The 115,343-nt window shown below is 59.0% G+C and carries 98 protein-coding genes, 1 tRNA gene and 3 pseudogenes (2 of these 102 only partly in view); 60 read left to right on the top strand and 42 right to left on the bottom strand.

Annotated features, from left to right (window positions below; translation table 11 throughout):
* Positions 1-1,296 carry the 5' portion of a nitric oxide reductase transcriptional regulator NorR gene (gene norR, locus R1A29_RS23580; RefSeq protein WP_438299741.1) on the bottom strand. 261 nt of this gene lie to the left of the window's left edge, so only the first 1,296 of its 1,557 coding nucleotides appear in the window; its start codon is at positions 1,294-1,296; its stop codon lies beyond the left edge, outside the window.
* A gap of 162 nt (positions 1,297-1,458) precedes the next feature.
* Here norR and hmpA point away from each other — a divergent pair, with 162 nt between their 5' ends.
* From hmpA to R1A29_RS23535, 9 genes are all read left to right on the top strand, one after another.
* Positions 1,459-2,640, top strand: coding sequence for an NO-inducible flavohemoprotein (gene hmpA / locus R1A29_RS23575; protein WP_438299740.1), 1,182 nt, complete (start codon positions 1,459-1,461; stop codon positions 2,638-2,640).
* A 155-nt stretch (positions 2,641-2,795) separates the two neighbouring features.
* Positions 2,796-3,356 carry an ester cyclase gene (locus tag R1A29_RS23570; RefSeq protein WP_438299739.1) on the top strand — a complete coding sequence of 187 codons (561 nt, stop codon included), beginning with the start codon at positions 2,796-2,798 and terminating at the stop codon, positions 3,354-3,356.
* A 25-nt stretch (positions 3,357-3,381) separates the two neighbouring features.
* Entirely contained in the window at positions 3,382-3,891 is a 510-nt protein-coding gene (locus R1A29_RS23565; RefSeq protein ID WP_085709370.1) for a disulfide bond formation protein B, read from the top strand.
* Between the two features lie 823 nt (positions 3,892-4,714).
* A complete protein-coding gene (gene cyoA, locus R1A29_RS23560) occupies positions 4,715-5,656 on the top strand; it encodes a ubiquinol oxidase subunit II (RefSeq protein WP_065261342.1) in 942 nt (313 codons plus the stop codon).
* 3 nt (positions 5,657-5,659) lie between these two features.
* Positions 5,660-7,690: a cytochrome o ubiquinol oxidase subunit I gene (gene cyoB, locus R1A29_RS23555; RefSeq protein WP_085701769.1), complete on the top strand. Its 2,031-nt coding sequence runs from the start codon at positions 5,660-5,662 to the stop codon at positions 7,688-7,690.
* Between the two features lie 3 nt (positions 7,691-7,693).
* Positions 7,694-8,320, top strand: a complete 627-nt coding sequence (locus R1A29_RS23550) for a cytochrome o ubiquinol oxidase subunit III (RefSeq protein ID WP_007956720.1) — start codon at positions 7,694-7,696, stop codon at positions 8,318-8,320.
* Complete coding sequence (cyoD, locus tag R1A29_RS23545; protein ID WP_085709371.1) at positions 8,320-8,655, top strand: cytochrome o ubiquinol oxidase subunit IV; 336 nt, start codon at positions 8,320-8,322, stop codon at positions 8,653-8,655. The genes R1A29_RS23550 and cyoD overlap by 1 nt, the downstream gene beginning before the upstream one ends.
* Positions 8,656-8,665: 10 nt before the next feature.
* Entirely contained in the window at positions 8,666-9,553 is an 888-nt protein-coding gene (gene cyoE / locus R1A29_RS23540; RefSeq protein ID WP_039765651.1) for a heme o synthase, read from the top strand.
* Between the two features lie 195 nt (positions 9,554-9,748).
* Entirely contained in the window at positions 9,749-10,240 is a 492-nt protein-coding gene (locus tag R1A29_RS23535; protein ID WP_085709372.1) for a RidA family protein, read from the top strand.
* A gap of 69 nt (positions 10,241-10,309) precedes the next feature.
* Here the strand turns inward: R1A29_RS23535 and R1A29_RS23530 are convergent, their stop codons facing one another.
* The 3 genes from R1A29_RS23530 to R1A29_RS23520 all read right to left on the bottom strand — a co-directional run bounded on the left by R1A29_RS23530 (position 10,310) and on the right by R1A29_RS23520 (position 13,368).
* Positions 10,310-11,014 (bottom strand): hypothetical protein, encoded by a 705-nt coding sequence (locus tag R1A29_RS23530; RefSeq protein ID WP_085709373.1) that lies wholly within the window; start codon positions 11,012-11,014, stop codon positions 10,310-10,312.
* Between the two features lie 120 nt (positions 11,015-11,134).
* Positions 11,135-12,655 (bottom strand): sensor histidine kinase, encoded by a 1,521-nt coding sequence (locus R1A29_RS23525; RefSeq protein ID WP_438299738.1) that lies wholly within the window; start codon positions 12,653-12,655, stop codon positions 11,135-11,137.
* Positions 12,652-13,368: a response regulator transcription factor gene (locus R1A29_RS23520; protein ID WP_114885393.1), complete on the bottom strand. Its 717-nt coding sequence runs from the start codon at positions 13,366-13,368 to the stop codon at positions 12,652-12,654. Before R1A29_RS23520 ends, R1A29_RS23525 begins: the two co-directional genes overlap by 4 nt.
* A gap of 151 nt (positions 13,369-13,519) precedes the next feature.
* Here R1A29_RS23520 and msrB point away from each other — a divergent pair, with 151 nt between their 5' ends.
* The 3 genes and pseudogenes from msrB (at position 13,520) to msrA (ending at position 16,609) form a co-directional block, all read left to right on the top strand.
* Positions 13,520-14,038, top strand: coding sequence for a peptide-methionine (R)-S-oxide reductase MsrB (gene msrB / locus R1A29_RS23515; RefSeq protein ID WP_265813300.1), 519 nt, complete (start codon positions 13,520-13,522; stop codon positions 14,036-14,038).
* Between the two features lie 43 nt (positions 14,039-14,081).
* A pseudogene (locus R1A29_RS23510) lies at positions 14,082-15,889 on the top strand (cytochrome c biogenesis protein DipZ).
* Positions 15,890-15,904: 15 nt separating this feature from the next.
* Positions 15,905-16,609, top strand: a complete 705-nt coding sequence (gene msrA / locus R1A29_RS23505) for a peptide-methionine (S)-S-oxide reductase MsrA (protein ID WP_114885387.1) — start codon at positions 15,905-15,907, stop codon at positions 16,607-16,609.
* Positions 16,610-16,627: 18 nt separating this feature from the next.
* Here msrA and R1A29_RS23500 read toward each other — a convergent pair whose 3' ends face one another.
* From R1A29_RS23500 to R1A29_RS23490, 3 genes are all read right to left on the bottom strand, one after another.
* Positions 16,628-17,143 (bottom strand): DUF6622 family protein, encoded by a 516-nt coding sequence (locus R1A29_RS23500; RefSeq protein ID WP_114885385.1) that lies wholly within the window; start codon positions 17,141-17,143, stop codon positions 16,628-16,630.
* A 63-nt stretch (positions 17,144-17,206) separates the two neighbouring features.
* Positions 17,207-17,611: a GNAT family N-acetyltransferase gene (locus R1A29_RS23495; RefSeq protein WP_438299737.1), complete on the bottom strand. Its 405-nt coding sequence runs from the start codon at positions 17,609-17,611 to the stop codon at positions 17,207-17,209.
* A 57-nt stretch (positions 17,612-17,668) separates the two neighbouring features.
* Entirely contained in the window at positions 17,669-18,574 is a 906-nt protein-coding gene (locus R1A29_RS23490; RefSeq protein WP_438299736.1) for a LysR family transcriptional regulator, read from the bottom strand.
* A gap of 102 nt (positions 18,575-18,676) precedes the next feature.
* On the opposite strand from R1A29_RS23490, the gene R1A29_RS23485 reads away from it, so the two are divergent.
* Positions 18,677-19,843 carry an aspartate aminotransferase family protein gene (locus tag R1A29_RS23485; protein WP_438299735.1) on the top strand — a complete coding sequence of 389 codons (1,167 nt, stop codon included), beginning with the start codon at positions 18,677-18,679 and terminating at the stop codon, positions 19,841-19,843.
* Positions 19,844-20,157: 314 nt separating this feature from the next.
* On the opposite strand, the pseudogene R1A29_RS23480 reads toward R1A29_RS23485, so the two are convergent.
* The 3 genes and pseudogenes from R1A29_RS23480 to R1A29_RS23470 all read right to left on the bottom strand — a co-directional run bounded on the left by R1A29_RS23480 (position 20,158) and on the right by R1A29_RS23470 (position 23,378).
* Positions 20,158-22,076 (bottom strand): annotated as a pseudogene (locus R1A29_RS23480) (alkaline phosphatase D family protein).
* Between the two features lie 72 nt (positions 22,077-22,148).
* Complete coding sequence (locus R1A29_RS23475; RefSeq protein WP_438299734.1) at positions 22,149-22,892, bottom strand: hypothetical protein; 744 nt, start codon at positions 22,890-22,892, stop codon at positions 22,149-22,151.
* 132 nt (positions 22,893-23,024) lie between these two features.
* On the bottom strand, positions 23,025-23,378 hold the full coding sequence (locus R1A29_RS23470) for a hypothetical protein (RefSeq protein WP_438299733.1): 354 nt from the start codon (positions 23,376-23,378) through the stop codon (positions 23,025-23,027).
* Positions 23,379-23,497: 119 nt separating this feature from the next.
* Between R1A29_RS23470 and R1A29_RS23465 the strand changes: the two genes are divergently transcribed.
* Positions 23,498-24,244 (top strand): hypothetical protein, encoded by a 747-nt coding sequence (locus R1A29_RS23465; RefSeq protein WP_438299732.1) that lies wholly within the window; start codon positions 23,498-23,500, stop codon positions 24,242-24,244.
* Between the two features lie 15 nt (positions 24,245-24,259).
* On the opposite strand, the gene R1A29_RS23460 is transcribed toward R1A29_RS23465, so the two are convergent.
* Together R1A29_RS23460 and R1A29_RS23455 are read right to left on the bottom strand one after the other, a co-directional pair.
* On the bottom strand, positions 24,260-24,589 hold the full coding sequence (locus R1A29_RS23460; RefSeq protein ID WP_438299731.1) for a hypothetical protein: 330 nt from the start codon (positions 24,587-24,589) through the stop codon (positions 24,260-24,262).
* A 92-nt stretch (positions 24,590-24,681) separates the two neighbouring features.
* Positions 24,682-24,766, bottom strand: a tRNA-Leu gene (locus tag R1A29_RS23455).
* A 108-nt stretch (positions 24,767-24,874) separates the two neighbouring features.
* On the opposite strand from R1A29_RS23455, the gene queA reads away from it, so the two are divergent.
* From queA to R1A29_RS23425, 6 genes are all read left to right on the top strand, one after another.
* On the top strand, positions 24,875-25,939 hold the full coding sequence (queA, locus tag R1A29_RS23450; protein ID WP_085709388.1) for a tRNA preQ1(34) S-adenosylmethionine ribosyltransferase-isomerase QueA: 1,065 nt from the start codon (positions 24,875-24,877) through the stop codon (positions 25,937-25,939).
* 14 nt (positions 25,940-25,953) lie between these two features.
* Positions 25,954-27,069 carry a tRNA guanosine(34) transglycosylase Tgt gene (tgt, locus tag R1A29_RS23445; RefSeq protein ID WP_162803510.1) on the top strand — a complete coding sequence of 372 codons (1,116 nt, stop codon included), beginning with the start codon at positions 25,954-25,956 and terminating at the stop codon, positions 27,067-27,069.
* Positions 27,070-27,112: 43 nt separating this feature from the next.
* On the top strand, positions 27,113-27,448 hold the full coding sequence (yajC, locus tag R1A29_RS23440) for a preprotein translocase subunit YajC (protein ID WP_065257675.1): 336 nt from the start codon (positions 27,113-27,115) through the stop codon (positions 27,446-27,448).
* A 64-nt stretch (positions 27,449-27,512) separates the two neighbouring features.
* Positions 27,513-29,381 carry a protein translocase subunit SecD gene (secD, locus tag R1A29_RS23435; protein WP_432217655.1) on the top strand — a complete coding sequence of 623 codons (1,869 nt, stop codon included), beginning with the start codon at positions 27,513-27,515 and terminating at the stop codon, positions 29,379-29,381.
* Positions 29,382-29,390: 9 nt separating this feature from the next.
* Positions 29,391-30,305: a protein translocase subunit SecF gene (gene secF, locus R1A29_RS23430; protein ID WP_085709391.1), complete on the top strand. Its 915-nt coding sequence runs from the start codon at positions 29,391-29,393 to the stop codon at positions 30,303-30,305.
* 120 nt (positions 30,306-30,425) lie between these two features.
* Positions 30,426-30,974 carry a glycine zipper 2TM domain-containing protein gene (locus R1A29_RS23425; protein WP_085709392.1) on the top strand — a complete coding sequence of 183 codons (549 nt, stop codon included), beginning with the start codon at positions 30,426-30,428 and terminating at the stop codon, positions 30,972-30,974.
* 116 nt (positions 30,975-31,090) lie between these two features.
* Here R1A29_RS23425 and suhB read toward each other — a convergent pair whose 3' ends face one another.
* Positions 31,091-31,909 (bottom strand): type III secretion system regulator SuhB, encoded by an 819-nt coding sequence (suhB, locus tag R1A29_RS23420; RefSeq protein WP_085709393.1) that lies wholly within the window; start codon positions 31,907-31,909, stop codon positions 31,091-31,093.
* A 145-nt stretch (positions 31,910-32,054) separates the two neighbouring features.
* Here suhB and trmJ point away from each other — a divergent pair, with 145 nt between their 5' ends.
* From trmJ to R1A29_RS23315, 21 genes are all read left to right on the top strand, one after another.
* Positions 32,055-32,825 (top strand): tRNA (cytosine(32)/uridine(32)-2'-O)-methyltransferase TrmJ, encoded by a 771-nt coding sequence (gene trmJ, locus R1A29_RS23415; RefSeq protein ID WP_007956692.1) that lies wholly within the window; start codon positions 32,055-32,057, stop codon positions 32,823-32,825.
* 2 nt (positions 32,826-32,827) lie between these two features.
* Positions 32,828-33,604: a serine O-acetyltransferase gene (gene cysE, locus R1A29_RS23410; protein ID WP_085709395.1), complete on the top strand. Its 777-nt coding sequence runs from the start codon at positions 32,828-32,830 to the stop codon at positions 33,602-33,604.
* Positions 33,605-33,772: 168 nt separating this feature from the next.
* Entirely contained in the window at positions 33,773-34,264 is a 492-nt protein-coding gene (gene iscR / locus R1A29_RS23405) for a Fe-S cluster assembly transcriptional regulator IscR (protein ID WP_007956690.1), read from the top strand.
* A 50-nt stretch (positions 34,265-34,314) separates the two neighbouring features.
* Positions 34,315-35,529 carry an IscS subfamily cysteine desulfurase gene (locus R1A29_RS23400; RefSeq protein WP_085709396.1) on the top strand — a complete coding sequence of 405 codons (1,215 nt, stop codon included), beginning with the start codon at positions 34,315-34,317 and terminating at the stop codon, positions 35,527-35,529.
* A gap of 101 nt (positions 35,530-35,630) precedes the next feature.
* Positions 35,631-36,017, top strand: coding sequence for a Fe-S cluster assembly scaffold IscU (iscU, locus tag R1A29_RS23395; protein WP_064589074.1), 387 nt, complete (start codon positions 35,631-35,633; stop codon positions 36,015-36,017).
* Between the two features lie 28 nt (positions 36,018-36,045).
* A complete protein-coding gene (iscA, locus tag R1A29_RS23390; protein ID WP_003227904.1) occupies positions 36,046-36,369 on the top strand; it encodes an iron-sulfur cluster assembly protein IscA in 324 nt (107 codons plus the stop codon).
* Positions 36,370-36,377: 8 nt separating this feature from the next.
* Positions 36,378-36,899: a co-chaperone HscB gene (gene hscB, locus R1A29_RS23385; RefSeq protein WP_085709397.1), complete on the top strand. Its 522-nt coding sequence runs from the start codon at positions 36,378-36,380 to the stop codon at positions 36,897-36,899.
* A 51-nt stretch (positions 36,900-36,950) separates the two neighbouring features.
* Positions 36,951-38,816, top strand: coding sequence for a Fe-S protein assembly chaperone HscA (gene hscA / locus R1A29_RS23380; protein WP_438299730.1), 1,866 nt, complete (start codon positions 36,951-36,953; stop codon positions 38,814-38,816).
* Positions 38,816-39,157, top strand: coding sequence for an ISC system 2Fe-2S type ferredoxin (gene fdx, locus R1A29_RS23375; protein WP_041071821.1), 342 nt, complete (start codon positions 38,816-38,818; stop codon positions 39,155-39,157). Before hscA ends, fdx begins: the two co-directional genes overlap by 1 nt.
* Before the next feature lie 14 nt (positions 39,158-39,171).
* Entirely contained in the window at positions 39,172-39,372 is a 201-nt protein-coding gene (iscX, locus tag R1A29_RS23370) for a Fe-S cluster assembly protein IscX (RefSeq protein WP_085709399.1), read from the top strand.
* A gap of 88 nt (positions 39,373-39,460) precedes the next feature.
* Positions 39,461-39,886 (top strand): nucleoside-diphosphate kinase, encoded by a 426-nt coding sequence (ndk, locus tag R1A29_RS23365; RefSeq protein ID WP_003227894.1) that lies wholly within the window; start codon positions 39,461-39,463, stop codon positions 39,884-39,886.
* A gap of 28 nt (positions 39,887-39,914) precedes the next feature.
* Entirely contained in the window at positions 39,915-41,063 is a 1,149-nt protein-coding gene (gene rlmN / locus R1A29_RS23360; RefSeq protein WP_085709400.1) for a 23S rRNA (adenine(2503)-C(2))-methyltransferase RlmN, read from the top strand.
* Positions 41,064-41,075: 12 nt separating this feature from the next.
* The gene (gene pilW / locus R1A29_RS23355) at positions 41,076-41,834 is read left to right on the top strand and encodes a type IV pilus biogenesis/stability protein PilW (RefSeq protein WP_085709401.1); all 759 of its coding nucleotides are present in this window, start codon (positions 41,076-41,078) and stop codon (positions 41,832-41,834) included.
* A complete protein-coding gene (locus R1A29_RS23350) occupies positions 41,834-42,877 on the top strand; it encodes a RodZ domain-containing protein (RefSeq protein WP_438299728.1) in 1,044 nt (347 codons plus the stop codon). Before pilW ends, R1A29_RS23350 begins: the two co-directional genes overlap by 1 nt.
* 3 nt (positions 42,878-42,880) lie before the next feature.
* Complete coding sequence (gene ispG / locus R1A29_RS23345) at positions 42,881-43,990, top strand: flavodoxin-dependent (E)-4-hydroxy-3-methylbut-2-enyl-diphosphate synthase (RefSeq protein ID WP_007956680.1); 1,110 nt, start codon at positions 42,881-42,883, stop codon at positions 43,988-43,990.
* A gap of 22 nt (positions 43,991-44,012) precedes the next feature.
* On the top strand, positions 44,013-45,302 hold the full coding sequence (hisS, locus tag R1A29_RS23340; RefSeq protein ID WP_408985916.1) for a histidine--tRNA ligase: 1,290 nt from the start codon (positions 44,013-44,015) through the stop codon (positions 45,300-45,302).
* 41 nt (positions 45,303-45,343) lie between these two features.
* Complete coding sequence (locus R1A29_RS23335; protein ID WP_085734102.1) at positions 45,344-45,985, top strand: tetratricopeptide repeat protein; 642 nt, start codon at positions 45,344-45,346, stop codon at positions 45,983-45,985.
* The gene (gene bamB, locus R1A29_RS23330; protein WP_438299727.1) at positions 45,978-47,129 is read left to right on the top strand and encodes an outer membrane protein assembly factor BamB; all 1,152 of its coding nucleotides are present in this window, start codon (positions 45,978-45,980) and stop codon (positions 47,127-47,129) included. Before R1A29_RS23335 ends, bamB begins: the two co-directional genes overlap by 8 nt.
* A gap of 140 nt (positions 47,130-47,269) precedes the next feature.
* Positions 47,270-48,742 (top strand): ribosome biogenesis GTPase Der, encoded by a 1,473-nt coding sequence (gene der, locus R1A29_RS23325; protein WP_085699823.1) that lies wholly within the window; start codon positions 47,270-47,272, stop codon positions 48,740-48,742.
* A gap of 185 nt (positions 48,743-48,927) precedes the next feature.
* Positions 48,928-50,076: a pyridoxal phosphate-dependent aminotransferase gene (locus R1A29_RS23320; RefSeq protein WP_438299726.1), complete on the top strand. Its 1,149-nt coding sequence runs from the start codon at positions 48,928-48,930 to the stop codon at positions 50,074-50,076.
* The gene (locus R1A29_RS23315; protein ID WP_438299725.1) at positions 50,064-50,855 is read left to right on the top strand and encodes an amidohydrolase; all 792 of its coding nucleotides are present in this window, start codon (positions 50,064-50,066) and stop codon (positions 50,853-50,855) included. The genes R1A29_RS23320 and R1A29_RS23315 overlap by 13 nt, the downstream gene beginning before the upstream one ends.
* 133 nt (positions 50,856-50,988) lie before the next feature.
* Here the strand turns inward: R1A29_RS23315 and leuA are convergent, their stop codons facing one another.
* The 4 genes from leuA to R1A29_RS23295 all read right to left on the bottom strand — a co-directional run bounded on the left by leuA (position 50,989) and on the right by R1A29_RS23295 (position 56,112).
* Complete coding sequence (leuA, locus tag R1A29_RS23310; RefSeq protein WP_085709408.1) at positions 50,989-52,668, bottom strand: 2-isopropylmalate synthase; 1,680 nt, start codon at positions 52,666-52,668, stop codon at positions 50,989-50,991.
* Positions 52,669-53,009: 341 nt separating this feature from the next.
* Positions 53,010-53,831 (bottom strand): peptidoglycan DD-metalloendopeptidase family protein, encoded by an 822-nt coding sequence (locus R1A29_RS23305; protein ID WP_438299724.1) that lies wholly within the window; start codon positions 53,829-53,831, stop codon positions 53,010-53,012.
* 3 nt (positions 53,832-53,834) lie between these two features.
* On the bottom strand, positions 53,835-55,214 hold the full coding sequence (gene xseA / locus R1A29_RS23300) for an exodeoxyribonuclease VII large subunit (protein ID WP_438299723.1): 1,380 nt from the start codon (positions 55,212-55,214) through the stop codon (positions 53,835-53,837).
* Between the two features lie 10 nt (positions 55,215-55,224).
* Entirely contained in the window at positions 55,225-56,112 is an 888-nt protein-coding gene (locus R1A29_RS23295; RefSeq protein ID WP_438299722.1) for a LysR family transcriptional regulator, read from the bottom strand.
* A 101-nt stretch (positions 56,113-56,213) separates the two neighbouring features.
* On the opposite strand from R1A29_RS23295, the gene R1A29_RS23290 reads away from it, so the two are divergent.
* The 4 genes from R1A29_RS23290 to guaA all read left to right on the top strand — a co-directional run bounded on the left by R1A29_RS23290 (position 56,214) and on the right by guaA (position 60,865).
* The gene (locus tag R1A29_RS23290; RefSeq protein WP_438299721.1) at positions 56,214-56,981 is read left to right on the top strand and encodes a sulfite exporter TauE/SafE family protein; all 768 of its coding nucleotides are present in this window, start codon (positions 56,214-56,216) and stop codon (positions 56,979-56,981) included.
* A gap of 73 nt (positions 56,982-57,054) precedes the next feature.
* The gene (locus tag R1A29_RS23285) at positions 57,055-57,603 is read left to right on the top strand and encodes a hypothetical protein (protein ID WP_011335799.1); all 549 of its coding nucleotides are present in this window, start codon (positions 57,055-57,057) and stop codon (positions 57,601-57,603) included.
* 115 nt (positions 57,604-57,718) lie between these two features.
* A complete protein-coding gene (gene guaB, locus R1A29_RS23280; protein WP_034156270.1) occupies positions 57,719-59,188 on the top strand; it encodes an IMP dehydrogenase in 1,470 nt (489 codons plus the stop codon).
* A gap of 99 nt (positions 59,189-59,287) precedes the next feature.
* A complete protein-coding gene (guaA, locus tag R1A29_RS23275) occupies positions 59,288-60,865 on the top strand; it encodes a glutamine-hydrolyzing GMP synthase (protein WP_085709414.1) in 1,578 nt (525 codons plus the stop codon).
* Positions 60,866-60,946: 81 nt separating this feature from the next.
* On the opposite strand, the gene R1A29_RS23270 is transcribed toward guaA, so the two are convergent.
* Together R1A29_RS23270 and R1A29_RS23265 are read right to left on the bottom strand one after the other, a co-directional pair.
* Complete coding sequence (locus R1A29_RS23270) at positions 60,947-61,186, bottom strand: hypothetical protein (RefSeq protein WP_438299720.1); 240 nt, start codon at positions 61,184-61,186, stop codon at positions 60,947-60,949.
* The gene (locus R1A29_RS23265) at positions 61,180-65,298 is read right to left on the bottom strand and encodes a membrane-targeted effector domain-containing toxin (protein WP_438299719.1); all 4,119 of its coding nucleotides are present in this window, start codon (positions 65,296-65,298) and stop codon (positions 61,180-61,182) included. Before R1A29_RS23265 ends, R1A29_RS23270 begins: the two co-directional genes overlap by 7 nt.
* A 246-nt stretch (positions 65,299-65,544) precedes the next feature.
* Between R1A29_RS23265 and R1A29_RS23260 the strand changes: the two genes are divergently transcribed.
* Positions 65,545-66,921 carry a multicopper oxidase family protein gene (locus R1A29_RS23260; protein WP_438299718.1) on the top strand — a complete coding sequence of 459 codons (1,377 nt, stop codon included), beginning with the start codon at positions 65,545-65,547 and terminating at the stop codon, positions 66,919-66,921.
* Positions 66,921-67,418, top strand: coding sequence for a tRNA adenosine(34) deaminase TadA (tadA, locus tag R1A29_RS23255; protein WP_438299717.1), 498 nt, complete (start codon positions 66,921-66,923; stop codon positions 67,416-67,418). The genes R1A29_RS23260 and tadA overlap by 1 nt, the downstream gene beginning before the upstream one ends.
* A 58-nt stretch (positions 67,419-67,476) precedes the next feature.
* On the opposite strand, the gene cmoB is transcribed toward tadA, so the two are convergent.
* The 5 genes from cmoB to lon form a co-directional block, all read right to left on the bottom strand.
* Complete coding sequence (gene cmoB / locus R1A29_RS23250; protein ID WP_438299716.1) at positions 67,477-68,433, bottom strand: tRNA 5-methoxyuridine(34)/uridine 5-oxyacetic acid(34) synthase CmoB; 957 nt, start codon at positions 68,431-68,433, stop codon at positions 67,477-67,479.
* Positions 68,430-69,137, bottom strand: coding sequence for a carboxy-S-adenosyl-L-methionine synthase CmoA (gene cmoA / locus R1A29_RS23245; protein WP_219737186.1), 708 nt, complete (start codon positions 69,135-69,137; stop codon positions 68,430-68,432). Before cmoA ends, cmoB begins: the two co-directional genes overlap by 4 nt.
* A 121-nt stretch (positions 69,138-69,258) precedes the next feature.
* On the bottom strand, positions 69,259-69,903 hold the full coding sequence (locus R1A29_RS23240) for a lysoplasmalogenase (RefSeq protein ID WP_438299715.1): 645 nt from the start codon (positions 69,901-69,903) through the stop codon (positions 69,259-69,261).
* A gap of 2 nt (positions 69,904-69,905) precedes the next feature.
* Positions 69,906-70,298 carry a protease inhibitor I42 family protein gene (locus R1A29_RS23235; RefSeq protein ID WP_438299714.1) on the bottom strand — a complete coding sequence of 131 codons (393 nt, stop codon included), beginning with the start codon at positions 70,296-70,298 and terminating at the stop codon, positions 69,906-69,908.
* A 291-nt stretch (positions 70,299-70,589) separates the two neighbouring features.
* Positions 70,590-73,013 carry an endopeptidase La gene (gene lon, locus R1A29_RS23230; protein WP_085709421.1) on the bottom strand — a complete coding sequence of 808 codons (2,424 nt, stop codon included), beginning with the start codon at positions 73,011-73,013 and terminating at the stop codon, positions 70,590-70,592.
* Between the two features lie 467 nt (positions 73,014-73,480).
* On the opposite strand from lon, the gene R1A29_RS23225 reads away from it, so the two are divergent.
* The gene (locus R1A29_RS23225; protein WP_438299712.1) at positions 73,481-73,615 is read left to right on the top strand and encodes a hypothetical protein; all 135 of its coding nucleotides are present in this window, start codon (positions 73,481-73,483) and stop codon (positions 73,613-73,615) included.
* A gap of 148 nt (positions 73,616-73,763) precedes the next feature.
* On the opposite strand, the pseudogene R1A29_RS23220 reads toward R1A29_RS23225, so the two are convergent.
* The 6 genes and pseudogenes from R1A29_RS23220 to R1A29_RS23195 form a co-directional block, all read right to left on the bottom strand.
* Positions 73,764-74,131 (bottom strand): annotated as a pseudogene (locus tag R1A29_RS23220) (DUF6124 family protein).
* Between the two features lie 324 nt (positions 74,132-74,455).
* Positions 74,456-75,457 carry a diphosphomevalonate decarboxylase gene (gene mvaD / locus R1A29_RS23215; RefSeq protein ID WP_438299711.1) on the bottom strand — a complete coding sequence of 334 codons (1,002 nt, stop codon included), beginning with the start codon at positions 75,455-75,457 and terminating at the stop codon, positions 74,456-74,458.
* Positions 75,454-76,509 carry a mevalonate kinase family protein gene (locus R1A29_RS23210; RefSeq protein WP_438299710.1) on the bottom strand — a complete coding sequence of 352 codons (1,056 nt, stop codon included), beginning with the start codon at positions 76,507-76,509 and terminating at the stop codon, positions 75,454-75,456. Before R1A29_RS23210 ends, mvaD begins: the two co-directional genes overlap by 4 nt.
* A 2-nt stretch (positions 76,510-76,511) precedes the next feature.
* Positions 76,512-77,738, bottom strand: coding sequence for a hydroxymethylglutaryl-CoA reductase (locus R1A29_RS23205; protein ID WP_438299709.1), 1,227 nt, complete (start codon positions 77,736-77,738; stop codon positions 76,512-76,514).
* A 167-nt stretch (positions 77,739-77,905) separates the two neighbouring features.
* Positions 77,906-80,317: a glucose/quinate/shikimate family membrane-bound PQQ-dependent dehydrogenase gene (locus R1A29_RS23200; RefSeq protein ID WP_438299708.1), complete on the bottom strand. Its 2,412-nt coding sequence runs from the start codon at positions 80,315-80,317 to the stop codon at positions 77,906-77,908.
* 152 nt (positions 80,318-80,469) lie between these two features.
* The gene (locus R1A29_RS23195; RefSeq protein WP_085709423.1) at positions 80,470-81,831 is read right to left on the bottom strand and encodes a carbohydrate porin; all 1,362 of its coding nucleotides are present in this window, start codon (positions 81,829-81,831) and stop codon (positions 80,470-80,472) included.
* Positions 81,832-82,131: 300 nt separating this feature from the next.
* Between R1A29_RS23195 and R1A29_RS23190 the strand changes: the two genes are divergently transcribed.
* Both R1A29_RS23190 and R1A29_RS23185 read left to right on the top strand, forming a co-directional pair.
* Positions 82,132-82,362, top strand: coding sequence for a VF530 family DNA-binding protein (locus R1A29_RS23190; RefSeq protein ID WP_007956650.1), 231 nt, complete (start codon positions 82,132-82,134; stop codon positions 82,360-82,362).
* Between the two features lies 1 nt (position 82,363).
* The gene (locus R1A29_RS23185; protein WP_438299707.1) at positions 82,364-83,002 is read left to right on the top strand and encodes a Pr6Pr family membrane protein; all 639 of its coding nucleotides are present in this window, start codon (positions 82,364-82,366) and stop codon (positions 83,000-83,002) included.
* Positions 83,003-83,017: 15 nt separating this feature from the next.
* Here R1A29_RS23185 and R1A29_RS23180 read toward each other — a convergent pair whose 3' ends face one another.
* A complete protein-coding gene (locus R1A29_RS23180) occupies positions 83,018-83,803 on the bottom strand; it encodes a siderophore-interacting protein (RefSeq protein ID WP_438299706.1) in 786 nt (261 codons plus the stop codon).
* Positions 83,800-84,375 carry a PadR family transcriptional regulator gene (locus R1A29_RS23175; protein ID WP_114885315.1) on the bottom strand — a complete coding sequence of 192 codons (576 nt, stop codon included), beginning with the start codon at positions 84,373-84,375 and terminating at the stop codon, positions 83,800-83,802. Before R1A29_RS23175 ends, R1A29_RS23180 begins: the two co-directional genes overlap by 4 nt.
* A gap of 505 nt (positions 84,376-84,880) precedes the next feature.
* On the opposite strand from R1A29_RS23175, the gene R1A29_RS23170 reads away from it, so the two are divergent.
* The 9 genes from R1A29_RS23170 (at position 84,881) to R1A29_RS23130 (ending at position 94,237) form a co-directional block, all read left to right on the top strand.
* Positions 84,881-85,372 carry a CS1 type fimbrial major subunit gene (locus tag R1A29_RS23170; RefSeq protein ID WP_438299705.1) on the top strand — a complete coding sequence of 164 codons (492 nt, stop codon included), beginning with the start codon at positions 84,881-84,883 and terminating at the stop codon, positions 85,370-85,372.
* A gap of 103 nt (positions 85,373-85,475) precedes the next feature.
* Complete coding sequence (locus R1A29_RS23165) at positions 85,476-87,998, top strand: TcfC E-set like domain-containing protein (protein ID WP_438299704.1); 2,523 nt, start codon at positions 85,476-85,478, stop codon at positions 87,996-87,998.
* A gap of 4 nt (positions 87,999-88,002) precedes the next feature.
* Positions 88,003-89,223, top strand: a complete 1,221-nt coding sequence (locus R1A29_RS23160) for a hypothetical protein (protein ID WP_438299703.1) — start codon at positions 88,003-88,005, stop codon at positions 89,221-89,223.
* 32 nt (positions 89,224-89,255) lie between these two features.
* Positions 89,256-89,756 carry a CS1 type fimbrial major subunit gene (locus tag R1A29_RS23155; protein WP_438299702.1) on the top strand — a complete coding sequence of 167 codons (501 nt, stop codon included), beginning with the start codon at positions 89,256-89,258 and terminating at the stop codon, positions 89,754-89,756.
* 42 nt (positions 89,757-89,798) lie between these two features.
* Positions 89,799-91,019 carry a hypothetical protein gene (locus tag R1A29_RS23150; protein WP_438299701.1) on the top strand — a complete coding sequence of 407 codons (1,221 nt, stop codon included), beginning with the start codon at positions 89,799-89,801 and terminating at the stop codon, positions 91,017-91,019.
* Positions 91,020-91,062: 43 nt separating this feature from the next.
* Positions 91,063-91,806: a molecular chaperone gene (locus R1A29_RS23145; protein WP_438299700.1), complete on the top strand. Its 744-nt coding sequence runs from the start codon at positions 91,063-91,065 to the stop codon at positions 91,804-91,806.
* 15 nt (positions 91,807-91,821) lie between these two features.
* Positions 91,822-92,322, top strand: coding sequence for a CS1 type fimbrial major subunit (locus R1A29_RS23140; RefSeq protein ID WP_438299699.1), 501 nt, complete (start codon positions 91,822-91,824; stop codon positions 92,320-92,322).
* A gap of 112 nt (positions 92,323-92,434) precedes the next feature.
* Positions 92,435-92,938: a CS1 type fimbrial major subunit gene (locus tag R1A29_RS23135; protein ID WP_114885299.1), complete on the top strand. Its 504-nt coding sequence runs from the start codon at positions 92,435-92,437 to the stop codon at positions 92,936-92,938.
* Positions 92,939-92,983: 45 nt separating this feature from the next.
* A complete protein-coding gene (locus R1A29_RS23130; protein WP_438299698.1) occupies positions 92,984-94,237 on the top strand; it encodes a hypothetical protein in 1,254 nt (417 codons plus the stop codon).
* 50 nt (positions 94,238-94,287) lie between these two features.
* Here the strand turns inward: R1A29_RS23130 and R1A29_RS23125 are convergent, their stop codons facing one another.
* The 3 genes from R1A29_RS23125 to R1A29_RS23115 form a co-directional block, all read right to left on the bottom strand.
* A complete protein-coding gene (locus tag R1A29_RS23125; RefSeq protein WP_438299697.1) occupies positions 94,288-98,940 on the bottom strand; it encodes an NEL-type E3 ubiquitin ligase domain-containing protein in 4,653 nt (1,550 codons plus the stop codon).
* A 32-nt stretch (positions 98,941-98,972) separates the two neighbouring features.
* Entirely contained in the window at positions 98,973-99,308 is a 336-nt protein-coding gene (locus R1A29_RS23120; protein WP_438299696.1) for a hypothetical protein, read from the bottom strand.
* A gap of 150 nt (positions 99,309-99,458) precedes the next feature.
* The gene (locus R1A29_RS23115; RefSeq protein ID WP_438299695.1) at positions 99,459-102,602 is read right to left on the bottom strand and encodes a transglycosylase domain-containing protein; all 3,144 of its coding nucleotides are present in this window, start codon (positions 102,600-102,602) and stop codon (positions 99,459-99,461) included.
* 496 nt (positions 102,603-103,098) lie between these two features.
* On the opposite strand from R1A29_RS23115, the gene R1A29_RS23110 reads away from it, so the two are divergent.
* Positions 103,099-104,517 carry an amino acid permease gene (locus R1A29_RS23110; RefSeq protein ID WP_085709436.1) on the top strand — a complete coding sequence of 473 codons (1,419 nt, stop codon included), beginning with the start codon at positions 103,099-103,101 and terminating at the stop codon, positions 104,515-104,517.
* A gap of 441 nt (positions 104,518-104,958) precedes the next feature.
* Here R1A29_RS23110 and R1A29_RS23105 read toward each other — a convergent pair whose 3' ends face one another.
* From R1A29_RS23105 to R1A29_RS23075, 7 genes are all read right to left on the bottom strand, one after another.
* Positions 104,959-107,088, bottom strand: coding sequence for a glycosyltransferase family 4 protein (locus tag R1A29_RS23105; protein ID WP_438299694.1), 2,130 nt, complete (start codon positions 107,086-107,088; stop codon positions 104,959-104,961).
* Between the two features lie 77 nt (positions 107,089-107,165).
* Entirely contained in the window at positions 107,166-111,629 is a 4,464-nt protein-coding gene (locus tag R1A29_RS23100; RefSeq protein ID WP_438299692.1) for a hypothetical protein, read from the bottom strand.
* Between the two features lie 44 nt (positions 111,630-111,673).
* Positions 111,674-112,477 (bottom strand): hypothetical protein, encoded by an 804-nt coding sequence (locus tag R1A29_RS23095; RefSeq protein ID WP_438299691.1) that lies wholly within the window; start codon positions 112,475-112,477, stop codon positions 111,674-111,676.
* A gap of 29 nt (positions 112,478-112,506) precedes the next feature.
* The gene (locus R1A29_RS23090; RefSeq protein ID WP_438299690.1) at positions 112,507-113,037 is read right to left on the bottom strand and encodes a hypothetical protein; all 531 of its coding nucleotides are present in this window, start codon (positions 113,035-113,037) and stop codon (positions 112,507-112,509) included.
* A gap of 42 nt (positions 113,038-113,079) precedes the next feature.
* On the bottom strand, positions 113,080-113,319 hold the full coding sequence (locus R1A29_RS23085; protein WP_438299689.1) for a hypothetical protein: 240 nt from the start codon (positions 113,317-113,319) through the stop codon (positions 113,080-113,082).
* A gap of 605 nt (positions 113,320-113,924) precedes the next feature.
* On the bottom strand, positions 113,925-114,587 hold the full coding sequence (gene gmtX / locus R1A29_RS23080) for a gamma-mobile-trio protein GmtX (protein WP_438299688.1): 663 nt from the start codon (positions 114,585-114,587) through the stop codon (positions 113,925-113,927).
* Positions 114,584-115,343 carry the 3' portion of a hypothetical protein gene (locus R1A29_RS23075; RefSeq protein WP_438299687.1) on the bottom strand. 32 nt of this gene lie beyond the right edge of the window, so 760 of the gene's 792 nt are visible here — the last part of the coding sequence; the start codon falls outside the window, past its right edge; it ends in the stop codon at positions 114,584-114,586. Before R1A29_RS23075 ends, gmtX begins: the two co-directional genes overlap by 4 nt.

Raw genomic sequence — 115,343 nt, 5'->3', positions numbered from 1 at the left:
CCGCACCTTGCAGTTACCCAGCGCCTTCAGCGCGCTGCGCCCGATCAGGTGTTCCAGTTCCCGCACGTTGCCCGGCCAGGTGTAGGCCAGCAGCGCTTCCTGGGCATCGCTGTTCAGACGCAGGCTGTTGAGGCCCATGCGTGAGCGGTTCTGTTCGAGGAAAAAACCGCTGAGCAGCAACACATCGCGACCCCGCTCACGCAGCGCCGGCACCCGCAACGGGTATACACTGAGGCGATGGTAGAAGTCAGCCCGGTAGCGGCCGCTGCGCACTTCTTCGGCCAGGTCGCGGTTGGTCGCGGCGATCAGGCGCACGTCGACCTGATGCTCCTTGTCCGACCCCAGGCGCTGCAACTGGCCGCTCTGCAAAACCCGCAACAACTTGGCCTGGACGGTCAGCGACAACTCGCCGACTTCATCGAGAAACAGTGTGCCGCCGTTGGCCAGTTCGAACTTGCCGCGCCGGTCGCTGGTGGCACCGGTGAAAGCACCGCGTACGTGGCCGAACAGTTCGCTTTCCACCAGCGTATCCGGCAGGGCCGCGCAGTTGAGGCTGATGATCGGTTTGTCGGCGCGCTGGGAGGCGGCATGGATCGCCTGCGCTACCAGTTCCTTGCCGACCCCGGTTTCCCCGGTGATCAGCACGGTCAGGTCGCTGCCGCCGACCAGATTGATTTCTTCCACCAGCCGTTTGTGGGCCTTGCTCTGGCCGATCATTTCGCGGTTCTGCTGGCCGCTGGCCTGGCGATAGACCTCGGCGCGCTGGTGTTCGTCCTCGGCGCGAGTCGCGAGACGTTCGATGCGTTCGGCGGCGTTGACCGTGGCCGAGGCGAGGCTGGCGAAGGCTTGCAGGGCGTCGAGTTCGATGGGTTCGAAACGCTCCGGATCGAGGGCGTCGAGGGTAATCAGACCCCAGAGTTTTTCATCGACGAACAGCGGGCAGCCGAGGCAGTCGTGGACTTCCAGATGATCGTCGAGGCCGTCGACCAGTCCGTCATAAGGGTCGGGCAAATCGCTGTCGGCAGCGAAACGGGTCGGCCCTTTACCCGCCAGCAGCACTTCGAAACGCGGATGTTCGCTGACCTTGAAGCGCCGACCGAGGGTGTCGGTGCTCAGCCCATCCACCGCCAATGGCACCAGCCACTCGCCATCGAGGCGCAACAAGGCTGCGGCATCGCACGGCAGCAGGGCGCGCATGGCTTCGAGCAGGCGTCGGTAGCGCTCGCCTTCGGGCAATTCACGGGACAAGTCGGAGACCAACGGGAGCAGGGCGGTGAGCAGTGATTTGGCGGACATAGGCTTGTAGTCAAAGGGACACGTTGTAGTCGAAGCGACTATAGAGGTGCTTGTGTCGATCTGACTACATAAATTTCAACTTATTGATTTGTATAGAAAAATTATTTGGCACGATTACTGGAATACATAGGCACTTTTAGAGAAAGCTCAGGAGTAACCCTTATGCTTAGCGTCCAGGATCGTGCCATCGTCAAATCCACTGTGCCTCTGCTGGAAAGCGGCGGTGAAGCGCTGATCACCCACTTCTACCGCATGATGCTCTCCGAGTACCCGGAAGTCCGCCCGCTGTTCAACCAGGCTCACCAGGCCAGCGGTGACCAGCCTCGCGCGCTGGCCAACGGTGTATTGATGTACGCCCGTCACATCGATCAACTCGACCAGTTGGGCGATCTGGTGGCGAAGATCATCAACAAGCATGTGGCGTTGCAGATTCTGCCGGAGCACTACCCGATCGTCGGCACCTGCCTGCTGCGCGCCATCTCCGAAGTGCTCGGCGAAGAAATCGCCACACCGGAAGTGATGAGTGCCTGGGGCGCGGCCTACGGTCAGTTGGCCGAGATCCTGATCGGCGCCGAAACCGCGATCTATGACCAGAAAGAACAGGCCGTCGGCGGCTGGCGCGGGGCGCGGGAGTTCATCGTCGCGGCCAAGGTCGAGGAGAGCGCGGAAATCATTTCGTTCTACTTCGAACCGGCGGACAAGGGCCCGATCCTCGCAGCCGAGCCGGGCCAGTACATCGGCATGAAGCTGATCCTCGACGGCGAAGAAATCCGCCGCAATTACTCGCTGTCAGCCCTGGCCAACAAAGGTCAGTACCGCATCAGCGTCAAGCGCGAACCGGGTGGTCGTGCCTCCAATCACCTGCACGATCAACTGCATGTCGGTGCGAGCATCCAACTGTTCCCGCCATCGGGCGAGTTCACCCTGACTGCCAGCGACAAGCCGCTGGTGCTGATCAGTGGCGGCGTCGGTATCACGCCAACCCTGGCGATGCTGGAAGCGGCGCTGGAAACCGAGCGTCCGGTGCATTTCATTCACTGCGCGCGCAATGGCAGCGTGCATGCGTTCCGTGACTGGATCGACGGTCTGGCCGAGCGCCATCCGCAGCTCAAGCGTTTCTATTGCTACGCCGAAGATGACGGCGTGAGCCCTGCGGCGGACAAGGTCGGGCTGTTGAGCCAGGAACAACTGGGCGAGTGGCTGCCGGAACCGCGTGACGTGGATGCCTACTTCCTTGGGCCGAAAGGCTTCATGGGGGCGATCAAGCGTCATCTGAAGGCACTGGGTGTGCCGGAGAAGCAGAGCCGGTATGAGTTCTTCGGGCCGGCGGCGGCTCTGGAATAAGCCTGATGAGCGACCCGAGATTCTCGGGTCGTTTTTTTGAGCGGCCCCGATTCTTAAATTCTGTTTAAAGGTTAATCGTTTCTTAACCGGTTTATCGTTTATTCCCCGATGCTGATGATAGGCGCTCGTTCGTTTACATGATCAGGATCGCCCCCATGTCGCACATCGCCTCTTCCCGTCGTTTCAGTCTGGCCGCGTTGGGCCTGTCGGTTGCCTTGTTGTCCAGTCCGTTTGTCTTTGCCGAATCCGCGTTGCTCCAGCCGCAGACCCTGATCGTCGATCAGAGCCTGCCCCAGGCCCAGCGTGATGCGATGGAACTGGCGGCGCGGCGTTACGGCAGTTTCTGGAACAGCGGTGAAGAGGCGTTGGCTACGGCGGCCCTGTCGCCGCAGTTTGTCGACAAGACCCCGCCGGAAGGCCGGGTGCAAGGGCCGACCGGGCCGCTGCTGGCGTCGAAGTTCTTTCGCACGGCGGTGCCGGACTTGAGTTGCGAGATCGAGCAAATGATCGTCGCCGGTGATCGCGTGGTGGTGCATCTGCACTTTCGCGGGCATTTCACCGGTACGTTCAAGGCTCTCAAAGGGCAGGGCCAGCGTGTAGACTTCCGGGCAACCGATATCTATCAGATCGACAACGGTCGCATCGCGGCCAATTGGCATATCGAAGACAACATCAGCCTGATGGCGCAACTGCAAGCGCAGCCGCCGGCCAGCTGAACCATGGACATGAAAGGGAAACGCGATGAGCGAGGAAACGATTCGATTGGGACGTGAGCGGCGCTATCTGGTGTTGCTGGGCGTCATCTGCCTGGCGCTGATCGGCGGCGCGCTGTACATGCAGATCGTGCTGGGTGAGGCGCCATGCCCGCTGTGTATCCTGCAGCGTTATGCCTTGCTGTTGATCGCGCTGTTCGCGTTCATCGGCGCGGCCATGCGCACCCGCCGCAGCATCACCGTGTTCGAGGTGCTGGTGGTGATTTGCGCAATTGCCGGAGCCGGTGTCGCCGGGCATCACGTGTACACCCAGTTCTACCCGGCGGTGAGTTGCGGCATCGATGTGCTGCAGCCGATTGTCGATGACCTGCCGCTGGCGAAGATCTTCCCGCTGGGCTTCCAGGTCGACGGTTTCTGCTCGACGCCGTACCCGCCGATCCTCGGTCTGTCGCTGGCACAATGGGCACTGGTGGCCTTCGTGCTGGTGGTGATCCTGGTGCCGCTGCTGACCTCGCGCAACCGAAAAGCATTGCGCTGAATCAACTTTTCGGCCCCCGCGCCGATAACACAAACGCCTCGATTTGCAGTGACGCAAATCGGGGCGTTTTGCATTTCAGGGTCTTTGTGAAAACGTCGTGACGAACGGCAAGGGACGGTGCGACAGGTGTGCGACATGTTGTCACACACGCGGTGTCGCAGTGTCTTGCGCAGGCCCGGATTGGAGTGTTGTTACAAAAAAGGATTGGTCTGTTTCAGGGTTTTTCGGCTTTGGGACGCTGGTGCCGGAACAGGCAGTTTTAACAACCTGTGGCAATTGGCCAAAGCCCTTGGGTTATCGGGGTTTAAGCGCTTCACGGTGTCGGAAAAAGTCTTCGGAACTGTCTGATCCGAGCCAGGTACACCTACATTTTTTGGTGTTTTTGTTGAGAATCGATTTCGATAACATGCGGAACTTTTGCAAAAACGGTGATGGATTGTTGCTCTGAGCGATAAAAATTATTTCGGGATAAGACATGGTGTATAGGGCGCTACCTATCTACAATCGCCCGCACTGAATTCCCGGCACTGTTCAACCTTTATAAGGAACTGAGCAGGAAGTCGGGTGTCGAGGGGCCGAAAGGCTTGCGAGACACCCAGGTGTCGGTGCCTTCCAACTTTCCGCACCAAATGGAATTGGTCTGTAACAAGGCCTTTGACCACGAATTCGAATAAGAACTGACCGCTGTCCCAGGATTTGTCGAGCGTCTGACGCGCGACGGGCGGCCCTTATTCAATCCAAAGAAAATGCCAACCCTTGGCAGGGTGAAGTGTTGGCGATCAAAACCCAACTGCATTGCGCAAGCTGCTTTAGAGGTCGTGAGATGAGTAAAAACAGGTACCCCAGATTACTAGGCCTAGTGCCGCTGCTCGGCACGTTGTTGCTGGGAGGCTGCAACATGACCTTGCTCAATCCAACGGGCCAGGTCGGCCTGGAACAGCGCAACCTGATCATCACCGCTACGCTGCTGATGCTGTTGGTTGTTGTGCCGGTCATCGTCATGACCTTCCTGTTCGCCTGGAAGTACCGCGCCTCCAACAAGAACGCCGTCTACACCCCGAAATGGTCGCACTCGACCAAGATCGAAGTGGCAGTCTGGACCATTCCGGTCCTGATCATCATTGCCCTGGGTTACATCACCTACAAGTCGACCCACTCGCTGGATCCGTATCGTCCGATCGAGTCCGACGTCAAGCCTGTGACCATCGAAGTGGTCGCGCTGGACTGGAAGTGGCTGTTCATCTATCCGGAACAAGGCATCGCCACGGTCAACAAGATCGTGTTCCCGGCGCACACGCCAGTCAACTTCCGGATCACTTCGGACGCGGTGATGAACTCGTTCTTCATCCCGGGCCTGGGCGGCCAGATCTACGCGATGGCGGGCATGACCACCAAGCTGCACCTGATCGCTGACCGCAACGCTGAAATGGACGGTATCTCCGCCAACTACAGCGGCGCTGGTTTCACCGGTATGAAATTCAAAGCGATCGCAACTTCTCAGGAAGATTTCGACGCCTGGGTAAGTGAAGTCAAAAAGGCACCTAAACAGCTTGAACAAGCTGAATACGCAGCCCTTGCCAAGCCAAGCCAGAACAATCCAGTCGAGCTCTACTCCTCGGTCACGCCGAACCTGTTCCAGACCATCGTCGACAAGTACGAAGGCATGAAACCGGGCAAGCCGCTGAAGCACGAGAAGAAAGAGAAAGAAGTGGCGGCAACGGATATGGACTCGAATTCGCATTCAGCTGCCGGGGCAGAGGAGTAAACGATGTTTGGTAAATTAAGTTGGGAAGCGATCCCTTTCCACGAGCCGATCGTGATGGTCACCATCTCGATGATCGCGCTCGGTGGTCTGGCGTTGTTCGCTGCAATCACCTACTTCAAGAAGTGGACTTACTTGTGGACCGAGTGGCTGACGTCGGTCGACCACAAGAAAATCGGCGTGATGTACATCATCGTTGCCATGGTCATGCTGCTGCGTGGCTTTGCCGACGCCATCATGATGCGTACCCAGCTGGCCATGGCCACCGAGGGTTCGCCTGGCTACCTGCCACCTGAACACTATGACCAGATCTTCACCGCTCACGGTGTGATCATGATCATCTTCATGGCGATGCCATTCTTCACCGGCCTGATGAACCTTGCAGTGCCGCTGCAGATCGGCGCCCGTGACGTTGCGTTCCCGTTCCTGAACTCCCTGAGCTTCTGGCTGCTGGTGTCCGGCGTCGTGCTGATCAACCTGTCCCTGGGCGTCGGCGAATTCGCCAAGACCGGCTGGGTTGCCTATCCACCGTTGTCGGGTCTGCAATACAGCCCTGGCGTGGGGATGGACTACTACATCTGGGCGCTACAGCTATCGGGTCTGGGTACAACGCTAACGGGGGTTAACTTCCTCGCGACCGTGCTGAAAATGCGTACCCCTGGCATGAAACTGATGGACATGCCGATCTTCACCTGGACCTGCACCTGGGCAAACGTTCTGATCGTGGCTTCGTTCCCGATCCTGACCGCTACCCTGGCACTGCTGACCCTTGACCGTTACATGGATTTCCACATTTTCACCAATGAACTTGGTGGCAATCCAATGATGTACGTCAACCTGTTCTGGGCATGGGGCCACCCTGAGGTTTACATCCTGATCCTGCCGGCCTTCGGCATCTTCTCGGAAGTGATCTCGGCCTTCACCGGCAAGAAACTGTTCGGCCACCACTCGATGATCTACGCTTCGGGCGCGATCTCGGTACTGGGCTTCATGGTTTGGCTGCACCACTTCTTCACCATGGGTTCGGGTGCCAGCGTCAACGCTTTCTTCGGTCTGGCGACGATGCTGATTTCCATCCCGACGGGTGTGAAACTGTTCAACTGGCTGTTCACCATCTACCAGGGCCGTCTGCGCTTCACCAGCCAGGTTCTGTGGACCCTGGGCTTCATGGTGACCTTCGCCATCGGCGGCATGACTGGCGTACTGCTGGCCATCCCGGGTGCTGACTTCGTTCTGCACAACAGCCTGTTCGTGATCGCGCACTTCCACAACGTGATCATCGGCGGCGCGGTATTCGGCTACATCGCAGGTTTCGGCTTCTACTTCCCGAAAGCGTTCGGCTTCAAGCTGCACGAAGGCTGGGGTAAAGCAGCGTTCTGGTTCTGGATCTCGGGCTTCTTCGTCGCGTTCATGCCGCTCTATGCACTGGGCTTCATGGGCATGACCCGTCGTCTGAACGCCACCACCAACCCTGAGTGGGTACCGTACCTGTACGTTGCCATGTTCGGTGCGATCCTGATCGCTGTGGGTATCGCTTGCCAGCTGATCCAGCTGTACGTCTCGGTACGTGACCGCAACAAGCCGGAAAACATGTGCGAACACGGTGACCCGTGGAATGCCCATACCCTGGAATGGTCGACCTCGTCGCCACCTCCGTTCTACAACTTCGCTGTGCTGCCTAAGGCTGACTGCATCGACCCGTTCACCGAAGCCAAGGAAAACGGTACTGCGTACCAGACTCCGGCCAAGTACGAGCCGATCCACATGCCGAACAACACCGCCACTGGCGTGGTGATGGGCGCACTGCTGACCGTATTCGGTTTCGCGATGATCTGGCACATCTGGTGGTTGGCGATCGCCAGCCTGGCCGGCACTGTCATCTACTTCGTGATCCACGCTGCACGTGACGACCAGGGCTACATGGTTCCGGTTGAAACGATCGAGCGCATCGAAGCCGAGCAGCACAAGCGTCTGGTAGCGGCCGGGAAGATCCCTGCTTCCGCGACCCGTGTTGAAACCAAGTTGGAACAGGCTTAAACAATGTCGAACTTAGTGACCAATGCTGGACACGCCCATGGCCATGACCATGGGCACGATGACCATCACCACGACTCGGGCGAGATGACCGTATACGGTTTCTGGCTCTACCTGATGACCGACTGCATTCTGTTTGCGTCGATCTTCGCGGTATACGCGGTACTGGTAAACAACGTCGCCGGTGGCCCGTCGGGCCACGACATCTTCGAACTGCCATACGTGCTGGGCGAAACCGCTCTGCTGTTGTTCAGTTCGATCACCTACGGCTTCGCCATGCTGGCGTTGTACAAAGGTAAAAAGCAGCAGGTTCTGGGCTGGTTGTTCATGACCTTCCTGCTCGGCGCAGGCTTCATCGCCATGGAGATCAACGAGTTCCACCTGCTGATCTCCGAGGGCTTCGGTCCTAGCCGTTCGGGCTTCCTGTCGGCGTTCTTCACCCTGGTCGGTACCCACGGTCTGCACGTATCCGCGGGTCTGATCTGGATGGGCATCATGATGTACCAGGTCAACAAGCACGGCCTGACGGCGACCAACAAGACCCGTCTGAGCTGCCTGAGCCTGTTCTGGCACTTCCTGGACGTGGTGTGGATCTGCGTATTCACCGTTGTTTACCTGATGGGGACCCTGTAATGGCTAATGCACACTCCCATGACAGCCATGATGCTGGCCACGGCAGCGTAAAGTCGTACGCCATCGGCTTCATCCTGTCGGTGATCCTGACCGTCATCCCGTTCGGCCTGGTGATGTTCCCGACCCTGCCGAAGTCCACCACGCTGGCAATCGTCCTGCTGTTCGCAGTGATCCAGGTGATCGTTCACCTGTATTACTTCCTGCACCTGGACCGTTCCGTTGCCCAACGTAACAACGTGATTGCGTTCGTCTTTACGGCCATCGTGATCGTGCTGCTGGTCGGTCTGTCGCTGTGGATCATGTTCAGCATCCACACCTACATGATGGCGAAGTGAGGTAGACCCGATGTCGCTCAAGCACTTTATCCAAATCACCAAACCGGGGATCATTTTCGGTAACGTGCTTTCTGTGGCAGGCGGGTTCTTCCTGGCCTCGAAAGGGCATGTGGATCTGGCGGTGTTCCTGGCCGCCATGATCGGCACTTCCCTGGTCGTGGCCTCCGGTTGCGTGTTCAACAACTGCATCGACCGCGACATCGACCTGAAGATGGAACGCACCAAGAACCGGGTGCTGGTCCAGGGCCTTATCTCCCTGAAACTGGCCCTGGTCTATGCGACCGTCCTGGGTGTCGCCGGCGTTGCGTTGCTGTACAAGGTGGCCAACCCGTTGGCTGCCCTGTTCGCCGTGATCGGCTTCATCATCTACGTCGGCTTCTACAGCCTGTACCTCAAGCGCAAGTCGGTTCACGGCACGCTGGTGGGCAGTCTGTCGGGCGCCATGCCGCCGGTGATCGGTTACGTGGCCGTGACCAACAGCTTCGACATGGCCGCGTTGACCCTGCTGGTGATGTTCAGCCTGTGGCAGATGCCGCATTCCTACGCCATCGCGATCTTCCGCTTCAACGATTACCTGGCCGCATCGATTCCGGTGCTGCCAGTGAAGCGCGGAATCCAGGTGGCCAAGAAGCACATCCTGTTCTACATCCTGGCGTTCCTCGTGGCGACCCTGATGCTGACCTTCAGCGGCTACGCCGGCATGAGCTACCTCGCCGTCGCCGCGGCCATGGGCATGTACTGGCTGTACATGGCCTGGACCGGCTACAAGGCGGTGGATGACACGGTCTGGGCACGCAAGCTGTTCGTGTTCTCGATCTTCACCATCACCGCGTTGAGCGTCATGATGTCTCTGGACTTCAAGGTGCCGACCGAGCTGCTGCTGACGTACGCGCCGTAAGGTTCGAACGCTGTACGAGAAACCCCGTTCATCGAGAGATGAGCGGGGTTTTTTTGTTGTCTGCGGCAGGTGAATCCCTCACAGCGGTTTTGGTTCAGGCGTAAATGATTAACCAGAAATCGACAGGTTGCGGTCACCAGGCAAAAGCCCTAGATTCGGATCCAACTTCACGCATCGATCAAGAGGCTGGGCGAAATGACTGAGAGGATGACCTGCGACGAACGCTTCATTGCCCTGGCAAAAGAGCTGAATTACGACATCAATGGCGAGAACACGGTGGGCGGCAATTACGCGCCGCTGGTGCGTCATCACGATGAGCTGTACATCAGTGGCATGGTGCCGCGCACCGAGGGCAAGATTCAGTATCCCGGCCGGGTCGGGCTGGAGCTGACGCTCAAGGATGCGCAAGCCGCCGCGAGCATCAGCGCCATGCGTTGCCTGGCGTTCATCGTCGATGCGGTCGGTTCGCTGGACAAGGTCAGGGCGCTGTTGCGGGTCACGGTCTATGTGAAGTCGACACCGGACTTTGTCGACCTGAGCGAAGTGGCCAACGGCGCATCCGACGTTTTCAGTTATGTGCTGGGGGATGCCGGTCGCCATACCCGCACCACCGTCGGCGTCTATCAGTTGCCGAAAAACGCGGCCATCGAAGTCGACATGATCGCTGCGGTTCATCCGTCGGCCTGATCGCTGAAAGCCGCGCAACAAAAAGCCCCGCCTGAGATTCAGAGCGGGGCTTTTTCGTCAGCGCTGCGCTTACTGGGCAGCGATGCTGTAACCGTCGAATGCGGTCTGCTGTTGCAGGGCGGTGATGATGTTCTTGCGGTTGATCGCGTGTTCGGTGCCGGCGTTGTCGACGAAGGTCTCGCCTTCGATTTCTGCTTCTTCGCCTTCACCGACGAAGGTGAAACCGAGGAATTCCAGCGCCTCACGATCCACGCTCAGGCGCGAACGCGGCGTGCGCATTGGCAGGGTCACGCTGATGCCGTCCTTGCTGATGCTGAACACTTCGACGTCTTTCTTGGCGCGTGCGGCCTTGCTCTTGCCGCCGCTCGGGTTGCTGATTGCCTGATGGGTCTGGTTCAGCACCTTGAGGGCCAGGCCGTAGACGATTTCCTGGAACGCCGGATCGTCCTTGAAGCTGGACAGGATGCGGCTGATCGGGAACTTGCTGCTCAGATCTTCGAGGGCTGCGATATCGGCCGCCTCGGCATCTTTCAGGCGCTTGAGCTGGCCCATCAGCTCGTAGGCCTGATCGTCATCGAAGCGATCATGGGCCTGACGGATCGCGGCACGCAGCTCACGGATCTGCTCGCTCTCGCGGGTCGACTGGAACGCGTCGAGCACCATTTCGCTGATGATCTTCGCTTGTGGAATGTGTTGTGAAAGATTGATGGAGTTTTCGTATTCCGCTTTGGACGACAGGGTGACTACGGATTCAGCGGTGTTGAAATCGGACATTGAAATTTCACTACTTTTTTAACTTGGGATAAGACGAGAAAGCATGGGGGGCTTTTTCAGGCCGACTAATTTAGGGGAGCGGGGCAGTGTTGTCACGGAGCAACGGCCCGATGGAGTTGATTATTTGCCCGGCGTATTCAGGTTCATCGAACGGACGATCCACTGTTCGGCGTTCTGTTGATCCACCGGCAGCGAGAAGCGAAAGGTCGCGCCCCGTCCTGCGACATCGAGCAACTGGATCTCGCGCCCGTGCAGTTGCAGGATCCGGTGCACGATCCGAAGGCCCAGTCCGCCATCGCGTCGCGCGCCGCCGATATTGAACGGACGCAGGAACAAACCTTCGCGCAACTCGGCGGCGATGCCCGGGCCGGTGTCACTGACGGTGATTTCAACCAGTGCACCCTGGGGTTTCAGGCCGAGTTCGATTTCGCCCCCCGGCGGCGTATGGCGCAAGGCGTTATCGAACAGGTTGGTCAGCACCCGTTCGATCAGCCCGAGGTCAGCGCAGACGGTCGGCAGGTTGGCGCTGAAACTGGCCTTGAGCTCGACGTTCCGGGCATCGGCGCCGAGTTCGAATTTCTGGAAGATGTCCTGCACCAGGTCGGTCAGGGAAAACTGCTCCAGCACAGGCTGCACGAAGCCATGTTCAAGGCGCACCAGTTCCAGCAGCGATTGCGCGAGTCCGCCGACCTTGCGGCTCTGATCCAGGGCGATCCCCAGATAGCGGCGGCGTTCTTCCGGAGACAGGGTGGCGTCCTTGAGTGACAGCGTTTCCAGGTAACCGTGCAGCGAAGCCAGCGGTGTGCGCAGGTCGTGGGAAATGTTCGCCACCAGTTCCCGGCGTTCCTGATCCTGGCGGGTCAATGAGCGCCACTGTTCGCCGAGGCGGTTTTGCATTTGCCGGAACGCTGCGTCGAGCACGGCGATTTCGTCCGGGTCAGCGGACTTGTCCACAGGCGTCGGCGCGATTGGCAGCGATTGCGGTGCGCCGTCGATGTCGAACTGGCTCACGGTTTCGGTCAGCCGACGCAATGGCCGGGTGATCAGATTGAATGCCGTCAGACCGGCAATCAGGCACAGGAACGCCACCAGACCGATGGACAGCAACGCCGTATTCAACGCCGCACTGGTGGCGCCGCGTTCGGCGAAACGGTCGTGCGCTTCGCTGAGCAGAACCACGTAAAGGTAACCGGCCGCCTTGCCGTTGACCTGCAACGGCGCGGCGCTGAAGACCTTGCGGCCGTCGATGCTGCGCGGGTCGTCGCCGAGGATCGGCAGCGGTTGATCATTGAGCAGTCGTCGGATCGGTTGCAGGTCGACAGTCTGCCGACGCAGGCGTCCTTCCGGTGCGGCGTTGCCGACGATCCGGCCTTCGGTGTCGAGCAGGTACACCTCGACACTCGGGTTGACCAGCATCAACTGGCTGAACAATTCACGCACCGCACCGGGCATCAGGCCGTTGCTGTCCATCAGCACCGTGTCATGGGCGATGTGTTGCGCCAGATCCCGGGACAGACCCTGCACCACCTCCAGCTCATGCATCTGGCTGGAGCGCACCTGCAACCACGCCGACGTGCCGCAGCACGCCAGCAGCAACACGGCGAATACCAGGGACAGACGCTGCGTCAGGGTCAGTTTCATGGTTGTTCTGTACTCGTGCCGAATTTGTAGCCTCGGCCCCACACCGTGAGGATGCGCACCGGTTGAGCCGGATCCGCCTCGATCTTCGCCCGCAGGCGATTGATGTGGGTGTTGACCGTGTGTTCATAGCCTTCGTGGCTGTAGCCCCAGACCGCGTTGAGCAGGTCCATGCGCGAGAACACCTTGCCCGGCTGGCGGGCGAAGAAGTACAGCAAGTCGAATTCCCGCGGGGTGAGGTCCAGGCGCTGGCCGTTGAGGGCGACGTCACGGGTGATCGGGTCGATGGTCAGGCCGTCGAGGCTCAGGCTGCCGGCGTCCATCTTCAGGTTGCGGGCCATGGCGTCTACCCGGCGCAGCAGGGCTTTGACCCGGGCGACGAGTTCAAGCATCGAAAACGGTTTGGCGAGGTAATCATCGGCGCCCAGTTCAAGGCCGAGAATGCGGTGCAGTTCGCTGGAGCGGGCGCTGGTGATGATGATCGGTGTATAGCGGGCCATGGCCCGGGCGCGGCGGCAGATTTCCAGGCCATCTACGCCCGGCAACATGAGGTCGAGGATCAATGCATCCCAGTGGCCTTGTTGCAGCAGGCGCATGCCTTCGTCGCCGTCGGCACTGTGGACCACTTCGAATTGTTCATCCCGCAGATGCAGGCAGATGAGGTCGGCGATGTGCAGGTCGTCCTCGACCACCAGGACGCGTTTGGTCTGTTCCATGAAGCTCAATCCTTCGGCGCGATGTGCGCATTGTGCGGGTTTTCCTCCGGGCGAGTTATCACGAATTGTTTAACTTCCCGTGAGGATTTGGCGATCAACCCAAGCCTAGGCTGTGTTCCACGACAGGCATCTGGAATTTTGGGAGACGGCCATGTTTTCACGGCGACAGATTCTGGCAACGGGCGGCGGGCTGGGGCTTGCAGCGTTACTGGCGGGTGTATTGCCAAAATTATCCACGGGCTCGGCGCTGGTCGGTGAGGCATTCGCCGACGAGGCGTTCGAAGTGACCCACAGCGATAGCGAATGGCATGCGCTGCTCACCGACGAGCAATTCGACGTGCTGCGCAAGGAAGGCACCGAACGGGCCTACAGCAGTCCCCTGAACAACGAGCATCGGGCCGGCACGTTTGCCTGTGCCGGCTGCGATCTGGCGCTGTTTTCGTCGGACACCAAGTTCGACAGCCGCACCGGCTGGCCGAGTTTCTGGGCGCCGCTGGAACACGCCGTGGCCACCCGCCAGGACCGCTCCTTCGGCATGACCCGGGAGGAAGTTCACTGCCGGCGTTGCGGCGGTCACCTCGGCCATGTGTTCGACGACGGACCCAAACCCACCGGTCTGCGTTACTGCATGAACGGCCTGGCCATGACCTTCAAACCCGTGGCGGTTTGAGTCGTGGCCCGCCTGCAATCTTCACTCACTACAGGACGACACCATGTGGCTCTTGGTTCTCGCTTATCTCGGCGGTGTGCTGACGATCGTCAGCCCGTGCATCCTGCCGGTTCTGCCTTTTGTCTTCGCTCGCACCGGGCAGCCGTTTATCAAGAGTGGCTTGCCGCTGTTGGCCGGGATGGCACTGACCTTCGCCCTTGTCGCGACACTGGCGGCGGTGGGCGGCGGTTGGGTGGTGCAAGTCAATCAGTACGGTCGCTGGCTCGCGTTGCTGTTCGTTGCACTGTTCGGGCTGACGCTGCTGCTGCCGCGTCTGGCCGAGCGTCTGACCCGGCCACTTGTGTCCGCCGGCAGTCGTCTGTCGGAGGCCGCCGGCCAGGACAATCGTCCGCGTCCCGGCGCGTCGTTTCTGATCGGTGTCGCCACCGGGCTGCTCTGGGCACCGTGCGCCGGGCCAATCCTCGGCTTGATTCTGACCGGTGCCGCGTTGCAAGGGGCAAGCATCGCCACCACGCTGTTGTTGCTCGCTTATGCGGCGGGCGCGGCTACGTCGCTGGCTGCGGCGCTGCTGCTGGGCGGTAAGGTCTTCGCGCTGATGAAGCGCTCGATCGGCACCGGCGAGTGGATCCGCCGCGGGCTCGGCGCTGCGATGCTGGCCGGTGTGGCCGCCATCGCGCTGGGCCTCGACACCGGGATTCTGGCGCGGGTGTCGACGGCTTCCACCGGCGGTCTGGAGCAGGCACTGGTCGGCAAGCTCTCGGGGAAATCCCCCAGGGCAACGGCACGATGATGGCGCAGATTCCCGCAGCGGATGACGCGGCGAACGGCAGCATGATGGCTGCTGGCGGCGCGATGAAAATGGCCGCCAAGGCACCGGGCTCGTTGCCGGTCGAAGGTCAGTTGCCGCCGCTCGATGGCGCGGTGCAATGGCTTAACTCCGCGCCCCTGGATGCACAGGCATTGAAGGGCAAAGTGGTGCTGGTGGATTTCTGGACCTACTCCTGCATCAACTGCCTGCGCACCTTGCCTTACGTCAAAGCATGGGCCGAGAAGTACAAGGATCAGGGCCTGGTGGTGATCGGTGTGCATGCCCCGGAATTTGCCTTCGAACGTGATGTAGGCAATGTCACCAAAGCCATGAAGGAACTGGGCATCAACTACCCGGTGGCCATCGATAACGACTACAGGATCTGGCGCGCTTTCAACAATGAATACTGGCCGGCGCATTACTTTGCCGACGCCCAGGGGCGCATTCGTTACCACCATTTTGGCGAAGGGGACTACGCCGAATCGGAACGCGTCATCCAGCAACTGCTGCGTGAGGCCGGTGCGAAAACCGTCGCCGACGGTTTGATCAATGCCGATGCCCAAGGCGTGCAGCTGGCCCCGGACATGAATCAGGTGCTGTCGCCGGAAACCTACGTCGGCTACCAGCGTGCGGAACATTTCGTACCGGAAACCAGCCTCGTGCCTGACAAGGTGGCGGCTTACACGACGCCGACCAACCTGGCTCTGAATGACTGGAGTCTGGGCGGGCAATGGGCAGTCGGTGCCGAGCGCGCCACCGCCAGTGCGCCGGCCAGCCGTATCGTTTACCGCTTCCATGCCCGCGATCTGCATCTTGTGCTGGGGCCGGGAACGGACGGCAAACCGGTGCGCTTCAAAGTGACCATCGACGGTCAGGCGCCGGGCGATGCCCACGGTGTCGACGTGGCGCCCGACGGCAGTGGTCGGGTCACCGAACAGCGTTTGTATCAATTGGTGCGGCAAAACGATGGGGTTAAGGACCGAACCTTCAGCATCGAGTTTCTCGATCCGGGCGTGTCGGCCTACGCCTTTACCTTCGGCTGATCAGGAGTGCGTGACATGAAAACTCGAATTATCTGGCGTCGTCTGTTGTTGGGCGTCGCGGCGGCCGGGGTGATCGGTCAGTGCTCGGCATTTTCCTTCGGTGCCGAGGAAGGCGTGGCCATTCCGCCGCCGGCTCTTGATGAGAACACCCAGGCACACAGCGAGACGGCAGTCTTCGCTGGCGGTTGTTTCTGGGGCGTGCAGGGTGTTTTTCAGCACGTCAAAGGTGTGCAGAAAGCCGTCTCCGGATACGCCGGCGGCGCGGCGAATACAGCGGAGTATGAGCGGGTCAGCGAGGGCGATACGGGCCATGCCGAGTCGGTGCAGGTCACCTTCGACCCGACCCAGGTCAGCTACGGCAGCCTGTTGCAGATCTACTTCTCGGTGGCCCACAACCCGACCGAGCTTAACCGTCAGGGGCCGGACAGCGGCACTCAATATCGCTCGGCGCTGTTCCCGGTCAATGCCGATCAGCAACGCGTTGCGCAGGCCTATATCGCTCAACTCGATGCGGCGCATGCCTACAGCAAACCCATCGTGACCCGACTGGAAACCTACAACGGCTTCTATCCGGCGGAGGACTATCACCAGGACTTCCTCACCGAACACCCGACCTATCCGTACATCGTGATCAACGACCTGCCGAAAGTGGCGCAGTTGAAGCAGCTGTTCGCCGAGCGTTATCAGGAGAAACCGGTGCTGGTGAAAAGCGGGTCGTGATCACCGGTTGGGCAATGGTTATTGTGCGGTCACTGGCGACTGTCGGGCGGCGAGGGTTCGCAGTGCCCAGTAGAGCTTCAGCGAGCGGGTGCTGATCAGGCCGCACATGAAACCCGAGACCGTGGACTTGAGCAGCAGCATGTCGGGGGAAGCGGCCAGCTGCGGATTTACCGCATCCTGATAGCCGAAGTAATAGTTCGCGAAAAAGAACATCAGGAACATGATCAGGATTTTCACGGTGCCCGGCATGATCAACCCGGTCGCGGTATCGTCGAGTGCCACGCCCTTGCGGGAAAAAACCAGCCAGGCCGAGAGGCTGCCCAGCAACAGCGCGCCAAACCAACTGCCAAGGAACAGGACCGGGTCGATCGTCAAGTTCACGGAGTACAGCGACCACGCAAGAAACGCCGGCGGTGTGATGAGCATCGAGAGACGGCTTTCACGGCGGGGAGAAAAAGCCTTGATCCCGAAATAAACCACAAGCAGAAAAAATACGTAGGCCCGAATCGGAGTGTTTTGCAGAATCGTGAGCATCGCGCAGCATCCATGCTGAAAAAGGGGAAGGTGGATAATAGTCGGGACCGTAGCAAGTGCCCGTTATTTCAATCGCGGGCGCTCCATTGCAATTACCGAGGTTTCAAATCCCAGGCTGGCAAAAAATGCTTCTGCTCCCTCGCGCCCGGCCCGCAGTACCCAGGTGATGTCAGGGTTATCTCCCATTACATGTTCGACCAGTTTCCGGCCCACGCCTTGGCGTTGGTGTTGTACATCGACGACCACCATCGACAGATAGCCATTGGACAAACCATCGGTAATGCCCCGGGCGAAGCCGATGATCTGCTCGTCCAACCGTGCAACAGCCGTCCGCTGTGAGTTTTGAATCAACTGCGCAAAATATTCAGCGGAACCGACTCGATGTCCCCAACCGTGTTGCCCGAGAAACAACCGCGCCGACTCCGTTTCGGTGGGTAAAAGATCGCGTACCGTCAGAGCGTTTTTCATTGGGTGATCGAGTCCTTGATATCCAGAGGATTGCAATTGAACTGATGCCAAGCGTAGTCAGCTTTTCCCCCATGTCCGCATCGCAAACTCGACGAAGCGCCGAAGCTTCGGCAGCCGATAACGATCCTGTGCATACAGCAGATGCAGAGGACGGCTCGGTGGCTGGTAGTCGGGCATTACTGTGACAAGTTTGCCGTCGCGCAAATCCTGCTCCACCAGTGCATCGGGCAGCATCACAATGCCCATGCCGGTACGCGCCGCCTGATGCAAACCGGCTGAGGTGTTCATCAGCATCGGCCCGCTGACGTCGACCATGATTTCGCCGTTCGGGCCGCTCAGACGCCAGCGTTTTTCCACCGATTGCCAGTCATCGCCGGCGGGGTAGGCGAACGACAGGCAATCGTGTTGTTGCAGGTCTTCAGGCGTAAGCGGCATGCCGCGCCGGGCCACGTAATCCGGAGACGCGCACACGGTCAGGGTGTAGTCGATCAGGGGGCGGGCGATCAGGTTCGATTGCTCGAAATGGCCGAGTCGGAACGCGACGTCGAGACCACTTTCCAACAGATCCGGACGGCTGTTGGTCAGCACGACATCCATTCTGACCTGCGGGTACTGCAGGGAGAATTCACTGAGCGCCGGGGCCAGGCGTTCAACACCGAAGGTCAGTGGCGCGGTGATGCGCAGCAAGCCGCGAGGCTCATCCAGGGTTTGCTCGGCGAGGCGTTCGGAGTCTTGCACCAGCCCCAGCACTTCCAGACAGCGCTGGTAATAGACCGTGCCGAATTCGGTCAGCCGTTGACGGCGGGTGGTGCGTTGCAGCAGTTGTACGCCGAGGCGCTGCTCCAGTGCCCGCAGGTGATTGCCGACCATGGTCGTGGACATTTCGCACTGCAGGGCGGCAGCCGTCATGCTGCCGGTTTCCACGACCTTGACGTAGACGCTCATCGACTGGAACAGGTCCATTATCAAGTCCTGCTTATAAATGATTGAAGTTTTGCCGAGTTTATCCAGCTCTGGTGGCTAACCATACTGCAAACACACCGACCTTCACTGGAGTTTGAAGTCATGACCGCCGCCCTGATGAACACGTACCAACCGCTGGCCCTGAGTTTCACCAAAGGGCTGGGCACTCGTTTGTGGGATCAGGCCGGTCGCGAGTACCTCGATGCCGTCGCGGGTGTGGCGGTGACCAATGTCGGGCACTCGCACCCCCGGATTGTTTCGGCGATCAGCGAGCAGGCGGGATTGCTGTTGCACACCTCCAATCTCTATAGCATCGACTGGCAGCAGCAACTTGCGCTCAAACTGACGCAGTTGTCGGGGATGGAGCGGGCGTTCTTCAACAACTCCGGCGCCGAGGCCAACGAAACCGCGCTGAAACTGGCACGGCTGCATGGCTGGCGCAAGGGCATCGAACAGCCATTGGTGGTGGTGATGGCCAACGCTTTTCACGGCCGCACCCTGGGCACTTTGTCCGCCAGCGATGGCCCGGCGGTGCGCTTGGGATTCAACGAATTGCCGGGGGATTTCATCAAAGTGCCATTTGGCGATCTCGAGTCGCTGGAGTTGGTGCAGCAGCAACATGGCGAGCGGATCGTGGCAATTCTGGTGGAGCCGATTCAGGGCGAAAGCGGCGTGCAAATGGCGCCGCCGGGTTACCTGAAAGCGCTGCGCGAACTCTGCAATCGCCACGCCTGGCTGTTGATGCTCGACGAGATCCAGACCGGCATCGGTCGCACCGGCCGGTGGTTTGCGTTCCAGCATGAAGAGATCGTCCCCGACGTCATGACCCTCGCCAAAGGCCTGGGTAACGGCGTGCCGATTGGTGCCTGTCTGGCTCGCGGCCGGGCAGCGGAACTGTTTACGCCGGGCAGCCATGGCAGCACCTTCGGCGGCAATCCGCTGGCCTGTCGGGTGGGTTGCACCGTGCTCGACATCATCGAAGAACAGGGCTTGCTGGAGAATGCCCGGGTACAAGGCGAGCGTTTGCTCAGCCGCCTGCGGGCGGAACTGGCGGACAACCCGAATGTGCTGGCGATTCGTGGGCTGGGGTTAATGATCGGTATCGAACTGAAACAGCCAATCCGCGACCTGACCCTGATTGCCGCGCGGGATCACGGGTTGCTGATCAACGTCACTCGCGGCAAGACGATACGGCTGCTGCCGCCGCTGACGATTGATGAGCGGGAGGTGGGGATGATTGTGAGGGGGTGGGGCGGATGCTTGAGGTGAAGTAACTGTCGTGATTTGGTCCGAAGTGGTTGCCGCTTTTGCGGCAACCATTTTTCTCATCTGAGCAATTGAATTGAAGAGCCGCTGGGCGTTGGCTGGGGAACTCAGTAGGTACTCTGTTTCATCCATTACCTGAAATGCGGATTTCGGCCTTTTGGCTGTTTTTTCAGGCTCATCGTTGTTTTTGGCTTGCATCGACTGGCTCCAATTTAATTAGCAGCCAGTATCAAACGAAATTTCAAAAGACGTTTCTGTAAATCCAGTGATCCTTTTCCAAAGAGCCGTGCAGTTTCATGTAGGAAATTAGGAAGACCTTAATCAGGATAATCCGTCAGATCCGGCGCCAGCATCCGGGTCTTCGGCGCGCCGTTCGAGTTGTGCTGAATGATGTCCCGGGGCTGTCCTTGTTCATTGAAAAACACCTGGCCGATCCCTGCCGAATTCCATAGCCGTTCACCCGCTTCGGCATGTTCGGGAACGTACGGCACGATGCGCATGCGTCGGCGTTTGGTCAGCCAGTTCAGCGGCGAGCGGGGTGAGTAGAGCCAGCGATTGAGGCGGTCGAACCACTCCAGCAAGGTGGGCGGGAATTCGTTCTTGATGCCGCTGCTGGTGATCTGCCAGATGCGCGGACCAGCCTTGCGGTGTCGGATAAGTACTTCGTAAACGAAGGAATAATGCACATCCCCCGACAGCACCACGTAACTGCCGGGTGTACGGGTGTGTCGGAAAATATTCAGGATCACCTGGGCCGCGCCGCGATGGGCCATCCAGTTTTCCGCGTCCACCAACAAGGGATAACCGCACCAGCTAAATACTTTCTGCACGGTTTCGATCAGCTTCACACCGAAGATCGGTGCCGGCGAGACAATGATCGCCGACGGATGATCGAGCAGTTCCTGTTGCAGTTCGCAAAGGGCTTCCCAATCCAGCAAACCGGAAGGTTGCTTGAGCGCCATCTCGCTGCGCCAGCGGCGGGTGCGGGTGTCGAGCACCACCAGGGCCGGGCTGATCGGCAGCACGAAATGCCAGTGCTGAAAGCGCAGCAGCTCATCGATCAGTTCGTCCTGTACCGGGGAGTCGAGATAACGATCACTACCGCTTGCGCTCAGGTGCCGGGTTTTCTCCAGCAATTCGGTGAATGCATCCGGGTTGTTGCCCCAGCCCTGACACAACAGATAGGCGATCAGCGCATTGCCGATGATGCGTCTGGAGAACGGATGACCATAGGCGGTTTCTTCCCACTGTGCGGACAGGTTCCAGTCATCGGTGATGTCGTGATCGTCGAAGATCATCAGGCTCGGCAAGTGCGCCAACGCCCGGGCGACATTGCCCAGACCTGCCTTGAAGCCATCGATCCGGGACTGTTCCAAGGCATAGCGCTGGCGACGCTCGGGTATCAGCGCCGGCATTTGCGGGTCGATCAATGTCCACGGCGTCGGTGACCACACCAATAAGTACATGGCCATGACTTCGGCGAACGTCACCAGATGATTGTCGGCGCTGCTGCTGGTGAAAATCGGCTTGCGCGCGCCACCGAAAAATCGCTCACGCAAAGTCTCGTTGCTCTCGAGCGCCGGTAACAAATCTGCACGGTGGTAATAACTGGCCGGGTGCTCGTAGAGACGGGCGCTGTCGCTGACCACGGCGCCTTCGAGTTGCTCGCCGAACAGGCCGAGTCGCTCGATCAAGGCATGAATCGCCCGCAACATCGGACCGGCGACGTCATCGGCGTAAATCTGATCGCCGCTCATCATCAGCAGGGCAGGGCGCTGTTGCGGCTCGGTTTCAGCCGCGAGCAATTGATCGACACAGAGCAAACCGTCAGCCGCAGGGTGATGCGGTTTGCGGCACGAGCCGTGGAGCAGTTGATCGATGCGTGAGCGCACGACAAGGTTCGGCACGTGGCGCTGCCGTACAACAGATGCGGCGCCCAGTCGGCGACGGGATGTTGGCCATCGATCAACAGGTCGTAATCGACCTGTGTGTCAAAAGGCAGGGGGCTGTCGAGCGTGACGTCTATCAGGTGAATGAATGCATGAATGCCTACAGGAATGACCGTGCATTTCCCGGCATCCAGTGGCATGTCTCCTATGCCTTGCAGGCGCAAGGTCAGCGACAGCTCGCGGCTGCCGACCAGCCAAAGCACGATGCGTGTCGGTTCCAGCCGTCGCAAGAGCGGGCCGGCCAGTACTGGAGGCAGCGGAGGCAGGTCAGCAGAAATTCGAGACATCGGAGGGCAAAACTCAGGTCGCACAGGCTGGCGATGATAGCTCAGCCTGTGCTTTCAACCCTTAAGCGAGGCTTAAGAGTCCGACTTTTGCAGCTTCAGCGCCAACAGGCGCCATTCGGCAGGCGTCGCGTCGACTCTTGGCTGTTCCTGCACGGAGCAGTCGAAACGGTAAGTGACGTCGTCGCCGTTCATGTTCCGCGCGGTGACGGTATTGCTGAAGGTGTAGACCTGATCCTTGAAGCGTTGCGGGGTGAGGCTTTTGCTATCGGCAAACCGTGCAGACGCGGGGAAGCGCAAGGTACTGGTCACGAACGGGCTGCACATGACATACGCGAGCATCGACTTGTCAGCCTGCGCGTCGTTGCGCAGTTTTTTGCTCAGGGCTGTCAGAGCCTTGCGTCCCTGGTCGTCACTCTGGTCAATCACGGTTTGCACCGACATCGTCTTCGGCGCCCGACTGGCGTAGTTCGGCAGCAAGGCTGAGTCCGGCGGTGAGGGTTTGTCGTCTGGCTCGATAGCGGCAAACACTGGCGCGGCTTTCAGCGCAGCGGGGCTTGCAGCCGACTCGGCTTCCGGCAGCAACGAGGTTGGCTCTGCTTCCCGTGTCACAACGTTTTCAGTCTGCTCGGCTTCGTAGTGATGGGCTGACGGGAACAGTGAAAGCGTGATCGACAGCACCACCATCGCCACAATAAAGCCGCCCGCCGCACCGACCAGGTTGCCGTAAAACAGATGCCAGCTGCCGCGGTTTTTCACCACCCAGCGCCACATGAAACCCCAGGCCGCGACAAATGCCAGAAAACGCAGAAACTCCATTCGATCCTTTCCTTAAACCTGCAAAAACCTGAAAACGGTGCGTCGTAGAGAATGAGTCCTGACGGTAGGCGGCAAGATATCAAAATAGATTTCTGGTGCCACGAGAACCTTCATGCTCAGTGTCGATACCGATTACTTCAGTGCAAAAAACGCCAGCGCCGTAATGCCGGCCACTGTGCCGCAAAGGCCTGCCAGAAGCTGTCGCGCAATGAGGGGCTCGACTTGCGAGCGTCGCGCGACCAGCATCCATACACCGACCAGTGCTGCGGCGGTTGTCATCATTTCCAGCACTGTACTCATCAGTCCGGATACGTGCGGCCGGGTCGAACCGAACAGGCCGATGTAGAACTCCGAGACGACCAGACCTACCAGCATGCCGCTGGCAGAGCCCAGCAGATTGGCGAGAAACAGGTTCCAGGTGCCGCGATGTTTGACCACCCACACCCACATGGCCACCCAGGCTAAAAGACAAAACGCTGCATCCATCGCATCCCTCCTTTGGAGTCAGTAGTGGTCAGGCCCATGGCTCCCGGCCCAACAGTGGACGGCAAGATAGCAAAATAGTAGCTTCGCGCCACTTTCCTGATTCCTGTAATGGACTACTCATGTCAAAAGTCGCGCCCGCCCTGAGCCTGCTGTGTGCAATCACTTTCGCCAGCGCCATGACCCCGGCATTCGCCGCGTGGAAAGAGCACCCGGAAAACAGCTGGAAGTATTACCTCGCCAACTGTCAGCGAATGCAGCAAAAAATGGCCGACGTCCAGAGCGGTCGCGTGTCTGGCGCCTTTGAAGTGATGGGCGATCTGGAGAACAGCCAGGGGAGCATGAATGAGCACCGCTCGAACCTGCCTCCCCAATACCTCGCCTCCGGCGAATTCGCTCAGTGCGAAAACGTGGCGGCCGAGGCCGATGCGATGATTGCCCGTGGCAAAGCCGAGTTCGCCGACAGAATGAACCAGGCCGCCCAGCAAGGCCGCATCGCCCATCAGAACTCTCCTGAATACAAGCGCGCCCGTTCGCTCGGCTACAGCGACGTCGGCGAAATCTCCTTCCTGAAACTCCACGAAGACATGGACGGCGAAGCGCGACTGAAGACCATGATGATTACGGTCGACGCGGTGTGCGGCCGTCACTTCCGTGCCACGCAGTATGTGAAGCCGTACGTGATCTACACCGTGAATGCGTCGGATGGTGGTTGCGGAGAAGAAAAACGCGTGGCGGTTCTGGGTGGCAGACCGGTGGAGAAGGGCGACTACATCGATGAGCGCGGCATCTTTCAGTATGTCGGGTGGAAGAAACTGGTAGGGGCGGATGGGTTTCCGACCGAGATTCGGGTGGTGAAGGCCCGGTAGTCAACCACGGGCTGTTTACAGCACGTCTTTCAGATAACCCTTGAGAGCGAGCAGCGGCGCGTCAAGCTGCTCCATCGATCGTGCCTGGCTGAAATCGGCGGACAGCTTCTGCAATTCGCGTCCAAGCGGTTTGTCCACTCCGCCCAAGGCCTCCAGCGCCAGGCTCAGGCATTCATTCATCTTGAACTGAATAGCCTGGAGATCGCCCCGGCGCACCAGCAGTTCGAAAACGTCTTTCTCGTAATCGCCCATGACCAGATCATCCCGCAAAATCGGGCTCAGGCCTTCTTCCTCGTACGCGAGTTTGAGGGAGAACAGGGCGACTGTTTCCAGTGACGTTTCCATGCTGTGAACCTGTGTGAGATCTCGCCGGTCGGCCAGCGGCACTTTCCGGCAGGCGAAAAAAAGGCCTTGCAAAGCAAGACCTTTCTTAATTTTGGTGCCCCGAGGGAGACTCGAACTCCCACTCCTTTCGAAAACGGATTTTGAATCCGCCGCGTCTACCAATTCCGCCATCAGGGCTCAATGGCGGCGAAGTATAGAGAGGTGCCTACCGTTGGTCAATCACGTTTCATGGTCAATTTTCGATATTTCCGCTAGACTTTCCGGCCCTGCTAGACGAACCCCATCATGCGCGTTGCTGACTTTACCTTCGAGCTTCCTGATTCGCTGATCGCCCGCCACCCTTTGGCCGAGCGTCGCGGTAGTCGCCTGTTGACCCTGGATGGGGTCAGCGGCGCCTTGGCACACCGTCAATTCACTGATCTGCTTGAGCATTTGCGCCCGGGCGATCTGATGGTGTTCAACAATACCCGGGTGATTCCGGCGCGGCTGTTCGGGCAGAAAGCCTCCGGCGGCAAGCTGGAAATCCTCATCGAGCGGGTGCTCGATACGCACCGCGTGCTGGCCCATGTGCGTTCCAGCAAGTCGCCGAAACCGGGTTCGAAGATCCTTATCGACGGTGGTGGCGAAGCCGAAATGCTGGCGCGCCACGATGCGCTGTTCGAGCTGGGTTTCTCTGAGGAAGTGCTGCCGTTGCTCGACCGCGTCGGGCACATGCCGCTGCCTCCTTATATAGATCGCCCGGACGAAGGTTCGGATCGCGAGCGTTATCAGACCGTTTACGCCGAGAAGCTGGGCGCGGTGGCTGCACCGACCGCCGGGCTGCACTTCGACCAGACGCTTATGGAAGCGATTGCCGCCAAGGGCGTCGAGACTGCATTCGTCACCCTGCACGTTGGCGCCGGTACTTTCCAGCCAGTGCGCGTCGAGAAGATCGAAGACCATCACATGCACACCGAGTGGCTGGAAGTCGGCCAGGACGTGGTCGATGCCGTTGCCGCTTGCCGCGCCCGTGGTGGTCGGGTGATCGCCGTCGGTACAACCAGCGTGCGTTCGCTGGAGAGCGCCGCCCGCGATGGCGTGCTCAAGCCGTTCAGCGGCGACACCGACATCTTTATCTACCCGGGCCGGCCATTCCATGTGGTCGATGCCCTGGTGACCAATTTCCATTTGCCCGAATCCACGCTGTTGATGCTGGTTTCGGCGTTTGCCGGTTACCCGGAAACCATGGCCGCCTATAAGGCCGCCGTGGACAACGGTTACCGCTTTTTCAGCTACGGTGATGCGATGTTCATCACCCGTAATCCCGCACCGACTGCCCCTGAACAGACAGGCCCAGAGGAAACAGAATGAGTCGCGAATGTCGCATGTCCTTTGAACTCCTGGCCACCGATGGCAAGGCCCGTCGTGGTCGCCTGACCTTCCCCCGTGGCACCGTCGAGACCCCGGCCTTCATGCCGGTGGGTACTTACGGCACGGTCAAGGGCATGTTGCCGCGTGATATCGAGGCGATTGGCGCGGAAATCATTCTGGGCAACACCTTCCACCTGTGGTTGCGCCCGGGCACTGAAGTGATCAAGGCCCACGGCGACCTGCACGATTTCATGCAGTGGAAAGGCCCGATCCTGACCGACTCCGGCGGTTTCCAGGTGTTCAGTCTCGGCGCCATGCGCAAGATCAAGGAAGAGGGCGTGACTTTCGCCTCTCCGGTCGACGGCTCGAAAGTGTTCATGGGCCCGGAAGAGTCGATGCAGGTCCAGCGTGACCTGGGCTCGGACATCGTGATGATTTTCGACGAATGCACCCCGTACCCGGCTGACGAAGACGTCGCCCGCGTGTCCATGGAGCTGTCGCTGCGCTGGGCCCAGCGTTCGAAGAATGCCCATGGCGACAACACGGCGGCGCTGTTCGGCATCGTTCAGGGCGGCATGCACCAGGACCTGCGCATGCGCTCGCTGGAAGGCCTGGACAAGATCGGTTTCGACGGCCTGGCCATCGGCGGTCTGTCGGTAGGCGAGCCGAAGCACGAAATGATCAAGGTGCTCGATTACCTGCCGGGCATGATGCCGGCTGACAAACCTCGTTACCTTATGGGCGTTGGCAAACCGGAAGATCTGGTTGAGGGTGTGCGCCGCGGTGTGGACATGTTCGATTGCGTGATGCCAACCCGTAATGCCCGCAACGGGCATCTGTTCATTGATACAGGCGTGCTGAAGATCCGTAACGCGTTCCATCGCCATGATGATTCGCCGCTGGATCCGACCTGCGATTGCTATACCTGCCAGAACTTCTCCCGCGCTTATCTGCATCACCTGGACAAGTGCGGCGAAATGCTGGGAAGCATGCTCAATACCATCCATAACTTGCGCCATTATCAGGTGCTGATGGCTGGTTTGCGCGAGGCTATTCAACAGGGTACATTGGCCGCCTTTGTCGATGCCTTCTACGCCAAACGCGGGCTCCCCGTTCCGCCTTTGGACTGAGTTTTCTGACCCCAAGATTCAACATTTGCAACTGGAGTGCTAAATGAGCTTTTTTATCTCTAACGCCATGGCTGACGCGGCTGCACCGGCTGCAGCGCCTATGGGCGGCGGCTTCGAGTGGATTTTCCTGGTCGGCTTCCTGGTCATCTTCTACCTGATGATCTGGCGTCCACAGGCCAAGCGCGCCAAAGAGCAGAAGAACCTGCTGAACAGCCTGCAGAAGGGCGACGAAGTGGTCACCACCGGCGGCATCGCCGGCAAGATCACCAAAGTGGCCGATGACTTCGTGGTTCTGGAAGTTTCCGACACCGTGGAAATGAAGTTCCAGAAGGGCGCCATCGCCGCCACGCTGCCAAAAGGCACGCTGAAAGCGATCTAAGGGCAACAACTTCTACTCAATCGACGGGGCGCGCAAGGCGCCCCGCGTCATAACGGGCGGCGTGATGCTGAACAAATATCCTCTGTGGAAATACATTCTGATCCTGGCGGTGCTGGCGATCGGTCTGATTTATTCCGCTCCGAATCTATACCCCGATGACCCGGCCATCCAGATCAGCGGCGCCAGCACGGCCCTGCAGGTCAATCAGGCCGACCTGGACCGCGTGAGCACCGCGCTGCGTGAATCCGGGATCAACGTCAAGGCGTCGAGCCTGGCAGCCAACGGCAAGGGTGGCCTGATTCGTCTGACCAAGGCTGAAGACCAGTTGCCGGCCAAAGACGTTGTGCGCAAGGCATTGGGTGACGACTACGTCGTCGCGCTGAACCTGGCACAGACCACCCCGCAATGGCTGCGCAACATGGCTGCGCACCCGATGAAGCTGGGTCTGGACTTGTCCGGTGGTGTGCACTTCCTGCTGGAAGTGGACATGGACAAAGCCCTCGACGCACGCCTGAAAGTCTACGAAGGCGACGTCAAGAGCCTGCTGCGCAAAGAGAAACTGCGCTATCGCAGCCTGCCGCAGCTCAATGGCGCCATTCAGCTGGGCTTCAGCGATGCTGACTCCCGCGAACAGGCCCGTGCGCTGATCCGCAAGAACTTCAACGATTTCGACATTGTTCCGGCCGACCTCAACGGTCAACCGGTGCTGCGTCTGGCGATGACCCCGGCCAAGCTGGCGGAAATCCGTGAATACTCCATCAAGCAGAACCTGACCACGGTACGTAACCGCGTCAACGAGCTGGGTGTTGCCGAACCGATCGTCCAGCGTCAGGGCGCCAACCGCATCGTGGTTGAGCTGCCGGGTGTGCAGGACACTGCAGAAGCCAAGCGTATCCTCGGCAAGACTGCCAACCTGGAATTCCGTCTGGCCGCTGAGCCGGGTGCCTCGAAAGCCACTTCCGAGACTTTCGAGTTCCGCGAAGGCAAGCGTCCTCCGGCGCAGATCGAGCGCAGCCTGATCATCACCGGTGACCAGGTGACCGATGCCAAGGCCGGTTTTGGCGAGCACGGCACACCTGAAGTGAACATCCGTCTGGATGGCCACGGTGGCGAGCTGATGAGCCGCGCGACCCGCAGCAACGTCGGTCGCAGCATGGCGGTGATCTTCATCGAACAGCGTCCGGTGACCACCTACGTCAAGCAGATGGTCGACGGCGTCGAGAAAGACGTGCCGGTGCAGTCCTTCAAGGAAGAGAAGAAGATCATCAGCCTGGCGACCATCCAGTCGCCGCTGGGTGCGCAATTCCGTATCACCGGCCTGAACGGCCAGGGCGAGTCTTCCGAGCTGGCGCTGCTGCTGCGTGCCGGTGGTCTGGCGGCTCCGATGTACTTCGCTGAAGAACGCACCATCGGCCCGAGCCTGGGTGCGGACAACATCACCAAGGGTATCGATGCATCGCTGTGGGGCATGCTGTTCGTCTCGCTGTTCATCATCGCCATCTACCGCTTCTTCGGCCTGATCGCCACCGTCGCTCTGGCGGTGAACATGGTGCTGCTGCTGGCATTGATGTCGCTGCTGGGTGCAACCCTGACCCTGCCGGGTATTGCCGGTATCGTGTTGACCATGGGTATGGCGGTCGACGCCAACGTGCTGATCTTCTCGCGGATTCGTGAAGAGATCGCCGCCGGCATGACCGTGCAGCGTGCAATCAACGAAGGCTTCGGCCGGGCATTCACCGCGATTCTCGACGCCAACCTGACCACCTTGCTGGTCGGCGGCATCCTCTTCGCCATGGGCACCGGCCCGGTGAAGGGTTTCGCAGTGACCATGTCCCTCGGGATCTTTACCTCGATGTTCACGGCCATCATGGTGACCCGCGCGATGGTCAACCTGATCTTCGGCGGTCGTGACTTCAAGAAGTTGTGGATTTAAGGGGCTGCCATGTTACGTACAATCAACTTCATGGGCGTTCGCAACTTCGCGTTCGGCGTCACATTGTTCCTTACCGTGCTGGCCTTGTTCAGCGTGTTCCACAAGGGCATGAACTGGGGCCTGGACTTCACCGGCGGTACGCTCATCGAGCTGACCTACGAGCGTCCGGCCGACGTCACCAAGGTGCGTGAGCAACTGGTTACCGCCGGTTATCACGAAGCGGTCGTGCAGAACTTCGGTGCGACCACCGACCTGCTGGTGCGCATGCCGGGTGAAGACCCGCAACTGGGCCATCAGGTGGCGGAAGCGCTGCAGAAGGTCGGCGGTGAAAACCCGGCGACGGTCAAGCGCGTCGAGTTCGTCGGCCCGCAGGTCGGTGAAGAGCTGCGCGACCAGGGCGGCCTCGGCATGCTGCTGGCGCTCGGCGGCATCCTGATCTACCTGGCTTTCCGCTTTCAGTGGAAATTCGCGGTCGGTGCCATCGTTTCGCTGATTCACGACGTGATCGTGACTGTGGGTATCCTGTCGTTCTTCCAGATCACCTTCGACCTGACGGTGCTGGCGGCGGTACTGGCGATCATCGGTTACTCGCTGAACGACACCATCGTCGTGTTCGACCGGGTGCGTGAGAACTTCCGCGTGCTGCGCAAGGCTTCGCTGATCGAGAACATCAACATCTCGACCACTCAGACCCTGCTGCGCACCATGGCGACTTCGATCTCCACCTTGCTGGCGATCGCGGCACTGCTGTTCTTCGGTGGCGACAACCTGTTCGGCTTCTCCATCGCCCTGTTCATCGGTGTTCTGGCGGGTACCTACTCGTCGATCTACATCGCCAACGTGGTGCTGATCTGGCTGAACCTGTCTTCGGAAGACCTGATTCCGCCGGCCAATACCGAGAAGGAAGTCGACGACCGTCCATAACGGCCATCGCTTCCCCGGTTGTCAGTCAAAAAAGGCGCGAGTTGAACTCGCGCCTTTTTTATTGCTCCAAGGCTGGGAGAAGCGCGGGCGCGTCCCGCATGTGATGGTCAGGAGGTTCATGTGAACAAGTCGTTGCTGGTTGGTGCGGTACTGGGTGCTGTCGGTGTGACTGCCGGGGGCGCTGTCGCCACCTACAGCCTGGTTAAAAGCGGCCCTGAGTATGCGCAGGTTCTGGCCGTTGAACCGGTCAAGACACAGATCAAGACGCCACGTGAAGTATGCAAGGATGTCGCTGTGACCCGGCAGGCGCCGGTCAAGGATCAACACCAGATTCTCGGTACCGCCATCGGTGCCGTGGCGGGTGGTTTGCTGGGTAACCAGATCGGCGGCGGCACCGGCAAGAAGATTGCCACGGTAGCTGGCGCGGTCGGTGGCGGTTATGCCGGCAACAAGGTGCAGGAAGGCATGCAGAATCGCGATACCTACACCACCACCCAGACTCGCTGTAATACGGTGAATGACATCAGCGACAAGGTTGTAGGCTATGACGTCCGCTACTCGCTGGACGGCAAGGAAGGCAAAGTGCGGATGGATCGTGATCCGGGCAACCAGATTCCGGTCGACAAGGAAGGCAAGCTGATCCTGTCGCAGGCGCAGCCTGGGCAATAAGCGGTTGTAGTAAAAAAGAAGCACCCTTCGGGGTGCTTTTTTGTGCCCGGGAATCAAGCAATGTGCAGGCATAAAAAAAGCACCCCGGAGGGTGCTTTTCTGGTTTCGCGAGAAGCTTAGCGCTTCAGCGAGGCTGGCAGGTGCGGCTGGATCGCCGTCAGAACTGCCTTGAAGCATTTGGTGTTGCCGGCAACGACGTGGCCTTTTTCAAGGAAGTCGTGACCGCCGGTGAAGTCGCTCACCAGACCGCCGGCTTCCTGAATCAGCAGCGCGCCTGCAGCCATGTCCCACTCGGACAGGCCCGACTCCCAGAACGCGTCGAAACGACCGGCCGCAACGTAGGCCAGGTCCAGGCTCGCCGAACCGGCGCGACGGATGCCGGCAGTCTGGCCAACCAGGGCGCGGAACATGCCCAGGTAGTTGTCGAGGTTGTCCATCTGGTCGTCACGGAACGGGAAACCGGTGCCGAGCAGAGCGCCGTCCAGGCTGGTACGACCGCTGACACGCAGACGACGACCGTTCAGTTGAGCGCCGCGACCACGGCTGGCGGTGAATTCTTCCTGGCGAACCGGATCCAGAACAACGGCGTGTTCCAGGCGACCACGGTATTTGCAGGCAATGCTGACGGCGAAGTGAGGAATGCCGCGCAGGAAGTTGGTGGTGCCGTCCAGCGGATCGATGATCCACAGATATTCCTCGCCTTCGATACCGCTGCCGGCGTGCATGCCGGTCTCTTCACCCATGATCGAGTGATTCGGGTAAGCCTTGCGCAGGGCGTCGATGATTTTCTGTTCGGCGGCGCGATCGACCTCGGATACATAATCCTTGGCGTCTTTTTCGTCGACCTTGATGGTATCCAGGCGCTCGATGGAGCGGAAGATCAGTTCACTGGCGCTGCGGGCGGCGCGCAGCGCGATATTCAGCATGGGCTGCATGGATGTGTCACCTAAGGTTGTTAAAGAAAGCCGCGCATTCTATCAGAACTTTTCTTCAGGTGAAGGTCGCTGTTCGCTTTCATAGCTTAACGGTAGGCTGTTCTGTAAGATTTGCACCCCTTTCCCCAGTCCGAGAGCGCCCGCCGTGCTGCAAAACATTCGTGTCGTCCTGGTCAATACCAGCCACCCGGGAAACATCGGCGGGACCGCGCGCGCCATGAAAAACATGGGTTTGTCGCGGCTGGTGCTGGTCGATCCGCGAGTCTTTCCGCATCACGAAGCCGATGCTCGTGCCTCGGGTGCCGGTGACATCCTTGAAAATGCGCAAGTCGTCGCCACCTTGGAAGACGCTCTGGTCGGCTGCAATCTGGTGCTTGGCACCAGTGCTCGTGACCGGCGCATTCCCTGGCCGCTGCTGGATCCGCGCGAATGCGGGACCAAAGTGGTCGAGGAGGCCGGGCAGGGCGCGGAAATCGCGCTGGTATTCGGGCGTGAAGACTCCGGCCTGACCAACGACGAGCTGCAACGATGTCACTATCACGTGCACATCCCCTCCGATCCTGAATTCAGCTCGCTGAATCTCGGGGCGGCGGTGCAGGTGTTGAGCTATGAAGTGCGCATGGCCTGGCTGGCCGCACAAGGCCAGCCGACCAAGATCGAGAAAGAAGAAGTGGCCTCCGTGAAAAGCGCCGAGCTGGCGACCATGGATGAGCTGGAGCGATTCTATGAGCACCTGGAGCAGACCCTGGTGGCCATCGAATTCCTCGATCCGGAAAAACCTCGGCACTTGATGGCGCGCCTGCGCCGGTTGTACGGACGCAGCTCGGTCAGCCGGGCGGAAATGAATATTTTGCGTGGCATCCTCACGGAAACCCAGAAAGCGGCCCGTGGCGAGCTCCTTAAGCGGAAGGATTAATGATGTTCGAGCGTTTGCGTGAAGATATCCAGAGCGTATTCCACCGAGACCCGGCGGCGCGTAACGCTTTTGAAGTCCTGACCTGCTACCCCGGCATGCATGCAATCTGGATTCATCGACTGGCCGGCATGCTCTGGCGCAACGATCTGAAATGGCTGGCGCGGCTGGTGTCGAACTTCGGTCGCTGGCTGACCGGAATCGAGATTCATCCGGGCGCCAAGGTGGGTCGACGCTTCTTTATCGACCATGGCATGGGCATCGTCATTGGCGAAACCGCAGAAATCGGCGATGACGTCACCATCTATCAGGGCGTGACCCTTGGCGGCACCAGTTGGAACAAGGGCAAGCGTCACCCGACGCTGGGTGATGGTGTTGTCGTGGGGGCCGGCGCGAAGGTGCTGGGTCCGTTCACGGTCGGCGCTGGCGCCAAGGTCGGTTCCAATGCCGTGGTGACCAAAGAGGTGCCGCCGGGCGCCACCGTGGTAGGCATTCCGGGGCGGATCATCGTCAAATCCGATGACGAAGCCGATGCCAAGCGCAAGGCCATGGCCGAGAAAATCGGTTTCGATGCCTATGGCGTGAGCGGTGACATGCCGGATCCGGTGGCGCGTGCCATTGGCCAATTGCTCGATCACCTGCAGGCGGTGGATGGCCGTCTGGAAGGGATGTGCGGGGCGTTGAAGGATCTGGGCAGCAATTACTGTGCGAAAGATCTGCCTGAACTGCGCGAAGAAGACTTCGCCTGCGTGAAGGGCAAGGACGAATCCACTACGCACTGATGCGCTTGCAGGGCTGCTGCCGGCCGGTGTGCCATTAAGCCGCAGACCCTGCTATCATTCGCGCGCTCTTTTGCGGGTAAACCCGACTAAAGCACTAGGTCTTATAGTTGACTTAAATGCTCGGGAATTGCATACTCCCGCCCATTCCGAACTCCGTGGTAATTGTCCATGCGACTGACTACAAAAGGCCGATACGCCGTGACCGCCATGCTTGACCTGGCGTTGCATGCGCAGCACGGGCCCGTGTCCCTGGCCGATATCTCCGAGCGCCAAGGCATCTCCCTGTCCTATCTCGAACAGCTTTTCGCCAAGCTGCGCCGCAGCAACCTGGTTTCCAGTGTTCGCGGTCCGGGCGGTGGCTACCAGTTGTCCCGCGATATGCAGGGCATCCAGGTTGCCCAGGTGATCGATGCGGTGAACGAATCGGTCGATGCAACAAAATGCCAGGGCCAGGGCGATTGCCATTCCGGCGACACCTGCCTGACCCATCACCTGTGGTGCGACCTGAGCCTGCAGATTCACGAATTTCTCAGCGGTATCAGCTTGGCCGACCTCGTAACTCGCCGTGAGGTGCAGGAAGTGGCCCAGCGTCAGGATCAGCGTCGTTGCAATGGCAAGGCGCCGCGCCTGGACAAGATTGAAGCGTCCGCCGTCGAATGACAGCCAGAGAGCTAGCGGCACGCCAGCCAGCCTGATTTAGGAGATAGTCCATGAAATTGCCGATTTACCTTGATTACTCTGCGACCACCCCGGTCGATCCGCGCGTAGCGCAAAAGATGAGTGAATGCCTGCTGGTCGACGGAAACTTCGGTAACCCGGCGTCCCGTTCCCACGTGTTCGGCTGGAAGGCCGAAGAGTCCGTCGAAAACGCCCGTCGTCAGGTGGCCGATCTGGTCAACGCCGACCCGCGCGAAATCGTCTGGACCTCCGGTGCCACCGAGTCCGACAACCTGGCAATCAAGGGCGCGGCACATTTCTACGCCTCCAAGGGCAAGCACCTGATCACTTCCAAGATCGAGCACAAGGCTGTCCTCGACACCATGCGCCAACTGGAGCGTGAAGGTTTCGAAGTGACCTACCTCGAGCCGACCGAAGACGGTCTGATCACGCCGGCCATGATCGAAGCCGCGCTGCGCGAAGACACCATCCTGGTGTCGGTGATGCACGTGAACAACGAGATCGGCACGGTCAACGACATCGCCGCCATCGGCGAGCTGACCCGTTCGAAAGGCATTCTGTTCCACGTCGACGCCGCTCAGTCCACCGGCAAGGTCGAAATCGACCTGCAGAAGCTGAAAGTCGACATGATGTCGTTCTCTGCCCACAAGACCTACGGTCCTAAAGGCATCGGCGCGCTGTACGTCAGCCGCAAGCCGCGTGTGCGCATCGAAGCGACCATGCACGGCGGCGGTCACGAGCGTGGCATGCGTTCCGGCACCCTGGCGACCCACCAGATCGTCGGCATGGGCGAAGCGTTCCGTGTAGCCAAGGAAGACATGGCTGCCGAAAACGTCCGCATCAAGGCGTTGAGCGACCGTTTCTACAAGCAGGTCGAGCATCTGGAAGAGCTGTACGTCAACGGCAGCCTGACCGCCCGCGTTCCGCACAACCTGAACCTGAGCTTCAACTACGTTGAAGGCGAGTCGCTGATCATGGCGCTCAAGGATCTGGCGGTTTCGTCCGGTTCAGCGTGCACTTCGGCGTCTCTGGAGCCTTCGTACGTGCTGCGCGCCCTGGGCCGCAACGACGAACTGGCGCACAGCTCGATCCGCTTCACCTTCGGCCGTTTCACTACCGAAGAGGAAATCGATTACGCCGCGCAGAAAGTCTGCGAGGCCGTCACCAAGCTGCGCGCTCTGTCGCCGCTGTGGGACATGTACAAAGACGGCGTCGATATCTCGAAGATCGAGTGGGCGGCACACTAAACATAGAAGCCGCCGGATACGGATCCTGTAGCGACGCGGCGGTTTGCGCAGCGCAGTTGCAGGGTCTCAAGAGCGGCCCTGATGAGTGAGGATTGAGAATCATGGCTTACAGCGAAAAGGTCATCGACCACTACGAAAACCCGCGTAACGTCGGCAAGATGGACGCGGAAGATCCAGATGTCGGCACCGGCATGGTCGGCGCTCCGGCGTGCGGCGACGTGATGCGTCTGCAGATCAAGGTCAACGACCAGGGCGTTATCGAAGACGCCAAGTTCAAGACCTACGGCTGCGGTTCGGCTATCGCTTCCAGCTCCCTCGCCACCGAGTGGATGAAGGGCAAGACCCTGGACGAAGCGGAAACCATCAAGAACACCCAGCTGGCCGAAGAACTGGCTCTGCCGCCAGTGAAAATCCACTGCTCGGTACTCGCAGAAGACGCCATCAAGGCTGCCGTTCGCGACTACAAGCAGAAGAAAGGCTTGATCTAAGCATTGGGCGACGAGTAAGGAGTCAACGATGGCTATCAGCATGACAGAAGCGGCTGCTCGACACGTGCGACGCTCCCTCGACGGGCGCGGCAAGGGTGAAGGGATTCGTCTGGGTGTTCGCACCACAGGCTGTTCCGGCCTTGCCTACGTGCTGGAGTTTGTCGACGAGGTGGTTGCAGAAGATCAGGTGTTCGAGAGTCACGGCGAAAAAGTGATCATCGACCCCAAGAGCCTGGCTTACCTCGACGGCACCGAACTCGATTTCGTCAAGGAAGGGTTGAACGAAGGCTTCAAGTTCAACAATCCCAACGTGCGCGGTGAGTGTGGCTGCGGCGAAAGCTTCAACATCTGAGGCTGGTCGTGGGAACTCCTTGTCATTTCGCTTTATTCGAGCTGCAACCGGGCTTTCGTCTGGATCTCGAGCAACTGGCCACGCGCTATCGCGAGCTGGCGCGCGGCGTTCATCCCGATCGCTTTGCCGACGCTTCCGAGCGTGAGCAGCGCTCGGCACTCGAACAGTCCGCTCGGCTCAACGATGCTTACCAGACGCTCAAGAGCCCGGCACAGCGTGCGCGTTACCTGCTGACGATCAGCGGTCATGAAGTGCCGATGGAAGTCACGGTCCACGATCCCGAGTTTCTTCTGCAGCAGATGCAATGGCGCGAAGAGCTTGAAGATCTGCAGGACAGTGCCGACCTGGCAGGTGTCGCGACCTTCAAGCGCCGCCTGAAGACTGCTCAGGAGCAGCTGAACGAAAGCTTCGCAGCCTGTTGGGATGATGCAGCGCAACGCGAACAGGCCGAACGCCTGATGCGGCGCATGCAGTTCCTCGACAAGCTCACCTACGAAGTGCGCCAGTTAGAAGAGCGCCTCGACGATTAACCCAGTGCCGCTCCGGTCGCACGCCTGATATACAGATAAGTCCTGATCACGATGGCCCTACTGCAGATCGCCGAACCCGGCCAAAGTCCTCAACCGCACCAGCGTCGTCTGGCTGTGGGGATCGACTTGGGCACTACCAATTCGCTGGTCGCTGCGTTGCGCAGTGGTCTTTCCGAGCCGCTGGCCGACGCCGAAGGGCGGGTCATCCTGCCTTCCGCCGTGCGTTATCACGCCGATCGCGTCGAAGTCGGCGAGTCGGCCAAACTGGCCGCGTCCTCCGATCCCCTGAATACCGTGCTGTCGGTCAAACGCCTGATGGGTCGTGGCTTGTCCGACGTCAAGCAATTGGGCGATCAGCTGCCATACCGTTTTGTCGGTGGCGAATCGCACATGCCGTTCATCGACACCGTGCAGGGCCCGAAAAGCCCGGTCGAAGTGTCCGCCGATATCCTCAAGGTGTTGCGTCAGCGCGCCGAGGCGACCCTTGGCGGTGAACTGGTCGGCGCGGTGATTACCGTTCCTGCCTATTTCGACGACGCTCAGCGCCAGGCTACGAAGGATGCGGCAAAACTCGCCGGTCTGAACGTACTGCGCCTGCTCAACGAGCCGACCGCCGCTGCGGTGGCTTATGGGCTGGATCAGCATGCCGAAGGCCTGGTCGCCATTTATGACCTGGGTGGCGGTACTTTCGATATTTCGATTCTGCGCCTGACTGGCGGTGTCTTCGAAGTTCTGGCCACTGGCGGCGACAGCGCGCTGGGTGGTGACGATTTCGACCACGCGATTGCCGGCTGGATCATCGAAAGCGCGGGCCTTTCCGCCGATCTCGATCCGGGTGCGCAGCGCAATCTGCTGCAAACTGCCTGCGCGGCCAAGGAAGCCCTGACGAATGCCCGCAGTGTTGAAGTTGCTTATGGCGACTGGAAAGCACAGCTGACCCGTGAGGCCTTCGATGCGCTGATCGAGCCAATGGTCGCCCGCAGCCTGAAAGCCTGCCGCCGTGCCGTTCGCGACTCTGGTATCGAGCTGGAAGACGTGCATGCCGTGGTCATGGTCGGTGGTTCGACCCGCGTTCCACGTGTTCGCGAAGCTGTCGCCGAAGCCTTCGGCCGTCAACCGCTGACTGAAATCGACCCGGATCAAGTGGTGGCCATCGGTGCCGCGATCCAGGCCGATACGCTGGCCGGCAACAAGCGCGATGGCGGCGAACTGTTGCTGCTCGACGTGATTCCGCTGTCCCTGGGGCTGGAAACCATGGGCGGCCTGATGGAGAAGGTGATTCCGCGCAACACCACCATCCCGGTTGCCCGCGCCCAGGACTTCACTACTTATAAAGACGGCCAGTCGGCCATGGCGATCCATGTGTTGCAGGGCGAGCGCGAACTGATCAGCGACTGCCGCTCCCTGGCGCGTTTCGAATTGCGCGGTATCCCGGCGATGGTGGCGGGCGCGGCGAAGATTCGCGTGACCTTCCAGGTCGATGCCGACGGTCTGCTCAGCGTCTCTGCCCGTGAACTGGGTTCGGGCGTTGAGGCGAGCATTCAGGTCAAGCCGTCCTACGGTCTGACCGACGGCGAAATCGCCAAGATGCTCAAGGATTCGTTCCAGCACGCCAATGACGACAAGGTTGCCCGCGTCCTGCGCGAGCAGCAGGTTGATGCCCAGCGCCTGATCGAAGCGGTGCAGGGCGCTCTGGAGGCGGATGGCGAGCGTTTGCTCGACGCCGAAGAGCGCATGGTCATCGACCTGCAGGTGCAGGAACTGACCGAACTGATGAAAGGTACCGATGGTTACGCCATCGAGCAGCAGACCAAGCGTCTGTCGCAAGTGACCGATGCTTTTGCTGCCCGTCGTATGGATCAGACGGTGAAAGCCGCTCTGTCGGGGCGCAACCTGAATGAAATCGAGGATATCTGATGCCGCAGGTCATTTTTCTGCCCCACGAGAAGTTCTGCCCTGAAGGCATGGTGGTCGAGGCTGAGCCCGGCACTTCGATTCTCGAGCTGGCCCACGAACACCATATCGAGATGGAAAGCGCCTGCGGCGGCGTCTGCGCCTGCACCACTTGTCACTGCATCATCCGCGAGGGTTTCGACTCGCTGGAAGAAGCTGACGAGTTGGAGGAAGATTTCCTCGATCGCGCCTGGGGTCTGGAGGCGCAGTCGCGCCTGGCCTGTCAGGCCATCGTCGGCGAGGAAGACCTCACCGTCGAGATTCCGAAATATTCGCTTAACCATGCGGCCGAAGCGCCGCACTGACTGGTAAGACTGTCATGAGCTACGGTTGGAATGATGTTCAACGTATTGCAGAAGAGTTGGCTGAGGCCAAGCCGGGTGTAGATCCGTATTCTGTCAATTTCGTCGAGTTGCAGCAGTGGATCAAGGAGCTGCCTGACTTCGACGCTAACTCTGGCCGGGTCGGCGAGAAGGTGTTGGAAGCGGTTCAGCAGCTCTGGAATGATGAAATAGACTGATCATCCTTGCAGGTTAGGCAATACCCAAGAACCCGCGTATAATTCGCGGGTTTAATTTTTCGCAAATTACCGTTTCTGGAGTTACACCATGGCTGTTCAACGTACTTTCTCCATCATCAAGCCAGACGCCGTTGCAAAAGGCGCTGCCGGCGAAATCGTTACCCGTTTCGAAAAGGCTGGTCTGAAAGTGGTTGCTTCGAAAATGAAGCAACTGTCCAAAGCCGAAGCTGAAGGCTTCTACGCTGAGCACAAAGAGCGCGGTTTCTTCGGTGACCTGGTTGCTTTCATGATCTCCGGTCCGGTTGTTGTTCAGGTTCTGGAAGGCGAAAACGCCATCGCTCGCAACCGTGAGCTGATGGGCGCTACCAACCCTAAAGAAGCTGCTGCCGGCACCATCCGTGCTGACTTCGCTGAGTCGATCGACGCCAACGCCGTTCACGGTTCGGACTCCGAAGCCGCTGCCGCTCGCGAAATCTCGTACTTCTTCGCAGCTACTGAAGTAACCACTCGCTAAGCATTGGCTTAAGAGTGAAGGTGAATCCATGACTACATCGACTGTTAAAACCAACCTGCTGGGTCTGACCCAGCCGGAAATGGAAAAATTCTTCGACTCAATCGGGGAGAAGCGTTTCCGTGCCGGTCAGGTAATGAAATGGATTCACCACTTTGGCGTCGATGATTTCGACGCCATGACGAACGTCAGCAAGGCCTTGCGCGAAAAGCTCAAGGCTGTTGCTGAAGTTCGCGGTCCCGAAGTGGTCAGCGAGGACATTTCCAGCGACGGCACCCGCAAGTGGGTGGTGCGCGTGGCGTCCGGCAGTTGCGTCGAGACTGTTTACATTCCCCAGGGCAAACGCGGCACTCTGTGCGTTTCGTCCCAGGCAGGCTGTGCCCTGGACTGCAGTTTCTGCTCCACCGGCAAGCAAGGCTTCAACAGCAACCTCACCGCCGCCGAAGTCATCGGCCAGGTGTGGATTGCCAACAAATCCTTCGGCAGTGTTCCGGCTACCATCGACCGCGCCATCACCAACGTGGTGATGATGGGCATGGGCGAACCGCTGCTGAACTTCGACAACGTCGTGGCCGCCATGCATCTGATGATGGATGACCTGGGCTACGGGATCTCCAAGCGCCGCGTGACCCTGTCCACGTCGGGTGTGGTGCCGATGATCGATGAGCTGGCCAAGCACATCGACGTATCCCTGGCGTTGTCCCTGCACGCACCGAATGACGCATTGCGTAACCAATTGGTGCCGATCAACAAGAAATATCCGCTTAAGATGCTCCTCGATTCGTGTGTGCGCTACATGTCCGCCCTGGGCGAGAAACGTGTGCTGACCATCGAGTACACCTTGCTCAAGGACGTCAACGACAAGCTTGAGCACGCGGTGGAAATGATCGAGCTGCTCAAGGATATTCCCTGCAAGATCAACCTGATTCCGTTCAACCCGTTCCCGCACTCCGGGTACGAGCGGCCGAGCAACAACGCGATCCGCCGGTTCCAGGATCAGCTGCATCAGGCAGGCTATAACGTGACCGTGCGCACCACCCGTGGTGAAGACATCGACGCGGCTTGCGGTCAATTGGTAGGGCAGGTGCTGGATCGCACCCGTCGCAGCGAACGTTACATCGCCGTGCGCGAATTGAGCGCCGACAGCGATCTGGCACAGAACGCCGCGAACACTAACTAAGAGAGGATCTCTATGTCCCTGCGCTTTGCGCTGCTGTTGCTGTTGGCCAGCCTGTGTGCTGGCTGTGTCCTGTCGGGTGATTACAACCCGATGAAGACCAGCAAGGGCCGCGACGAAGCGCGGGCTGCCTACGTGCAGCTGGGGCTGGGATACTTGCAGCAAGGCATGACCGAGCGGGCCAAGGTACCCTTGAAAAAGGCCCTCGAGCTGGACGGTTCCGATCCCGACGCCAACGCCGCCCTTGGGCTGGTCTTTCAGTCCGAGATGGAGCCGAAGCTGGCCGACGAACACTTTCGCAAGGCACTGTCCTCCCGTCCCGCCGATGCCCGCATCCTCAACAATTACGGCAGTTTTCTCTACGAAGAACAGCGTTACAAGGAAGCCTACGAGCGTTTTGAACAGGCCGCCGCCGATACCCTGTATCCTGAGCGTTCGCGCGTGTTCGAGAACCTCGGCATGACGGCGTCCAAGCTTGGCCAGCGTGATCTGGCCCAGCAGCAACTGGAAAAAGCATTGCGTTTGAACCGTCAGCAACCACGGGCGTTGCTGGAAATGGCTGAGTTGTCATTCGAAGACAGGCATTATGTGCCCGCACGTGACTATTACGACCGTTTCAGCCAGCTGTCCGAGCAAAATGCACGTAGTCTGTTACTCGCGGTTCGGTTGGCAAAAGTGTTTGAAGATCGCGACAAGGCCGCCAGTGCGGGCCTGCAATTAAAACGACTCTATCCCGGTACGCCGGAATATCAGCAATACCTGTCGGAGCAATGATGAAAGCGGCGCATCCCGAAGTTGTAGCAGCGAATCGCGTTAACCCCGGTGAGACCTTGCGCCAGGCCCGCGAAAGCAATGGCTGGTCGCTGGCCGAAGTGGCCCTCAAGCTCAACCTCACCGTGACTTCCCTGACCAACCTCGAAGCCGGTGCGTTCGACAAGCTGCCGGGGCATACCTTCGCTCGCGGCTATATTCGCGCCTATGCCAAATTGCTCGGCATGGACCAGGCGGTCCTGGTCCAGCAATTCGACCAATCTACCGGCACCGACTCCCAGGGCAGCAATGTCCATGCGCTGGGCCGGATCGAAGAGCCGGTCCGTGTTTCCCACACCATTCTGCGGATCGTCAGCCTGTTGCTGCTGATCGCGGTCATCGGCGGCGGTTTTGTCTGGTGGCAGGATCAGACCTCGCTGCGCACCAAGGACCTGACCAGTCTGGCCACGGAGCACGTTGAAGTCGAAGGCGCCGATGGCACCACGCAGATTCATCCGATCGACGAGCCGGAAGACCAGGCCGTTACCGAAGGTCAGACCGAGGGCGCGACCGCGCTGGCCCTGCCCCAGTCGGAAACCACTGCCGAATCCACCGGCGCCGAGCCAGCCGCTCCGGCAGCCGCACCGGCCTTACCTGCTGCCCCGGCGGCGACGCCTGCTGCTCCGGCCCATGCCCCGGCCCCGGTTGTCGCCACTCCGGCTGCACCTGCTCCTAACGTTCCGGCGACTCCGGCACCGACCGTCACCGCACCCGTTGTTGCGGCCACCCCGGCACCCACCGCAGAAACCACTGCTCCGGCAGCAGGCGAAGGCCAGGTGCAACTGCAGTTCACCGCTGATTGCTGGGCACAGGTCACCGATGGTCGCGGCAAGGTTCTGTTCAGCGGTCTGAAACATAAAGGCGACAGCGTCTCCGTGGCAGGCAAGCCACCGCTGGCCGTGCGTCTGGGTGTTGCCCGGGCTGCGCAGGTCAGCTACAACGGCCAGCCGGTCGATGTTGCTCCGTTCACCAGTGGCGAGACTGCTCGCCTGAAGTTGGGTCAATAAGTCATGCACGGCGAATCTCCAATCAAACGTCGCGAATCGCGCAAGATCTGGGTCGGTAACGTGCCTGTGGGCGGCGATGCACCTATCGCGGTGCAGAGCATGACCAACAGCGACACCAACGATGTCGCGGCCACCGTCGCCCAAATCAACCGTCTGGAAGCCGCTGGCGTCGACATCGTTCGCGTATCGGTGCCGGACATGGACGCCGCCGAGGCGTTCGGCAAGATCAAGCAGCTGGTCAAGGTGCCGCTGGTTGCCGACATCCACTTCGACTACAAGATCGCTTTGCGCGTGGCCGAACTGGGCGTGGACTGCCTGCGCATCAACCCGGGCAACATCGGTCGCGAAGACCGCGTGCGTGCGGTGGTCGATGCCGCCCGTGACCGCGGGATTCCGATCCGCATCGGCGTCAACGCCGGTTCCCTGGAAAAAGACCTGCAGAAGAAATATGGCGAACCGACCCCGGCCGCTCTGGTCGAGTCGGCGCTGCGTCACGTCGAGCACCTCGAACGCCTGAATTTCCAGGACTTCAAGGTCAGCGTGAAGGCTTCCGACGTGTTCATGGCCGTCGAAGCCTACCGTCTGCTGGCCAAGGAAATCGTCCAGCCGCTGCACCTGGGCATCACCGAAGCCGGTGGATTGCGCTCCGGTACAGTGAAATCCGCCGTGGGCCTAGGTATGCTGCTCGCCGAGGGGATTGGCGATACCATCCGCATCTCGCTGGCGGCCGATCCGGTCGAGGAAGTGAAGGTCGGTTACGACATTCTCAAGTCTTTGCATCTGCGTTCCCGTGGCATCAACTTCATCGCCTGCCCGAGCTGCTCGCGGCAGAACTTCGATGTGGTCAAGACCATGAACGAGCTGGAAGGGCGCCTTGAAGACCTGCTGGTGCCGCTGGATGTTGCGGTGATCGGTTGCGTGGTCAACGGCCCGGGCGAAGCAAAAGAAGCCCATATCGGCTTGACCGGCGGTACGCCGAACCTGATTTACATCGACGGCAAGCCGTCGCAGAAACTGACGAATGACAATCTGGTGGACGAGCTGGAAAAGCTGATCCGCGAGAAAGCGGCCGAGAAGGTCGAAGCCGACGCAGCGGTCATCGCGCGCGGCTGATCGAACGAATTAAGGAATTTCTGTGAGCAAGTCCCTGCAAGCCATTCGTGGCATGAACGACATCCTGCCGGAACAGACCCCGGTATGGCGCTACTTCGAAGGCACCGTTTCGCGTTTGCTGGATAACTACGGTTACAAGCAGATCCGCATGCCGATCGTCGAATTCACCGAGCTGTTCAAGCGCTCGATCGGCGAAGTGACCGACATCGTCGAAAAAGAGATGTACACCTTCGACGACCGCAACGGCGACTCCCTGACCCTGCGTCCGGAAGGCACCGCTGCGTGCGTGCGTGCCGTGCTCGAGCATGGCATCACCGGCGGTGGCCAGGTGCAGAAACTCTGGTACATCGGTCCGATGTTCCGTCACGAGCGTCCGCAGAAAGGCCGTTATCGCCAGTTCCACCAGATCGGTCTGGAAGTCTTCAACCTCGACGGTCCGGACATCGACGCCGAACTGATCATCATGACCTGGCGCCTGTGGGGTGAGCTGGGTATCCGCGATGCCGTCAAGCTCGAACTCAACAGCCTGGGTACCAGCGAGTCCCGTGGTCGTTATCGTGAAGCGCTGGTCGAGTACCTCTCGGCGCACCACGACAAACTGGACGAAGACAGCCAGCGTCGCCTGAAAACCAACCCGCTGCGCGTGCTCGACACCAAAAATGCCGACACCCAGGCGGTGCTGGTCGATGCGCCGAAAATGGCGGATTACCTGGATGAAGAGTCCCGTGCCCACTTCGAAGGTCTGAAGGCGCGTCTGGATGCTGTCGGCATTCCTTACGTGCTCAACCCGAAACTGGTACGCGGTCTCGATTACTACAGCAAAACCGTATTCGAATGGGTCACCGACAAGCTCGGCGCCCAGGGCACTGTGTGCGCGGGCGGCCGTTACGACGGTCTGGTCGAGCAGATGGGCGGCAAGCCGACTCCGGGCGTCGGTTTCGCCATGGGCATCGAGCGCCTGGTGCTGATGCTGGAAACCCTGGAGCAGATCCCGCAAGAACTCGCCCGTCAGGTCGACGTCTACCTCTGCGCCTTCGGCGAAGAGGCGGAGCTGGCCGGTCTGGCCCTGGCCGAGCGTGTACGCGACCAGTTGCCGAACCTGCGCCTGCAGGTCAATGCCGGTGCCGGCAGCTTCAAGAGCCAGTTCAAGAAAGCCGACAAGAGCGGTGCGCTGTACGCACTGATCCTCGGTGACGACGAAATGGCCCAGCAAGTGGTAGGTTTCAAACCCCTGCGTGGCCAGGGCGAACAACAAAGCATTGCCTGGGATGCGCTTGCCGCTCACCTGGCCACCTGCGTCGTGCAGGGTTGAAGCTGTTTAAACAGCCGATTTAGCGATTAAGGAGTATTGGGGTGTCGAGTACCGAAGACGAACAGTTGGCGGATTTGAAGGACTGGTGGACACGCAACGGCAAACCTCTGGTCACTGGCGGCCTGTTGGCGCTGGTCATCGTGTTCGGCTGGCAGGCATTTCACAAGTATCAGAGCAACCAGTCGCAAGGCGCCTCGGTGCTCTATCAGCAATTGCTGGAAACCACGCTGACCCCGGACGGCAAGCCTGACGCTGCGCGCGTTGCTGATCTGGCCGGCAAGCTCAACAGCGAGTTCGGCGGTACTGCCTACGCGCAGTATGGCAGCCTGTTCGTGGCCAAGGTTGCGGTCGACAGCGGCAAGCTGGACGACGCGGCGACCGAGCTGAAAGCCATCGTTGCCAAGCCGGCCAACGCGGCGCTGGGCGAAATCGCCCGTCAGCGTCTGGCGCAGGTGCTGGGCGCACAGAACAAGGCGGATGAAGCCCTGAAACTGCTTGAAGGCGATGCCGACAAGTCGTTCCTGGCCACTCGCGAAGAACTCAAGGGCGACCTGCTGGTACAGCTGGGCCGCACTGACGAAGCGAACGCGGCGTATCAAAAAGCCAAGGCGGCACTGTCGGATGAAGCGGCAGTCGGCGGCCTTCAAATCAAGCTGGACGACCTGGCCAAAGGGGATGCGTGACGTGATCGGTTGGAAGCATGCAGCATTGCTGGCTCTGGCCATTCTGGCCACGGGTTGCAGCAGCAACAGCACAAAAGAACTGCCACCAGCCGAACTGACTTCCTTCAAGGAAGAAGTGGTTCTGCACAAAGTGTGGAGCCGTTCGATCGGTGACGGTCAGGGCGAAACCTACAACATGCTGGTGCCGGCGATCGATGGTGACACCATTTACGCCGCCGACGTGACCGGTATCGTGATGTCCATGGATCGCAGCAACGGCGACGTGAAGTGGAAGAAAGAACTGGATGTGCCAGTCTCCGGCGCCGTCGGCGTGGGTTACGGTCTGGTTCTGATCGGCACGCTGCGTGGCGACGTCATCGCCCTCGACACCATCAATGGTGAAGAGAAGTGGCGCGCTCGCGTGACCAGTGAAGTATTGGCGCCACCAGCCAGCAACGGCGACATCGTGGTCGTGCAGACCCAGGACGATCGTCTGATTGGTCTGGATGCATCCACCGGTCACCAGCGCTGGGTGTATGACAGCACTCCGGCCGTACTGACCCTGCGTGGCACCAGTGCACCGCTCGCGACCAACCGCCTCGCGGTGGCTGGCCTGTCGACCGGTAAAGTGGTCGCTCTGGACATTTCCAACGGCGTGCCGGTCTGGGAACAACGGATCGCGATTCCACAAGGTCGTTCGGAACTGGAGCGCGTGGTCGACATCGACGGCGGTCTGCTGCTGTCCGGTGGCACTCTGTACGTTGCCAGCTATCAGGGTCGCGTTGCGGCACTGGACCTGGAAAGCGGCCGTCAACTGTGGCAGCGCGATGCGTCGAGCTACGCCGGTATCGCCCAGGGTTTCGGCAACGTCTACGTGAGCCTGTCCTCGGGCACCGTTGAAGGCGTCGACGAGCGTTCGACCACTGCACTGTGGACCAACGACTCGCTGGCCCGCCGTCAACTGTCGGCTCCGGAAGTGTTCTCCAGCTACGTTGCAGTCGGTGACCTGGAAGGTTACCTGCATCTGCTGAGTCAGGTGGACGGCCGTTTCGTCGGCCGCGAGCGCATCGACAGCGACGGCCTGCGTGCCCGTCCGCTGGTGGTGGGTGACACGATTTACGTGTATGGCAACAGCGGCAAACTGGAAGCCCTGACCATCAAGTAATGGTTTGACTATGCTTGGGGTTGAACCCCAAGCGGCCCTGCTCCGGCAGGGTTTGCAACACCCATGGGTGTTGCCCCGAGCACCAGCCGCTGCCTCGCAGCGGCTTTTGTATTTTCTGAAATAACGAAGTGGAGAGCCGCATGGTTCCCGTAATCGCCCTGGTGGGCCGACCGAACGTCGGCAAGTCCACCTTGTTCAACCGCCTGACCAGGACTCGCGACGCCATCGTCGGCGACTTGTCCGGTCTGACCCGTGATCGCCAGTACGGTGAGGCCAAGTGGCAAGGGCGTTCCTACATTCTGATCGACACCGGCGGTATCTCCGGTGACGAGCATGGTATGGACGAAAAAATGGCCGAGCAGTCGCTGCTGGCCATCGAAGAAGCGGATGTCGTTCTGTTCCTGGTAGATGCCAAGGCCGGTTTCACCGCCGCCGACCAGATGATCGGCGAACACCTGCGCAAGCGTAACAAGCGTTCTTACGTGGTCGCCAACAAGGTCGACAACATCGATCCGGAAATGGCTCGCGCCGAATTTGCCCCGATGGGCATGGGCGATGCGATCCCGATTGCCGGCGCCCATGGTCGTGGCATCACTCAATTGCTGGAAATCGCCCTGAGCGAATTCCCGAAAGATGAGGATGAGCCGCAGGAAGGCGAAGAGCAGGAAGAAGTTGCCGAAGGCGAGGAAGCCAAGCGCATTCCTGGCCCGAGCGAAAAGGACGGTATCAAGATCGCCATCATCGGCCGGCCGAACGTCGGCAAGTCGACGCTGGTCAACCGCATGCTGGGTGAAGAACGAGTGATCGTCTACGACCAGCCGGGCACCACTCGCGACAGTATCTACATCCCGTTCGAGCGTAACGACGAGAAGTACACGCTGATTGACACTGCCGGTGTGCGCAAGCGCGGCAAGATCCACGAAGAAGTCGAAAAGTTCTCCGTGGTCAAAACCCTGCAGGCCATCAAAGACGCCAACGTGGTGATCTTCGTGATGGACGCCCGCGAAGGTGTGGTCGATCACGACCTCAACCTGCTCGGTTTTGCACTCGAGTCCGGCCGTGCTCTGGTCATCGCGCTGAACAAGTGGGATGGCATGACACCGGGCGAGCGTGACTACGTGAAGACCGAACTGGAACGCCGGTTGTTCTTCGTCGACTTCGCCGACATCCACTTCATCTCGGCCCTGCACGGTACCGGCGTGGGCAACCTCTACGCTTCGGTGCAGAACTCGTTCAAGTCGGCGGTCACCCGCTGGCCGACCAGCCGCCTGACCCAGATCCTCGAAGACGCGGTCAGCGAGCACCAGCCACCGATGGTCAACGGCCGCCGGATCAAGCTGCGCTACGCCCACCTCGGTGGTGCCAACCCGCCGCTGATCGTGATCCACGGCAACCAGATCGAGAAAGTGCCGAACTCGTACGTGCGCTATCTGGAAAACACTTACCGCCGTGTGCTCAAACTGGTCGGTACGCCGATCCGTATCGAGTTCAAGGGCGGCGAGAACCCGTACGAAGGCAACAAGAACACGCTGACCGACCGCCAGGTCAACAAGAAGCGTCGTTTGATGTCGCACAACAAGAAGGCCAGCAAGAAGCGCCGCGACAAGCGATAAAGCGGTTTCGAGTTGCAAGTTTCGAGCTGCAAGCTTCAAGTAAAAGCGTAAAAACAAAGAGGGCTTCTCACGGAGCCCTTTTTTGTGGGCGGTGAATTCAGCTTGCAGCTTGCAGCTTGTAACTTGCCGCTTGTGATTTGGAGCTTGCAGCTTGAAACTTGCAGCTCACCTGCAAGGGGCTCCCGATGATCAACAGCAAGCTGCCGAATGTCGGCATCACTATTTTCACGCAGATGTCTCAGCTCGCGGCACAGACCGGAGCTATCAACCTGTCCCAGGGTTTTCCCGATTTCGACGGCCCGCAGTCGCTGCGCGATGCGGTCGGTCGGCACATCGCCAGCGGCCATAACCAGTATTCGCCCATGACCGGTCTGCCGGCCCTGCGCCAACAGATTGCGGCGAAGATCGCCCGCAGCTACGGGGTGAATGTCGATGCCGATCACGAGGTGACCGTCACCCCCGGCGCGACCCAGGCGATCTTCTGTGCGATCCAGGCGGTTATCCACAGCGGCGATGAAGTCATCGTGTTCGATCCGGCCTACGACAGCTACGAGCCGTCGGTGGAGCTGGCCGGTGGGCGCTGCGTGCATGTGCAACTCGGTCTGGAGGATTTCTCCATCGACTTCGACAAGCTCAGTGCAGCGCTGAGCCCGCGCACGCGGATGATCATCCTCAACACCCCGCACAACCCCAGCGGCGCCCTGATCAGTCGCGCAGAGCTGGACCAGTTGGCGGCGCTGATCCGCGATCGCGACATCTATGTGATCAGCGACGAAGTCTACGAACACCTGGTGTACGACGGCGTTCCCCATGTGAGCGTGCTGGCCCATGAAGAGTTGTATCAGCGCGCATTTGTGGTCAGCTCGTTCGGCAAGACCTATCACGTCACGGGCTGGAAAACCGGCTACGTCGTGGCGCCGCCGGCCCTGACCGCCGAACTGCGCAAGGTGCACCAGTACGTCAGCTTCTGTGGCGTGACGCCGCTGCAATATGCGCTGGCCGATTACATGGCCGAGCATCCTGAACACGTCGAAGAACTGCCGGGTTTCTATCAGGCCAAGCGCGATCTGTTCTGTGATCTGCTGGCGCCGTCGCGATTCAACTTTACCCGGGTCACCGGCACTTATTTCCAACTGGTCGATTACTCACAGATCCGTCCCGACCTGAACGATGTCGAGATGGCGATGTGGATGACTCGCGAACATGGTGTGGCGAGCATCCCGGTGTCGGTGTTCTACCAGAATCCACCCGAAGGCCAGCGCCTGGTGCGCCTGTGCTTCGCCAAACGCGAGGAGACGCTGCGGGAAGCGGCGGCAAAACTATGCGTGATTTGAGTGCTTTGCCCGATCTCAACCTGGCGCTGATCCAGACCAGCCTGGCCTGGCATGATCGTCAGGCCAACCTCGAGCATTTCGACGCGTTGCTGGAGCAGGCGCGCGGGGCGGATCTGATCATCCTGCCGGAAATGTTCACCACCGGATTCTCCATGGAGTCCGAAACCCTGGCGGAAGCCGAAAACGGCCCGACCAGCAAATGGATGAAGGCACAGGCGGCGAAGCTCAATGCGGTGATCACCGGCAGCGTGATCATCCAGGCCGCCGACGGCAGCCATCGCAATCGCCTGTTATGGGCACGCCCGGACGGCGAAGTGTGGCATTACGACAAGCGCCATCTGTTCCGCATGGTCGGCGAGCACAATCACTACACGCCCGGCGAACGCCAGGTGCAGTTCGAACTCAAGGGCTGGCGCATCCGGCCGCTGATTTGCTACGACTTGCGTTTCCCGGTGTGGAGCCGCGATGCACAAGACACCGACCTGCTGCTGTACACCGCCAACTGGCCAGGGGCACGGCGTCTGCACTGGAATCGTTTGCTGCCGGCGCGGGCGATTGAAAACCTGTGCTACGTCGCGGCGGTGAATCGTGTTGGCACCGACGGCAAGGGTTTTGCCTACACCGGCGACAGTCAGGTGCTGGACTTCCAGGGCGAGACCTTGCTGGCGGCGGGGGAGGCGGACGGGGTGTTCAAGGCAGTACTGGAAGCTGCACCGCTGGCGGCTTACCGCGAGCGATTCCCGGCGAATCTGGATGCGGACACGTTCGAGTTCACCTGAGTTTTTGCGTTGTCAGTGCGGACCCCATCGCGGGCAAGCCCGCGAAGAGGCCAGTTCAGGCAACATAAAGCCAGCAGGCATAAAAAAGGCCCCGGAGTTCGCACTCCGGGGCCTTTTGCATTTCAGCGGTAATTTACGCCGCTTTTGCTTCCGGCTGGCTCAGCGAGCGGTTGAGCGCGCTGAACAGGGCCTTGAAGCTGGCGGTGGTGATGTTTTCATCGATACCCACGCCGTGCACTGCACGTTCGCCATTCACGCGCAGCTCGATGTACGCCGCTGCCTTGGCGTTGGTGCCCGCGCCGATGGCGTGTTCGTTGTAGTCCATGATCTCCACCGGGATCGGCAGGCCGGCCACCAGTGCTTCCAGCGCACCGTTGCCCTTGCCGCGCCAGTGCAGGTTGGTCTCGCCCTGGCCCTTGCTTGCCACTTCCACTTCGACGGCGCTGTGGCCGTTTTCTTCCTGCAGGCGATGGCTGACCAGCGCATACGGGGTGTTGGCTTGCAGGTACTCGGTGTGCAGCAGCGAGTGGATCTGCTGGGCGGTCATTTCCAGGCCCAGACGATCGGTTTCACGCTGCACGACCTGACTGAACTCGATCTGCATGCGGCGCGGCAGGCTGATGCCGTATTCCTGCTCCAGCAGGTAGGCGATGCCGCCCTTGCCCGACTGACTGTTGACGCGGATCACCGCCTCGTAGCTGCGGCCGATGTCGGCCGGGTCGATCGGCAGGTACGGCACTTCCCACAGGGTGTCCGGTTTCTGCTGGGCGAAGCCCTTGCGGATCGCGTCCTGGTGGGAGCCGGAGAACGCGGTGTGCACCAGGTCGCCGACGTACGGGTGACGCGGGTGAACCTGAATCTGGTTGCACTCTTCGACGACTTTGCGCACGCCGTCGATGTCGGAGAAGTCCAGTTGCGGGTCGAGGCCCTGGGTGTACATGTTCAGAGCCACGGTGACGAGGTCGACGTTACCGGTACGCTCACCGTTGCCGAACAGGCAGCCTTCGACGCGGTCGGCACCGGCCATCAGGCCCAGCTCGGTGGCGGCCACACCGGTGCCACGGTCGTTGTGGGTGTGCAGGCTGATGATCACGCTGTCACGACGGTTGATGTTGCGGTGGAACCACTCGATCTGGTCGGCGTAGACGTTCGGGGTCGCGCATTCAACGGTGGCCGGCAGGTTGAGGATGATCTTGTGCTCGGGTGTCGGGTTCCAGACCTCGATCACCGCGTCACAGACTTCCTTGGCGAACTCCAGTTCGGTGGCGCTGAAGGTTTCCGGCGAGTATTCGAAGGTCCACTCGGTGTCCGGCTGCATGGCGGCGTATTTGACGAACAGCTTGGCGGCGTTTACGGCGATGGCCTTGATGCCGTCCTTGTCCTGGTTGAAGACGATGCGACGGAAAGACGGGGAAGTGGCGTTGTACAGGTGAACGATCGCCTTTTTCGCCCCGCGCAGGGATTCGAAGGTGCGCTCGATCAGATCTTCACGGCCCTGGGTCAGCACCTGAATGGTGGTGTCGTCCGGGATGTGGCCGTCTTCGATCAGGGTACGCACGAAGTCGAAGTCGGTTTGCGAAGCGGCCGGGAACGACGCTTCGATTTCTTTCACACCGACCTGCACCAGGGTTTTCCAGAAGCGCAGCTTTTTCACCGCGTCCATCGGCTCGATCAACGACTGGTTGCCGTCACGCAGGTCGGAGCTGCACCAGATCGGCGCGGCATCGATGGTTTTCGACGGCCAGGTGCGATCCGGCAGGTTGATCACAGGAAACGCGCGGTATTTCGAAGACGGGTCTTTGAGCATGCTCATCGGGAAATTCCTTATTGTCTGGGCCGAAAAGAGGCGGCCTGCCGGTGGAACGAATGTTCGGAGAAGCTTGGGACGAGGCGCAGCGATTCAGCCCGGCAGTCGTGCGCTGACAAGGCACAGGCTGCGGTGCTGGCGAAGCTGAATAAGGGTGTGAGAGGTTTTCATGCCTTCAACCCTAACCGCGGGGGATGAGGATGGCAAGCAGTCGAAAAAAATTGAGAGGAATACCCGGAAAGCGGTTTTTTCCGAGATTTTATTCTTGATATGGCGGTTATTGTTGGCGGGGATTGCGCGGACCATTCGTCGCGCGCAATCCCCGCTGGAGGCGAATCAACCTGAAATCAAGGTTGAAATGCGCCGATAAAGATCGCCGGATCAACCCGCGCATCGTTCAGGCTGACGTTCCAGTGCATGTGCGGCCCGGTCGCCCGACCTGTTGCACCCACCTTGCCAACGACCGCGCCGCGCGCCAGTTGCTGGCCGTTTTGCACATCGATCTTCGACATGTGGCAGAACATGCTGATGAAGCCCTGGCCGTGGTCGACGAACACGGTGTTGCCATTGAAGAAGTAGTTACCGATCAGGATCACCTTGCCCGCCGCCGGGGTCTTGATCGGTGTGCCGGCCGGCACCGCGAAGTCGAGGCCGGCGTGTGGATTGCGTTCTTCGCCGTTGAAGAAACGGCGCACGCCAAACTTGCTCGATAGCGGCCCGTTGACCGGTTTGTCCAGCAACAGGTTGCTCGGTGTGTTCGAGCTGAAGCTGCGGTAGGCCTTGATCTGCTCGGCCAGTTCACCCTCGATGCGCTTCAGGTTCGCCGGGTTCGGATTGACCTGCTGGGTGTTCTTCAGGGTGATGTGCTGTTCCGGGTATTTCTTGTTGCCGACGGTGAAGTTCAGGTTTCGACCGCCGCTGCTGATCTGCTGGGTGCCGGGTTTGACGGTCAGGGGAACGCCGACAATCGCCAGCCAGTTGTTCTGTTCCTTGACCACCAGCACCGGTTTGCCCTGATACGTGGCTTTCGGTGCTTGCGCGGCAGTGCCCAGATCGACGACTGCAACGCCGCCCGGCACCGGTTTGTTCAGCAGCCGGGTGATGTAACTGTCGGCGTGGGCATTGAAGGTCAGGCACAACAACAGCAATGGAGCAAGAAAACGCGGCATGGATCAGTCCAGTAAAGAAAGAGTGACGGGCGTCAGGTGGTTGTCCTCGACGCGCACTTGCAGTTCGCCTTCGCCCAGTCTGGCCTTCAGACGCTGGCCGGTGTGGGTTTGCGCCGCGTCGCGGATCGCATTGCCACGCTCGTCGAGCAAAATGCTGTAGCCGCGACCGAGGGTCGCCAGCGGGCTGACCACGTGCAGGGTCTGCATCTGGCTTTGCAACTGCAGGCGCCGGCGTTTCAGGCCTTCGTTCATGGCGCGTGGCAGTCGTTCGGCGAGGCTGTCGAGACGCTGGCGCAGCAGCGCCAGTTGCCGGCCGGGATGTTGCCCGGCAAGGCGGGTTTCCAGACGAATCAGGCGTTCGCGGCGGGTATTGAGCTGTCGTTCGAACGCCCGGCGCATGCGCATGTCCAGGTCATCCAGGCGCTGTGCCTGCTGGCGCAGTCGCTCACCGGGATGGCGCAAGCGGCGGGCCATTCCTTCCAGTCGCAGACGATCACGCATCAGGCGGTCGCGCATGCGCATCACCAGTCGGCGGTGCAGGCTTTCGACCTGACGGATCAGGTGGCTGGAATCCGGGGCGAGCAATTCGGCTGCTGCAGAAGGCGTCGGCGCACGGACGTCGGCCACAAAGTCGCTGATCGACACGTCGGTTTCATGGCCGACGGCGCTGACGATCGGTGTCACGCAGGCATCCACCGCCCGGGCAACGGCCTCTTCGTTGAAACACCAGAGGTCTTCCAGCGAACCGCCGCCACGCGCCAGGATCAGCGCGTCGAAGCCCCGGGCATCCGCGAGTTTCAGGGCGCGGACGATCTGCGCCGTGGCTTCGCGACCCTGAACGGCAGTCGGGATCAGGGTCAGCCTGACCTGCGGCGCACGGCGTCGGAACACGCTGATGATGTCGCGGATCACCGCGCCGGTCGGCGAACTGATGATGCCGATGTGCTGCGGATGGGCCGGCAGCGGCACTTTGCGCTCGGCACTGAACAGGCCTTCAGCGCTGAGCTTTTCCTTCAAGGCATCGAAAGCCAGACGCAGGGCGCCGTCACCGGCAGGCTCCACGGTGTCGAGGATCAACTGATAGTCGCCACGGCCCTCGAACAGCGAGACCTTGCCGCGCACCTTGACCGCCAGACCGTCCTTCAGCGCCTGACGCACCCGCGCGGCGTTCTGGCGAAACAGCGCGCAACGAACCTGCGCGCCGCTGTCCTTGAGCGTGAAATACACGTGGCCGGACGCCGGGCGGGCGAGGTTGGAGATTTCGCCTTCGACCCAGATGTTGCTGAACACGTCTTCGAGCAACACCCGCGCGCGGCCGTTGAGCTGGCTGACGGTCAGGACTTCGCGGTCGAGGCCGAGTCTTGCAAAGGGATCTTTAATCATGGGGCGCAGTTTAAAGGCTTTCGCCGGTGAATGTCTGGAGGAAGTGTTGCACCAGTGGTGTGGGATTTTGCCGAAAGGCGAGGGCGACGGTGCTCTGGCAATCGCCGGTCAGCGGCACAAATCTCACACCGGCGGGCGCGATGTCCTGCATCGACTCCGGCAGCAGGGCGATGCCGAAACCGGCCTGGATCAATTGCAGCTGCGTGGTCTTGCGCGACATCACCCGTGCAGCCTGGGGGAAGAAACCGTGACGCATGCACAGGTCGGCGCACAAGTAACTCAACCCTCCGCGTTGCGGATGGGGGATGGAAATAAACGCTTCGTCCTTCAACTGCGCCAGATTGACCGATTCAGCCAGTGCCAGTCGATGATCCGCCGGCACGGCAAGCAGCAAGCGCTCGGTGTAGAGCGGCACAACCTGAACACCTTCGCGCTGGCGCAGCACCGGCAGGCGCAACAGTCCGATGTCGAGCCGCCCCTCGGCCAACTCCTCAAGCTGTGCCTCCGAAGACAACGTGCCGATGTCCAGCGAAACCCCGGGTTGCTGCTCCAGGTAAGCGCTCATTTCGCGTAACAATCGGCCGCTGATCGGCACGGTGCTGGAGTGACACAGGCGCAAGGTGCCGCGCTGGCCCTGGCCGACTTCCGTGGCGAGGGTGCTGGCCTTGTTCAATTCATTGAGCAGGTTTCTGGCTCGGGGCAAAAATGCTTCGCCAGCGGCAGTGAGCCGGGGCTGACGGGCGGTGCGTTCGAACAGCGGCGTTCGCAGGCGGGTTTCCATGTCCTTGATCTGCCGGCTCAGCGCTGACTGGGCGATGAACAGGCGTTCGGCGGCGGCGCTGAAGCTGCCGCACTCGGCAATTTCCACGAAATAGCGCAATTGACGGGTTGAAAGCACGAGGCATGCCTTTAAGAGATAGCTTGGTGGTTTCGATGATATTAGTCGCAACCCTCGGCGCTGGCTAAAGTCATCACAGGCTTATTAAAGGAAGCGAGCGGATGAGTGTGGCGGGGTTGTTGAGCGAATGGTCGTGGGGCTTCGGGGGCTGGGCAGTCATCGGAGTGGGTGTCGCGCTGGCCTACATCGTGTTCGGTATTGCCGGTTTTGGCACGGCGCTGGTGGCGGGGCCGATCCTGATCCTGTTCATGCCGCTGTCGAAAATCGTGCCGTTGCTGGTGTTGCTGGATTTTGTCGCCGCGTTCGGCAATCTGCTGCCGTCGCGGCGAGATGTGGCGAAGCCGGAGTTGCTGCGGCTGCTGCCGTGCATGGCAATCGGATGCACGCTGGGGGTGATTTTCCTGCTCAACCTCAAATCCGATCTGCTGTTGTTGCTGATGGGACTGTTCATCACGGCCTATGCGATCTACAGCTTGTGGATCAAGGCCCGGCCGGCGCAGCTGTCTGCCGGCTGGGCGTTGCCGATGGGCACGGTGGGCGGACTGTTCGGGGCATTGTTCGGCAGCGGCGGCTTTCTTTATGCGATCTACCTCAACAGCCGCCTGCCCAAGGACGCGGCCCGGGCCACGCAAAGTGCGCTGATCAGTTGCAGCACGGTGGTGCGTTTGAGTCTGTTTGCCATCGCCGGGGTGTATGCCGAGCTACCCTTGTTGATGCTCGCGCTGTGTCTGTTGCCGGCCATGGCGCTGGGCTTGTGGATCGGGCGGCGGCTGACCATGCGTTTGTCCCGCGAGGCCTTCGTGCGGCTGGTGACCTGGCTGGTGCTGGCGAGCGGTCTGGCGCTGATCGGCCGCTATATAAGCACTTGACCGGATTGTCTCAGGGATTAAGCTGCCGGCCGCGTTCGTCGCAGAACTTCCTTTGACGCAGCAGGCTTGCACCATGAACTCCCAAAGCATCATCGTCCCGAAAATCTCCAACCTGCCGGTGCACGAGCCCCGCGCCCGGGCGATCCTGCGCTGGCTGGTGCGCAAGAACATCGTCAAGGAAGAACTGAGCACCTGCGGACGCACCGGCAATCGCATGGCCTACGCCATCGCCGATGGCGCCCGCGCGGTGGTGCTGCACCCTGAGGCGTTGCCGTTCGGTGAGCCGATCAATGGTCTGGAAGTCATTACCAAACGCTGTATCTACACCCCGGCCAAGGGCTTTCTCGAAGAAGCCGGTTGCGCCGAGTGTCGTCAGGAAATCGGCGAAGCGCTGTTCGAAAGCCTGGAAGACTGGATGCCGGGTCGCACCGATAACTTCACCTGCCCCGAATGCGGGCATGAAGACGATATCAACGGCTTTCTGTATTTGCAGGAGTGCGGGTTTTCCAACCTCGGTTTCATCTTCAACAACTGGCTGGAGGCGGGGTTCAAGCAGAGTTTCATCGATGAATTCGCCGACTGGCTGGATCAGCCGGTGAGCTGGGTCAAGGTCGAGTTGTAGGGGCGGCTTTTCCCGTACATCAGCAACATTGATATAAGACAAGTTTTACATTGAACCCGAAGGGGTGTCTGACTATAATGGCGCGCTTCCATTTTCCCGCTCGGGAGCCCCCGCGATGCTGCGTATCAGCCAAGAAGCTCTGACATTCGACGACATTCTCCTAGTGCCTGGTTATTCCGAGGTGCTTCCTAACGAAGTCAGTCTCAAGACCCGCCTCACCCGTGGCATCGAACTGAATATTCCTCTGGTTTCTGCCGCCATGGACACCGTCACCGAAGCCCGTCTGGCAATCGCCATGGCTCAGGAAGGTGGCATCGGCATTATCCACAAGAACATGACCATCGAGCAGCAAGCTGCCGAAGTCCGCAAGGTCAAGAAGTTCGAAGCCGGTGTGGTCAAGGATCCAATCACCATCGAGGCTGACGCCACGGTTCGTGATCTGTTCGAACTGACCCGCATGCACAACATTTCCGGCGTTCCGGTGCTGCACGATGGCGACCTGGTCGGCATCGTCACTTCCCGTGACGTGCGTTTCGAAACCCGTCTGGAAGCCACCGTTCGTGAAGTGATGACGCCGAAAGAACGTCTGGTCACTGTTCGCGAAGGCGCCGACAAGAACGAAGTCCGCGAGTTGCTGCACAAGCACCGCCTGGAAAAAGTCCTGATCGTCGACGACAAGTTTGCCCTCAAAGGCATGATGACCGTCAAAGACATCGAAAAAGCCAAGGCCTACCCGCTGGCCAGCAAGGACGATCAAGGTCGTCTGCGCGTCGGCGCTGCAGTCGGTACCGGTAAAGACACCGGTGACCGTGTTGCCGCGCTGGTCAATGCCGGTGTGGACGTGGTGGTGGTCGACACCGCTCACGGTCACTCCAAAGGCGTGATCGACCGCGTTCGTTGGGTCAAAGAGAATTTCCCTGAAGTGCAGGTGATCGGCGGCAACATCGCCACCGGCGCAGCTGCCAAGGCTCTGGCCGAAGCCGGCGCCGATGCGGTCAAGGTCGGTATCGGCCCTGGCTCGATCTGCACCACCCGTATCGTCGCCGGTGTCGGCGTTCCGCAAATCAGTGCCATCGCCAACGTTGCCGCTGCCCTCGAAGGCACCGGCGTTCCGTTGATCGCCGACGGCGGCATCCGTTTCTCCGGTGACCTGTCCAAGGCCATCGTGGCCGGTGCGTCCTGCGTGATGATGGGCTCGATGTTCGCCGGTACCGAAGAAGCGCCGGGCGAGATCGAACTGTTCCAGGGCCGTTCGTACAAGGCTTATCGCGGCATGGGTTCGCTGGGCGCCATGTCCCAGGCTCAAGGTTCTTCCGACCGTTACTTCCAGGACTCTTCGGCAGGCGCCGAGAAACTGGTTCCGGAAGGCATCGAAGGCCGTGTTCCTTACAAGGGCACCCTGAGCGCGATCATTCACCAGTTGATGGGCGGTCTGCGTTCCTCGATGGGTTACACCGGCAGCGCCAACATCGAAGAAATGCGCACCAAGCCTGAGTTCGTGCGGATCACCGGTGCCGGCATGGCCGAATCCCACGTCCACGACGTGCAGATCACCAAGGAAGCACCAAACTACCGCGTAGGTTGAGGCTTCAAGCAAAACGTCAAATGACCGGGGCTGTTTTATTCAGCCCCGAGTCGTTTCTGAATCAAGACTGTTTCTGAATTACTTAGACGAGACTGAATCATGGCCCTCGACATTCACGCTCACCGCATCCTGATCCTCGACTTCGGTTCGCAATACACCCAACTGATCGCCCGCCGCGTGCGCGAGATCGGTGTGTACTGCGAACTGCACCCGTTCGACATGGACGAGGATGCGATCCGCGAATTTGCGCCAAAAGGCGTGATCCTCGCCGGCGGTCCCGAGTCCGTGCACGAAGCCAACAGCCCGCGCTGCCCGCAAGCGGTGTTCGACCTGGGCGTACCGGTCTTCGGTATCTGCTACGGCATGCAGACCATGGCCGAGCAACTGGGCGGCAAGGTTGAAGGTTCCGAGCTGCGTGAGTTCGGTTATGCCCGCGTTGACGTGGTCGGCAAGAGCCGTCTGCTCGACGGTATCGAAGACCACATCGACGCCGACGGCCTGTTCGGCCTCGACGTATGGATGAGCCACGGTGACAAGGTCACCAAGATGCCAAGCGATTTCCACATCCTGGCCAGCACCCCGAGCTGCCCGATCGCCGGCATGTTCAACGACGAGCGTGCTTACTACGGCGTGCAGTTCCACCCGGAAGTGACCCACACCAAACAGGGCGGTCGCATCCTGTCGCGTTTCGTTCTCGACATCTGTGGCTGTGAAGCCCTGTGGACCCCGTCGAAGATTGCCGAAGACGCGATCGCCAACATCCGCGCACAGGTCGGTACCGACAACGTGCTGCTGGGTCTGTCCGGCGGTGTGGATTCCTCGGTGGTTGCGGCGCTGCTGCACAAGGCCATCGGCGATCAGCTGACCTGCGTCTTCGTCGACAACGGCCTGCTGCGTCTGCACGAAGGCGAGCAAGTGATGGCCATGTTCGCCGAGAACATGGGCGTCAAGGTGATCCGCGCCAACGCTGAAGACCAGTTCCTGAACAACCTGGCCGGCGAAGCCGACCCGGAGAAGAAGCGCAAGATCATCGGCCGTACCTTCATCGACGTGTTCGATGCCGAATCCTGCAAGCTGGACAACATCAAGTACCTGGCCCAGGGCACCATTTACCCGGACGTGATCGAGTCGGCTGGCGCGAAAAGCGGCAAGGCTCACGTGATCAAGTCGCACCACAACGTGGGCGGCTTGCCGGACGAGATGAACCTGAAACTGGTCGAGCCACTGCGCGAACTGTTCAAGGACGAAGTCCGTCGTCTGGGTCTGGAACTGGGCCTGCCGTACGACATGGTCTACCGTCACCCGTTCCCTGGCCCGGGCCTGGGTGTGCGGATCCTCGGTGAAGTGAAGAAGGAATACGCCGACCTGCTGCGTCGCGCCGACCACATCTTCATCGAAGAACTGCGCAAGGCCGACTGGTACCACAAGGTCAGCCAGGCCTTCGTCGTGTTCCAGCCGGTGAAATCGGTGGGCGTGGTAGGCGATGGCCGTCGTTACGCCTGGGTCGTGGCCCTGCGTGCCGTGGAAACCATCGACTTCATGACCGCGCGTTGGGCACACCTGCCTTACGAACTGCTGGAAACCGTTTCCGGCCGCATCATCAATGAAATCGAAGGCATCTCCCGCGTCACTTACGACGTGTCGAGCAAGCCGCCGGCGACCATTGAGTGGGAGTGATCCCGCACACGCCCTGAAGGCGTGAATGCAGGCAACCCCCAGGCCGCGTGAACAGTGTTCACGCGGCCTTTTTATTGCCGCTTACAAGGGACCGGACCAGCCGGCCAGGGTCATGCCCCGGTCGTCCAGTGCCTTGAGCAGGTCTTCGATACTGTTGAAGCGTTTTTCATGGAGGGTGGGCCAGGCGGGGCGTTCGATGAACCAGCGACCGGACTCCCAATGGATTTCCGTGCGCACGAGTGCATTGTCGCGGCTGCGGTGAACCAGCAAGGTGGAGCGGGGTTCCTGTTTCAAGGTGTACATCCCCGGACGATTCAGCAATTGATCGATCTCCTTTTGCGACTGGGCTTTCCACGGCGTCTGCATTTGCAGGCGCAAATCCCCTTTACCTGCCCGGCTGGCTTGCCTTGGTCGTCTAAAAAAATCCTTCCAGGATCAGGTTCGAACCCACGGGACTTGCCGTAGCCAACGTCTTCGATACGCAGACCGATGGCATCTTCCAGCTCACTGACGCCGGCGACGCCCCCGAAAGTGTTGGAGTGTGAATTGCCCATGAGCGAGACCCATTTGTGTGTGCCGTGCACGGCCTGATCGGCCTCGATGATTGTGTGGGCATAGAAATTCATCATCTGCTGTCGACTTGTCGCTTCGAGCCCTCGCATACCTTCCAGCCGGTAACTGGCCATGCAATCGATAGCCTGGATGCGCACGCCCTGGCGGTTGGCCTCCTTCACCAGATTGAGGAAGGTGTAACGTTTTGTGGGATCGGTGATATGACCTTGGTCGAGGCCCTCCAGATACAGCTCAAGATCCCGAGGCATGACCGAGGTTCTGGCAAAGTTGTCCAGCGCCGCCTGATGGAAGTCTGTGAGCAAATGCTCCATGTACAGGGTCTTCACACCATTTCGGGCGAGCACTGGCATCTGTTTCATGAGCCATTGTTTGCTGCCGATCTCTGCATGGCTTTCGCCGATGACGAGACCGTTGAACTGCTCCAGGGATTTTTCGATGAACGATTCGGCGCTCGCGGCCTGATCGATGGGCGCCAACGCCGGACGCGGAGCCAGATTGAACTCGGCATGAAAGCGAATGGCAGCTTCACGCAGCTGTTGGCGCAAAGCCTTGAACCTCTCGAGTGCCGGGTCAGCATCAAAACTCACAAAAGCATCGCCCAATGTTCGCTCGTTGCCGATGACCGCGGCATTTTTCAGCTCATTGCGAAACGCTACGGGAATTTCGTACGGCGAACTGATCAACGGGGTATCAGGCAGTGACACTTCAGGATTGACCACGGCGCCGGCACCGGTGGTGGATGCCGAAGGCTCAATGCCCGGCGATTGCCCCTCGGCCGCCAGTGGATCGATGCGCACGCGCCTGAGTGTCAGGCCTTCATCGTTCAGGGCCGTCGCCAGTTCCTGAACACTGTCGAAGTGCCGGCCGCTGACGGATATCCATTTGGGGCGGACGATGAAGAAACCGCCGGCATCCTTCAGGATCGTTGTTGTTACCAGTGTGCCGTCGCCGCTGCGATGGATGAGGGTGGAGGGTTCCTGGATCATGAACATGCCCCTTCTGGGTAACGCTTCTTCGAGCGTTCGGGCGGTGATCGTCGGAGGAGGTCCATTCAATTGCAGGCGCAGGTCACTTCTGAGCAGGTCGATAGGGTTGCCGGCGAGATCGCGTACCTTTTTGCCTGGATCGGTTGTCAGGCCTTCCGCCTGACCTGCGGCGATCTCCTCGACTCGCAACGTCGGCGCACCTTCCAGTTCACCCAGGCCGGCGACTTTGTTGAAGGTGCTGGCACGCCCCTCATCCAGCAGTGCCACCCAGCGATGGGCACTGCGTGCTGCCTGATCGGCCTTGATCACGGTGTCGGAGAAGTAGTTCTGCATCTTGCGGCTGCTGACTTCAGACGTGTGTTCCATGTACGGGAAGCGCCGGCTGGCCATGCAGTCGATAGCCTGCACACGGATATGGCTTTTCTGTGCGCTCCTGATCAACTCCGTATACGAGTGGGGTCCTGTCGGATCGGTGCCGAAGCGGGTATCCAGTGATTTCAGATAATCTTCCAGCGCAGTCGGCATCCTGCCGGACTTGTGGAACGCATCCAGGTCTGCCTGATGGAAATCGCTCAGAAGATGATCCAGATACAGGGTTCGGACCTTCTGTTTGTTCAATGCCTTGAAGTTGTCGATCAACAGGCCTCGGGCGCCCACCCCGGTGTTGTCCCGTCCGATCACCAGTCCCGGCGTCTCTTTGAACAGGCGTTTGGTCATGTCGGCGAACGGGGTGGCGGGTTTGAAGGCTGGCACGAGCGGGCGAGGAGGCGAACTCTGGGCGCTGTAGAAGTTGATGGCATCGTCATACAGGCTGCGGCGCAGAGTCTTGAAGTCCTGATAGAGGCTGTCGCTCGTGTGCAGGTTGTCCAGCGGAAAACCCTCGGCACGGTTTTCTGCCAGTGACCGTAGCAGGGTTCTGGAGGCTTGCTCGGTGTCATAAGGCATGGCGGTTGTGGCCGACTCGGGCAAGGGGTCGGCCGTATGACCCCAGGGCCACTCGCCGAACAGTTTCATCCCGCCTCTGAGGCCGGGGCGAGCGACCGGCTCCCATTTCAACGCTTCGTTCAGGCGTACCGGCACGTTGCGATAAAACGAATAGGGATTGGCCGGGTCGACAATCACCCAGCTACGCATCTGCTCAACGTAACGTACCTGGTAGAACCCCTGGTTGCCCCAAGCCCGGCGCATGTAGATGTAGTGATTGCCGGACGGGGTCTGAATGATCTCCTGGAGTTTGGGATCACCGGTTTCCATCCGCGTCCCCTCATTAATCTCAGTCTTGAATGACGCCAGAAAGTCCTCCGGTGCTGCCGGCAGGACTTGCTCCGGTGCGATCTCTGCCAGTGTCGGCAGCGGTGAACGTGCCAGTGCGGCTTCGGCCAGTTTCTCTTCAGGTTTTACGGTCGGTCCGGTCTGAGCGAGTTCTTCCTCGGGCGCGAGGAAGGTTTCGGTCTCGGCAATCTCGGGTAATCGCCCGCTGCCTTTGATGAACGTGGCGTTGAACAGCGTATCGATGGCCGCGAAGATTGCTCCGGTTACGCCGGCCTTGCGCGCCTGCGGTGTCTTGCCGTTGACCGCCTGATCGATCTGCAATCCGACGTTGGCGATGCCCGCACCGACCACGGCCAGTGCTACCGGCCAGCCAACGGCCGCCATCGGCCCGAATACGCGGTTGAAGGCGTTGAGGTAACCGATCCACAGCTTTTTGCGCAGATCACCATTGGAATGCAGCATGAATTCCGCATCGCTGATCATGCGGGCGTGGGTGGCGGTCGCCAGAAAGCTGAAGATATCGCCGCTGAGCGCTGCACCGGTGTGAGCCACCAGCGTGTGATCGTCGCTGTCCCAGGTGCTGACGAGCAGATCCAGCACATGGTTCAGCCCGACGTTCTCGATATGCGGTGCGCGCCACAACTCCGAGATACCTCCCACCAGCGGGCCGAAAGCCCAGAGCCAGCGCCGTTTCGCGACTGCACGCCAGGATGTGTCTTCCATGATGTCGTGATCGGCGACCTGGAAGTGCGACATGAAGCGCTTGCGGTCGGACGGGTTTCTGATTTGCGACAGCACCCACCAATGCAGGTCGCGGGCGTTCTGCAGGGCATGCACGCCCCAGATTTCTCCCGGAACGTAGAGAATCACTCCGCCCTTGCCATCGGTGATGCACAGGATGTCGGTGGCGACAAACCCGCCGATCTTCAACAGGCCGATACGCAGTCCATCGGCTTGCGCAGCCTCTTCTTCGAGCATCTCGCGGGTCACCGGCCAGCTGACATTGGCGGCGATGGCTTTGACAGCGGTGCGGAAATTGTCGTCCGACAGCCGACCGCCTTCCCGGTCTTCCATGGCCTTGGCCAGGAAGGAGCACTTGGCCAGGGTTCGGAAGGTCTTGCCGTGCTTGTTCCAGAATGAGTCGACTTTTCTCCGGTAACGGTCGGCGAAATTGATAGCCCAGAACGCTTTGAGGACGTCGCGGCTGTGCAGCTTCACTTCGTTGGTTTCGTTATAGGTGCCGGCGTCCGGGCCGGCGGTATAGAAACCTGCGTCGGAATCGAGCAGGTCGGCGTTGTCCTGGTCGTGAACGCTGAAGCGCTGAATCACCAGTTGCGGCAGGGTCATCGACTCGCGCGGGGTTTCGAACAGATGCTCCCAGCCGGTAAAGGTTCGCGGACTGCTTTGGGCTGCGTGAAAGCGGTGCCAGTAAACCTGTTCGGGTTCCAGGTGAGCGAGGTCGTGGCTGGCGAGGATCTCTCTGGCAATCGCGCAGGCCATTTCATACATGTCGGGGCAGGCCTCGACCAGAGCGGGAACCAGAGCCTTGAGGGCATTTCTGTCGGCAACGTTGGGCAGTGCCGAGTCGTGTGTCGTGTCCACAATCATTCCTTGAGCGTGGTGGATAAAAAACGACCGCGATCATTTCAAGAGGTGAAGGATTCGTCTGTCAGACGCCTGGCTGTTGGTTTGTCGTCTGAAGGAAAAGGATGCATCGGAAGCAGGCTTCACACCTGTAGTCTGCGGCCATCCGCCGCGCTGCCCTTACTGTTTCGCAATCGCAGGTGTATCGTATTCGCCTTTTGCGGGCGCCCTGGCCTGCGGCTGATACGAGAGGTAGTTGTGTCCATGTCCTTTACCCGTCGACAAATTCTCGGTGGCCTGGCCGGTCTGGCAGTGGTTGGTGCGGGAGCCGGTGGTGCGACGCGGTACTGGCTGGGCAAGGTGGCCGATGCCAACGCCGGGCATGACTACGAGTTGATCGCTGCACCGCTGGACGTCGAACTGGTGCCCGGGCACAAGACCGAAGCCTGGGCGTTCGGCCCATCGGCGCCGGGCACTGAATTGCGCGTGCGTCAGGGTGAATGGTTGCGAGTTCGCTTCATCAACCATCTGCCGGTCGCGACCACTATTCACTGGCACGGCATCCGCCTGCCCCTGGAAATGGACGGCGTGCCGTACGTCTCGCAATTGCCGGTGCTGCCCGGCGAATACTTCGATTACAAATTCCGCGTGCCGGATGCCGGCAGCTACTGGTATCACCCGCACGTCAGCAGCAGCGAGGAGCTCGGGCGCGGGTTGGTCGGGCCGTTGATCGTCGAGGAGCGCGAGCCGACCGGGTTCAAGTACGAAAAGACCCTGAGCCTGAAGAACTGGCACATCGACGACGAGGGCAATTTCGTCGAATTCAGTGTTCCCCGCGAAGCGGCCCGTGGCGGTACAGCGGGGCGGCTGTCGACCATCAACGGCGTGCCGTCGCCGGTGATCGAGTTGCCGGCCGGGCAGATCACCCGTGTGCGTTTGCTCAACCTCGACAACACCCTGACCTATCGCATCAACATTCCTGGCGTCGAAGCGCAGATCTATGCGCTGGACGGCAACCCGGTCGAGCCCCGGCCGCTGGGCAAGGAATACTGGCTCGGCCCGGGCATGCGTATCTGTCTGGCTATCAAGGCGCCGCCGGCCGGTGAGGAGTTGTCGCTGCGCAATGGCCCGGTTCGCCTGGGCACCTTGCGTTCGGTGGCCAACAACGACGCGCCAACCGAGTGGCCGAAGGCATTGCCCGCCAACCCGGTGGCCGAGCCGGATCTGGCCAATGCCGAGAAACTCAACTTCAATTTCGAATGGGTCGGTTCGGTGTCGGTGAATGTCGACAACGGCAAGCCGCCGAGCCTGTGGCAGATCAACGGCAAGGCCTGGGACATCACCGACAAGACCTGCGCCGACCGGCCGATTGCCAGCCTGAAACTGGGCCAGAGTTATATCTTCGAACTGAAGAACATGACCCAGTACCAGCACCCGATCCACCTGCACGGCATGAGCTTCAAGGTGATTGCGTCGAACCGGCACAAGATCGTGCCGTACTTCACCGACACCTATCTGCTGGGCAAGAACGAGCGTGCGCAAGTGGCGCTGGTGGCGGATAACCCGGGGGTATGGATGTTCCACTGCCACGTGATCGATCACATGGAAACCGGCCTGATGGCCGCCATCGAGGTGAAGTGATGCGTCAGATTCGCCCCGCGGCGATCATCGACCGCAGCCGTGACCGCGACTTCATGCGTGAGGCGCTGGAGTTGGCAGCCCAAGGCGCAGCCCTCGGCGAAGTGCCCGTGGGCGCGGTGCTGGTGCAGGATGGCGAGATCATCGGTCGCGGCTTCAATTGCCCGATCAGCACCAGCGACCCCAGCGCACACGCAGAAATGGTCGCGATCCGCGCCGCCGCGCAAGCGCTGGATAACTATCGTCTGCCGGGCAGCACGCTGTACGTGACCCTGGAACCGTGCAGCATGTGCGCCGGGCTGATCGTGCATTCGCGGGTTGCTCGCGTGGTGTACGGCGCGCTGGAGCCCAAGGCCGGAATTGTGCAGAGTCAGGGACAGTTCTTCACCCAGGGCTTTCTCAACCATCGAGTGCTGTATGAAGGCGGGGTGCTGGCGGAGGAGTGCGGGGCGGTGTTGACCGAGTTCTTCAGGGCGCGGCGGGCGAAACCGGCAGAATGAAAAAAACCTGTGGGAGAGAGCTTGCGCGCTCCCACAGGTTTTTTTGTGTTCGGAAGATTTACTTCTTCGCGACAATCACCGCCCGCATCGGCGCCGGCAGCCCCTCGATCGTCTTGCTGTGATCCTGCGGATCAAGGAAATCACTCAACGACTGATACTTCATCCATTCAGTCCCGCGCTGTTCCTCAACGGTGGTGGTGCTCACGTCCACGCATTTCACATCCGTGAACCCCGCACGTCGCAACCACAATTCCAGCGCCGGCACCGACGGCAAAAACCACACATTACGCATCTGTGCATAACGGTCTTCCGGTACCAGCACCTGATGTTTGTCGCCTTCGACCACCAGCGTCTCCAGCACCAGTTCGCCGCCCTTCACCAGGCAATCCTTCAACGCCAGCAAATGCTCGATCGGCGAACGGCGGTGATAGAACACACCCATCGAAAACACCGTGTCGAAGCCTTCAAGGTTCGGCGGCAGGTCTTCGAACGGGAACGGCAGGTGCCAGGCATTCGGCTCTGACAGATAACGCTGCACCGCCTGGAACTGGCAGAAAAACAGCCAGTTCGGATCAACGCCGATCACGCTGTCGGCACCGGCGCCGAGCATGCGCCACATGTAGTAACCGTTGCCGCAACCGACATCGAGGATGCGCTTGCCCTTCAGGTCCAGATGCGGAGCTACCCGGGACCATTTCCAGTCCGAACGCCACTCAGTGTCGACATGTACGCCAAACAGATCGAATGGCCCCTTGCGCCACGGCGACAGGCCCATCAGCGCGGTGCGCATCTGTGCGCGGGTTTCGTCGTCGCAATCGGTGTCCAGCTTCAGGCCGTCGAGCAGGTCGACTTCAGTCGGCTGGATCTTCGGCAGGGCGTCCAGCGCACTTTGCCAGCGCTCCAGATCACCGTGGCCTTTCTCCATTTTCTTGTCGAGTTGCGCTTGCAGGGTGTTGGCCCAGTCGGCCAGCGGTGTACCGGCCAGACGGCGGGCGAGGGGAGACAGATCAATCATGGCAAGGCAATCAACGAGGCAAAGTTAAGACACTGGAACCACGGCACGACTTTCGAGAACCCGGCGGCCAGCAGGCGCTCGCGGTGTTCTTCGAGGCTGTCGGGCTTCATGACGTTTTCGATGGCGCTGCGCTTCTGGGCGATTTCCAGTTCGCTGTAGCCGTTGGCGCGTTTGAACGCCACGTGCAGGTCGGTCAGCAGCGCGTGTTCTTCGGCATCGTTGAAGCGCAGCTTCTCCGACAGGATCAGCGCGCCGCCCGGCAGCAGCGATTGGCGAATGCGCGACAGCAACGCCGTGCGCTGCTCGGGGGCGATGAATTGCAAAGTGAAGTTCAGCGCCACCACCGAAGCCGGTTTGAAATCGAGGGCGAGGATGTCGCCTTCGATCACTTCGACCGGCAGCAACTCCTGGAACATCGAGTCCTGACCGTTGAGGTACTCGCGGCAGCGCTCGACCATCGCCGCCGAGTTATCCACCGCGATCACCCGGCAACCGTCAGTGCGCACGTGTCGACGCAGGGCCTGGGTTACCGCACCCAGTGAAGCACCGAGGTCGTAGAGCACGCTGTTCGGCTGGGCGAACTGTGCCGCAAGCACGCCGAGGTTCTCGACGATGGTCGGGTAACCCGGCACCGAACGCTTGATCATGTCCGGGAACACCCGCACCACGTCTTCGTTGAAGGCGAAGTCAGGCACCTGGGCCATCGGCTGGGCGAAAATGCGATCGGGTTCTTTGCTCACGGCGGTTCCGGCGGTGTCGATGAAAAGGCCGGCATTTTAGCCAAACTGGCGCGCAGATGCGCGGGTTGTCTGATAAACCGCCCGATCAAAGGACCGGGCGTTTGCTCTGGGAAAATGCCGAGGCGGCGATGCCCCATTGCCCAAGCCAGTAACTGAGGATGATGACGTACGGCGCGGCGTGGAACGGAGAGACAAAACGATCAATGCCGATCACGCTGTCGGAGAACACGAACGCCACCGCGCCGCCCGCCGCCAGCAGTGCCGAACGTTGCGGTACGCCGCTGCCGAGGCGGGCCAGGGCGCGCCAGAGCATGGCGCTGATGGCAGTGCCGTAGACGATCACCGGCACGGTCAACGGTCCGAGTCCGCTGCTGATCAATATGCCCAACAGCACGGCGCCAACGCCAAGCGAAAGAACCAGTGGCAACACAGCCAGACGCCGGCAATCGCTGAGGTAAGCCTTGAGATACGCCAGATGCGCGACCAGAAACGCACCCAGGCCAAACACGAACAAATCTCCCGGCCATGCCAGCAGCACATCGCCGAGCAAAGAGAAAATCAGACCGAGGCTGATCCAGCGGCGATAGTCACTCGGCGGCGCATCGTGCAGCCAGCCGAGCAACGCCAGCACCGGTAACGGTTTGACCAGCAGGCAAAGCAACGCCGCGTGGGTGCTGACGCCGTAGAGAAAGGTCGCTGCGCCCATCAGCGCGAGGATCAGCCAGCCCACGATCAGTTCACCGAGATCGCGCAGTCAAAGGTTTCCACCGGTTCGACTTCAGGCTCCCAGGGTTGCTGCGATGTCAGGCGCAGGCGCCCGGTGCCAGTGGCAAAGGCCTGGAAACGCCAGGTGGAGAAGCCGCCCGCGCCGACCATGCCGGAATCTTTCGGGCTGCTGTAGACCTCGGGGCTCAGCGCATGCAGAACGCCGCCGGCCGAGTCTTGAATGGCCCAGCGATAGCCGGTGGTGGGGTTGCTTGGCAGCATGATGGTCAGGTTTTGGCCGTTGGTCAGCCGCACCGGGCATTCGCTCTGTTTTTCCACGGTCACGTTGGTTTTCGGTTGCGTGGCGCAGGCGGCCAGCAGGGCAAGGGACAGGGGGACAAACAGGCGAGTGGGGGACATAGGCTCAGCAGCTCCGGCGTTGGCGACGAACGGCGAGCATAACTGAAGATGAGACAAAGTGTGACAGTGATGGCCTCGACCCTCACCCCAACCCTCTCCCGGAGGGAGAGGGTTGGGGTGAGGTGTATTTCGAGTTACATCGACCTGTTAGATCGAGGCGATTATAGATTCAACGCATAACGTTCAGGTCGGCGTATGGCTGAAGCATCGCACGGTCAGCTCCCTCTCCCTCGGGGAGAGAGCTGGGGTGAGGGGGCGCGATGTCAGCTTTCCCGATAGCTCAAGACGAAATCAGAAAAGCACCTTCGCCACATCCGCAAACTTCTTGGCGAAATGCACCGTAATGCCTTCCTTCAGGTAATCCGGCAGTTCCTCAAAGTTTCCGCGATTCGGCTCCGGCAGAATCAACTCGAAGATCTTCTGCCGCCGCGCCGCAATCACCTTCTCGCGCACACCGCCAATCGGCAGTACATGCCCGGTCAGCGTCAGTTCACCGGTCATCGCCACACCTTTTTTTGGCGGCTGATTACGGGCGAGCGAGAGCAGGGCGCTGGCCATGGTCACGCCGGCGCTCGGGCCGTCCTTCGGTGTCGCGCCTTCCGGTACGTGCAGGTGGACGAAGGCTTCGTCGAAGAACTTCGGATCGCCACCGAATGACTTCAGGTGCGAACTGACGTAGCTGTAGGCGATCTCCGCCGACTCCTTCATCACATCGCCCAGTTGGCCGGTGAGTTTGAAGCCTCGGTTCAGGGTATGAATCCGCGTGGCCTCGATCGGCAGGGTCGCGCCGCCCATGCTGGTCCACGCCAGACCGGTAATCACACCGGTGCCGGACAGCACTTGTTCGTTGCGGAACACCGGATGGCCGAGGGACGCTTCAAGGTCTTTCGGTCCGAGCTTGATCACCGCTTTCGGGTCGTCGATCAGCTTCATCACCGCTTTGCGCACCAGTTTGCCCATCTGTTTTTCCAGCTGGCGCACGCCGGCTTCACGGGCGTAGCCGTCGATCAGGGCTTTGAGGGCGCTGTCGCTGATGCTCAGGCTGCCCTTGGACACGCCGGCCTTTTCCAGCAGTTTCGGCCACAGGTGACGCTTGGCGATGGCGACTTTTTCTTCGGTGATGTAGCCCGACAGGCGAATCACTTCCATCCGGTCCAGCAACGGGCCGGGAATCGAATCCAGGGTGTTGGCGGTGCAGACGAACAGGACTTTCGACAGGTCCATCCGCAGATCGAGATAGTGGTCGAGGAATTCGACGTTCTGTTCCGGATCCAGCGTTTCCAGCAGCGCCGAGGCCGGGTCGCCCTGGTAGCTCTGGCCCATCTTGTCGATCTCGTCGAGCATGATCACCGGGTTCATCACTTCGACGTCTTTCAGCGCCTGCACGAGTTTGCCCGGCTGCGCGCCGATGTAGGTGCGGCGGTGGCCCTTGATCTCGGCTTCGTCGCGCATGCCGCCGAGGCTGAAGCGGTAGAACGGCCGGCCGAGGGATTCGGCGATGGACTTGCCGACGCTGGTTTTACCCACGCCCGGCGGGCCGACCAGCAGCACGATGGAGCCGCTGATTTCGCCTTTGTAGGCACCGACCGCGAGGAATTCGAGGATCCGGTCCTTGATGTCGTCGAGGCCGGCGTGGTGTTTGTCGAGCACCTTGCGTGCGTGCTTGAGGTCGAGTTTGTCCTCGCCGTACACGCCCCACGGCACCGAGGTCGCCCAGTCCAGATAGTTGCGGGTGACCGCGTATTCCGGCGACCCGGTTTCGAGGATCGACAGTTTGTTCATTTCTTCTTCGAGGCGCTTCTGCACCTGCGTCGGCAGGACTTTGCCCTCCAGACGCTGCTCGAACTGTTCGAGGTCGGCGCTGCGGTCGTCCTTGGTCAGGCCGAGTTCCTGCTGGATGACCTTGAGCTGTTCCTTGAGGAAGAACTCGCGCTGATGCTCGCCGATCTTGCGGTTCACTTCGGCGGAGATTTCTTTCTGCAGGCGCGCGACTTCGACTTCCTTGCGCAGCATCGGCAGGACTTTTTCCATGCGCTTGAGCATCGGCACGCAGTCGAGCACTTCCTGCAGCTCGGGGCCGGTGGCGGAGGTCAGTGCGGCGGCGAAGTCGGTCAGCGGTGACGGATCGTTGGGGCTGAAGCGGTTGAGGTAGTTCTTCAGTTCTTCGCTGTACAGCGGGTTGAGCGGCAGCAGCTCCTTGATCGCGTTGATCAGCGCCATGCCGTAGGCCTTGACCTCGTCGGTCGGCTCGGTGGGCTGGTGCGGGTATTCGACTTCAACCAGATACGGCGGGCGATGGTGCTTGAGCCAGGTCTTGATGCGCACACGGCTCAGGCCCTGGGCGACGAATTGCAGTTTGCCGTTTTCGCGGCTGGCGTGGTGCACCTTGACCAGGGTGCCGTATTGCGGCAATGCCTTGGTGTCGAAGTGGCGCGGGTCTTCCTGGGGCGTGTCCATGAAGAACAGGGCCAGGGAGTGGTGTTCGGATTTGCTGACCAGTTCGAGGGTTTCGGCCCAGGGTTCTTCGTTGACGATGACCGGCAGCACCTGGGCCGGGAAGAACGGGCGGTTGTGGATCGGGATGATGTAGACCTTGTCCGGCAGGTTCTGGCCGGGCAGGGCGAGGCCTTTGCCGGGGACGTGGTGTTCGATGTGTTCGGCGTCGGTTTCGGTGATGTCGTCGGGGTTCTCGGGGAATTCTTGCTGGTCGCTCATGGGGCACCTGCGCAATGGGGTATGGGTCTTAGATGGGGCAGGGGGTTGGTGGTTTCAATGGGGGTGGGTGTTTCTGGTTGTGTGTTCAGGGTTTTGACAGGGTTTTGGGGTGTGGGCTTGGTGGCCTTTGGGCCGACCATGCTCTGGGTGTTTTGGGTGAATATCCGTTGCTTCGGGTGCTGCGGCTGGCGGTTTCGCCCTTACGGCGAGTCACTTTGGCAAACGCCCCAAAGTAACCAAAACGCTGGGCCCCAACGTTCGGCACCTCGCTGTGGCTCGGTGTTCCTTCGTTCCGGGATTCATCCGGGGGGCATCGCCTACGGTTTGCTTCGCTGCACCTCCTCTCGATGTGTTTGGCTTCGCCAAACGGTCGCTGCGCTCCCACCCCCGGATAAATCCCTCCACTCAGCCTGCCGACGGGGCCAGCACGTCAAAAGCGGTACTTGAGCTAACGCTCATCGTGTTGAGTGGTTAGGAGCAGATTGGTGGTGGTGGTGGTGGTGGTGGTGGTGGTGGTGGTGGTGGTGGTGGTGGTGGTGGTGGTGGTGGTGGTGGTGGTGGTGGTGGTGGTGCGAAGAGAAGGGAGCCGATCGGGGCTTTAAAACTTGAGTGCGACTTGCTGGTTCAGGTCGGCGGATTTTTTATAGACAACTCGGTCAGTCCCCTCTCCCTCCGGGAGAGGGCTAGGGTGAGGGCAGCGCCCTGATTGACACACCACAAGCCTTTCTCCCGCAGAGACCTCACCCACATTTATGCCGGATATCGACTGACCTCAACATTGTCCAGAACCCGATTCACCGCCAACTCAGCCAGCATGATGATTTGCTGAATGGCCAGGATTGTCCGCCGCTGCGGGAGGTCGATGTGTGCGGCGATGTCGCTGGTCATGAGGTTGGCCTGTGCCAGTGATTCGCAGGCGTGGACCAGCAGGCTTTCGCTGTCCTGATCGGGGGCGACCTGGAACATGGTGCTGGGTTTATGGAAGCGCAGGGTGGTGGCGTTGGGTTTCAGGTAATGGTCGAGGGCGCGCTCGGCGGCTTCGTGGAGTTTTTTGGAGTCTGGCGATTCGTAGGGCGATGCGTCGTTTGATTCGGGGGATTCGGTGTTGGTTTTTTCATGGTGAATACTCAGTTGGTGAAATTGGAGCTGCCTTCGATTGCCGCGACGCAATCTGAGGTGGCAGCTGTACGCGGGTTCGCGGACCGATAACTGAGGAATCGGCATACCTCCAGAGAAGGTATCCCGCGCACAGCCGCCATGACACAAACAACAGGCACCGGGGTGCCGTGAGGTTGGCGATTATGCATCAGTTATCGGGCCGCGACGCCCCATCGCTGAATTTGCAGCGACCCCCAAAGCCTATCCACCCCGTTTCCTAGGGACAACCGACGCGACTTGTCGGAATCGTCCCCGAAAAACACCCCGTCTGTAGGACGCAGGATTCAAAACAGATGCTGCTCCAGCCGCCGGGGGCCGTCGCCCGCTCTATCGAGTATCCAGCGCTGGATGTCAGGCAGTTTGCGCAGCGCGGCAAACACTTTTGGGGAATGTTGCGGCGTGCACAGCACGTGCACGTTGGGGCCGGCGTCGAGGGTGGCGCAGACGTCCAGGCCTTCGCCACGCAACTGGCGCACCTGTTCCAGCACGGCCAGGGTCGCCGGGCGCCAATAGAAAACCGGTGGCTGTGAAGTCATGGCGATCAGATGCAGTTCGATGGCTTCGCGTTCCACGGCGTCGGCCAATCGGGTGAAGTCGCGTTCGAGAATGGCCTGGCGCACTTGTTCCAGACGTTCGGGCAGCAGCTTCAAACGGGTCGGATAAAATTCGCTGCTGGTGGCGAGCAGGTGACCCTGGCGGGAGCTGACGGTTTTGTGTCGGGCGTCGACCACAGCGATCAGGTCATGCAGTGGCCAGTGGCGTGCGGAGGCGATTTGCACGGCCGGTCCCGAGAGTAGCCGCGCATTGCCGGGCCATTGCACAAAACCACCGGAGACCGAGCGTGCCGCCGAACCGGAGCCGGACAGGCGCGCCAGATCGCTGAGGACGGGATCTGTCGGCGAGCATCCGCGATAGACGGCAAATGCCGTCGCGAGGGCACTGAAGCCGGCTGCCGATGAGGCGATGCCGGCGCCGGTCGGGAAGCTGTTGGTGGTGGCGATGCGCAGCGGTTGCCAGTGATCGAAGTGTTCGCGCAAGGCTTGCAGGTGATGTTCGATCCCGGCCCGCAGGGTGGGATCGGCCGGCACCAGCGCACCGCGTGAGGTTTTCCACAGGATTTCGTCGGTTGTGCCCTTGGCCAGCGGAGCCAGTGTGCAGAGGCTGACGCAACGGCTCAGGGTCATTGAAAGCGAGGCGTTGTTGGGCAGTGTGTTCAGTGCATCGCGCATGCCCCAGTACTTGATCAGCGCGATGTTGGCGGGGGAGGAGACGCTGGTGCGATTCATGACCGGGTGATCTCGAGCCCTGCCACCGCGAGAGGGGCGTCGATCTGCCGGTAGCGCGCCAGCTCCGGCAGATTCGTTGCGCCCAGTACCAGCAGCGCGCCGGCCTGATCCCCGGACAATGCGCCGGCGCCGCAGATCTTTGCTGCACCGCCTGCTTTTTCTACAGCGCGAATCATTTGGGCAACAGCGGCGGGGACGACGCCCAGGGATTCCAGATCGGCCTGGTAATCGCGTATCGCCGCGCGAAATGTTTCCGGCATCGGACGTGTTTGACCCAGCAGCGAACCGAAGCGCTCGGTGTTATGCCGCATGCTGGCCAGCAGAGGGTTGTCAGTGCCTGTCAGTCGATGTCGGGTAGCGGCAATGACCTGACCGGTGCTTTCGTTGGCGGTGCCGGTGTTGAACAGGCGCAAGGCATCTGGCAGCAGGTTCGGGGTGATGGCGGGCAACGTGTGCAGGTTGAATTCGCCTTTCGCGTTGCGTCGGCCTTCGATGACCGAGCCCAGAAGGCTGGTGTTGTGATCGATGCCTGAAGGCTCGCCGTGCTGATAGCGTTCTATCGACAGCGCCAGCGGTTCGAGCGGGCAATCGGTTTCTGTCAGCCCGAACAATTGTGCCAGCGCCGCCGTGAGCGTGACCGCCAGGGCGCCGGAGCTGCCGAAACCGGCACCGGGCGGAATCTGCGACTGTACCCGCAGGGTGAAGCCGCGCCAGTTTCGCGGAGGCAGTCGGTGGAGGATTTCACCGATGGCACACTTGACCAGATGATCGGGATCGCCGGTACCCAGGGAGGCAAAGCTTTTTGCGCTGGGGGCGGCTCGATAGTGCTCCGATGCCAGGCGCATGCGGCCGACGTAGTCGGTCAATTGGTACGGTGAGTAGGTCCGCTGGAAAGGCAGGTCGGGCAGTTGCAACTGAATCTCGCGATCCGGGCGCCGCTGGACCCACACGTTGCAGTAAAGGCCCACGGAGCAGGCAATCACCGGGCATCCGTGCAGTACCGCATGTTCACCCATCAGGATGATCTTGCCGGGGGCTCTGGCATGGATCACGGTCAGCGCCCCAGCCGTTGATGGGCCGAGACCAGTTGATGCGAGGCCTGGGCAGCCATGATCGACAGTTCTCCGGCGAGTACCAGGGCACCGAGAATTTCCGCCAGGCGTCGGGTGTCGGTGCCCGGTTTTTTGCTGCCGGGGATGATCCCCATCAAGGCCAGGGCTTCGCGTTGGGTACAAAGGGACGTACCGCCGCCGACGGTGCCCAGCGGCACGTCCGGCATCGTCACCGAGGCGTAGATGGCGTCGTGTTCGCAGGCTTCGAGGCAGGTGATGCCGATGGCACTTTCCGCCACTTGAGCGACGTCCTGGCCGGTGGCGATGAAGAACGCAGCGAGTATGTTGGCATGATGGGCGTTGCAGCCGATGGTGCCGGCCATGGCCGAACCCAGCAGGTTCTTCCGGTACTGCAGCTCCCGAAGTGCCTTGGCGTCGGTCTTGAGAATGTCGCGCAGTATGTCTTGGCTCAGCCGGACCTCGGCGTGGATCCGCTGGCCGCGGCCGTTGATGAAGTTGACCATCGCCGGTTTCTTGTCCGTGCAGTAGTTGCCCGAAATGCTGAGGCACGGGACGCCGGTTGCGGGGGTGATCAATTCACGGATGACCCGGTCGCAGGCAATGCTTGCCATGTTCATGCCCATCGCGTCGTGGGTACGGAAACGAAAGCGCAGATAGATCGTGGTTCCGACCACTGCAGACTTGATGTCTCGCAGATGCAGATGAACGCTGCCCTGTTCGCAGACTTGTCTGATCTGCTGGAAGTTGTCGCGGATCCAGGCGAGAAATATTTCGGTCTGCAGGATGCCACTGGAGCGAAATACCGGCGCACGGGTAATGCCCACCTCTTCGACCCGAACCACCGCGCCGCCGGCGGCGTGTAATGCCCGGCAGCCACGGGAGGTGCTGGCGACCAGCGCGCCTTCGGTGGTGGCCATGGGAACGTAGACGGGTTCCTGGGCCGTAATGGCCTGGCCTTTGACGAGCAATGGGCCGGCGACGCCCAGCGGAATCTGGATGGAACCGATCCGGTTTTCGCAATGGGCCGGCTGTGGTTCGCGGGTGTAATCGCCAATGCTGCGCAGCGAGGCGCCACTGATCTGTTGCAGGGCTTCACGGCGAATCAGGGCGGCTTCGTTGTGATCAAGATCGGCGGGCAACTGGTGAAAGCGGGTCTGCCCTTTGGTCAGCGCTTCGATCCAGTGGTTGCCAAAGCGCGTATCTGACATGGAAGGCTCCGTGATTCAACCGCTGCATGAGGTTGATGATCGGAGCAAACGGGCACGATAGCGCCTGTCAAAGTTGACAGTCTTTTATATCGATTGGCGATTGGCGCCCACAAAAAAAGGCGACACCCCTCACAGGGCATCGCCTTTCTCTTTACCGCCGCTGAAACTTATTCCGGCAGTTTGTACGCAATCACATAGTCACCCATCTTGGTGCCCAGCGAACCGTGACCACCCACCACGAGCAGGACGTATTGCTTGCCGTCCTTGCCGGTGTAGGTCATCGGAGTCGCCTGGCCGCCCGCAGGCAGACGGGATTTCCACAGCTCTTTACCGGTGTTCACGTCGTAGGCGCGCAGGTACTGGTCGAGGGTGCCGCTGAGGAAGCCGACGCCGCCCGCAGTCACGATCGAGCCGCCCATGCTTGGCACGCCCAGGGTGAAGCCGATCGGGATTGGCGAGCTGTCGCGGCTGGTGCCGTTTTTGCGTTTCCACACGACTTTGCCGGTGGTCAGGTCGATACCGGCGACATAGCCCCAGGCCGGGGCCTGGCACGGTACGCCCAGTGGCGACATGAACGGATGCATGGTCACCGCGTATGGCGCGCCGGTGTTGGGCTGGATACCGGCAGTTTCGCTTTCGCGTTTGCTGTCGGCGGCCACTTCGGCACGCGGGATCATCTTCGAGACGAAGGCCATGTAGTTCGGGCTGGTGAACAGCATCTGGCGAACCGGGTCGACAGAAACACCGCCCCAGTTGAACACGCCGACGTTACCCGGATAGATCAGGCTGCCCTGTTCCGACGGAGGCGTGTATTGGCCTTCGTAGCGCAGTTCCTTGAACTGGATGCGGCACAGCATCTGGTCGAACGGGCTGGCGCCCCACATGGCTTTTTCGGTCAGTTCCGGGGCCAGCAGGTTCAGGTCCGAACGGGCCTGGGTCGGTGCGGTGTGGTCGCCTTTCACGGCGCCTTGCGGAACCGGGATCTCGCGGATCGGGATGATCGGCGTGCCGTCACGACGGTCGAGGACGTACAGGCTGCCCTGTTTGGTCGGGGCGATCAGCGCAGGCTTGATGCCGTCGGCGGTTTTCATGTCCAGCAGGGTTGGCTGGCTGCCGACGTCCATGTCCCACAGGTCGTGGTGGGTGAACTGGTAGTTCCAGCGCACTTTGCCGGTGGCCAGGTCCAGCGCGACGATACCGGCGCTGAACTTCTCGGCGCCCGGGGTGCGGTCGGCGCCCCACTGGTCCGGAGTCTGGTTGCCCAGTGGCAGGTAAACCATGCCGAGTTTTTCATCGACGCTGGCCAGCGACCACATGTTGGCCGAGTTGCGGCTGTAGATCTGGCCCGGAGCCAAAGGCTCGGTGGCGTCCGGCTTGTCGCTGTCCCAGTTCCACACCAGGTGACCGTCGCGCACGTCGAAGGCGCGGATCACGCCCGATGGCTCGTTGGTCGATTCGTTGTCGGTGACGTGACCGCCCATGATCACCAGATCACGTGTGATCGCGGCTGGCGAGGTGGAGTAGTAGCCACCGGCGGTGAACGGGCCGATGCCTTGAGTCAGGTCGACCACGCCTTTGTTGCCGAAGCCTTCGCAGATCTTGCCGGTGTCGGCGTTCAGTGCGATCAGGCGTGCATCGGCGGTTGGCAGGTACAGGCGACGCGGGCAGGCCTGGGCGACGGCTTTGCCGGCCTCGGAGATGACGGCGGAGGCTGCGTTTTCAGACTTGGCGTAAGCGGCTTCGTCGTAGTACGACACGCCACGGCAGGTCATGTGGGCGAAGCCCTTGAAGCCGACCGGGCTCTTGATCTGCGGGTCGAAGCGCCACAGTTCCTTGCCGGTGTCCGGGTCCAGTGCCAGCACTTTGCTGTGGGCGGTGCAGGCATAGAGCATGCCGTTGGCTTTCAGCGGGGTGTTTTCGTTGGTCAGCTCCACCGGGTCATCGGCGGTCGGCAGGTCGCCGGTCTGGATGCGCCAGGCTTCCTGCAGCTTGCCGACGTTGGCCGGAGTAATCTGCTTCAGTGGCGAGTAGCGGTCACCGAACTCGGTGCGGCCATAGGCCTGCCAGTCGCCATCGGGCATTGCTGGCGCAGTGCTGGTGGTGTCGGCGGTGTCGCGACCCAGTTCGCCGAAGGTTTCGCCCGGGTGGGTGAACAGGCTGGCCAAAGCGGTGAGGCCGGCCAGCACCACGGCTACGGTCAGACCGCCGGTGCCCATCGGTGCAGGACCGTTGAGCAGCAGCGGACGACGGAACCACGGCAGCAGCATCACGAAACCGAGGACGAACCACAGCGCCAGACGCGGCACCAGTTGCCACCAGTCCAGACCGACTTCCCACAGCGCCCAGACGGTGCTGGCAAACAGCACGATGGCGTACAGGCCCAGTGCTGCGCGGCGACGCATCAGCAACAGAATGCCGGTCAGCGTGATGCCGATACCGGCCAGCAGGTAGTACAGCGAGCCGCCGAGCGTGCTCAGCTTGATTCCCCCGGCCAGCATGGCCAGGCCCATCAGTAGAAGCAGAATGCCGAGCAGGCTCGGAAGCAGACGGCCTCGACTCGAAGCACTTTCGGTGCTCATAGTGTGGTTCTCCGTGACGTTTCAAGTAGTCCCGCGCTGTAGTCACTGTAGATGACGATTGGGCGCGGGCATGGTTCAGATAAAAACTTGTCTGGCTAACTATTTCATCCGGGAGCCGGCAAGCCGGCTCCCGGAGGTTTTCCGGTTGTCGGTCAGAACGACGACTGGATCTTGATCCCGCCGATCAGCGCGTCATCGACCTTGTCCACGCCACCCGGGTGGCGGATGTATTGCAGGTTCGGGCGCACGGTCAGCCAGTTGGTGACGTGCACGCCGTAATAGAGTTCGGCGCTGTATTCGGTGTCCTGCGGCGGCAGGTACGACGGATCGTCGTAGTCGTAGACCGCGCGGGCCTGGTTGGTCGCCTCGGCGTTCTTGCGGTAGGCCGGGTTGACGTGGACGCGGGCCAGGGCGAAACCGATGTCGTCCTTGGCGCGGGCGTCGAACAGGCCTTTGTAGACCACGCCGGCCTGGACGTAGTTGTCGATGGCGTTGGTCTTCTTGTCGTGCATCGTGCCGTTGGCGAACACGCTCAGGCCACGGGAGTTGTCGCTGGCGACGCTGGTGATCTGCTGCTGCACGCCGAGCCACACGCCGTGTTTGCTCGAAGCGCTGCGATAGGCTTCGCCGCTCAGGGCCGCCGGCTGGCCGTTGCTGTCTTTATAGGCGTCGGTAGCCTTGGCGTTGCTGTAGTAGTAACCGGCGCGGTATTCGCCCGGCAGGCCGTTGAGCTTCGGTGTCCACACCAGCTCCACCGGCAGGATCGCGCCCTGGGTGCCGCTGCCGCTGAGCTTGAAGCCATTGCCGCGATCGAGGTTCGACGGGTTCTGCTCATAGGCGCCGACCTGTGCGTACAGCTCCGGCGTCAGGTGATATTTGACGCGCAGCGCCCATTGGCTGACCGGCCAGTTGTACCAGATGCCGCCGACCCAGTTGCCGACCTGGGAGCCGCAGAACGCCAGGTTCTGGAAGTCGCACGGGAAGCTGTTGAAGTCTTCGCCTTCACCGAAGCGGCCGACCTTGATGTCGAGCTTCTGGTCGAAGAATTTCTGCTGGTACCACATCTGTGTCAGGCGGGTGGTCTGGCCACGGCCCCAGACTTCCTGGGCCGAAGTGAATCCACCGACGCGCGGGTCGTTGATGCGGTCGTTACTGATGTTGTTGCCGCTGCGTTTGGTCACGGTCAACTGGAATTCGGCGTCGTTCCAGCCCAGCAGTTTTTGCAGGTCCAGATGAGTGCCGAGGCCCCATTGGTCGCTGTAGCGCGCAGTGCGGTCGTGGTCGTAGCCGCCGTGCAGGTTGCTGCCCATTTCGCCGGTGTAATCGAGCTTGAAGTCGATGCCTTTCGCCGAGAGTTCGCTGCGGGTGCCGTTCCAGTCACCGAGCATGTACGGTGATTCACTGTCGAAGGCCGGAGCGGCCTGGGTGCAGGTGGCGAGGCCAAGGGCGGTGCAGCCGCCGATCAGACGCAGGGTTGAGATAGCGCTGTCTCGGGAGAACGGAAAATCGGGCATGAAATGGTCTTTCTTGATCTTTTTGGGGGGACGGGCTGACCGCTACGATTTGACGCAGGCAGTGAAGCGATTCAGCAGAAGGGCGGCAGGATAATGTCCTGTTACAAAAACACAAAGTGCTTTTGCAGACATGAACCCTTTCGGATTCGGTAACAGTGCGGCAATCGATCACATTGCCGGTGTCGACGGAGCCTGCGATCTTGCACGGTTCACCTACATTTGAAGGAAGGCCTTCCACCGGCACAGCCCCTCGGCTAAGGTGCGCGGCTTCTGCATTTTCACTTCGCCCAAGGGCCCGGCATGAACGACCACAACCCCGATCCGCTGCACGGCGTGACCCTCGAACAGATCCTCAATGCACTGGTGACCCATTACGAATGGTCGGGCCTGGCCGAGCGCATCGACATCCGTTGCTTCAAGAGCGATCCCACCATCAAGTCGAGCCTGACCTTTTTGCGCAAGACGCCATGGGCGCGGGAAAAGGTCGAGCGGCTGTACGTGAAGCTGATGCGCACCAAGCGTCCGCTCTGAGATGAACGCCGTGCTGCGGCGACGCCTCATCACTTCGGTTGCAGTGCTGGGCTGGGCCGGGCTGGGGATTCAGCTGTACCTGATTTTCTTTGCGCGCCTGAGTGTCGGCGCCAGTCTGCTGGGCGGGCTGGTGAGTTTCTTCAGTTACTTCACCGTGATCACCAACACCCTGGTGGCGGTGGTGCTGACCTGCGCGGTGACGGATCGCGAATCCGCTGCACGGCGCTGGTTTCTGCAACCCTGGGTCAGCAGCGGGATCGCCGTGAGCATTGCCGTGGTGGGCCTGGCCTACAGCATTCTGCTGCGACACCTTTGGCATCCGCAGGGCTGGCAGTTTATCGCTGATGAATTGCTCCACGACGTGATGCCGCTGCTGTTCCTGGCGTATTGGTGGGTGTGCGTGCCGAAGGGCACCCTGCGTCTGAAGCACCTGCCGCTGTGGCTGATCTATCCGCTGGTGTACTTCGCTTATGCGCTGCTGCGCGGACACTTGCTGGGGGCTTACGCCTATCCGTTCATTGACGTGGCACTGCTGGGTTATCCACAGGTGTTCGTCAATGCCGGGGGGATTCTGGCGGGGTTTGTGCTGATTGCGTTGCTGGTGATTGGCATCGACCGCTGGCAAGGGCGGCGCGAATAGCGCCGCCGCTTCTAGTCACTCTTCTTCGGAACCCTCGGCTCGCCAGTAACCGACGGCCTTGACGAACTGCTCGTCCAGCCCGTGCTCATCGAGCAGCACCCGGCGGATCTGCCGCGAGACTTTCGTTTCCGTCGCCACCCACGCATACAGATTGCCCTTGGGCACCTGCAACTGCTTCACGGTGGTCAGCAGGCTGTCCTTGTTCGCACCGCGCAACACCCAGATCACGTTGACCTGTGCCGCGCTTTCCAGCGCCTGCTGCTCCTTGCCGTTTTCCACTTCGACCACCACCAGCGCCTTGCGATTGGCCGCCAGGCCTTCGAGGCGGCGGGCGATGGCGGGCAGGGCGGTTTCGTCGCCGATCAGCAGGTAGCTGTCGAAGATGTCGGGCACGATCATCGAACCGCGCGGGCCGCCGATGTGCAGGAACTGCCCCGGTTTCGCCTGTTCGGCCCAGGTCGAGGCAGGGCCGTCGCCGTGCAGGACGAAATCGATGTCCAGTTCAAGTTTGTCGAGGTCATAGCGACGTGGGGTGTAGTCGCGCATCTCGGGCATCGGCACATCGCTTTTGCCGGCGCCGAGCACCAGGGTTTCCAGCGCGGCAGTCTGCTCGGCGTTCTGCGGGAACAGCAGTTTGACGTGGTCGTCAGTTCCCAGGCTGATGAACCCGGCCAGTTCCGGCCCACCGAGGGTGATACGGCGCATGCGCGGGGTCAGGTCGACCACGCGTAAAACTTCCAGTCGGCGGCGTTTGATTTCATGCATCACACGGTGGATGCCTTGGGTCTGGACTTCAGTCATTCGGCTTTCTCCGGAGCAGGTTGAACGGCGGGGCCGTCGACGATGGCTTTGGCGGTGTCGTTGAGCAGGTCGCGAACGCGCAGGATTTCTTCAGGGCTCCAGCGCCCGTGGTGCATCTGCAAGGCGTGGCGCAGGTTGTGCACCGCTTCATGGATTTCCGGCGGCCGGTCGTGGCCGCGCAATGAGCGCTTGCTGACGTCGATGCGCATGCGCACGCCGTCGAGGGCCACGGCCTGTTCGCTCAGCGATTGGCGACCGGCATCGGTGATTGCGTAACGCTTTTTGCCGCCCTCGGCATCGCCGGTGATCATTTCGCTTTCTTCGAGAAACGTCAGGGTCGGGTAGATCACGCCGGGGCTGGGGCTGTAGGCGCCGTCGAACATGGTTTCGATCTGGCGGATCAGGTCGTAGCCGTGGCATGGCTGCTCGGCGATCAATGCCAGCAGCAACAATTTCAGATCGCCGGGGGCGAATACCCGTGGGCCACGCCCGCCGCGCTCGCGGCCGTGACGTTTTTCGAAGCCGTCCCGGCTGTCGCCGTGGTCGCGGTGGGGGGAATGATGGTCTCTCATTTCAGTCTTCTCTCGTCATGTTTAGATACAACGTAAGATATATCTTTACGACTGGGCAAGGCTTTTTTGCCCGAGAGGAAATGGCAGCTGACGAGTGGTCAGCGAGCGCGGAAGGAGGACAGCGGCATGCAAGGGGAGGATTGACTCATCCAGAAAAGAATAACCATAAAGTTAAAGCTATCACTCTATTGAGAGTCGAGCTTATATTCTAAAAAACAGAGAAAGTACCGGCTGATATTGTTGAAAGTGCTGTAATGTTTTTTCTTTAAAACTGTGGGTAAGGTATTGCTTACAGTCACTTTTTAAAATTCGTGTTTTTCGATGTTTTTTCTTTCGAGTTGCGAGGCTGTTGAACTACAAGTTCGTGGGAAGTTGCCTGCTTACATCCTTTTGGCAAGCGTTGATCATGCCCCGGCGTTGAACTTCCGTGTTTCAGGCCTTATCGGCCGGTGTGACCTGAACTTCAATGTTTCGATTCCTTAAAAAAGAAAACAGGTACTGATCGATGTTCAAGAAAATCGCAATCACCGCTTCTCTCGCCGCCCTGGCTCTGGGCTCTTCCGTGACCTTCGCTGCCGGTGAAGCGCGCCACTCCATCAACCTCATCGCCCATGTGCCGACCAATGGTTTCTACGTGGTGCCGACCGATGCGGATCTGGTCAACAAAGACCAGGACATGAGCTATCAGCCAAGCACCGGCAAGATGCGCGACATCAATGGGTTCTTTGACGTGCGCAACAACAACGGTTCGGTTCACGCCAGCCTGGAAAGTGTTCCGCAATTGATCTACGGAAGCGACACCATTGCGCTGGAAGTTTCGTTCAACAACAAGGTGCTGACCCAGACTCCGCAAATGGTCGTGGGTGAGTCCGAGTCCGATGTGAACTATCGCGCACCGCTGAAGATCAGCGCCAAGGGCACCACGTTCAACCCGGGTGATTACACCGGTACTGTCGCGATGACCTTCGACGCCGTACCACCCGTCCTCGCGCCTTGATCGGGCGATCCGCGCTGACTGCCCGGTAGCGTTTCCCGGCGGGACAACCATTCCCCGAATGTCCCGCCGGACTTCAACTTGTTCGAAATCAGAGTAAGAGTTCATGTTCCCGATGACACCCATCGCGGTCGCGCTTGCGCTGCTGTTTTGTGCCGGTGCGACGGCGGCTCCTGTTTCCGCGGGTTCGACACCCTGCAGTCTGTTGGCGCAAGCCAAAGGTTTGCCGGCGGATTTCGAGGAGCATTTCTTTGATGTGCCCCTGGCCGTGCGGGTCGAGCTTGACCAGCAGCCTTTGGGCGAAGCTCTGGTGGTGCTGTCGCGCGATGACCGCATCACCCTGCTCGAATTCACCGATACCAGCGAAAACCGCTACAGCCCTGCCGAGCGGGAACAATGGGCGGCGTATCTCAAGCCCGGCGTGCCCTTGGGCGATTGCAGCGGTGCGTGCCCGAATGACGTGCTGGCAGTGCATTACAACCTGGAAAGCTCCCTGGTCTCGATCCTCACCCGCCATGCCGAGCGCGATCTCGAGGCCAAGCGTTTTCACGATCAGCCACTGGAAGGCAGCAGCGGCCTGATGGTGCGCAACCAGCTCAACCTCAATGGTGGCCAGGATCAGGATCTGGGCGGGCGCTATGGCCTGGAGGCCAGTGGCAGTCTGGGCAACTGGAGCCAGACGTTCAATATGCAACTGGCACGCATGGGCGGCCCCGACGACAAGCTGTACCACGCCGTGCACGAGCTTTACACCCAGCGCGAGCTGCAAGGCAGCTTCTTTCGCCTGGGCTATTTCACCCCCAATTCCGAAGGCCTGACCCGTCAGCCGCGAACGTTCGGCACCAGCCCCGATACGGCGGTCGGTGTGATGTACGGCAGCTCCGACAGTCTGGCCATCAACAATGCGATGCCCAGCGTCTACCCGATTTATGTCACCGCCAACCGTCAGGGTTCAGTGGAAATCTATCGCGACGGCCTGCTGATCAATACCCAGTCGGTGCCCGCCGGGTTGCAGACTCTGGATACCCGGCCACTGCCCGGCGGTATCTATGAAGTGGAAGTGCGGCTGATCGAAGACGGTCAGATCACCTCCACCACCCAGGAGCTGGTCTACAAGCCGAACAACTGGCGCAACCTCGACGAGCGCTGGCGCTACAACCTGTTTGCCGGCGAAGAAAGCAAGCTGCTCAGCAACTGGGATCAACAGGCCAGCGGCAGTCCCACGGCAGGCGCGTCGATCAACTACCTGGCGCACCCGCGGGTGATTCTCGGGCTGTCGGCACGCCAGATCCGGGAAAAGCTGCAGTACGGCACGTCCATCGACTGGACCCTGGCCAACCATCTCAGTCTGTATGCCAACGTCTACCAGACCCGGGACTACGGCACCGGCCTGGATCTGCAAAGCCTCTACAACTACGGCTCCGGCAGCCTGATCCTCAGCCACAACCGCAGCTGGCTGGACACCACCTATCAATACGACACCCTGCCCGACGGTACGCGGGTGCGCCAACGCAATGTGTTCGTCGGCCAGACCAGCAACTCGTCGCTGGCGATCAACCATCGCCTCGATCAACGCAACTCTTTCAATGCGCGGGTCGCCCACAGCGAGGGCAATGTCGAAGGCGTCGGCGTGGATCTGGGCTGGAGCCGGCGTGCGGTGCTGTTCGGCAACGACGCCAACTGGCGCCTGTCGCTGTTCGACCGCCCGGGCAGTTTCAGCAGCGGAGACGATCGCAGCCGTGGCGTCGATCTGAGCCTGAACCTGGCCATCGGCGGGCCGGGTCAGCAACTCACCGGCAGCATCGGTTCGCGCACCGATCGCGATGGCGGTCGCGACAACAACGCGTCGCTGGGCTGGCGCAAGGACTTCAAGGATCACGTGCTGCAAAACGTTTCGGTGACGGCATTGACCGACACCTATGGGATGGGCCTGTCGAGCCTGGCCAATTTCCGCACCGACACGGTCAATGGCGACGGGTTTGTCCAGCGCTCTTCCTATAACAACAAGCTGACCGGTGGCCTCAACCTCGACAGCACTCTGGTGATGGGCGGAGAGAAAATGCTGATGACCAGCGAATACGAGATGCGCGGTGCCGGCATGATCGTCGATGTGGAGTCGGACATCGACGGCATTGCCCTGCGTGCGGACGATCTCAGTGGTGGCGGCGCAGCATTGAAGCCGGGGCGCAATTTCATTCCGCTGACTGCGTACCAGAACAGCTCCGTGAGCTTCGACTTCGAGGGCAACCATGTGCCCGCTGCGACCATCGCCCCGGCGCGTACCCGCTATCACCTGAACAAGGGCGGCGTGGACTACCGGCACATCCGGGTGATGAAGACCCTCACTGTGCTCGGTCGTCTGGTGGATGCACAGGGCCGGCCGCTTCGAGGGCATCACGTGATCAACCACGCCAGCCGCGGGGTCACGGAGGTCGACGGGTTCTTCTCGATGGAAATGAACGCCGGCTCCCCGACCCTTGAAGTGCGTCGGGAGAACAGCCTGCTGTGTCAGTTCCGCCTCAACGAGAAGGAGCATCGCAGCGAAAACAATGTGCTGATGATCGGTGACCTGCGCTGCACGCCGGACACCCTGGCCGATCTCGCATCCACCGAACAGAAGGCGGGTTGAGAGCATGAAGGGATCAGCGTACTGGATGGGATTGCTGACGGCGTTGAGCCTGTCGTCGGCCGAGGCGGTCAATCAGGAAATCCGTGCGCTGTTCCAGCCGGACTCCTCGCAACCGAACAAGAATGTGTTCGTCAACAAGACACCGAACAGTGGTTATTGCGCGACTTATCCCGGTCAGTGTTTCGACAACAATATGTTCAGTATTCAGATCCCCGTGCAGTTCTCGTCCACGCGAGCCCTGGTGCCTGGCGATGCCTTGGGTGTGAAGGCGCCCGCCAATTGGCGGCGGCTGACGGTCACGAACAGGGAAACACAGGAAGCCGAAACCGTTGAAGTGCGAATAGTCGGTATCGGGTCCAAATTTTTCCTGAGTGATTCGGCCGCCAATCTGACAGGGGTGACAAACATTCTGGAAGGGCATCAGAAACTCTGGACCAGCAGCAGTTGGGTTTATGCACCGTCGCCCTGCGAATACAGTGGTGTTGGCGCGTATGGTCCTGCGAATTACCTGTTTTTCTGGAAATCGCCTGTAGAAGCCGCCTGTTCCAAAGTGGCTGCGTACCGGATCCCGTCGATGTACTTCGATACGCTCAATTTCGCCTACGAACTGCGCACGCCCAATCCGCTGGGCATGTCGTCCGGGCTGTACACCGGTTCGCTGTCGTACTCCCTCGGCCCCGGCGGTGATTTCCAGATGGGGTCGATGATGGTCCCGAATGACAACAACCTGACCCTGGATTTTGTCCTGGACGTGCAGCATGTGCTGAAGGTGGATATTCCGCCGGGCGGCGACAAGGTCGTGCTTGAGCCGCCGGGCGGCTGGCAGAGCTGGCTGGATCAGGGACGACATCCGGTGCGGCTGTTTCGCGATCAACTGTTCCATATCTCGGCTTCGTCGAGATTCACCATGAAGCTGGAATGTGAAGACCGGTTGAACAACGGTTGTGCAGTCTCCGATCGCCAACCTCCCTCCACCTACAAGGCCGAAGTCACGGTGTCTGTCAGTTTGCCCGACGGGATGACCGACAGCAGTGGACGTCCGGTCAGGAACCTGCCGGTGACGCACGTGCCGACCGGTGTGATCCACGTCGGCACCTATGTCGATCGCAAGCCGGGGACCCTGCACTTCAACATGAACGCACAGCACACCAAATTTGTGATCGACAGCTACGGAGAACGTCCTTTCAAAGGCAATTTCATCGTGATCTGGGATTCCGAAGTCTGACCTTCCTCTGCGAGCGGGAACAGGGATTGAACATGAACAAGCATTGGGTTGCCGGCGCGTTTCTGGCCGTGGCCGGGGCAATGAGTCACGGGGCGTGGGCGGCTCGCGAGGAGCGCACCTTCGAGGTATTCGTATCGGTTCCGAAGCGGCCGTTCTACATCGTCCCCACCGAGTCGGGCTGGATTCACCGTCCACAACAACTTTCCTGGAATGTGGCGAACGCGACCATGGGCGGGCTGCGCAAACATTTCGATGTGCGACATGACACCAGTGCCATCGAGGCTCGCCTCGACGGTGCGCCTTACCTGTCCAATGGCAGGCCTGGCGAAGACATCCCGCTGCGGGTCAGTTTCAACGGGGTGGAGTTGAGCCCGGACATCCAGCCCAGGGAAGTGGTGTCCCGTGCCGACGCCGCTGCGGGAAGTCGTGTGCTGCTTGAAATCCAGCCAGTGAAACCTCCCGGCGGCTACCGGCCGGGCGATTACGCCGGCAGCGTCATGCTGCTGTTCAACGCCAGAGCGCCCGGCGAATAGGGCCACGCGACAACCCGATTGAATGACAAATGGATTGGAAACATGAAAAGGACAACAGCCTGGCTGGGATTGCTGGCGGTGCTGGCGTTGCCTGCGGTGGAAGCGGCGAATCTGGAGATCAGGGCACTGTATCAGCCGGATCCTGCGCAACCGGGCAAGAACGTATTCGTCAACAAGACGCCGAACACCGGGTACTGCACGAGTTATCCCGCCGATTGCGCCGCCGGCAACCGGTACAGTTTCCGGGTGCCGGTCCGGTTTGACTCGACGCGTGCCATCTCGGGTGACGATCAGGTGGGGTTCAAGGCACCGGCCAACTGGCGAGCGCTGACGGTCACCAATCCAGTGACGCAGAAAAGTGAAACCGTCGAAGTGCGCATCAGCGGAATCGGCTCGGAGTATGTCCTCAGCGAACCGGCCGGCGATCTGGTGGGGATGCCGGGCAAGGATTTCGAAGGGCACCAGAAGCTCTGGAGCACCGGGCGCTGGGAATATCCGGGATCTCCCTGCACCCCGGGTCCGAGCAGAAGCGACTACACCGCGACCACCTATCGTTTTGTCTGGAATTCGCCTGTGGAGGCGTGGTGTCAGAAGAGGATCGATTACTACCGTATTCCGGCCATGTCCTTCAACACGGTCGATTTTATCTATGAATTGCGCACGCCCAATCCCCTGGCCATGTCTTCCGGGCTCTACACCGGGGCGTTGACCTACACCCTCGGCCCCGGCGGGGATTTCGAAATGGGACCGGGAATGCAGCCCAATGATGGCAGCCTGACCCTGAACTTCACGCTCGACGTGCAACACACGTTGAAAGTCGATCTGCCTCCCGGCGGCAACAAGGTTGCCCTTGAGCCCGCAGGCGGCTGGCAGCGCTGGATCGACAGCGGCCGCAGGCCCACCGAGATCTTTCGCAATCAGCCGTTTTTCCTGTCGTCGTCATCGCGGTTCAAGGTGATGTTGCAGTGCAGTTCCCTCGGAGGGCCGGACTGCAATATCGGCAATAACCAGGTGGGTTACTCCAAATTCCAGATCCGGCTCACGATGCCGCCCGGCATCGTAGGTCCCGGCAATGCCGACGGCTGGACCGGGACGCTTGAGTACAACACCTGGCTCGGTCCGTTTGAACCCGGCCGCTATATCGATCGCAAGCAGGGCATGTTGCGTTTCTTCATTTCCCCCAGGTTTCTGGATTTTCTGAAGCCCGGCATGAACGGCACGCTGACGGGCGATGCCACGATCATTTTCGATTCGGAAGCCTGATCCCCCATCACGGGGCCCTTTCCATTTTCATGAGGTTTAGACGATGACACGTCTGTTTTTACTGTCGCTGTGCACGCTGTTCTGGACAACGGCCAATGCCGGACCGCAAATCAATGTGGGCACGGTGTACGACTACCTGGACGGCGAAAAAAGCACCTACCTGAAACGGGTGTTCAACAGCGGTGACAGCACTGCATTCGTCAAGGTCAACGTGCTGGAAATTGTCTACGACGACGGCGGTCAACCCAGGGAAGTTCCGGTCACCAGCGCTGCCGACGGTGCCTCGCGCAATGGTCTGATGGCCAGCCCGGCGCGGCTGATCATCCCGGCCCAGGGCATGCAGGGTACCCGTCTGCTGTACATGGGCGAGCGCGAACGGGAACGCTATTTCCGGGTGCGTTTCGTGCCGGTGGTGCCGGAGAAGGAAGACGATTTCGTGGTCTCCGGAGAAGAGCGCGAGGACTACAAGAAGACCCTCTCGGCGGGCGTCAACGTGATGACCGGATTCGGCACGGTGTTTTTCGTACGGCCGAAAGATGCCCGCTACGACACGGTCCTCAACGACACCGGCAGTCGGTATGAAGTGCGCAACAACGGCAATACGGTGGTCGTGGTCGATGAGTTCAAGAGCTGCTCGCTGGACAAGGAAACCGACTGCGGTGCGACCGTCAAACACCACGTCATGGCCGGCCGCACGTTTGCCTTCGACAAGGAGAAGGGCCGCGAATACCGCTTCAAACTCGTGGAAGGCGAGCGCAGGCAGGATCTCAAGGTCGTCAGCCGCTGACACCCAGGAAACCACATGAACAAGCATTGTATGGCCGGCGTGCTGGCGGCAATTACCGCGTTGAATATCGGTACGGCAGGGGCGGCGAGGGAAACACTCAACTTCGAGGTCACGCTGACGATCCCCAGCCAGTCGTTCTACATTCTGCCGTCGGAGCCCGACTGGATTCACCGGCCGCAGCAACTGATGTGGAACTTACCGGACTCGACCCTCGGCGGCTTCAGCAAGAACTTCGATGTACGGCATGACACCAGCGCCATCGAGGCGCGTCTGGACAGTGCACCTTACCTGTCGACGGGCAAACCCGGTGAAACCATCGCTCTGCGCGTGCGCTTCAACAACGTGGAGCTGAGTGCCGATCCGGTTTTTCGTCAGGTGCTGTCGAAGTCGGAGGCGGCAGCCGGCATGCGGGTGCCGTTGCAGATCGACCCGGTCAAACCGGTCGGCGGTTACAGGGCGGGAGAATACTTCGGCAACGTTCTGGTGCTGTTCAACGCCAGGGCCCCCGGAGCATAACGGCGCCGGCCGCGATCGGTATCCGCCGACGGATAAGGGAAGGATCGCAGCCATCGCCATTCAGGAGAGCCGTCAGGGAGGCGGCTTCCTTATCGACGCAAAGGGAAGTGACATGATCAAGCAAGCGGTCATTGCCGTGTCCGTGGGCGTTTCGACCCCGATGGCCGGAGGCGTATTCGCGGCGCAGGAGAAGCACATTTTTGAAGTCTCGGTGGATATTCCGGTCCTGGAATTTTATGTGATACCGAGCGAACCGGACTGGATACATCATCAGCAGACACTGCCCTGGGACATTGCCACTTCGACCCTCGGCGGCTTGCGCAAAAACTTCGATGTGCGGACCGACAGCAGTGCCATCGAAGCCCGTCTCGAAAGTTTCCCCATTCTCTCCAGCGGCCAGGATTCGCGGGATGACATCAGCCTGCGTGTCACCTTCAACGGCACGGAGTTGAGCCATCATCCGGTGCCGATCCAGGTGGTGTCCCGCGAGGAGGCCGTGGCGGGCAAGAGGGTGCGTCTGGAGATCGAGCCCCGGGTCCATCCCGACGGTTATACGCCGGGCGACTACTACGGCACCGTCAACATCATTTTCAATGTGGCAGCCCCGACGGGTTGATCGTTGAACCAACAACAAGACCGATTGCTGAGCAAGGAGCTGGTAATGGTTTCAGGGTTGCGAACATCCAACACATCACGCAAGGCAAAGTGGCCGGCCGCCCTCTATGGCTGTCTGATCTGCTCGACCGCACACGCAGTGACTCAGGAAATCCGCGCGGTCTACGTTCCGGATCCGGCCAATCCGCAGGCCAATGCGTTCATCAACCAGACACCGCAGAGTGGTTACTGCGCCACCTATCCCAATGATTGCAAGCCGTTGTCGGGCGTTCGCCTGCCGCTGCGGTTCGCTTCGGTACAGGCACTGGAGCCGGGCTCATCCGAGCGCAATGGCGCGATGTTCAACATGCCGGCGCAGTGGCGCAGCCTGATGGTCACCAATGTCTTCACCGGCGAGACCGCGACGGTGGACATGCGCATCGGCGGGTTCGGTTCCCAGTACGTATTGAGCGACACGGCCACCAACCTGACCGGCGAAACCGACGACCAACAGGCGCACCACAAACTGTGGGGCACCAGTTGGAGCGTCGCGCCGCTGCCTTGCCGGCCCGGGGCGATGCCGTCTCACGGACCGGACTTTTTCCGCTTCTTCTGGAAGACGCCGGCCGAAGGCATCTGCGCCAAACGGGCCGCGTTCATGATTCCCTGGATGTCCTATGGCTATCTGGACGTGGGCTACGAATTGCGCATGCCGGATCCGTTGAAGATGTCCGCCGGCCTGTACACCGGTCAGCTGGCCTACGGTGTCGGGCCGGGCATGGACATCGACGCCGGTGACAATCTGTTGCCGGACGGCGCGGACGTGACCTTCAGATTCGTGCTGGATGTCCAGCATGTCCTGAAAGTCGATATTCCCCCCGGCGGCAACAAAGTGGTGCTGGTGCCCGAGGGCGGCTGGCTGGCCTGGTTGCAACAGGGGCGAAAACCGGCGCGGTTATTTCGCGACCAGACCTTCAATATTTCTTCCTCGTCGCGGTTCAAGATGTTCCTGGAGTGTCAGTACGGCGGTGCGCAGTCCTGCGGGCTAAGGGACTCGGAGGGCGGTGCCACGCAGGCGCAGGTGTTCGTCAGCATCAGTCTGCCCGACAGCATCACCGACAACGCCGGACAGCCAGTACGCCGCCGGCCGCTGAGCGCCAGCCCCAACGCCCCGGGCTTTCAGCCGGGGCGATTTCTGGACCGGGCACCGGGCACGCTGCATTTCGAAATCCCCAGGGACTACGTCGAGCAAATGCTGCAGCCCGGTCAGGCCAAACGCTATGCCGGCAATGTCACGGTGATCTGGGATTCGGAGGCCTAGGGTCGCGTCTGAAGGCAGCCGCGCTGGCTGCCTTCAGACGACCGGACGGATCAGATCCCGACGCGTGTCATGGCCTCGCGGGTCAGTCTTTGTTTCAGTGCCTTTTCCTGTCGGCCGATACTTTCAAGCCAGGCGTCGAAGGTTCTCTGACTCATTTTTTCCGCGGTGAAAAGCAGTTCCTCGGGTATGGACAGTTGCTGCGCCAGTTCAGCGATGGTCTGTCTGAGCCCGGGTGAGCGGCCGTTCCCTTCGACCCAGCGTGCCTGGGCCGCCTGCAAATCGATCAGCAGATCGATCTTCTCCTGGTGCGCGCGGGTATTGGCTTCGATTTCTCCCGGCCAGGTTTCACGCAGGTAACGATCCCAGAAAGGCTGGTCGAGCATCTGCTCGATCAGGCCGTCACCGGCCTCCCTGTCGAGAATCCAGTCGCCGGCGGCATCGATGGTTGCATCGCTGACCCCGGCGACCTCCCGGAATCTCATGGCCTCGGACTGCCAGGGCAGGTCAAGCCGTCTGGCCAGGCCGGTCTCATAGGCCAGATGAACTTCCACCTCGTCGGGTTCGCCCTGCCGGGTCGCGATATCGGCCCGGGCAATCTCTTTCACTTGCTTGAGTCGGGCGGCGCCTTTTGCCAACGTCACCAATGCGCGCTCAAGTTCTTCGGGTGACCTTGAAAACGTGCGAGCTTCCGATTCCAGCACGCGTACCCCCATGCTGTTGAACAACTGGGCACCGGCGTCTTCGCAGCCTTCGGGGTCAGTCGACATCAGGAACAGTTCTTCGCGCAGCCGGGTGTCGATGTCCATGGCGTCGATCATGCGCCAGACACGGTCGGTCAACTGATCCAGTGCCTCGCCACCCTGTTCGTAATCGGCAGAACGGGTCAGCCCCTGCAGTACCTGGAAGAATCCGTCGGAGCCGGGTTCACTTGCCAGGTCATGCCACGCTTCCGGACGAAGCGCCCCGATGCCGGGCGTTTCATCAGCCAGTGCGGTGTCCACGGAAACCGGCCATTGTTCCAGCAAGTTTTCGGCAACGGCCGCGTAACTCTGTGACGGACGCAGACCCACGGATCGGCGATAGCCTTCGTAAGCGGAGCGTGCCCGTCGGGTCAGTTGCTCCAGATGAACGCGGGTGCGTGCGATCAGATAAGCCTCATCGGAACCGGGCCGTACTTCGGGGATGTACCTGAGGGGATTGTTGCCCAGGTCGAGAAAGAACCCTCGGGGGCGGGGAACATCGAACAGGCCCAGTGGCCAGGCGTCGATCTGTGTATTGATCAGGCTCAGGACCCGCAACCTCGGCATGCGCCCGACCGACAGGGGCATGCTGACGGGATTGTTGTCCAGCCGCAGGGTTTCCAGCCGTGTCAGTGTGTTCAGCTGCTGCGCATTGGCGGGCGTCAGTTGCAGTTGGTTGTTGCTCAGACGCAGGGTTTCCAGACGCGGCATCTGCCCGATGCTGGCCGGCAGGGTCTTGAGACCGCAGTGTCTGGCGCTCAACTGGCGCAGCTGAGGGAAGTCCTTCAACAGTCCGTTGGCGGCCGAAGAGAATCCCTGGCCGTCCAGGTTCAGTGTCGTGACCTGATCGAGCCAGGGTTTGAGGCCGTCCGGCAACTGCCCCCACCAGTGCTGAAGGTCATGGGGCAACAGCTCTTTCGACAAGTCCAGCGCGTAGCCGCTCTCAAGGCTGGTGCTGCGTTCCTGGAACACCTCGGATTTGCGTTCGAAACACTCCAGCAGGCGGTCGGCGATAAAGCGTCCGCCTCTGTGCTGAAACTCATGATAGGCGCGGGGCAGATTGGCATCGGGGCCGTCGGCATCCCAATTGCTCAGGAAACTTTGTCTCCAGCCTTCCAGTTTTTCCTTGAGTGCCTTGAGTTCACTTTCAAGCCGCGCGATTTTCCAATGTGCATCGCCGGTGGCGTGCAATGAGCGGGTGAATGCCGTCACCTCTGTTTCAGTGAAGTGCGGATAGAGATTCCTGACTTTCTCTTCCACGCTCAGTGGCTCCCTGGACAGCCTCGGGCCGCGCAGCAACAGTTCCGTTTCCAATTGAACGAAGGGGCGGATCGGACGGCGGGCCAGCAATGCCCGGCGTTCGGCGGGTGTTTCGGATCTGAGCAGCACCCATTGCCTGAACATTTGCCCCTGTCCCGGGCGATAGCCCAGCGCGCGGCGTTTGTCGTCGGGCAGGGCAGCCAGTACGGCATCATAAAAACCGGCGGCTTCGTGCAGCCTGCTGTGGGCACTGTCACGCACCTCATAACGACCGCGTTCATCCCGGATCAACCTGCGTACCGTTGTGGCATCGCTGGGGCCAGCGCTGCTGCGCAACCGCCCGTCGTAAGTGCCTTCGCGAACCTCCATGCGCAAATCCGCAAAGGTGTCGGTGTAGATCCTCAGGGCGCCGAGGGCGAGACGTTCGGTATCCGGCACCAGCCAGGCCGGATCAAGCAGCCCCTCGTTGGCCCGGGTCGCAAGTACCTCGAACTCGATTTCCCGGGCCAGGCTCTTCAGGCGCAAGGGGATGCGTTGCTGCTCGGTCATGATGCCGTGCTCGGCGGCGGTCGCCTCGCTTGCCAGCGACTCGGCGAGTCGTGCCGACAGGGGAGCGAAATGGCGCTGGATCAACTGGGCCCCGGCATCGGTGGAACGATTCCTCAAGCGGTACTGGTAGTCGAAAATTTCGCTGCCACGGGTTTGCACGGCGTCGGCCAGCCGGTTGCGCAACACCTGTGCCCGCCGGGCTTTCGGGTGATTGCCGCCCAGCAGGGACTGCATGTCTGCGTCGTCGAGAAACTCCACCAGCCGTTCAGGCAAGCGGTTGTCCATGACGTCGGCAATCCCGATGGACAGCGTCTGACTGTCGGACGCACGGGGGTTGCCGTACTGCCGGTAGGCACCGGTCAGGTCATTGTTTTGCCAGACCTTGAGGGCCTTGTCGGCCGGCCAGCCCGGCAGGTCGGCGACCATCCGGTCAAACCAGTGTGAATCCGGTGGAAGAGGCTGGCCGGTGCGAATGCGCTCGCCGATGGCTTTAGTTTCCTTCCGCGTCCTGGTGCGGGTGAGGGTGTCATCGAGCAGCGGCGGTGGCAGGCTGTTTTCCACGTGCATCCGGCGCAACGCGTCGACCGGCGTGCCACTGATGCGACGTATTCTTTCCAGCTCGACATCACTGAAATTGTCGACCGAGTGCCCCAGGCGCCGCATCAATTGCGGGCCATCCCAGCCCTGCGGGGTCTCGGCTTCGTGAGTCCAGGCCCCCGCGCCGTTGTGCTGCAGGTGCGGGGAGTAAGCCTGTGGTCGGGAAGGGTGCTCGACACGGTAGTGACCGCTGCCGCGATCGAACCTGACAGCATAGTGCTTGCCCTCCAGCGGCAGAACGGTCTTGCCGGCATGTTGGTGCAGACCCAGGGCATCCGGTCTGGCGCCATCCGGCAACGTCAGTTGCGACTGCTCGTAGGGTTTGAGATCCGGGTGCCACAAGCGCGTGCTGCCATCGAACGAGCGTACGGCTTTCATGTTTTCAACCAGCGGCGACAACTTCAGCAGCAACGGCCTGGCGACCAGGGCGCCGCTGGCGAAAGCCGCCAGTTGCAGGACGTCGTTGACCACTCCCACCACATGCTCCGCCGCCTCTTCCCAATGGCCCAGTGTCAGATCCACCACCCCTTCGATGACCTCGTTGGTCAATTGCCAGGCGGTGTAGCCCAGCATCGCAAGGCCGACAACCGGAGTGAATGGCGCGACCACCATCACTGCCACGTTCAGGATGTCCTGGACGATCCTGAAGACGTTTGCCCACCAGTCGGCGCGAGCGTTCTGGTCAGCATCCGCGGTCGGTACGGCGATGTTGCGCGCATCGTTGAGGATCTTGTCGAGCTGGCGCTGATAGAGCGTATCCCACAAGGCTCCGCTGACCGGTGTGACACCGTATTGCAGGTTGGGGTTGCTGACCGGGGTTTCGCGCCAGGAAGGCCGAGGATCACCACGTTCATGTGGATACCATTTCACATGCAGCAGACGCTGCTTGAGGTCGGCGAAGAAATGCCCGCGCTGGTGGTGATCGACAAACTGGCTGAAGAACTGCCAGTAACTGCCCCCGGTGGACGACAGTGTGTCGTTCTTCTGCAACTGGCGGGTCAGTTCCGTGAGAAATTCAAAGTGGGAGGCGTACTCCTTCAACGGATGTTCGGGGTCGTGCGGAACGTAGGCAATGATCCGCGACGAGGACAGTGGCTGCTCCGGATCGGGGCGCAGGATCAGGATGCCGGTCATCTTCAGGTCCATGATGGTCAGCTCGCAGGCCTGCATCGGCTGCCGGCCAAGCCTGAGTGCCACTCGACCGTCGAGCAGGGCACGAATCAGTTGCAGGCCTTCCCGGTCGATGTCTTTCTTTGCCAGCGCCATGTGTGCGGCCGCCCGGAGTGCGGCCTTCTGGCTCTGCACCACCAGTGACTGCACGTAGCTGCGTGCGGTGGGCTCGTCGTTCAACAGCATGTCCTGAAGATGTGCCTGATAAAGCCTGCCGATATCCAGTTCGCGACACAGGGTCTGGAACTGGGCAACGGTCATCAGTCGATCCAGTGGCGAAATATCGTACTGATCATTCACATGTTCTCTTTTGACGAGAAACGCGGAGTTCGATGCGTAAGTTTCGTTATAGGAAAAGCTGTTCAGCGCGGCTTCGAGCAAGGACACTTTTCTTGTGGAGGAGCCACTCAAAGTCTCTATCACGTACCAGGGGATCTGGCTTCGCGGTACAGCATCAGAAATGTGTTCCTGATATCGACATCGATGCCGGTTTTTTCCCGCAATCGGGCCTTCAGCAGCGGTTCGGCAAACGAGTGAATGTCTTTCAGTCGGGCCAGTGCCCGGTCGGCAGCGTTGCGGGCTGCCCAGGCGCTTCGGTTGACGCCGGCCAGTTGCGGCACCATCCAGGATTCACGGCGCGGTTTGATCTTTTTCAATGCTTCGCCGTGATGCAGTTTCATATCGGTAAATACCGGATCGATCCGCGCTTTGATTAATTCGTAATGTTGCCCTTTGTATTCAGTTGTTGCGGTCATGGGTACAGCCTTGAATAAGTCAGGAAGATTCAGCCTAACGTTCAAGGGTGCAGAAAATTAGTTCAAAAGCCTGCTGTTCAAGTGCGAGTCTGGCAGGTGAAACATTGAATATTGGAATGCATAAAACAATTAATTATTGCCTCCACAACTTCAATCAGGGTTACGCGATGGCAGGTTCATCAGAGCCACCTGGGGAACTTGCGGTGGCCGGCATTGTGAGTCGCTGCCCGGTTGCAGATACGGCATCAGGATCGGTGCCATGCCCTTGAGCACCTGCACCGGCAGGGCCGAGGTGAATTTGAAGTTCTCCGCCGAGCGTCCCGGAACAAACGCGGTGAGCGTGCCGAAATGGTGATCGCCGATGTAAAACACGAAGGTCGCCGTGCGGTTGATCGACTTGGAACTCAAAATGCGCCCGCCGGAACCGATGGCCTCGATGCGGTTGTCGCCCGTACCGGTTTTTCCGCCCATGGTCAGCGGTGTGCCATCGTTCAGTTTGAAACTGCCGGAAACACGTTTGGCGGTTCCCGAGTCCACCACTTGCGACAGTGCCTCGCGCATGGCAGTGGCCACTTCCGACGGCATCACCCGTTTGCCGACGTGAGGGTCATTGACCAGTTTCGTTTCGTATGGCGTGCCGGCAGCAAAATGCAGGCTGTCGATGCGCAGGGTCGGCATGCGCACACCGTCGTTCAGAATGGTGCCGATCAACTCGGCCAGCGCGGCAGGTCGGTCGCCGGAGCTGCCGATGGCGGTGGCCAGCGAAGGCACCAGATGATCGAACGGGTAACCGACTTTCTGCCAGCGCTGATGGATGTCGAGGAAGGCTTCGATCTCGAGCATGGTGCGGATGCGGCTGTCCCGGGCGCCCTTGTGTTTGCTCTTGAACAGCCAGCTGTAGACTTCCTGACGTTCGAACTGGCTGGCCTTGACGATCTGGCCCCAGGTCGCGTCCGGGTGGTTGAGCAGGTAGCCGATCAGCCACAGGTCCAGCGGGTGGACCTTGGCGATGAAGCCTTGATCCGGCAAATCGTAGGTGCCGGGGCCGTAGGCGAGGTAGAGGCGTTCCAGGCGTTCATCGGTGAGTTTTTCGGTGATTTTCACGCCCTTCAGATGCGAGCGGACAAAGCTGTTGAAGTCTTCCTGGCTGGCGTTGGGCAGCAGATAACGGTGCACGGCGGCCATGCGGATCGGCGTCGGGCGCATGCTGTCGAGAAAGGTGTCGAGGCGGGCCTGGGTGTCCTTGTTCTTGTACTTTTTCCAGAACTTGAGCAGGAATGAAGTGCCTTCGCGGTCGGCGAACGAAGCCAGATATTCCTGACGCCGGGGGTCGCGGTCATCCTTGAGCAGTTCGGCGCTGTTGTTGGGGCCGGAGTAGGTGGTGTAGCGCACCAGATCGCGCATCAGGCGAATGAACGGCAGGTTGATCGACTCGCGCAGGGCATCGCGCAGAGTCGGCATGCGGCCGTTGTCTTCCTTGCGGAAGTTGTGGAACACGTGCAGGCCACCGCCGGTGAAAAACGCCTCCCCGGGGCTGGCGGAATATTTGCGGTCGAGGGCTGCGCCGAGCATCTTCGACAGGTCGTGATCCTTGTTCTGGATCAGGTAATCGATCACCCACTGGGTCAGACGATCCTGATCCGGCACGTCGACTTTCTTCAGTTCCGGCACGCTCATGGCGCCGTACTTGTCATGCAGCTCGGAGATGATTTGCAGGTAGGTGGTCAGCACCCGCATCTTCGCCGTGGAGCCCAGTTCCAGTTTGCTGCCTTCGTTGATGTCGAACGGCTGGTCGGTGCTGTCGGTCTGCACCCGCACCCGCGAACCATCCGGGGTCAGTTCGAACAGGGTGAAGCTGTAGCGCACCTGGGTGGTGCTGGTGGGCGTCAACAGGCGTTCGCCGAGCAGGCCGATTTCGGCGGCGTAGGCCGGGTCGGCGAGTTTTTTCAGGTAGGCCGTGGCCTGGGTTTGCAGCTCGCCTTGCAGGGTGCTGGTGGCCGAGAGGTCGAGGCGGTCGAGGTCGTACAGCGGACGATTGAGCATCGAAGCCAACCGGCTGCGGGCGACGCTGATGCCTTTGTTGGTTTCGATCGGCTGAATGGTCGGCTGGGTTTGCCAGTCGCGGTAATTGACCTTGCTCGCGAGGGCGGCATCGGCCAGCGCGTTGTCGATCACGCCATTCTGCTTGAGCAGCCGCAGATGGCTGTCGGTGAGGTCGGCCAGCTCTTCCCGGCCCTTGGTCAGGTAATGCGAAGGACGGCGTTGGGCGATCATCAGCGAGAGCATTTCCCGCAGGGCCAGGCCCTTGTCCGCCAGGGTCTTGGGATCGGTCGCGGAGCTGGCGAGCGTCTTGTTGGCTTCATTGAAATCGGCGCCGTACCAGACCCGCAGGCCTTCGGCCATGCCGTGGACTTCGCCGTGCCCCGGCACCGCCGACAACGGCACGCTGTTGAGGTAGTCACGAATGATGTTGCGCCGCGCCGGCAAGGTATCCGGGCCGGCCTGATAGGCGCGCACGCTGGCGGAAATCATCTGGCGGATTTTCTCGGCACCGTTCACCGTCAGCCCGTCGGGCGAGTGGCGATACTTTTCCAGTTGCGTGGCCAGGGTGCTGCCGCCCGCCGACTGACCTGGCAGGTGCAGGAGCTTGGCGACTTGCGACCACGCGGCCATGCCGAAGCGCGGCCAGTCCACCGCCGGGTTGGCCAGCGGTTGTTTGGGGTCGAGCAGGAAGCGGTTTTCGATGAACAGCAGGCTGTTGACCACCACCGGCGGGATCGACTCGAAACTCGAATACAGCTGCTGTGGATAGTTGTACTGATACAGCGGTGCGGCGCGGCAATCGGTGATCGACAGCCCGGCCTGGATTTTCTCGGAGTAGGGCACGAACAGGCCCTTGTCGGTATAGCCGAGCAGCGCCGGCGAGAAGCGCGTCTGTTCGGTGATCACGTAATTGCGCTTGAGCAGTCGTGGCAGGAACTCGTCCAGCGAGCTGTAACCCAGACGCAGATCGAATGGCCCGTTGCCCGGATAACGAATGGCTTCGCTGGGGCCCGGTTGCAGTTCATAGGTCAATTTGGCGGCGTACTGGCTGACCTCGCGGGATTGAAAACGCGAGGTGCGCATTTCCTTCATCGCGGCCAGGCCCACCACAATCGCAATGATCACCAGCAACAGCCAGAAAGCCTTCCACCCATGCCGGTTACGACGGGGTTTCTCAGGGACAGGCGCTTCATCCACACGTTCAGTCGGAACCACTTTTTCACTCGAATCGGTTTGCCACAAAGCGCCCATAGTCGATTGATCCATTCACGCAGATTGATCGGACTTGACTGAAGCTTAGTCGGTGGTTGGCGGGGGTGAAAAAATTGTGAAGCTTCGACCCTGAACAAATCTGCGCAGGGGGCAATCCGGCAGCAGTGCGTGTGCAGGTCTTGAAAAGGCGCGGATCAGAGCGGTTCGCGGGTAAATACGACTTGGGTAGGGGCATGACGCTGCACCATTGCTGTGCAATACTCGGCGCCCATTTCGGCAGTGAATAATCCGGTTTTTTCAGGAGTGTTTATCTCGAAATGCCGATTTATAACGATGCTTGTCGCTGAATAAGTCGGTTTTTAGAGTGAAATATCCTGCTGGAAGCTTTTTATACTGCCAGCCCCGCTGATCCTCAGGCCCGGACCTGAAGGACGCGTCCGCCCACGAGGCCGGCGCGGTGTCGGGAAGCCGGGGCTTATCGGCCGACGCTTCGACACTCGGTGGTCTATCCAATAACAAGACGAGGAAGTCCCCCATGCCAGTCGGCAATCACCCGCCCCATGGCGAGACCGCGAACGGCGGTCCACTCAAACGCGAACTCGGCGAACGGCATATCCGTCTGATGGCGCTCGGCGCCTGTATCGGTGTCGGTCTGTTCCTCGGTTCGGCCAAGGCCATCGAAATGGCCGGCCCGGCAATCATGCTGTCCTACATCATCGGTGGCCTGGCGATCCTGGTGATCATGCGCGCCCTCGGCGAGATGGCCGTGCACAACCCGGTGGCCGGTTCCTTCAGCCGTTACGCACAGGATTATCTCGGCCCGCTGGCAGGCTTTCTCACCGGCTGGAACTACTGGTTTCTGTGGCTGGTGACCTGCGTCGCGGAAATCACCGCAGTGGCGGTGTACATGGGCATCTGGTTCCCCGATGTGCCGCGCTGGATCTGGGCGCTGGCGGCGCTGGTCAGCATGGGCTCGATCAACCTGATCGCGGTGAAGGCTTTCGGTGAGTTCGAATTCTGGTTCGCCCTGATCAAGATCGTCACCATCATCGCCATGGTGCTCGGCGGCATCGGCATCATCGCGTTCGGTTTCGGTAACGACGGTGTGGCGCTGGGGATTTCCAATCTGTGGACCCATGGCGGCTTCATGCCCAACGGCGTGACGGGTGTGTTGATGTCGCTGCAGATGGTGATGTTCGCCTACCTGGGCGTGGAAATGATCGGTCTGACCGCCGGTGAAGCGAAGAACCCGCAGAAGACCATTCCCGGTGCCATCGGCTCGGTGTTCTGGCGGATTCTGCTGTTCTACGTCGGCGCACTGTTCGTGATTTTGTCGATCTACCCGTGGAATGAAATCGGCACGCAGGGCAGCCCGTTCGTGATGACTTTCGAACGTCTGGGCATCAAGACCGCCGCCGGCATCATCAACTTCGTGGTGATCACCGCCGCGCTGTCGTCGTGCAACGGCGGCATCTTCAGCACCGGGCGCATGCTCTACAGCCTGGCGCAGAACGGACAGGCACCTGCCGCCTTCGCCAAGACCTCCAACGGCGTGCCGCGTCGGGCGTTGCTGCTGTCGATCTTCGCCCTGCTGCTGGGTGTGCTGCTGAACTATCTGGTGCCGGAAAAAGTCTTCGTCTGGGTGACCTCGATCGCCACCTTCGGCGCGATCTGGACCTGGGTGATGATCCTGCTGGCCCAGCTGAAATTCCGCAAAGGCCTGAGCGCCAGCGAACGCGCCGGCCTGAAGTACAAGATGTGGCTGTTCCCGGTCAGTTCCTATCTGGCGCTGGCGTTCCTGGTGCTGGTGGTGGGCCTGATGGCGTACTTCCCGGATACCCGCGTGGCGTTGTATGTCGGCCCGGCGTTCCTGGTGCTGCTGACCGTTCTGTTCTACGTGTTCAAGCTGCAACCGACCGATGCGTCGCAAGGCGCGGTACGTTCGGCGTCGTAAATCGCCATTGCTGAAACCTGAAAGCCCCGGTCTAAAAGACTCATACCCTAACGATACATAGTTACAACGATTAACTAGAATATCCATACGGAACAGAGTCATAGCATAAATACCTTAAAATGTATAAATACATCGTATGGCATCAGAACTATTAGACGCTGGCAGCAATGCCAGCGCTTCTAATTGGGGCGGGGCGGGGGGCGTGCTGACCTGACGCTAGCCGCCCAAAAGCCCGAGTAAGATAGGGCTTGATGAAATGGCAAAGCTGGACGCCAAGTCTGCTACCAGCATGCCTCGCATCCTACAGAACCAAGTCGAGTGATTAACTTAAGTATTCGCCGTAGACAATTTCTGCGGTTAGCCGCTTAGCAAAGGGCTGGGGACGTCAGGAATCGTAGTAAATAGTCACCATCCTTCCGTCACCCGAAGTAGTAATAGACACTAATTTAAGCCATCTAGGTAATCACTGAATCTTTGAATTGGATCAAGTTTCAGCTCGACGATTTTTGATAGAAGAAATGCAGCATCGTAGTGTGCTTTTTGAGGGTCCTTAAGCTTTACCATTATTTGTTTTGAAAGCGACTCGACGTCATTAATCCTAGGTTCTCCCATGCTCCCTGAAATATCTACGCCCCCCACGTAACCTTGAAGCCCCACGTCTGTTAAGTACTCATAGAGCCCAGTATTCTCGGAAATAACTAAAGGGATACCTAATGAAATTGCCTCCCAGCCCACTAACCCGAATCCATCATGGACAGATGGCATAACAACGATGCTACTATCGAGTATATATCGTAAGGTGTCCGCCCTCGACTCGCTAAACTTTAAAAACTCCGTACTTACAAGTCTTTCAGCCTTTTCATTTACGACGTCCTTGAATTGGTTCTCGTCATCCGCATCAGCACTTCCGATAACGCGCACCAATACATCTCGAGATTTACATTCCTTTATCGCGACCCCAATTGCGGTCACAGCCAATAGCCCCTGCTTAACCAACTCCGAACCTTGACCTAAACGACCTATATACGTAATACATGGAATATCACGAGGAGAACCAGCAGGCTGGACTTGAAGTAAACTAGGAACGTATTCGAATAGCTGAGCCTTTGAAGAAACTATCCTGAGAAGAGACTTAGCATGTTTGACTAACTTAGGTCCCACCCCAACAACAATATCTGCGCGCCCCAATAGTTGCCGTTGCTTCTCAACTTTAGCTTCGCTTTCTTCCGATGAGTTCATCATGGAGTAGTAAGCAGCATAAGACATGTGGCAAAACGCAATAGATCTGGCACCTAATTTTGTAGCTAAAGAGCACGCAAAATCACCAGTCTTTAAATCATGACCCACAACGTAACTTATAGTTCTACCATGTAGCAGATCTAATGCGAGCTTAACATCAAACTCGTAAAACTCACTACCAGCGTCTAACCTGAGAGGCAATATCTCAACGTTACCAGCAGGCTCAAAAATGTCTTTTTGTGTCGGGACAATACAGATCACCTGCCTATTCTTGCTTTTGCTAGTAATCAGCGATCTGCAAAACTCTAAATTGAAAGAGTTAATACCTCCATATTTTACTCCCCAGCATGTAGCGGCTACAACAATGGTTTCAATTTCACCCCCAGTATTGATCTTCGAGTCGTCTAATAGTTTTTCTGTCTCGCTCGGAAGCTTAAGATTATCGGCAATATTCAGGTGTGCATCTACTAGCAGCTTGTTAACTGCGGCATGACCTATGAGTTTAGAGATTAAAGTGCCATCAGATTTTAGTAAAAAACTTTTCCAGTCATGATAATTCAACGTGGCAAAAACTTTCTCCATCGATTCGTTGTTATACATCGATGCAATAGTACGAGTAAACGAACGCTCAAAAGGGGCATCCAACCATTTAAAAAATCTATAACATATATCCTCAGCCCCCGCCTCCGCACAATCCAGCAATTCAGCGGGCGTTTGACAATATTGGGACTCTCTTATTAGCCAGTTTGTTAGATCAGGTATGCCTCCTGACAATTCGAAAACCATTTCACACTTCCAGCTATCTAGCTTCAGCGAAGATGCGACCGACTCCACTTCTGAATATTGATAGCCGCCTAAAAACAAAGTCGTATGCCCTTGACCAAACTCAGAGGCAAGGAATGTTCGCCCGTCTTTTTCTACAGCCCATCTTGATCGTAAAGTACTCAGTTTTACGGGTAGTTCCACAACCGTCCTAAGTTCATAGTTGTGTTCAAGCTGGCGAAGAGCAGTCCCGACATCCCATGTAAGTGCTGTAACAGCCTGGTGAAAAGCTTCTATTATTAAAATTGGGAAGCGACCATTATCCCTGAGATGCTTTACGACTTTACGTAGATCGCCGCCAATATCATTGCCGCTAACCGCTATTAAGCCGTTGGGGTCCCATTGGCAGATAACACCACGGATGAAAGACTCAGCATTCTCAATGCGACCTGCACGAAATCGAGCTACCGCGGGTTTGTTCGGATCTAATCCGCAATCACCGTAAAATTTAGCGTCAGACAAATAGTCAAAAATAGATATCGAGTCGGACAGTGGCGGAGCGACCAACACGACATTACTCTTTCCAGCCCAAGAGGTTACTATACGACGAGCTACCAAAATAGAAGAGTTAGGCACGATAGTACTTGTCATACACTCACCAATTGTTCCAGCTTGTCATTGATAATGGCCCACAAAGCTCCAGAGCGATGTCTAATTGATTCCCCTAACATCGGTATGCTGAATTCTAACGCAGCTAATTCCTTATGGCGTTTTAAATATCCCAATTGGATAGCACTTTCAACACCGGAAGTAATGTCCGCCCGAGATAGATTGTACCGAGCGACCAATGGCGATCGCTCCGACCGCAACTCACCAACCATTAATGTCCCGCCGGAAACCGGACTTCTTATATCGGCTGCAGCATATAATACGGCCCTTATCAACATCTGATCTCGTTCTTCGCGAGAGTAAAGTACGCGAAGTTCGTCTTCCCCTGGATCATCTAAGCTATCCAGTGCAGTGACACCGGTAGACTTTTCAAGTAGCGAGGTGAGCCCATGAATAACGTCGGAGTTCATCAAATACGTTTGTTGAGAAACTGCGTATGTAGCTCCAGCGACTAGCTTCATATAATAAGGTATGCCAGCGGTAACCTTGATTAAAAACTCCAAGGTTTTATCTGGAACCTTATACCTACCTCTCAACTGTGCGGGTTCAACAATTTCTCTAGAACGCCGTTTCTCAAGGTCACTTCCCATTCCGAAAGGAGTGAGATCAAAGTTTTGGATACTATTGTAAAGCGCCGCTTCAGGGTTGCGAACAAACATAGTTCGTGCAGGATTAGAACCGCAGAACACCATGCCGATATTAGGTTGCGAGGAAATTATATGCCTGAACTGCCATGTTATTTCATTGGCGACATTCTTAGCATCTCCCTTAGATAAGCTCATCTCGGCCAGCTTATCAATCTCATCGATCAGAAAATAAACACGTGTAAGTGTCTTGGACTTGGATAAAATCTCTTTGGCGAGCGCGGAAATAAATACATCCGCACCCGCATCAAATGGAAGTCGCTCGCCAATCCTGGAGAAGTCTTCAATAAGATCCCTTAGCTCAGCGTTTTCATCGTTAGATTGAACTCGCGACCATAGCCAATGATTGAAGTCCTTAACAGTTTGAAAACCCTTGTCCATGGACAAGAAAATTATAGCGTTATCTCTCCCAACTTTATGTGAAAACCCATCCAAAATCCTGAATAGCATGGTCGTTTTACCAGACCTCCGAGGACTTGAAATCCACACGCTACCAGCCCTTTCATTATTGAAGAGAGTAGACTCAATACGCTTTTCGTCTGCATCACGAGGCACATAGCTAAGTCCCCGCATTTGAAATTGGGGAAATCCTGAAAAAGACTTTTCTAAGAACTCCGAGCTAACCGGAGTAAATGGTGTTAGTGTTGCAACTGCCAACACCAAATCCACATCCGCTACTACGTGCTTTTCTTCAATAGTAACGAACTCGCATCTAGCTCTTACTGTAGTTGACCGCAGTTCTGGAGAGTTGATTGATAACTCTACACGTTCTTCTCTAGGCTCAAAAAACGGCCCACTAAACCGTAGCTTTTTCCTGCCGTTACTAAATGTTATTAAACCATCCCCTGGCAATTCAATTTCGATATCAAGGGGTGGGTTTATCGAACGCGGTGTTATTGTTAATACACCGACCCAGGCTTTTTTATTGGCTGAACGTTCAAGAGGTGAAGAAAATTCAATTTCCGCTGGAAGACCTTGGTTTCGACTCAATGAAGTTAAGACAGATTGTGCAAATATAACAAAGGGTTTAGCTTGAGATGCGCCACGTATATTTTCAAGCGTTTCTCGTCCCTGTATGGAGTCAGAGTTCTGTAATAATTGCGAATATGCTAACGCAAGCCGTCTCTCTATATCTATCGGAGAAAATGTAAAGCAAAGCCCTACATGGCGGTAAAGCCCGATCTTGAATAATAGGAGCATCAATCCCGCTCTGACTTCCGCTTGCTGCTTATCGCCGGTAAAAGCGTCCCACAGCAGTTTAAGCACCGGAGCAGACGGAAAGTCATTGTTTGGAGCGTAACCAAACAAAACGAGCGCCTCGCGCCGCGGCACGATTCCTCCAGATGTTTGTTCTCCTAACTGTCGGATAGCAGATCCCAAAGCATTACGAAATTCGTTTTTTCCACCGCCAGTATCTGAAAACTCTCTATTCGCCCATCGCAAGAACACATATCCGAGAGCATCAAGTATTAGCGAACTTCCAAGTTTACCCTTCTGTGTATGAGCCCACTGTACGGGCCCTGCGTCTGCATAAGTGGTCAATAGTCCTATGGCCAACGGCGATTCCGACTCCGCAACGGCTTCTGGTAAGTTTAATGCACAAATGACTGCTGCTAAAAAAGCGTCCCGTTCTGCTTTGCTGGTATCAAAACCTAATGGAGACGCATCAGTAACGGCAGCGTAACTTATTGCTAGACCTTGTACCCATTCACGCTCATGCATTGCATCATGATAGCTTGATTTAGTTTTGCCTATGATCTGAACATGCCGACGGAGCCAGGCGTTGACAAGAGTTATTATTTTTCCAAGATCTAATATTTCGGACGAGCTTGATTCGGACGAAGTGTCCGGGAAATTTGGGGCTGGTGTCGCATCTACTACATTGAGCTGGTTGTCGAAGCTATAGTCATGATCTCCACTTACTAAATTATCTAATGCTTCAGCCAAGCTCAAAAGACCAGCATCCGCTGAGAATTTTCTTATAATTATTGAAAGCTCGTCAACTGATCCAGCCTCATCTAATGACGCGCCACAATCTATACATGCGGAGGTAAACCCATCATTTCTGCTAAATATAGAATCAACATTTGACATTGCACCTATGCAATGGAATGCCAACAATTCCAGCATGCTCTTGTAACTAGGCACTAAAATCTGGGGGCGTTTTAATTGCTCCGAAATAGGATTTAATAACGCCCCCCAAATTTCCGCGAGAAAATCTGAATCCTCTGCCGATGGCAATAAACTCGGCGCGCATAACTCTTTCGCGACTCTCGCCGACTCGTCACTAAGAAGAGTAGAAAGATTTTTCGTTTCAGAAAAGGTTAAAAGAACATTGATATGTATACGTCTATTCGTAGAGCGACTTACTAAATCATCTAACTTTACTGCCAACTCAAGGTTATCTTCGTTGCCGACAACTTCACCACCAAACGAAACTATATCTCTAATTAACAGCGCTCTTTCTGCCTCCTCCTGCTTCTTTCTTTCAAGCGTTGTAACTAGATTGGTCGCTACTCCAATGTTTAATTCGCATTTAGTCCATTCTTTTGCTTCGAACGCCAAATCCATTTTGCGTTGCAACAATGTTATTTGTTGATCTGCGGAGCAACTTGAAAAGAGCGTTCTTAGATCAGAAATTTTTACTGCAAGCTTCAAGGAATTCAAATGTAGATCTTGGATCAGCACCCGCGTATCAGCTTCAGGAATGTCGCCAGGATATTTCATCAATAGATGTTCTTGAGCCTCTAGAGACTTTTCCGCGCGATAGAAGCCCCAAAGGTTTGTCGGCGCACAAGAACCAGCCAAGCTAGCCAAATGGTCAGAAACTATTTTCTTCCAACTAGGATGAGCGCCTGAAAGTCTATCTAAATAAGACCGAGGCATATCCACAGTGACGGCTGCGCTTATTATATAACCTTGATCTTGCTCGTCTGAACGGCGTTCAAGCTGTTCATAGCTATCGATGCTCAGTTTTTTCGCTACAAAATTAACCCAGGCTTGGAGCTTGTTTTTTTCTACATTGTATTCTATAGAATTCAGAATATCTCTTAAGGAATGGCGCGAACTCAAACTCTCCAATGGCTGCACGCCAAATCGGTCACACCAATCCCTTATCTTTGCAAGTCTTCCAGCAACATAAACTTTTGTGGCGGCCTCATATTGCGACTCGGAGTAAACGGAGTGCTGTAGTACTTTTAACCATTGAGAATATCTGGCGTTAATATCAATATTATCTATAGCAGATGATATACCTAGCGCGCAGTGATAAAGATCAGAGCCTTGAGTAAAATGCTTTAACCCCTCAATGCAGTCCTTATAAGCAGTTTTCCAAAGTGCGGCATAGTTACCATCACCATGAGCTCGATATTGAAGTAGATTTTCAAGCTCACGCCAAGCGATTTCGGTAACATTCAAGACGTCAGTCTTTTCTTGTATAGCTATTTCACTTGCAATTTCATTTAACTCATTTATTACTCCTAAGCCACCATCCTCCGCGCTTTCAGTAAAAATCGCTGAAACCAATCGATCTAAAGGCGGGTTGCTGGTGTCTCCTGGATCTTTGGCATAGTATTGCAGCGGCCAGCTCGACCAAAAATCAAATTTACGTTCATCGTGATTTTTTACAGCTATTAGAAATTTGAAAAGCTGTGTTAGAACTGCAGCAGGATATAGCTCTTCAGCATCAACAGTCATCCTTTCAAGTTGATACGCCTCCAGCAAAAAGAGCTTACTACATACGTCAATAAAGCTATCATTGAGTGACGATAAAAGAGTTTGAATTGCAGATTTCGACACGGATTCATAGTCAACATCTAAAGCCTTCCTACAATACATCCATGTCAAATCATCAAGGGAGACTTTTCCAAGTTAATTAAAGCTATTGAAGGCCAATATTCGTCCATCCTTAAATCGTCTGTGGCGATCCATTCGGCATCCATGCTCACTGCAGATAAATATTTAACCGCATCTAGTAGCTTTGTATAAATATCATCATAACGCACCATCTGCGCCAGCTTTAGATCAATATCTCTTACTGCATCAGCTAGATTTAAACTTAGAGGGTGCTGTAACTGGTCCCGATATTTATCGATGGTTGCAGAAGACAATTCTAAAAGAGAACTATCTAGTCGAATCAGTTTGTTTAGATGTTCAAATTTTTGATTGAGATTTAAACTCTCTGCTTCTTTTGTAGTAGGGAGCTCAAAATCTAACCAGGGCTTCGGAAATGGCTTGATAACTTCTAGCGCTGACATCCTCAAGAATATAAAGTCGCAGATGTTTCTAACCTGAGCTTTTGACGTTTCTGCTAATTGCTCTAAGTCATCCAGTTTTACGCGAATCTTCTTTGAGACCGTCGGAATGACGCCAGTGTCAGTTAGTTCTGCACATAAATTTAATAAAAACTTACGTTTGATGTCGAGTTCTTTGCTGCATTGCAGAGAAATTGCTGCGAGCTGGCTTTTTGCAGAACTTAACTCAGGGTCATCACCTACTATCTTCGGGACGCTGATCTGCTCTCCCTCTAAGGGTTTCTTTTTAATGCCGCTCTTTGCAATAACTTGCCTTTCAATCTCTATCTTTTTTTCGTTCGAGTCGATAGGAGTTATTAACTTAACTAGTTCGTCACATCCTTTCTCAATCAAACTATCTAATAAAAGCTGTGGAAAACTCTTTAATTCTTCGTCGGCCGACTGCCCCCCCTCGTTTTTGACGACAAGAAGCTTCGTTCAAATAGTGTCCATGTAAATAAAGCAGTTTCCCTAGGATTGTCGACAAATAGACCGGATAAAACATCCGCCATCTCTGATACTTTTTCTGGCTTTGGGTAAATCTTGCCCTCGACCGATTTCATAAAAAATACCGAAAGAGCATCTCCCTTTGTATCTAAATCTGGCTGGCTTCTTTTTACAAGCGACCCTACAAGTAAAGATAAATACCTCGGTATTCCTTTCTTTCTTAACTTAAAATCTGCATACCAACTTCGACGCCATTCAATTTTATTGCAGAGAGCAGCAAACAGCTTTATCTTTTCAACATCATTTGCAGGAGAGTTATTATCCAGTCGAACAAGCGCTTTAAGCCTACGAAAATTAAGGCCTGTTTCCTTCCAAATGGACTCAAATAGTTTAAGATCTGGCTCCGAGTCGTTGTAAAATACTCTAGGAAGCGCACCGTATTGAAGTTGGGTCATTTGTTCAGCCATAGAATGCACTCCCCATATTTATTTAAAAAGACCAATCAAAAATCAGACAGCTTGCAATGCCGTACTCTTTGAAAATACGTTAATAATTAAAAAAGATTTAGTTAAATTATTGCGCAATAGCTTTAGTGCTTGAGGCTTACGAAATAATAAATTTCGAGACTTTTTGATATGTGAACTTATAATTTCAGAGATTAAGAGCGCCAACGACAGTGCCGTGATGATTTTACTACCAAGCGGGGATTGCAATAGTGCAGTCGGCTTGTTTTTTTTGTTTTTGGCCATCTCTAATTCCTTGAGAAATTTTCATAGCGTCACAATGCTACCATTCGTTATCTATGATTTACAGCCCTGAGGTTCAGCACGGTAGATTGGAATTATTTGGCCAATACGCCTCCTCATCACCTGCGTACCTTCTGCCCCTTGCCTACCACCTTGCGCCGCGAGCAAGGTGCTACGGCTCCTTTAGCATCTCTTCTAGCCGCTGAGTGAACCTATCGGGGTTCGTATGCGGGTGGCATAAAAAACGATGTCCGGAACATCTACATCACTGCGATGGTACCGACCGATGGCACTGCCTTATCATAGCTAGGTGGGGTGTGGTCCTTCGCGTCCGTATATCGCTTGGCTCAGCACCCGCCAGTAAGGTACCTCTCGCAACCTTCCTTTCGGAAGTTTCAGTTCGTAAGCTTCTGTTTCGGAATCACTCTAAGCCGAGGTTCAAGCAAATGTATTTATCCATCGCTTGTTCAGTCGGTAGCTATGAGCATAATCCATATACGCTTTGCTACAGAGTACAGCCGCGAAGATTAGTAGTTAATTCTGAGGCAATTTTATTATTAGGTCGTACGCAGATGAGTGTGTAAGTCTTTGTAATTTACCTCAGTTAGTCATTCGCCAAGTACCTTGCGAATCGCACGTAAAAAGCCCACGTCAAATATGGTCCGACCGTAAAAATTGACTACTTCGCCGTGGCTCCCTTCCCGGAGCCCACGCTCCTCTAAGAAGTCCGGCGACGCGGCCTTCTTCAGGGCTTCACGCTCAGATGGCGTCAAATGTGCGGAAAGAGCGAGCTCCGTATCTAGCTGCAATTTAGAAGCAGTCTTTATAGTCATAGCGTGTGGACGTCGGTCCACAGTTACTTGCGTGTTTCCCTTCAGGGTATTGAGTTGTGCCTTGAGTTTGTCTCTTTCGGCAATGATGGTTTGCATGATGGAGCGGATAGCTGGATCTTCAATTCGCATCAGATATTCGTGGCTAGCGAGCATCTTTACTGGCTTGGGAACAGGCGGCCCAGCGTAGGCTGCCCAGGCTTCGATGAGTTCTCGATAATCTGCGGATTGGGCGTTATAAAGCGCTCGCCCCTTTATGACGTTGTCAGCTTCGGCCAGACGGCCGATGGCTGGTAACGAAAAGTCTCGGGAGTTAGCTTCATACTGCTTGCGGCAAAGCTCGTGCACTTTCGCCAGGTTTGAGCGTCGATTCGAACGCCCGCCTTTAGCTAGTAGCGACTCTAAGATCGCATCCGGGTGAATTTCCGTTTTGCCATTCATTTCTCGCCTCCTACTAGGATTCGGTGCTTGGCAGAAGCCGCCTGAGGGGTTTCTGTGGGCGTTAGCAACGTAGCAAGATCTAAGTCGAAGTGGGTACTTAGGTTCACACCAGCATCAATCAAATTAATCACTTGGCGTTGGCCAAGCGTAGGATTTTCCGGATTCATTTTCTGCGCAAGGTGGCGTATAAAAGCGTTGCCGGCGAGAAGTTGCTCTTGCTCGCTTAATAGCATGAACATGGGTGACAGGTTATCGCGGTAAAGGACCGCATCAAGCAATTGACTGCGACGAAACACCGCCTTACCCGGTTCTAGATCGGGGTAAATCTCAACGCTTTCGCATACGCCCACTAGTTGGAGCAACTCCGATTCAGTCTCCTCGAAGACAATACTCACATCACCCACTGTGCCAGCGGCAATCAGTTGCGTACCGTCGCCAAGCGGCGCATCAAGGGCGACCTTACAGCGTTCGATGAGACGCCAGCAGGCTACCAAGTCCTCAGCAAGATCGCTAAAGCGTTTCAAGCTTTTTTCCCACATTCGCTCTGCCTGCCGGTATGCGTCGATCCGCGCAAACGGTTGGTCTTCCTCTTCTGCGTCGGCTTTCTGTTTTTTCAGGTCTTGCAGCGTTTTTTCGTGGGCAATACAAGCATTACGCGCCTCGTCGAAGTGATAGGCAAGTGTATTGAAATGAGCGGTCATTGCAGGCAAATGATGCGGCTCAGTCACGAACCAGCGGCAACGTACGCAGTTTCTG

Origin of the sequence: Pseudomonas sp. NMS19W, assembly GCF_051554255.1 — a bacterium.
Taxonomy (GTDB): Bacteria; Pseudomonadota; Gammaproteobacteria; order Pseudomonadales; family Pseudomonadaceae; genus Aquipseudomonas; species Aquipseudomonas kribbensis.
The sequence above is the reverse complement of the archived record's forward strand: the minus strand, read 5'-3'. Positions and strand labels throughout refer to the sequence as shown.

Coding starts and splice junctions, on each gene's coding strand:
- rlmN (WP_085709400.1), top strand. CDS start 39,915: ATGACTACATCGACTGTTAAAACCAACCTGCTGGGTCTGACCCAGCCG.
- R1A29_RS23120 (WP_438299696.1), bottom strand. CDS start 99,308: ATGACCGCAACAACTGAATACAAAGGGCAACATTACGAATTAATCAAA.
- R1A29_RS23130 (WP_438299698.1), top strand. CDS start 92,984: ATGGTTTCAGGGTTGCGAACATCCAACACATCACGCAAGGCAAAGTGG.
- ndk (WP_003227894.1), top strand. CDS start 39,461: ATGGCTGTTCAACGTACTTTCTCCATCATCAAGCCAGACGCCGTTGCA.
- cyoA (WP_065261342.1), top strand. CDS start 4,715: ATGAGTAAAAACAGGTACCCCAGATTACTAGGCCTAGTGCCGCTGCTC.
- cyoD (WP_085709371.1), top strand. CDS start 8,320: ATGGCTAATGCACACTCCCATGACAGCCATGATGCTGGCCACGGCAGC.
- hscA (WP_438299730.1), top strand. CDS start 36,951: ATGGCCCTACTGCAGATCGCCGAACCCGGCCAAAGTCCTCAACCGCAC.
- R1A29_RS23090 (WP_438299690.1), bottom strand. CDS start 113,037: ATGGCTGAACAAATGACCCAACTTCAATACGGTGCGCTTCCTAGAGTA.
- R1A29_RS23400 (WP_085709396.1), top strand. CDS start 34,315: ATGAAATTGCCGATTTACCTTGATTACTCTGCGACCACCCCGGTCGAT.
- R1A29_RS23525 (WP_438299738.1), bottom strand. CDS start 12,655: ATGAAACTGACCCTGACGCAGCGTCTGTCCCTGGTATTCGCCGTGTTG.
- gmtX (WP_438299688.1), bottom strand. CDS start 114,587: ATGAATGGCAAAACGGAAATTCACCCGGATGCGATCTTAGAGTCGCTA.
- secF (WP_085709391.1), top strand. CDS start 29,391: ATGTTACGTACAATCAACTTCATGGGCGTTCGCAACTTCGCGTTCGGC.
- R1A29_RS23185 (WP_438299707.1), top strand. CDS start 82,364: ATGAACGCCGTGCTGCGGCGACGCCTCATCACTTCGGTTGCAGTGCTG.
- iscA (WP_003227904.1), top strand. CDS start 36,046: ATGGCTATCAGCATGACAGAAGCGGCTGCTCGACACGTGCGACGCTCC.
- R1A29_RS23170 (WP_438299705.1), top strand. CDS start 84,881: ATGTTCAAGAAAATCGCAATCACCGCTTCTCTCGCCGCCCTGGCTCTG.
- R1A29_RS23235 (WP_438299714.1), bottom strand. CDS start 70,298: ATGTCCCCCACTCGCCTGTTTGTCCCCCTGTCCCTTGCCCTGCTGGCC.
- R1A29_RS23320 (WP_438299726.1), top strand. CDS start 48,928: ATGATCAACAGCAAGCTGCCGAATGTCGGCATCACTATTTTCACGCAG.
- xseA (WP_438299723.1), bottom strand. CDS start 55,214: ATGATTAAAGATCCCTTTGCAAGACTCGGCCTCGACCGCGAAGTCCTG.
- tadA (WP_438299717.1), top strand. CDS start 66,921: ATGCGTCAGATTCGCCCCGCGGCGATCATCGACCGCAGCCGTGACCGC.
- fdx (WP_041071821.1), top strand. CDS start 38,816: ATGCCGCAGGTCATTTTTCTGCCCCACGAGAAGTTCTGCCCTGAAGGC.
- R1A29_RS23160 (WP_438299703.1), top strand. CDS start 88,003: ATGAAGGGATCAGCGTACTGGATGGGATTGCTGACGGCGTTGAGCCTG.
- lon (WP_085709421.1), bottom strand. CDS start 73,013: ATGAGCGACCAGCAAGAATTCCCCGAGAACCCCGACGACATCACCGAA.
- R1A29_RS23155 (WP_438299702.1), top strand. CDS start 89,256: ATGAACAAGCATTGGGTTGCCGGCGCGTTTCTGGCCGTGGCCGGGGCA.
- R1A29_RS23485 (WP_438299735.1), top strand. CDS start 18,677: ATGACCGCCGCCCTGATGAACACGTACCAACCGCTGGCCCTGAGTTTC.
- R1A29_RS23285 (WP_011335799.1), top strand. CDS start 57,055: ATGAACTCCCAAAGCATCATCGTCCCGAAAATCTCCAACCTGCCGGTG.
- R1A29_RS23535 (WP_085709372.1), top strand. CDS start 9,749: ATGACTGAGAGGATGACCTGCGACGAACGCTTCATTGCCCTGGCAAAA.
- R1A29_RS23460 (WP_438299731.1), bottom strand. CDS start 24,589: ATGGAAACGTCACTGGAAACAGTCGCCCTGTTCTCCCTCAAACTCGCG.
- pilW (WP_085709401.1), top strand. CDS start 41,076: ATGTCCCTGCGCTTTGCGCTGCTGTTGCTGTTGGCCAGCCTGTGTGCT.
- R1A29_RS23175 (WP_114885315.1), bottom strand. CDS start 84,375: ATGAGAGACCATCATTCCCCCCACCGCGACCACGGCGACAGCCGGGAC.
- R1A29_RS23260 (WP_438299718.1), top strand. CDS start 65,545: ATGTCCTTTACCCGTCGACAAATTCTCGGTGGCCTGGCCGGTCTGGCA.
- R1A29_RS23565 (WP_085709370.1), top strand. CDS start 3,382: ATGAGCGAGGAAACGATTCGATTGGGACGTGAGCGGCGCTATCTGGTG.
- R1A29_RS23500 (WP_114885385.1), bottom strand. CDS start 17,143: ATGCTCACGATTCTGCAAAACACTCCGATTCGGGCCTACGTATTTTTT.
- R1A29_RS23110 (WP_085709436.1), top strand. CDS start 103,099: ATGCCAGTCGGCAATCACCCGCCCCATGGCGAGACCGCGAACGGCGGT.
- cyoE (WP_039765651.1), top strand. CDS start 8,666: ATGTCGCTCAAGCACTTTATCCAAATCACCAAACCGGGGATCATTTTC.
- R1A29_RS23475 (WP_438299734.1), bottom strand. CDS start 22,892: ATGGAGTTTCTGCGTTTTCTGGCATTTGTCGCGGCCTGGGGTTTCATG.
- R1A29_RS23290 (WP_438299721.1), top strand. CDS start 56,214: ATGAGTGTGGCGGGGTTGTTGAGCGAATGGTCGTGGGGCTTCGGGGGC.
- guaB (WP_034156270.1), top strand. CDS start 57,719: ATGCTGCGTATCAGCCAAGAAGCTCTGACATTCGACGACATTCTCCTA.
- R1A29_RS23350 (WP_438299728.1), top strand. CDS start 41,834: ATGAAAGCGGCGCATCCCGAAGTTGTAGCAGCGAATCGCGTTAACCCC.
- R1A29_RS23140 (WP_438299699.1), top strand. CDS start 91,822: ATGAACAAGCATTGTATGGCCGGCGTGCTGGCGGCAATTACCGCGTTG.
- R1A29_RS23205 (WP_438299709.1), bottom strand. CDS start 77,738: ATGTCAGATACGCGCTTTGGCAACCACTGGATCGAAGCGCTGACCAAA.
- secD (WP_432217655.1), top strand. CDS start 27,513: ATGCTGAACAAATATCCTCTGTGGAAATACATTCTGATCCTGGCGGTG.
- msrA (WP_114885387.1), top strand. CDS start 15,905: ATGAAAACTCGAATTATCTGGCGTCGTCTGTTGTTGGGCGTCGCGGCG.
- R1A29_RS23115 (WP_438299695.1), bottom strand. CDS start 102,602: ATGGGCGCTTTGTGGCAAACCGATTCGAGTGAAAAAGTGGTTCCGACT.
- R1A29_RS23135 (WP_114885299.1), top strand. CDS start 92,435: ATGATCAAGCAAGCGGTCATTGCCGTGTCCGTGGGCGTTTCGACCCCG.
- R1A29_RS23190 (WP_007956650.1), top strand. CDS start 82,132: ATGAACGACCACAACCCCGATCCGCTGCACGGCGTGACCCTCGAACAG.
- R1A29_RS23195 (WP_085709423.1), bottom strand. CDS start 81,831: ATGCCCGATTTTCCGTTCTCCCGAGACAGCGCTATCTCAACCCTGCGT.
- yajC (WP_065257675.1), top strand. CDS start 27,113: ATGAGCTTTTTTATCTCTAACGCCATGGCTGACGCGGCTGCACCGGCT.
- queA (WP_085709388.1), top strand. CDS start 24,875: ATGCGCGTTGCTGACTTTACCTTCGAGCTTCCTGATTCGCTGATCGCC.
- ispG (WP_007956680.1), top strand. CDS start 42,881: ATGCACGGCGAATCTCCAATCAAACGTCGCGAATCGCGCAAGATCTGG.
- hmpA (WP_438299740.1), top strand. CDS start 1,459: ATGCTTAGCGTCCAGGATCGTGCCATCGTCAAATCCACTGTGCCTCTG.
- R1A29_RS23495 (WP_438299737.1), bottom strand. CDS start 17,611: ATGAAAAACGCTCTGACGGTACGCGATCTTTTACCCACCGAAACGGAG.
- R1A29_RS23520 (WP_114885393.1), bottom strand. CDS start 13,368: ATGGAACAGACCAAACGCGTCCTGGTGGTCGAGGACGACCTGCACATC.
- R1A29_RS23180 (WP_438299706.1), bottom strand. CDS start 83,803: ATGACTGAAGTCCAGACCCAAGGCATCCACCGTGTGATGCATGAAATC.
- suhB (WP_085709393.1), bottom strand. CDS start 31,909: ATGCAGCCCATGCTGAATATCGCGCTGCGCGCCGCCCGCAGCGCCAGT.
- R1A29_RS23145 (WP_438299700.1), top strand. CDS start 91,063: ATGACACGTCTGTTTTTACTGTCGCTGTGCACGCTGTTCTGGACAACG.
- iscR (WP_007956690.1), top strand. CDS start 33,773: ATGCGACTGACTACAAAAGGCCGATACGCCGTGACCGCCATGCTTGAC.
- R1A29_RS23465 (WP_438299732.1), top strand. CDS start 23,498: ATGTCAAAAGTCGCGCCCGCCCTGAGCCTGCTGTGTGCAATCACTTTC.
- R1A29_RS23470 (WP_438299733.1), bottom strand. CDS start 23,378: ATGGATGCAGCGTTTTGTCTTTTAGCCTGGGTGGCCATGTGGGTGTGG.
- R1A29_RS23490 (WP_438299736.1), bottom strand. CDS start 18,574: ATGGACCTGTTCCAGTCGATGAGCGTCTACGTCAAGGTCGTGGAAACC.
- der (WP_085699823.1), top strand. CDS start 47,270: ATGGTTCCCGTAATCGCCCTGGTGGGCCGACCGAACGTCGGCAAGTCC.
- R1A29_RS23570 (WP_438299739.1), top strand. CDS start 2,796: ATGTCGCACATCGCCTCTTCCCGTCGTTTCAGTCTGGCCGCGTTGGGC.
- R1A29_RS23200 (WP_438299708.1), bottom strand. CDS start 80,317: ATGAGCACCGAAAGTGCTTCGAGTCGAGGCCGTCTGCTTCCGAGCCTG.
- msrB (WP_265813300.1), top strand. CDS start 13,520: ATGTTTTCACGGCGACAGATTCTGGCAACGGGCGGCGGGCTGGGGCTT.
- R1A29_RS23315 (WP_438299725.1), top strand. CDS start 50,064: ATGCGTGATTTGAGTGCTTTGCCCGATCTCAACCTGGCGCTGATCCAG.
- R1A29_RS23165 (WP_438299704.1), top strand. CDS start 85,476: ATGTTCCCGATGACACCCATCGCGGTCGCGCTTGCGCTGCTGTTTTGT.
- cysE (WP_085709395.1), top strand. CDS start 32,828: ATGTTCGAGCGTTTGCGTGAAGATATCCAGAGCGTATTCCACCGAGAC.
- cmoB (WP_438299716.1), bottom strand. CDS start 68,433: ATGATTGATCTGTCTCCCCTCGCCCGCCGTCTGGCCGGTACACCGCTG.
- R1A29_RS23530 (WP_085709373.1), bottom strand. CDS start 11,014: ATGTCCGATTTCAACACCGCTGAATCCGTAGTCACCCTGTCGTCCAAA.
- R1A29_RS23150 (WP_438299701.1), top strand. CDS start 89,799: ATGAAAAGGACAACAGCCTGGCTGGGATTGCTGGCGGTGCTGGCGTTG.
- guaA (WP_085709414.1), top strand. CDS start 59,288: ATGGCCCTCGACATTCACGCTCACCGCATCCTGATCCTCGACTTCGGT.
- leuA (WP_085709408.1), bottom strand. CDS start 52,668: ATGAGCATGCTCAAAGACCCGTCTTCGAAATACCGCGCGTTTCCTGTG.
- mvaD (WP_438299711.1), bottom strand. CDS start 75,457: ATGAATCGCACCAGCGTCTCCTCCCCCGCCAACATCGCGCTGATCAAG.
- cmoA (WP_219737186.1), bottom strand. CDS start 69,137: ATGGCCCAGGTGCCTGACTTCGCCTTCAACGAAGACGTGGTGCGGGTG.
- tgt (WP_162803510.1), top strand. CDS start 25,954: ATGTCCTTTGAACTCCTGGCCACCGATGGCAAGGCCCGTCGTGGTCGC.
- R1A29_RS23550 (WP_007956720.1), top strand. CDS start 7,694: ATGTCGAACTTAGTGACCAATGCTGGACACGCCCATGGCCATGACCAT.
- iscX (WP_085709399.1), top strand. CDS start 39,172: ATGAGCTACGGTTGGAATGATGTTCAACGTATTGCAGAAGAGTTGGCT.
- bamB (WP_438299727.1), top strand. CDS start 45,978: ATGCGTGACGTGATCGGTTGGAAGCATGCAGCATTGCTGGCTCTGGCC.
- iscU (WP_064589074.1), top strand. CDS start 35,631: ATGGCTTACAGCGAAAAGGTCATCGACCACTACGAAAACCCGCGTAAC.
- cyoB (WP_085701769.1), top strand. CDS start 5,660: ATGTTTGGTAAATTAAGTTGGGAAGCGATCCCTTTCCACGAGCCGATC.
- R1A29_RS23085 (WP_438299689.1), bottom strand. CDS start 113,319: ATGGCCAAAAACAAAAAAAACAAGCCGACTGCACTATTGCAATCCCCG.
- R1A29_RS23305 (WP_438299724.1), bottom strand. CDS start 53,831: ATGCCGCGTTTTCTTGCTCCATTGCTGTTGTTGTGCCTGACCTTCAAT.